The sequence below is a fragment of the Serratia sp. MYb239 genome, from assembly GCF_002966855.1.
Taxonomy (GTDB): Bacteria; Pseudomonadota; Gammaproteobacteria; order Enterobacterales; family Enterobacteriaceae; genus Serratia_B; species Serratia_B rhizosphaerae.
Map to the genome: position 1 here is coordinate 2,287,882 of NZ_CP023268.1, position 113,666 is coordinate 2,401,547.

The window sequence follows — 113,666 nt, forward strand, 5'->3', positions numbered from 1 at the left end:
TCTGGCCGGAGGCCAGCATATGCGGGTAGTAATAGGCGTGGTCCGGCAGCATGCCGACCTGGCGCAGCGTCTGGTTAATGCGCCGCTCGCGCTCCTCAGGCTCCAGATCGGTGTTCAGGCGCAGCGGGGCGTCCAGAATCTGCCCGATGCGCTGACGCGGATTGAGCGAGGTGCTGGGGTCCTGAAAAATCATGCGGATACGCTGGCTACGGTAGCGGTAGTCGCCGTAGTTCAGCGGATGGTCGTCGATCAACAGTTCGCCGGCGCTGGGTTCGACCATGCCGGAAAGCATCTTCGCCAGCGTTGACTTGCCTGAACCGTTCTCGCCGATAATCGCCAGCGTCTGGCGTTCGCGCAGGGTAAAACTCACCGACTTGACCGCTTCGACGTGCTGACGACGGAACAGACCGCTGCGGTAGCGGTAGGTTTTGCTCAGGTTGCGCACTTCCAATAGCGTTTCCATCTCACTGTTCCTCCATATTGAGCGGGAAGTGGCAGGCGAACAGGTGATTCTTCACCGCACGCAGGCGCGGGGTTTCGATGCATTTCTTCTGCGCGTAAGGGCAGCGCGGCCCCAGCCGGCAGCCGATAGGCAAATGTTCCAGTGACGGGATCGCCCCCGGCAGGGTATTGAGCCGGCTTTTATGCGGCAGCGAACGGCCGAAGTCCGGCATGGCGCGGATCAGCGCCTGGGTGTACGGATGATGCGGTGCCGCCAGCAACTCCTCGCAGCGGGCGCTTTCCACCGTCTGGCCGCAGTAAAGTACGTTCACCCGGTCAGCCCATTTGCTCATCATCTGCAAGTCATGGCTGATCAGCAAAATGGTGGTGTTGTTGTTTTGATTCAGCCGCGCCAGCAGGCGGAAAATCTGCGCCTGGGTGGTGGGCTCCATCGCATTGGTCGGCTCATCGGCGATCAGCAGACGCGGCTGGTTGGCCAGCGCGATGGCGATCATCACTTTTTGACATTCCCCTTCGGTGAGCTCATAGGGGAAACTGCCCATAATATCGTTGTGATCTTTAATACCGACGCGGTGCAGCAGCTCAATCGCCCGGCGACGCCGCCAGTTGAAGCGCTGCCACCAGTGGCCTTTATAGGTCCAGCCAGGGATAGCCTGCGCCAGCTGCCGGCCGATGCTTTCGGACGGATCGAGACAGGATTGCGGCTCCTGGAAAATCATGGAGACGTTGTGGCCCACCAGCTTGCGGCGCTCGCGCGGCGTCAGCTGCAGCAGGTCGATGTCGTCAAAGCGCAGACGGTCGGCGGTGACGCGCCAGTTATCTTTGGTGACGCCGCAGATCGCCTTGGCGATCAGGCTTTTGCCGGAGCCGGATTCACCCACCAGCCCGCGTACTTCGCCTTCGCTCAGCGTCATGCTGACGCGGTCTACCGCCTTGACCGGTCCGTCGGCGGTCATAAATTCAATCGTCAGATTGCGGATATCGAGCAACGGCATTATTCCACTCCCGCATTAATGGCGCGGCGCATGCCGTCACCCAACAGGTTGATCAGCAACACGCTGATCAGAATGGCGGCGCCGGGCAGCATCACCGCCCAGGGCGCGACATATACCAGCTCCAGCGAATCGCCGAGCATGGCGCCCCATTCCGGCGACGGCAGCTGCGCGCCGAGGTCGAGAAAGCCGAGCGCGGCGATATCGAGGATCGCCATCGACAGCGCGCGGGTGAACTCGGTCACCAGCACTGCGGCGATATTGGGCAGCACCGCATACCACAGGATCTGCAGGGTTGAGGCGCCGTCCAGCCGCGCCGCCACCACATACTCTTTTTCCAGCTCGTCATGCACCGCGCTGTAAATGGTGCGCACTATGCGCGGCAACAGCGCCAGCCACACCGCCAGCATGGCGTGCTCCAGTTTCGGGCCGATAAACGCCACCACCACGATCGCCAGCAGCAGCGACGGGATAGACAGCAGGGTATCGAGAATATGGTTCAGCACCGCCGAGCGCAGGCCGTGGGTCACGCCGGCCAGCACGCCGAGGATCACGCCGAAGAAGGCGGCGCCCAGCGTCACCACCAGCGCCGAGCCGAAGGTGGCGGCGGTGCCGGTCAGCAGCCGGCTCAGCAGATCGCGCCCCAGATCGTCGGTGCCGAGGAAGAACGACACGTTGCCGTAGCGCGACCAGGAAGGCGGCAGCAGCTGGTAGCCGAGGAACTGCTGGTCGAGAGCATAGGGCGCCAGCAGACTGCCGAACAGCGACAGCAGCACCAGCGCAATCACGCCGTAAAAACCGATCATCGCCAGCGCGTCGCCGTAAAATATCCGCCAGGTATAGCGCAGCGGGCTCGGCATTTTCTTTTCGCGGTATACGTTATCGAAGAGCATACCATTCCTTATGTTTCAATGGGTTGGTTGCCGCACCCAGGATATCGGCCAGCACGTTGATGGTGATGACCAGCGAACCGACCAGCATCACGCCGGCGGAAATGGCGGCGTAGTCCTGCTGGCGAATGGCGTTAATCAGCCAGCGTCCCAGACCCGGCCAGCTGAAGACCACTTCGGTGATCATCGCCAGCGTCAGCATGGTGGAGAACTGCAGCCCCAGCTTCGGGATGATCGGCGGCAGCGCGTTGTGCAGCACGTGACGGCGGATAATGGTAAAGCGCGACAGGCCGCGGGTGGCCGCCGCCTTGATATAGTTCTGGCTGAACACCTCGTCGGTGCTGATGCGCATCAGCCGCACCACTTCGGTGGTCGGCGCCACCGCCAGCGCGGCGATCGGCAAAATCATATGGCGCAGCGCGCTGGCGATCATTTCGCTGCGGTACGGCGAATCGGACAGCCAGGCGTCGACCAGTGCAAAGCCGGTGACCGGCTGCACCTGATACAGCAGATCGAAACGGCCGGAAACCGGCAGCCAGCCCAGATGCAGCGAGAAGAACAGCATCAGCAGCAGCGCCAGCCAGAATACCGGAATGGAGAAGCCCAGCAGCGCAAAGGTGCTGATGGCGGTGTCCTGCCATTTGCCGCGCATCACGCCGGCGATAATGCCAAGCGGGATACCGATAAACAGCGCCAGGGCAAAGGCCAGAATGCACAGCTCCATGGTGGCCGGGAACACCTCACGCAGCTGTTCGTCAATCGGCTGGCCGTTAATGCTGGACACGCCGAAATCCCAGTGCAGCAGACTGGTGAAATAAAATTGGTAGGCATCCCACAGCCCGGCGCCGCTGAGCGGCGCGTGCGGCGTGAAGTAGCTCAGGCTGAAGCCTACCAGCGTCAGGAAAAACAGGGTGATAATCAGCAGCAGGCAGCGGCGCAGAGTAAAGATAATCACGGTTTTTCTCCCTCCGCCGTTTCACGATACACGCCGGCGAATGATGCGTTGCCGAAGGGGCTGAGCACCAGTCCCTTGATGTCATAACGGTAGGCCTGCAGACGCAGCGATGACGCCAGCGGCAGCACCGGCAGCTGCTGCTCCAGAATTTTTTGCGCCTGACGGTAGCTGTCAATGCGCTGCGCCAGCTGCTGCGACAGCAGGGCGTTTTGCAGCGTTTCATCAAAACCGGGGTCGCACCAGTGAGCATAGTTGGTTTGCGAGCGAATTGCCGCGCAGCTCAGCAGCGGCCGGAAGAAGCTGTCCGGGTCGTTACTGTCGGTGGCCCAGCCGGTCAGGGTGAGGTCGTGATTCATCTCCATCAGCCGCGCCTCCTGGAAGCGGCCCTCCACCGGCACGATGGTGACGTGCACGCCGATCTGGCCCAGATCGGCCTGGATCAGTTCGGCGGTTTTCAGCGGGCTGGGGTTATAGGACTGCGAGGCAGTCGGCACCCACAGCTTCAGCTGCAGATTGTCGATGCCGGCCTCTTTCAGCATGCGGCGCGCCTGCTGCGGGTCGTAGGCGGTGACGTGCGCGTCATTGTCATACGCCCAGGAGGCGCGCGGCAGAATCGACGCGGCGGTCTCGGCGGTGCCGTAGTAAATCGACTGCATCAGACGCTGGTTGTTGATCGCCAGCGAGATGGCCTGACGCACCTTCAGGTTATTGAACGGCGGTTTGCGGGTGTTGAAGGCCAGATAGGCGATGTTCATCCCCGGCCGCAGCGTCAGACGCAGGCGCGGATCGTCGCGCAGAATGGAAAGCTGGCTGGCGGCCGGATAGGCCAGTACGTCGCATTCGCCGGTCAGCAGTTTCGACAGGCGACCGGTGCCGCCGGCGCCCAGGTCAATCACCACCTGCGCCATACGCGGTTCGCCTTTCCAGTAGGCCTGGTTGCGCGCCAGGCGGATATATTGCCCGGAGCGGTATTCATTGAGCAGGAAAGGCCCGGTGCCTACCGGCTCGCGGTCTATCATCTGCTGGTCGCCGGCCTTGCTCAGGTTGTCGGCATACTCTGCCGACAGCACCGGTGCATAGTGGGTAGCCAGATGCCACAGGAACGAGGCGTCCGGCGCCTGCAGGCGGATCTCGACGGTGTAGTTGTCGAGCTTTTTCACGCTTTGCACCGAATCAGAAAACTGCAGGCTGTCGAAGTAAGGATACTCGCCACCGTTGACGTCGTGATACGGATGCTTGTGGTTAAACACCCGCTCAAAGCTGAATACCACATCGTCGGCGTTCATTTTACGCGTTGGCGTAAACCAGGCGGTGTGCTGGAACGGCACGTCTTTACGCAGGTGGAAACGATAGGTAGCGCCGTTGTCCAGCACCTCCCAGCGCTGCGCCAGCTCTGGAATCAGCCGGTAGGTATAGGGGTCAACATCCAGCAGGCGATCGTACAGCTGCGCCGCCAGCGTATCGACCGTCAGGCCGCTGCTGGCCATCTGTGGATTAAAGGTGTTCAGGATGCCGTTGACGCAATAGACAAAACCGCTCTGATGTACGTCCGGCAGGGGCGCCGGAGCATCAGCCGCGGGCGCAGCCGCAGCGGCGGCCATCAGCGAATTGCCCAGGCATAACGACAGGATCCAAATGGGTAAACCACGCATAGAGGCTTCATGGGTTAATAAGCGATAGCGTTAGTGTACCGTACTCTGGCGAACTGCCCAATTCTTCAGATAAAAACGTCGATTTTTCTGCGGCTTGATTGACCAACCGGGCGTCACGGCGCCGTGCAGGCGGAAAAAAAGACAAAATGTTATGTTATAACATATCCATTTCGTGTTACCGTTTTTGCCTGGTCACTAACAACTGCAGGGGAAACATGGGAAATACGGCTATGGCTCACCGTCAGCCGCTGCCGGATGTGCAGAGCGGACACGGGGAGATGAGCGATATCGCCCTTGACTGGGTGGGAATGCAGGGCATCGCGCTGCCGCTGGAGGTGGCGGGGCGTCCGCTAAATGCCGAAGTAAGCGTCGGCGTTAACGTCTGCGCCAACCGTGACGGCGCGCGCGGCATTCATATGTCGCGCCTGTATCTGACGCTGGATGCGCTGACGCAGGGGGAACTGACGCCGCGACGCATTATCAACACGCTGGCTGAATGTCTGCAGTCGCAGAGTACGGACAGCTATCGGGTGCAGTTGGAGATCGGCGGGGAACTGCTGCTGTCGCGTCCGGCGCTGATCAGCCCGCAGCGCGGCTGGAAAAGTTACCCGTTGCGCATTACCGCAGCGCTGGAGCTGCTGCCAACGCTGACGCTGCAGGTCGGCGTGCCTTATTCATCCACCTGCCCGGCGTCGGCGGCTCTCAGCCGTCAGGCGGCGCAGCAGCAGTTTCTGGTCGATATCGAGGCGGATGATGAAACGGTCGGCACGCAGCAGGTGGCTGACTGGCTGGGGACGCACGGCATGCCGGCGACGCCGCACAGCCAGCGCAGCTGGGCGTGGGTGACGGTCACCTTGTCCGGCGATGAAAAAGTACTGCCTGTGATTTCGCTGATCGACCGCATCGAGCATGCGCTGGGGACGCCGGTGCAGACGCTGGTCAAGCGTCAGGACGAGCAGGCGTTTGCATTGGCTAACGGCCGCAACCTGATGTTTTGTGAAGATGCCGCGCGCCGGTTGTATGACGCCCTGCGCCGCTCGTGCTGCTACAGCGCCTTCAGCGTGCGGGTGGAGCATCAGGAAAGCCTGCATGCGCATAACGCGGTGGCCCGGCTGAGCTGGCGGGAGGACGCTGATGCTGCGTAAAAATCCCAGCGGCCATCTGCCGCAGGTCTCCGCCCAAGCCTATATCGATCCCACTGCGATTATCTGCGGGCGGGTGATTATCGGCGATTACGTGTACGTCGGGCCTTACGCGGTGATTCGCGCCGATGAAGTTAACGCCGACGGCGATATGGCACCGATTGTGATCGGCGCCCACTCCAATATTCAGGACGGCGTGGTGATCCATTCCAAAAGCGGCGCGGCGGTAACCATCGGCAGCTACAGCTCCATCGCCCACCGTGCCATTGTGCATGGGCCGTGCCGCATCGATGACCGGGTGTTCGTCGGTTTTAACAGCGTGCTGTTCAACTGCCATCTGCGCAGCGGCTGCGTGGTGCGTTATAACGCGGTGGTGGACGGCGTGACGCTGCCGGAGCAGTGCTATATCCCGTCCACCGAACGGGTCGGTGCAGACAGCGATCTGTCGCGCTATGGCCAGGTGGACCGCGACGCGCTGCAATTTTCAGAGGAGGTGGCCGCCACCAATGTCGATCTGGTACGCGGCTATCAGGCATTACGCAACGAATTTTAGTGAGGCTGCCATGCAACCACTTCCGGTTACGGTGCTTTCCGGCTTTCTTGGCGCCGGCAAGACCACGGTGCTTAACCATATACTGAACAACCGTCAGGGCATGCGCGTGGCGGTGATCGTCAATGATATGAGCGAGGTGAATATCGACGCCGCGCTGCTGGCCAACGAAGTCACCCTCGATCGCCAGCAGGAAAAGCTGGTGGAAATGAGCAACGGCTGTATCTGCTGTACTCTGCGGGAAGATCTGCTGGTGTCGGTACGTGAGCTGGCGCAGGCCGACCGCTTTGACTACCTGCTGATTGAATCCAGCGGTATTTCGGAGCCGCTGCCGGTGGCGGAGACTTTTACCTTTGAGGATCAGGCGGGAGAGAGCCTGTCGCAGTTTGCCCGGCTGGACACGCTGGTCACGGTGGTGGACGGCGTTAATTTCCTTGAGCAGTACCAGCAGGCGGCAAGCCTGCAGGAAGTCGGGCAAAGCCTGGGGGAGGATGACCTGCGCAGCGTGGCGGATCTGTTGATTGAACAGATCGAGTTTTGCGACGTGATACTGATCGGTAAAACCGACCTGCTGACGCCGCAGCAGCTGGCGGAGGTCACGGCGCTGCTGGCCAGTCTCAATACCGAGGCGAAGATTATCCCGATCGCGCCGGGCACGCTGCCGCTGGACGAAGTGCTTAACACTCATCGCTTCAGCTTTGAAAAGGCGCAGCGTGCGCCGGGCTGGCTGAAGGAGTTGCGCGGCGAGCATCTGCCGGAAACGGAAAATTACGGCATCAGCAGCTTTGTCTACCGCGCCCGTCGGCCGTTTGCGCCGGACAAATTCTATCGCCTGATTAACGGCGACTGGGCCGGCGGCAACTTGCTGCGTTCGAAAGGTTTTTTCTGGCTGGCGACGCGGCCGCAGCACGCCGGGCAGTGGAGCCAGGCCGGCGGCATTGCCCGCTACGGCGTCGCGGGGTTGTTCTGGCGCGCCATTCCGCAGGATAGCTGGCCGCAGGATGAGGAAACGCGGGCGCAGATTCTGGAACGTTGGGTTGAACCGTTTGGCGATATGCGCCAGGAGCTGGTGTTTATCGGTCAGCATCTGCCGCAGGCGGAGATGGTGCGCCGGCTGGATGCGTGTCTGCTGAGCGATGCGGAGATGGCGGCCGGTCTGGCGTATTGGTTGGAGATGGCTGACCCGTTTCCTGCCTGGTAATTGCACAATGTTGTTGTGGAGATGAGAAAAATTCTCAACAAAAAGCTTTACAGCTGATATTGAGAACCATTATCATCACCTCGCAGTTCACGGAAGGCCGCTCCCGCGGCGCTGACGTGAAAGGCACGACATTGCTCACATTGCTTCCAGTATTATTTTCAAGCCAGCTCGGGTGCTGGCTTTTTTTTGCCTGTCGATCCCCATTTATTCGCGATGTACGCCTAATCCGCCTTGTCCCGGGGCGAGATCCGCGCGCAGCGTCAGCGTCGGGATGTCAAGTCGCCGCCGTTCTGCCGCCGGAACGGCTGGCGCGCGGCAATGCCGCTCTGCAGGTGCGGGAGCCGCTGGTGGCCGTGCCGGGGTTCGAGATGGTGATGCTGTGGCACGAGCGCAGCCACCGCGATCCGGCACACCGGTGGCTGCGGGCGCATATTATGGCGTTGCTGACCTGGGCCTCAGGCGGACGGCTCTTCACCGGGCTGCAGCGCATGTTTCTTCAGCATGCCGCGCAGCTGATGGTAGGTCAGCCCCAGCAGTTCCGCCGCTTTGCGTTGGTTAAAACGCGCCTGGCGCAACGCCTGCTCCAACAGCCGTTTCTCCTGCTCGCTCTGCCAGCTTTTCAGATCCAGCGGCAGCGCGGGGATGCCGGCGGCCTGCGCTTCCGCGGCCGGTGTATCCGCCGGCGTGCTGCGGGCAAACGGGTTGATCACGATTTGGTCCAGCGCCTGTTCGCTGCTGCCGTGGCGGTATACCGAACGCTCGACCACGTTTTTCAGTTCGCGCACGTTACCGGGCCAGCCGTAGCCGAGCAGCGTCTCACGGGCGCGGGCGGTAAAGCCGGGAAACAGCGGCAGCGCCAGTTCGCGGCACATCTGGATGGCGAAGTGCTCCGCCAGCAGCATGATGTCCTGCTGCCGCTGGCGCAGCGGCGGCAGCTGCACCACGTCAAACGCCAGTCGGTCGAGCAGATCGGCGCGGAATTTGCCGGCCGCCGCCAGCGCCGGCAGATCGTCGTTGGTGGCGCACACCAGGCGCACGTCCACCTGCAGCGGCTGGCTGCCGCCCACGCGCTCAAGGTGGCCGTATTCAATCACCCGCAGCAGCTTCTCCTGCACCAGCATCGGCGCTGTCGCCAGCTCGTCAAGAAACAGCGTACCGCCGTCGGCGCGTTCAAAACGCCCCAGATGGCGCTTCTGCGCACCGGTAAACGCGCCGGCCTCATGGCCGAACAGTTCGGAATCCAGCAGATTTTCATTCAGCGCCGCGCAGTTGAGGGAGATAAACGGCCCCTGCCAGCGGTTGGACAGGTAGTGCAGCCGGTGGGCGATCAGCTCCTTGCCGGTACCGCGTTCGCCAATCACCAGCACCGGTTTGTTCAGGGTTGCCAGCTGCGAGACTTGTTCTAATACTTCTACAAAGGCGTTTGCTTCGCCCATCAGGGGGTCGATCTGCTCGCTCATGATGAAATTCGCCAATAGTTGGTGAAAATAATCACTTTACAGCATGGCACGGCAGAGTCAAAAATAAATAGTCCTTTAATATCAGCCAAATAAAAGTTGGCACGCATCTTGATTATATCTTGGCGTCCGCAGTATGACTTAAGACGGCGCTGAAGACGCCACTGACACCAAGAGGAAGTGAATTATGGGTATTTTTTCTCGTTTTGCCGACATTGTGAACGCCAACATCAATACGCTGCTGGATAAGGCGGAAGATCCGCAGAAGCTGGTGCGTCTGATGATTCAGGAGATGGAAGACACGTTGGTTGAAGTGCGTTCCACCTCGGCGCGCGCGCTGGCGGAGAAAAAGCAGCTGCTGCGTCGTATCGAACAGGGTGAGAAGCAGCTCGATGACTGGCAGGAAAAAGCGGAGCTGGCGCTGCGCAAAGATAAAGAAGATCTGGCGCGGGCGGCGCTGATTGAGAAGCAGAAAGTGTCCGATCTGATCGCCACGCTGACCCATGAAGTGGAGACGGTGGAAGAAACCCTGAGCCGGATGAAGAGCGAAATCGGCGAACTGGAAAGCAAGCTGACCGAAACCCGCGCGCGTCAGCAGGCGCTGATGCTGCGTCATCAGGCGGCGTCGTCTTCCCGCGAAGTGCGCCGTCAGTTGGACAGCGGCAAGCTGGATGAAGCGATGGCGCGTTTCGAGCAGTTTGAGCGCCGTATCGACCATATGGAAGCGGAAGCTGAAAGCATCAGCCTGGGTAAAAAGAAAACCCTGGATCAGGAATTCGCCGAACTGAAGGCGGATGACGCCATCAGCGAGCAGCTGGCTGCGCTGAAAGCCAAGATGAACCGCTCAGAGTAACCGTTTTTTGCGGCCGTCCGGCGGCCGCCGTCCGATAACAGAAACCCGGCTTGCCGACGCCGCAGCGCGGCGTCCGGCAGGCGGGAATAACAAGGAGTTGAAATGAGTGCGTTATTGTTAGCCATTCCATTGACGATTTTTGTGCTGTTCGTCGCCCCGATTTGGCTTTGGCTGCATTACAGCAATCGGCAACAGAACGGGGTCCAGCTGACGCATCAGGAAATGCAGCGGCTGGCGCAGCTGACTGAAGACGCCAAACGCATGCGCGAACGTATTCAGGCGCTGGAAGAGATTCTGGATGCCGAACATCCGAACTGGAGGCAGTCTTGATGGGTAATTTGCTGGGCAGTAAAAAACTGTATCGCGTGCCTGAAGAGGGTATGGTGAAGGGCGTTTGCGCCGGCCTGGCGCACTACTTTGACGTACCGGTGCGCCTGATCCGCGTGATGGTGGTGCTGTCGATGATCTTCGGCCTGTTTTTCTTTACCGTCGTCGCCTATTTCGCCATGGGCTACCTGCTGGAAGCGGCGCCGGCGAGCCGTTTCGACGGCGAACATCAGCGTACGCCGCGCCAGCTGTTGGATCAGCTGGAGTATGAACTGGGCAGCGGCGAGCGCCAGCTGCGCCAGGTTGAACGCTACGTGACCTCGGATACCTTCGGCGTACAGAGCCGTTTCCGTCAGCTGTAATTGACGGTTGCCGTGCCGGACGCCGCCGTCACCTTTGCCGGAGGGCAGTTATGACCAGAGCAAACCACGCCGCCAACGGCGGCCAATCCGCCACTTTCCAACGAGGAGCTGGTGCAATGTTGAAGAGATTGTCTAAAGTCATCATCATAGCGTTACTCAGTTACGGCCCGGCGGGGGCCACCTCATGGCTGCTGAGAACCGTCAGCCGTAAACCGCTGCGCCTGCTGCTGGCGATGGTGCTGGAGCCGATGTTCCGCAAGGGGCTGAATAAGGCATTCGGGCGTTATACCCGCTAAGTCGCTGCTGCCTTGGGCGGTGGCCGACGCAGCCCCGCCGCAGCGCTGAGTGATTTTGGGTATTTATGCCAAGGAGAAGAATGAAACGATTAAAAAATGAATTAACCTCGCTGGTCAACCGCGGTATGGACCGCCATCTGCGTCTGGCGGTGACCGGCCTGAGCCGCAGCGGGAAAACCGCCTTTATCACTGCTCTGGTCAATCAACTGCTGCATGTCCACAGCGGCGCGCGGCTGCCGCTGTTTTCGCCGGTGCGCGAAGAGCGCCTGCTGGGGGTAAAACGCATCCCGCAGCGCGATCTCGGCATTCAGCGTTTTACCTATGATGAGGGGCTGGCGCAGCTGTACGGCACGCCGCCGACCTGGCCGACCCCCACCCGCGGCGTCAGCGAAATTCGCCTGGCGCTGCGCTACCGCTCCAATGACTCCCTGCTGCGCCACTTTAAAGAAACCTCGACGCTGTATCTGGAGATCGTCGATTATCCGGGCGAATGGCTGCTCGACCTGCCGATGCTGGAACAGGACTACCTGACCTGGTCGCGTCAGATGACCGGGCTGCTGCAGGGCGATCGTGCCGAATGGGCCAAACCGTGGCTGGCGCTGTGCAACGCGCTGGATCCGCTGGCGGCGGCCGATGAAAATAAACTGGCGGCGATCGCGCAGGCCTACACCGATTATCTGCTGCGCTGTAAGGCCGAAGGGCTGCACTTTATCCAGCCGGGACGCTTTGTGCTGCCGGGCGATATGGCCGGCGCGCCGGCGCTGCAGTTTTTCCCCTGGCCGAACGTCGACGCCGGCAGCGAATCAAAACTGGCGCAGGCCGACAAGCACACCAATATCGGCATGCTGCGCGCCCGCTTCGGTTATTACTGCCAGTCGATCGTAAAAAACTTCTACAAAGAACACTTTGTGCGTTTCGACCGCCAGATTGTGCTGGTGGATTGCCTGCAGCCGCTTAACAGCGGGCCGCAGGCGTTTAACGACATGCGCCTGGCGCTGACCCAACTGATGCAGAGCTTCCACTACGGCAAGCGTACGCTGTACCGCCGCCTGTTTTCGCCCACCATCGACAAACTGATGTTTGCCGCCACCAAAGCCGACCATATTACCGCCGATCAGCACGCCAATCTGGTGTCGCTGCTGCAGCAACTGGTGCAGGAAGCCTGGCAGAATGCGGCATTTGAGGGCATCAGCATGGACTGCGTCGGGCTGGCTTCGGTGCAGGCGACCGAGAGCGGCATGGTGGACCATCAGGGGCAGCGTATTCCGGCGCTGAAAGGCAACCGTCTGTCGGACGGCGCACCGCTGACGGTATTCCCCGGCGAAGTGCCGGCACGCCTGCCGGGGCCGGCGTTCTGGCAGCAGCAGGGGTTCCACTTTGATGAATTTCGTCCGCGCGCCATGAGCGTGGACAGTCCGTTGCCGCATATTCGTCTGGACGCGGTGATGGAGTTTTTGCTGGGAGATAAAGTGCGATGAGCGAGCCGATAAAACCGCGTATCGATTTTGAAGAGCCGCTGCAGCCGCCGCAGGAGCCGACGCTGCGCGCCGGTATGGCCTTTGACGAACAGCAGGCGGATAACTTCTTTCCCGCCGCGCCGGAGCTGGAAAAGGAGGAGGAAGAAGGGCGCGTTGAAGGCATCGTCAATGCGGCGCTGAAGCCGAAGCGCAGCCTGTGGCGTAAAATGGTCACCGCCGGGCTGACGCTGTTCGGCGTCAGCGTGGTGGCGCAGGGCGTGCAGTGGGTGCATCAGGCCTGGCTGCAGCAGGATTGGATCGCGCTCGGCGGCGGCGTTGCCGGTGGCCTGATCGTCGGTGCCGGCGTCGGCTCGGTGGTGGCGGAATGGCGTCGCCTGTATCGCCTGCGCCAGCGCGCCGAAGAGCGTGACGAAGCGCGGGAACTGCTGCACAGCCACGGGCTGGGCAAAGGGCGCGAGTTCTGCGAAAAACTGGCGCGTCAGGCCGGGCTGGATCAGGGGCATCCGGCGCTGCAGCGTTGGCAGGCGTCGCTGCATGAGACCCAGAACGACCGTGAAGTGGTGGCGCTGTACGCGCGCCTGGTGCAGCCGGTGCTGGATAATCAGGCGCGGCGCGAGATCAGCCGTTCTGCGGCCGAGTCGACGCTGATGATCGCCGTCAGCCCGCTGGCGCTGGTGGATATGGCGTTTATCGCCTGGCGCAATATTCGGCTGATCAACCGCATCGCCGCGCTGTACGGCATCGAGCTGGGCTATTTCAGCCGTATTCGCCTGTTCCGGCTGGTGCTGCTGAACATCGCCTTTGCCGGCGCCTCTGAACTGGTGCGCGAGGTCGGGATGGACTGGGTGTCGCAGGATCTGGCGGCGCGTTTGTCCGCCCGCGCCGCGCAGGGTATCGGCGCCGGCTTGTTGACCGCGCGTCTGGGCATTAAGGCGATGGAGCTGTGTCGGCCGCTGCCGTGGCTGGAGGATGATAAGCCCAAGCTGAGCGATTTCCGCGGCCAGTTAGTCGGCCAACTGAAGGACGTGATGAAAAAAGGCGACAAGAAAGCCTGATAATCCCGCCGCCGCACCGTCCGGTGCGGCGCTGTTCCGTGTGGCGTAAGCCAGCGTTGACGAAAGAACATCCTGCTGTAATTTCGTGATAATTATCCAAAAATAATCTCCGAGTCATGATAAATATCTGGCAATAAGCTAAAATGACGCGGATGGTGTTATTCATTTGCGATTAGAATCAATAACCACAATGATAAATCAGCGTTCTGTCAACTTTTGCTGACGGAACGTTTCTTCTGTCCGGGGTGAGAGAGTATGATGAGCGCCACTCATCCCGTGTACGCAAAACCTGCAGATAAGGCCAATACTGATGCGTTTGGAAGTATTTTGCGAAGACCGGATCGGTCTTACCCGAGAATTGCTGGATCTCTTGGTATTACGCAGCATTGATTTACGCGGTATCGAAATCGATCCTATCGGCCGGATTTACCTTAATTTTTCCCAGCTTGATTTTGATACCTTCCGCGCCCTGATGGCGGAAATCCGCCGCATCGCCGGCGTCACCGACGTGCGCACCGTCAGTTTCATGCCTTCCGAGCGCGAACACCGGGCGCTGCGCGCGCTGCTGGAATCCATGCCGGAGCCGGTATTCTCCATTGATATGAAAGGTAAGGTCGAGCTGGCCAACCCGGCGGCGCTGGCGCTGTTTGGCCTGAACGAAGATAAAATCCGCAACCAGACGGCGGGGCAGCTGATTGGCGGCTACAGCTTCAGCCGCTGGCTGGAGAATGAACACGCCGCACCGCACGCTGAGCGGGTGGTGATACGCAGTCAGGATTTCCTGATGGATATCACGCCGATCCACCTGGAAGATGAAAACCAGCAGCCGGACGTGGTCGGCGCCGTGGTGATGCTGAAATCCACCGCGCGTATGGGGCGGCAGCTGCAGAATCTGTCGGTGAACGATGACACCGAGTTCGATCATATCGTGGCGGTCAGCCCGAAAATGCGCCAGGTGCTGGAACAGGCGCGCAAGCTGGCGATGCTGGATGCACCGCTGCTGATTGTCGGCGATACCGGCACCGGCAAAGATATCCTGGCCCGCGCCTGCCATCTGCGCAGCCCGCGCGGCAAACAGCCTTTCCTGGCGCTCAACTGTGCGGCGCTGCCGGATGACGTGGCGGAAAGCGAGCTGTTCGGCCATGCGGCGGGCGCCTATCCGGGCGCCGGTGCGGCGAAAAAGGGCTTCTTCGAACAGGCCAGCGGCGGTTCGGTGCTGCTGGACGAGATTGGCGAAATGTCGCCGCGGATGCAGACCAAACTGCTGCGTTTCCTGAACGACGGCACCTTCCGCCGCGTTGGCGAAGATCATGAAGTGCACGTGGACGTGCGGGTGATCTGCGCCACGCAGAAAAACCTGATTGAGCTGGTGCAGCGCGGCGAGTTCCGTGAGGATCTTTACTACCGCCTGAACGTGCTGACCATCACGGTGCCGCCGCTGCGCGAGCGCCCGCAGGACATCATGCCGCTGACCGAGCTGTTTGTCGCGCGCTTTGCCGATGAGCAGGGCGTCGCCCGGCCGAAGCTGTCGAGCGATCTGAACAGTTTCCTGAGCAAGTACGGCTGGCCGGGGAACGTACGTCAGCTGAAAAATGCGATTTATCGCGCACTGACCCAGACCGAAGGCTTTGAACTGCGCCCGCAGGATATCGTGCTGCCGGAGTTTGAGGTCGAGATGTCGCTGGGGGATGAGGCGATTGACGGGACGCTGGATGAGATCAGCAAGCGTTTTGAGCGCTCGGTGCTGACCCGGCTGTACCGTACCTATCCCAGCACGCGCAAACTGGCGAAGCGCCTGGGGGTCTCACATACCGCAATTGCCAATAAACTGCGTGACTACGGCCTCAGCAGCCGCAAACCGGCGGAAGACGCTGAGGAATAATGACGAGAAAAAGCCCGGACTGACCGGGCTTTTTTATGCGCGAATTACTTCAGCGCCGCCAGGGCTGCGTCGTAGTTCGGTTCAGAAGTGATTTCGTCCACCAGTTCGCTGTACAGCACGTTGTCTTGCTCATCCAGCACCACCACGGCACGGGCGGTCAGGCCCGCCAGCGGACCGTCGGCAATTTCTACGCCGTAAGTCTGTTTGAACTCGGCGCCGCGCAGGGTGGACAGGGTTACTACATTGCTCAGGCCTTCCGCACCGCAGAAACGGGACTGGGCGAACGGCAGGTCGGCGGAGATGCACAGCACCACGGTGTTATCCAGGCCGCTGGCCAACTGGTTGAATTTACGCACCGAAGTGGCGCAGACGCCGGTGTCGATGCTTGGGAAAATATTCAGCACCTTACGTTTGCCGGCAAAGCTGCCCAGCGCAACGTCTGACAGATCTTTCGCCACCAGGGAGAACGGTTTGCCCTGTTCGCCGGCTTTCGGCAGTTGGCCGGCAACGGCTACGGGGTTACTCTGGAACTTTACGGTCTGAGTCATGACTTGATTCCTTTGACAGGTGTTTATACAAAAGATGTGCACCTAATCGGCGAGCGGCTCACGCCCATTTTAACATTAGGTTCACACCTTGCCGTCAGTCTATGTCAATGCATGCCGCTTGGGTATACAAAATTGGCTAAACAGTTGTATATATTGGCATACCCTTGCGTACAGCGCTGATATTACGCGTACTATTCAACCAGGAGCGGTGATGAGAAGCATGCGTTTTTACCCACAGGCCTGGCCGCTGCGCGCCGCGTTTGTGATTTCACGCGGCAGCCGCAGCGTGGCCAACGTGGTAGTGGTGGAAATCGAACAGCAGGGCGTCTGTGGCGTGGGGGAATGCACGCCGTACCCGCGCTATGGCGAAAGCGAAGACTCGGTGCTGGCTCAGTTGGAGGCGGTCAGGCCGGCCATTGAACGCGGCCTGTCGCGCGACGCGCTGCAGCAGCTGATGCCGGCCGGCGCGGCGCGCAATGCGCTGGACTGCGCCTTATGGGATCTGGCGTGTCGCCAACAGGCGCAAACGCTGTGGCAGCGCGCGGGGGTGAACCCGCCGCCGCAGGTCACGACGGCGCAAACCGTCGGCATCGATACGCCGGAGGCGATGGCCCGGGCCGCGTTGGAGCTTAACCGCCGTGGGGCGACGCTGCTGAAAATCAAGCTGGACGACCGGCTCATCAGCGAGCGGCTGGTGGCGATCCGCGGCGCGGTGCCGGAGGCGACGCTGATCGTCGACGCCAACGAATCCTGGCAGGCTGAAGGTTTGGCGGCGCGCTGCCAGCTGCTGGCGGATTTACAGGTGGCGATGCTGGAGCAGCCGCTGCCGGCCGATAACGATGAGGCATTGGCGAACTTTATCCATCCGCTGCCGATCTGCGCCGATGAAAGCTGCCATACCCGCGCCGATTTGGCCCGGCTTGCCGGCCGTTATCAGATGGTCAATATTAAACTGGATAAAACCGGCGGCCTGACCGAAGCGCTGGCGCTGGCCGAGCAGGCCGTCAGCCAAGGCTTTACGCTGATGCTCGGCTGCATGCTGTGCACCTCGCGGGCGGTGACGGCGGCGCTGCCGCTGGCGCCGGCGGCCCGTTTTATCGATCTGGACGGGCCGACCTGGCTGGCGCAGGATGTTGAGCCGGGGCTGGATTTTGCCTGCGGCGTCATCCGGCTGGGCGACGTATAAGCGCGGGATTACTGCGGGTAGGTCAGCAGCTCAATCATCGCATCCAGATACTGTTCGCTGGCGGCATCGGCGGAGATGGCCGGCAGTTCGGCGGTGATGCACGGCAGCGACAGATCGGCGCACCAGCTGCCGAACGAACCCGGCGTTTCATAGCCGACGCTGCTGACCAGCGGCAGGGCGAATTTGTGCGACAGCCAGACGCCAAGGTGCGAGCTGGCCGGATCTTCAATACACGCCAGCGGTTCATGAAAAGAGACCACCCAGGCCGGCTTCAGCCGGTGGATCAGATGGCAGAGCGCCTGCGTTTCCGGTTCGGAACCCGGCCGGCCGCCGGTTGACAGCTTGACCTCCCGCGTTGGCGCGGCGCTGTTCCAGCGGTAGACCGTATCGCCGGAACGCCAGTTGGCCGAGGGGAAGTTGCGGTTCAAATCCACACCGTTGGCGTTGGCGCGCAATCCTAACTGGCAGCCGTCCGGGTTGACCGCCAGCACCACATGGTGGCGCCGCGCGGCGGGAGACAGGCTGCGCAATGCGCAGGACAGGGTGACGACGGCGGCATTTTCATCACCGTGCGTGCCGGCGATGATCAGCCCGGCGTCCGGGCCACGTGCTACGGCGGGGAAATAAAGCAGCGGTGCGCCTAATAACGATTTTCCGTAACTTTCTCCAGCCACGGCCAGCTGGCCGCGTTCGCTACGCGGTCGTTGTTGAGTCATGGTGTCGCCCTGTATCGCCAGTGGGTGAAAATGCATTGTTATTTTATTCAGTGTATTACGCTTTTGTGTGACTTTCCCACAACATTGTTGCTCTGCGTCTTATCTGAGCGATCAGCGGCGGCGTGGCGTAATGTTCGCTGCCGATACGGCTGCCGCTTGTTATACTAAGCAGACAGCCAAGCCGATAATCAGCAAGGAGATTTAACATGCCAGTCGCCAGAATAGTCGCCAGTTATACGGAACACGAGCAGGACACGCTCACGCTGTTGTGCGGCGTGGATGATGAGAATCAAATCCGCCAGGGGGAGTGGTTCGGCGTGGTGAAAAATGATGATGGGCGCGGAGATGAATCCAACTACCCGTTTACCCTGCATGTGGACTACCAGAAAAACAGTTTCTACCTCGATTACGGTTATGACGACGTTAACGACCGCCAGCTGCAAACCACCGATATTCAGCTAAAACCGCTGGAAGAGAACGCTCAGTTCACCATCTTTGATGAAGAAGAGGGTGAAGAGTTTACCTACCGCATCCGCACCGTTCATCTCTACGATTAAGCCTTCAGGCCGTGCCGCCGGCCAGCGTCCGGCGGTGCAAAGCGCGGCCGTTATCGCATTTTCACACCGCCGGCGTTGTTTTTCCCGCAGGGCCGCCGCCGCCATGATGCGCCGCGGCGCTTTTGGGTATATGATAAAAAATTCAGATGGTTAACGCGGGATAATAACGATGGCGAGAAAAAAAATTCAACGGGGTTTCCGTTTGGCAGGCTGTGCAGCGGCCGTCTGCCTGAGCTTTGGTGTCAGTGCGGCGCAGGTGCCGGCCGGTACGGCCCTGGCCGATAAGCAGGAAATCGTGCGCCATATTAAAGATGAGCCCGCGTCGCTCGATCCGATTAAAGCGGTTGGCCTGCCGGAGGCGCAGGTAGCGCGCGATCTGTTTGAAGGGTTGGTGAATCAGGATGCGCAGGGCAATATTATCCCCGGCGTCGCCAGCCGTTGGCAGACGTCGGATAACCAGACCTTCCTCTTTACCCTGCGCAAAGACGCACGCTGGTCAAACGGTGACCCTGTCACGGCGAACGATTTCGTCTACAGCTGGCAGCGGCTGGTGGACCCGAAAAGCCTGTCGCCTTTTGCCTGGTTTGCCCAGCTGGCGGGGATCCAGAACGCCGAGGCGATCATCGCCGGTAAGCTGCCTGCCGAAAAGCTGGGGGTGACGGCGGTGGACGCCCATACCCTGAAGGTACAGCTGAATAAGCCGGTGCCGTACTTTGTCAGCCTGACCGCCAACTTCAGCCTGTTCCCGGCGCCGAAAGCGGTGGTGGAGAAATACGGCAGCGACTGGACCAAGGTCGGCAACCTGGTCGGCAACGGCGCCTTTAAACTGCAGCAGCGGGTGGTGAATGAGAAGCTGGTGCTGGTGCCGAATGAACACTATTGGGATCATAAACACACCGTGCTGACCAAGGTGACGTTTGTGCCGATCAATCAGGAATCCAACGCCACCAAACGCTATCTGGCGGGGGATATCGATATCACCGAATCCTTCCCGAAAAATATGTACCGCAAACTGCTGAAGGATATTCCGGATCAGGTCTATACCCCCGATCAGCTGGGCACCTATTACTATGCGTTTAACACCCAGCGCGCACCAACCAACGATGTGCGGGTGCGTAAGGCGCTGTCTTACGCCATCGACCGCAAGATTATCGCTGAAAAAGTGCTGGGCACCGGTGAAAAGCCGGCATACCACTTTACGCCAGACGTGACCGCCGGCTTCAAAGCCAAAGATAGCCTGCTGCAGCAGCAGTCGCAGGCGGAGCTGGATGCGCAGGCCAAGGCGCTGATCCAGTCTGCCGGCTATGGCCCGGATAACCCGCTGAAATTGACGCTGCTGTATAACACCTCGGAAAGCCATCAGAAGATCGCCATTGCCGTGGCCTCGATGTGGAAGAAAAAGCTGGGGGTGAATGTTAAGCTGCAGAATCAGGAGTGGAAAACCTATATCGACAGCCGTAATACCGGCAACTTCGACGTGATCCGCGCCTCCTGGGTGGGGGATTACAATGAGGCGTCCACCTTCCTGTCGCTGCTGGGTTCTTCGCATGCCGGCAATATCGCCAAGTTCCGCAACGCAGACTATGACCGCGTGCTGGCGGAAGCCAGCCGGCGCACCAGCCCGGCGGCGCTGAACGCCGACTACAACAAGGCGGAGCAGATCCTGGCCGATCAGGCGCCGATCGCGCCGATTTATCAGTACACCAATGGCCGCCTGATCAAACCCTGGGTAAAAGGTTATCCGATTACCAACCCGGAAGACGTGGCCTATAGCCAGACGATGTATATCGTCAAGCATTGACGGGTGTTGTTTCCTCAACAAAGCGGCCGGTGCGAGGTTACGCGCCGGCCGTTTCTTGTCGGAGGCTAAATAGATGCCATAAGCCAGGAGGCAATATCCTGGGTCTGAATCGCATTTTGCGCATTGTAGGTGTCGCGCATTGGCCACCACATGCCGTCACCCCGGGCAAACGCGGCGCGATAGCGTAGCATCTGGTCATTCGGGCGTAAACGCAGGGCCTCCAGCAGCGCCGGCAGGGTGAGCACGTTTTTGGTAAAGCTCCGTTGCGTAACGTGTTCAATCGTTGAGGCCAGTTGCCGGTATGATGTTGTTTCCCCCGCGACAAAGATGACGTCGTTGACGATCCGCGGCTGATGTAAATAGATGGCGCTGGTCAGTCGGCCGATATCGGCCGGCGAGGTGACGGTGACCTGAGTGTCCCATCCTCCCAGCGCGTTGATGGTGTTGGCCGATAAATTGACGACGTCGAATGCCGGTTCGAAGAGGAAGCTGGTGAATATGCCGGTTGAAATAATCACCCACTCCGTGGTGCTCTGCGCCCGTAATAGCGTCCGGACATCATACTGTTCATCCCAGACGGGCTGGCCGCTTCCTTTACCGACCACATCGTAATTAACGCCGAATTGCCAGGGGAAGTATCGCCGCACCCCGGCATGTAACACCGCGCGCGTGATCTTGAGCTGCGTACCGGCCCCGGCAACGAACCCCATACAGTTAATAACGGTATCAAACGGCTTAAATATCCTGCTTAACTGTTCAGCCGAACAGGCGGCCAGGTCTACGCCGATAAAGGTTGCGCCGGCATCAGCATGTTTTTGATGCGTTGCCGACTGCAGTTTACCGTGTTTATCGCGGGATGCGGGCGAAACAATGACGGAAACAGCCCCGTTGCGCTGTGTGACCGCCGGCAGCAGCGCATCCAGTACCGCATCTCCCAGTTGTCCCGCTCCCAGCACCAATACTCGTTTATCTGCGTTCACGTCATGTTGTTGCATTTTGCACCTCACTGCTGGTGTTGATGGAATGTGGGGCAAGTTTACGGTGGAGAGCTACATTCGATAAGTCAGCGGGTGTAGGTTAGACTGTTCGTTAATATGGGATAATCAGGGTGCGCAGCTAGGGGGAGAAGGTGGATAGACTGGAATCAATGCGGGTATATGCGCATGTCGTTGAGACACAGAGTTTTGCCAAGGCGGCGGAAGTGCTGGGGATGCCGCGCTCAACGGTATCCCGGGTGATTAAGGAACTGGAAGCTTACCTTGGGCTGCAGTTGTTACAGCGAACCACACGCAAGCTCAGCGTGACGTCCGACGGAGAGGGATACTACACGGAATGTAAAAGGCTGCTTGCTGATATTGCCGCCATGGAGTCCTCATTCCCCGGTAAATCTGGCCAACCCAAAGGGCGCTTTAAAGTCGGTATGCCGCAATCCCTGGCCCGGCACTGCATCATCCCCAAAATTCAGACGTTCTTGCAGCATTATCCCGATCTGGAGCTAATGCTTTGCTCAAGCGATCATGTGGAGGACCTCATACGGGAGGGCTACGACTGTGCGATCCGGGCGGGCAGAATTGAGGACTCCACCACGCTGGTGGCCCGTCCGCTGGCGAATTTTAAATGGGTGGTGCTGGCAGCACCACAATACCTTGATACCTATGGCGAGCCGAAGTGTCTGGACGATCTGAACGGCCATCGCGCGGTGGGATACCTTAACCACCGGACCGGGCGCACGACAGAGTGGTTTTTTGCGCATGATACCGCCGTGCGGGCGATCCGTATGCCGGAAACGCTGGTGGTAGACGATACGGATGCCTACATACAGGCCGGCGTACAGGGGCTGGGGTTAATTCGCGTGGCCAGCTATCTGGCGACTCCCTATTTGCGTAGCGGAGCGCTTATTGCGTGCCTGCACGACGACGCTTTTGATTTACCCTTATCCCTGGTGTATCCGCAGAACAGATACCTTCCTCCCGCAGTGCGCGCTTTTTACGCATGGAGTCAGGGAGTGCTGAGTTCAGCGAACGATTGTTGCATGGCGGAAACAGAAAACCCGCTGAAATAGCGGGTTTTTTTGTTCTCACACGGTCCTCAGCTGACGGCGTTAAAGAACTTCTCTCAGGGTATCAACGACAACGCGGCCAGCCATGTCGGTCTGAGTCACACGGTAGGAGGTTGGGTAGGAACGGCGGGTACTCAGGTGGTCATACACGGAAACCTTGCCGATGGGGTTTCCGCCGGCGTCCTTAACGATAAATTCGCTAATCTCTTCCTGACCTTGGTGACGCAGCTGGATGTGATTAACCTTCTCCAGCGTATGGCTTTCATCTATTTTCAAATGGTCTCTTAACATAACTACACTACCTCCTCGTAGGTAGACGCAAGTATATGCCGATGAAAATTGAGGTAAACCTACTTTTGTTTATTTTTTATTGTTGTTTGGAATTAAAAAAGATGTGGAAATGTTAATGAATCATAAAGGGCAATAATTACCCGCTGAGGTGCGGCTTTTTTGCCCGCTTTTGACACCGCTGCTTACCGGCTTCTTCTTTGATTTAAAAAGCATAAAGACTAAACTTTGCGCTAATGAATAAAAATAAGAGGGTGGCAAATGGACGTCATTGACGGCAGCCAGCTACAAATTGCCGATGCGGTGTATGCGTTTCGGCTGGATGGCAAGGGCGGCGTAACGCCGATTGGCCCGCAGGATAGCATCACCAGTCAGCAGCCTTGCTGGCTGCATCTGGATTATGCTCATCCGGCAAGTTTGCAATGGCTGAGCGAAACGCCGCTGCTGCCGGATTCTGTACGCGATGCGCTGGCCGGCGACAGCTCCCGGCCGCGGGTGACGCGGCAGGGGGACGGCACGATGATTACGCTGCGCGGCATCAACTTTAATGTTAATTCCCGTCCTGACCAGCTGGTGACTTTTCGCGTGTTTATCACCGATAAGATGATTGTCTCCACGCGTCACCGTAAAGTGTATTCCATTGATGAGGTGGTCAACGAACTGCAAAACGGCGTGGGGCCGACCGACTGTGGCAACTGGCTGGTGGAAATCAGCGATGCGCTGACCGACCATGCCAGCGAGTTTATCGAGGAGTTGCACGATAAAATTATCGATCTGGAAGATGCGCTGCTGGATCAGCAGGTCCCCGAACGCGGCCAGTTGGCGCTGATTCGCAAGCAGCTGATTGTGTTGCGCCGCTATATGGCGCCGCAGCGGGATGTCTTTTCTCGCCTGGCCAGCGACCGCCTGAGCTGGATGAGCGATGACGACCGCCGGCGTATGCAGGATATTGCCGACCGACTGGGGCGCGGTCTGGACGATCTGGACGGCAGCATCGCGCGTACGGCGATACTCGCCGATGAAATCACCACCGTGATGGCGGATGCCATGAACCGGCGTACCTACACGATGTCGCTGCTGGCGATGGTGTTTCTGCCAGCCACCTTCCTGACGGGGCTGTTCGGCGTCAACCTGGGCGGTATTCCCGGCGGTGACAAACCCTTCGGCTTTGCGCTGTTTTGCCTGCTTTTGGTGGCGTTGGGAGCGGGCGTAGCCTGGTGGCTGAAACGTCGCCGCTGGCTGTAGTCATCGGAGAAGAAAATACGGCAAAACCTGATTAAAGTTGCGCGAAATCAACATTTGCCGTCGGAGAATGCGGCATTATTCTTCCCGCAGGTGAATGCAACGTCAAGCGATGGGCGTTGCGCTCCATAATTGTCTTACTTTCTTATTTTTAGAATTACTGCATAGCAAATTTGATTCACACGATGCCGGTGTTATCACCGGCATTTTTTTCGTCTTTTTTCCGCGCGGTCAGGCTGCTGTTGACCACGATACCGAACTAGGCCGCCGCTTCATCCCAGAAGCTGGCTTCAATTTTATGCCCGTCCAGATCGCGGACAAAACAGCCGTAATATTGCTCGCCGTAGTGAGGCCTGGAGCCTGGAGCGCCCTCATCCGTTGCGCCGGCCTGCAGTGCCTGACGATAGAATTCATCAACCTGCTGTTTGCTGGTGGCGAAAAAACCGATATGGACGCCGTTGCCGATGCTGGCGAGTTTGCCGTCGAGCGGGGTTTGCAGCCAGAATTCGGGGTAGTCGCGGCCATAACCGATGGCGCCATGGTGCTCCAGCACGCGGCGACAGCCCAAGGCGGACAGTACCCGATCGTAAAAATCCGCCGCCTGGTCGAAATGGTTGGTTCCGATGGAGACGTGGGACAGACAAGGGGTGATATTCATCGGTAAGTAAACTCCATATTACTGTATGAAAAAACAGTATAGAGCAAAGCCGATGACGACAGGCGGTTTTTTAGCGTCAAATGTGAGCGGGATCGTAAAGCTCGGCGGGGGAAAACGCCATCCGCCGCAGGGTGGATGGCGTGTAGACTTACTTGATTTCCAATACGTTCAGCCGTTCAGGTGCGGCGACGATCTCGTCAGCCTCTGCGGCTTGCCAGCCGGCCGGCTGCAGCGGCAGCTCTTCGCGATCGAACGCCAGATCGCCGCCGTTTACCACTTCGTCGCCGTGCTGAATGCCTTTGAAGTCAAACAGTTCGGTATCACACAGGTGCGAAGGCACCACGTTTTGCATTGCGCTGAACATGGTTTCAATACGGCCGGGGTAGCGTTTATCCCAGTCGCGCAGCATATCGCCGATCACCTGGCGCTGCAGGTTCGGCTGTGAACCGCACAGGTTGCAGGGAATGATCGGGAAGGCTTTCGCCTGGGCAAAGCGCTCGATATCTTTCTCACGGCAGTAGGCCAGCGGACGGATCACCACGTGTTTGCCGTCGTCGCTCATCAGCTTGGGCGGCATGCCTTTCATCTTGCCGCCGTAGAACATATTGAGGAACAGCGTCTGCAGAATATCGTCGCGGTGGTGGCCCAGCGCGATTTTGGTGGCACCCAGTTCGCTGGCGGTGCGGTAGAGAATGCCGCGGCGCAGGCGCGAGCACAGTGAGCAGGTGGTTTTGCCTTCTGGAATTTTCTCTTTAACGATGCCGTAGGTATTTTCTTCTACGATCTGATAGTCCACTCCCAGTCCGTCCAGATAGGCTGGCAGGATGTGTTCCGGGAAGCCCGGCTGCTTTTGGTCCAGGTTGACCGCTATCAGCGAGAAGTTAACCGGCGCGCTCTGCTGCAGGTTGCGCAGAATTTCCAACATGGTGTAGCTGTCTTTGCCGCCGGACAGACACACCATGATGCGGTCGCCTTCCTCAATCATATTGAAATCGGCGATGGCCTCGCCTACGTTGCGGCGCAGGCGCTTTTGCAGCTTATTGAGGTTGTACTGTTCTTTCTGGCTCACTGTTTGTTTTTCTGACATTTAAATCGTGCTCGTTCTCATTGGGGTGCACTATGGACATGGCGCCGTTAGCGGCCAGTTTACCATTCAACGGGCGGATAGGAAAAATCCATCCGCGCCCACGGTGCTACATGCAGTGGCATCCTGACCGCAGCGCGATCAACACGGCTCACGGCATAGGTGCAGTTTGGCGAGTATGGTACGGATTACGGCGACGAATGCCAGCACGTTTTACTGCGGCATCCCATCGCGCCCCGATCGAGAATAGCGCATAGTGAGGTGCCTGCTTTCCTTTTGCCATTCGTGGCATGAATACAAACCGCAGACGCTGTTTTTCGCTACGTCCATATTCGCGATGGTGAAAAATAATCACCACTTTACGGTGCAGGCCGGTGCCTCTATTGCTGGCGCGAGTAGGGTAACGATCCGCTGGCGTCCTCTGCCTGGAAGGTGTACTGATAAAAAAAGGCCGGAACTACCGGCCTTTATCCATCCGATTAAATGCTATTATAATTATCTTGTATGCAATAATGGATAGCATTAAATTTATCGGGAAGCATATTAACGTGTAAGTGTAATAAAGCGGTTCCGGGTATCCGCCAAAAAAATCAGATATTCGAGCGGCCGTGCCTTCCGTCATATTTATAATTAGCCATTCATAAATGTATTCGTAAGGTAGCACCAAGCCCAAAGTTATCAGTAGCGCGATGAATAACGCTGTCTTTGCTAATATCTTAAACCACGTCACCATGACTAACCCCACATTCGCCATTGCTTATCACGTCTATAACCCCGTATGATTTAATGTTTCCTTTTTAATTTTGCTCCTCTCGTTCTTAGTAGCGCATTGCGTATTACGGCAAAACCGGAATGGTGTTTTAGTGTAATACAGCCGAGGGAAAGTGCACCGGGGTGCAATCTGAAATTCCCGCGCCTTACTCCATTTATCCATGTATAGTCGTCTATCGCTCCATCGTCTCGATATAGCCCAAACCAGTCCCTGCTGGGCGTTGGTATATTCCGTGCAAATCTGTTCCATGCATCATAGGCGAATGTTTTAACGTGCCACATGCTACCACCTGACGGCCTGTCAACTATCCAGTATTTGCCAGCGGGGATCGGGCCTGCATTGGGAACCATGCCGCATCCTGGAACATTCCTGTACGCGCCTTTTCCAGAGGATGCCATAAATCGTTAACGGAGAATAGTCCGCATCGTTAATTATAAATTTTCCATATAGTGCCATATTTTCTATCCTTGGTTCATATCAATAAACGCTATTTTTACACCGAAGCAAACATAAACGAATGGATTTTTTTTAAAACATCCCCGCATGTTTTTATGAAAAACAGGACTTTTTCTTATTTTTTTATTGGATGTGTTAAGGGAATAAAGGAACGTGTCGAACTAAAAGGGGAAAAAGGCAGTAAAATAGCCTGGGACGTCTATGTTGTTTTACGCAAGCGTTGAGAATTGATGTTACTACCCCAAATGACGGGCGCGCATTCAGCGCGCCCGGTAGGATTTACTCGTTGGCCGATTTCTCCGCCTTGCCGGCCAGCAGACTGAGGAGGTCGTATTTCTGCTGCAGCTCCTGCGCGGCCTCCTGATACAACGCGCTGGCGACCTCAGGCTGCAGGCTGTTCAGGCGGCGGAAACGCTGCTCCTTCAGCAAGGTGGCGGCAAGGTCGCTGTTCGGCGGCCGTGAATCCAGCGCCAGCGCCGCTTTGCCTTCCTGCGTGCGGCGCGGATCGAAGCGGTACAGCGGCCAGAAACCGCTGGCGGTCAGCTGTTTCATCTGGTCGTGACTCAGCGCCAGATCGTAGCCGTGCTCTTCACACGGGCTGTAGGCGATAATCAGCGACGGGCCGGGGTAGGCTTCCGCCTCCTGAATCGCTTTTACCGTCTGATTCAGCTGCGCACCTAACGAAATCTGTGCCACATACACGTGGCCGTACATCATCATGCTGACGCCGAGGTCCTTACGCGCCTTGCGTTTACCGTGTTCGCCGAATTTGGTCACCGCGCCAAGCGGCGTGGCCTTTGACTGCTGGCCGCCGGTGTTGGAGTAACACTGGGTATCCAGCACCAGCACGTTGACGTTCTCCGTCAGGCTCAGCACGTGGTCCAGCCCGCCAAAACCGATATCATAGGCCCAGCCGTCGCCGCCGATCAGCCAGATGGATTTATCCAGCAGATGATCGGCATCGTCGGCCAGCTGGCGGGCGTTACCGTCATCGAACTGCGCCAGCTGGGTGCGCAGCTCGGCGATTTGCTTCAGCCGCAGGGCGGGTGCGATGTCATCCATCCGCAGCCCGTTGACCAGCTCCGCCGGCAGACGATCGGCCTGCGACGCCAGCAGACGCAAGGCGCGCTGCCGATGCTGATCGACCGTCAGGCGGAAGCCCAGTCCAAATTCGGCGTTGTCCTCGAACAGTGAATTGGCCCAGGCAGGGCCGCGGCCGGCGGCATTGGTGGTGTACGGCGTGGTGGGCAGGTTGCCGCCGTAGATGGACGAACAGCCGGTGGCGTTGGCGATCAGCAAGCGATCGCCGTATAGCTGGGTCAGCAGCTTGATATAAGGCGTTTCGCCGCAGCCGGAACAGGCGCCGGAGTATTCGAACAGCGGCGTAATCAGCTGTGAGGTGCGGATATCGATGCGTTCAAGCTGCGCCGGATCGATTTCCGGCAGCTGCAGGAAGAAGTCGTAATGGGCTTTCTCTTCCGCCAGATGTTCCAGGCGCGAGGCCATATTGATCGCCTTGATCTCCGGCTGCTGGCGATCTTTGGCCGGGCAGACTTCCACGCACAGGTTACAGCCGGTGCAGTCTTCCGGCGCCACCTGCAGCACGTATTTCTGCCCGCGCATATCGCGCGCTTTGACATCCAGCGACTGCAGGCTGGCCGGCGCGTGCTCCATGGCCGCCGGCGGCACGACTTTGGCGCGAATGGCCGAGTGCGGGCAGGCGGCGACGCAGTGGTTGCACTGGGTACAGAGATCCGGCCGCCAGATCGGCACCTCTTCGGCGATATTGCGTTTTTCCCACTGCGTGGTGCCCACCGGCCAGGTGCCGTCCGGCGGGAAGGCGGATACCGGCAGTGCATCTCCCAGCCCGGCCAGCATCGCCGCCGTGACGGTTTTGACGAAGTCCGGCGCGGCGTCGGCCACCACCGGCGGGCGTTGCGGGCTGGCGGGGTTGACGGAGCGCAGCGGAATGGCGGTCAGCGCCTGGCGCGTTGCCCCCAGCGCCTGCCAGTTGCGCTCGACGATCTCCTGACCTTTGCTGCTGTAGCTGCGGGCAATGGCGTCCTGCAGCTGTTGCAGAGCGACGTCATCCGGCAGAACCTGCGTCAGATGGAAAAATGCCATCTGCATCACGGTGTTGATGCGCGCGCCAAGCTGGCATTCGCGCGCCAGTTTGGCCGCGTTGATAATATAGAAGCGCGCCTGGCGTTGCTGAAGCAGCGCCTGCACTTCCTGCGGCAGCCGGTCCCACACTTCGTCAGCGCCGTAAGGGGTATTGAGCAGAAAAATCCCGCCGTCTTTCAGACGTTCGACCATCTGGTATTTATCGATAAACTGCGCCTGGTGGCAGCCGATAAAATCGGCGCGGCTGACCAGATAGGCGGAATTGATCGGCCGTTCGCTGACGCGCAGGTGCGACACCGTCAGGCCGCCGGCCTTTTTCGAATCGTAGACAAAGTAGCCCTGGGCAAACAGCGGCGTTCCGTTGCCGATGATTTTGATATTGTTCTTGGTCGCTGAGACGGAGCCGTCACTGCCGAGGCCGTAAAACAGCGCCTCCAGCGTGGCGTGAGAGGGGAGCGGATTATCATGCAGCGGCAGCGACAGCCCGCTGACGTCATCAAAGATGCCGACGGTGAAACGCGGGCGTGGCCGTTCCTGTTCCAGTTCGGCAAACACCGCCAGCGCACAGTCAGGGCCGAACTCTTTGGATGACAGGCCGTAGCGGCCGCCGATCGTCAGCGGCAGGGTATCGCGCTCACCGCGGCTGAAGGCTTCGGCCAGCGAGCTCATCACGTCCAGATACAGCGGTTCGGCCGGCGCACCCGGTTCTTTGGTGCGGTCCAGCACGGCGATTTTCCGCACGCTGGCCGGCAGCGTCTCCAGCAGGTGGGCCGCCGAGAACGGGCGGAACAGACGCACCTTCACCATACCGACCTTTTCACCGCGCGCCAGCAGCGCATCAATCACTTCTTCACAGGTGCCGATTGCCGACCCCATCAGTATCACCACCCGCTGCGCATCGGGGTGGCCGTAGTATTCAAACGGCTGATACTGCCGACCGGTCAGCGCGGCGAACTGCGTCATCGCCTCGCTGACGTGGCGATAGGTTTGCGCGTACCACGGGTTGGCGGCCTCGCGGGACTGGAAGTAAGTATCCGGATTGGCGGAGGTGCCGCGTACCACCGGGCGTTCCGGCGACAGCGCCCGGGCGCGGTGGGCGGCGATCGCCGCCTGCGGCATCATCTGCCGCAGGGTATCGTCGCTGAGCGGCACGATTTTGTTGATCTCGTGCGAGGTGCGGAAGCCGTCGAAGAAATGAATAAACGGAATACGGCTGTTGAGGGTTGCCGTCTGCGAGATTAAGGCAAAATCCTGCGCCTCCTGCACATTGCTGGCGCACAGCATGGCGCAGCCGGTCTGGCGTACCGCCATCACGTCCGAATGGTCGCCGAAGATCGACAGGGCATGGGTGGCCACCGTACGCGCGGCGACGTGCAGCACAAACGGCGTCAGTTCGCCGGCCAGTTTATACAGCGTCGGGATCATCAATAATAATCCCTGCGAGGAGGTAAACGATGTCGACAGCGCGCCGGTCTGCAGGGCGCCGTGCACGGTGGCGATCGCGCCGCCTTCCGACTGCATTTCTACCACCCGTGGTGTATCCCCCCAAATATTCTGGCGGCCGTCACCGGACCAGGCGTCCGCGTGCTCGGCCATGGTGGAGCTGGGCGTAATAGGATAAATTGCGATGACTTCGCTGGTGCGGTAAGCCACCGACGCAACGGCATGGTTGCCATCTGTCGTAATCATGGAAAGTACCTTATTTCAGCCATGGCGTTGCGCCATGCGGAAAAAAATGCCCTGGAGCCGGGTGAAAAAAACAGCGTTAAATAAAGTCTAGCAGAGGGAAAATCGCGTTCTTTATCACGTTTGTGTGCAGAGCGCGGTTTCAGCGTCGGAACGTTGTAACCTGATATGTCGCAAGGAAATCGCATTATCCGCTGGCGGTGGCGGTGCGGTTTAACCATAATTTAGCGCTTTATTGCCATCATGGCGGCGTTGGCTATTAACAGAGAGCGGGACAAATGACGGGATTAATGTATTTAACCATGGCGATTATCGCCGAGGTGGTTGCCACCACCATGCTGAAGGCGTCGGAAGGGTTCACCCGCCTGTGGCCCTCGCTGGTGGTGGTGCTGGGCTATGGCGTGGCCTTTTGGGGCCTGTCGATGGTGGTGAAAAGCATGCCGCTGGGCATTGTGTATGCGATCTGGTCCGGCATGGGCGTCGTTTTGGTGTCTATCGCTGCGGTATTTATTTATAACCAGAAACTCGACTGGCCGGCAATTATCGGCATGGGATTAATCGTCGCCGGAGTATTGGTGATTAACCTATTGTCAAAAACCAGCGCTCACTAATATTACGATGAATAAAAAAGCCCGCATGACGTTAATCATGCGGGGTGAAGAGCTCAGTTAATTAACTGAAAAATAGTGGAATGCTAATCTCTTAGCGCCTATAGCATACGCGCTGAGCCGCACTTTCAACGTGGCAGAAAATGCGGCGTGCCGTGCTGCTGCCCAGCACGCGCCGACGGCCGTTTGCGCCGTAATTCTGCGTGCGACCGATGGTGATAAGGAGTGTCTGACAGTGATAAAGTTTCGGCTGGCGCAAAAAAGCGCAAAATAATGGCGGCGATGTATTCTCATTATTAAACGAACAGGCTAAATTAAATACACCCGTCATACTCCAAGTTACAGGTGTGTTGGCCGCGTTCAGTCACCCGAATCACTTACCGAGTAAGTTTATCAGGGTTACTTCTCTTGCTGCCTTCCTGCAACTTGAATTATTTCGGGTATAGGTTTGTATTAATTGCACGATCATATGCCCATCAAGAGGCGTTGTTATTTTTTATATAATCAGGTTCAGGAGAAAAACAATGGCAATGCAAATACACAAATGGTCGCTGGCCGGCGCCGTTTTGCTGCTGGCCGCGTGCAGCAGCAATAATGATGAACCGCAGCAGCAGGGCACCAGCGCCAGAATTGACCACTTACCGACCAGCGCACACTGCGCCAACGTCGGCGGCACCACCACCATTGCCCATACGCTGAATGGCGAGGCGGTCAGAATGTGTCAGATGCCGGACGGCAAGCAGTGCGAGGAGTGGGCATTAGGTCAGGGGGCCTGCGCCAGCGCCGGCTAAACGCCGCCCCCGGAGGATAATGCGGGCTTATTGCACCCAGTCTTTCAGGGTATAGACCAGCGTGTGTTTACCGTCGCTCAGTGTCAGCTGCTGGGCATCCAGCGTGACGCGCGCGCCGTTATTCAGCACGCTGCCGATGACCTGATCCCACTGGTTACGCAGCGGGTCGGCACACATCATTCGCGTCGAGGCCAGGTTTTTAACCGTTAGCACGCCGTTGTCCAACTGGCCGTTGCCGAAGAAGCGGTTGCACATTGAACCGGAGATATGCATCTTCTCGCCGAATTCAATGCTTGGCCCGCGCCCCTGTTGTGCATTGGCGGCGACGCCGTCCACGCTCTGCAGCACAAAGTTGTGATGCAGCAGATCGCTTTCCTGTACCGGCTTGCCGGCAGGCGTACCGCCGGCGCAGCCGGCCAGCAGCGTACTGGCCAGCGCCAGCGGGATCCATGATTTCATTGTTGCTCTCCTGAGGTTGTTGTTCCCTGTGTTTCAGCCATGCAGCTGGTTGGCGCAGGGTTCGCCGCGCGTCAGCTGATCGATATTCTGCAGTGTGGTTTCAGAAATGCTGGTCAACGCCTCTTCCGTCAGGAAGGCCTGGTGGCCGGTAAACAGCACGTTATGGCAGGCCGACAGCCGGCGGAAGATATCATCCTGAATCACGTCGTTGGATTTGTCCTCAAAGAACAGATCGCGTTCGTTTTCATACACGTCCATGCCGAGCGCACCGATTTTCTGCTGTTTGAGCGCGTCGATGGCGGCGGCGGAATCAACCAGGCCACCGCGGCTGGTATTGATGATCATCACGCCGTCTTTCATCATGGCAAAGGCCTGCGCGTCCAGCAGGTGATGATTTTCCGGCGTCAGCGGGCAGTGCAAAGTGATAACGTCCGATTGGGCGTACAGCGTCGGCAGATCGACGTATTCCGCGCCCAGTTCCAGCGCCTGTGCGCTGGGGTAAGGGTCGTAGGCCAGCAGCTTCATGCCGAAGCCTTTCAGAATACGCATGGTAGCCACGCCGATTTTACCGGTGCCGATCACCCCGGCGGTACGGTTATGCATATTAAAGCCGATCAGTCCTTCCAGGGAGAAGTTGGCGTCGCGGGTGCGCTGGTAGGCGCGATGGATGCGACGGTTCAGGCTCATCATCAGACCGACGGCGTGTTCCGCCACCGCTTCCGGCGAATAGGCCGGTACGCGCACCACCTTGATGCCGAGCTGCTGTGCGGCGGCCAGGTCGACATTGTTAAAACCGGCGCAGCGCAGCGCCAGAATCTCTACGCCTAACGCCGCCAGCTCTTCCAGCACTTCGCGGCTGCCGTCATCGTTGACGAAAATACACACCGCCTTGCAGCCGATTGCGGTTTTGGCCGTTTTCTTACTGAGCAGAAAATCAAAAAACTCAAGTTCGTAACCAAACTGCTGATTTACCAACTCAAGGTATTTGCGGTCATACTGTTTTGTGCTGTATATCGCCAGTTTCATTGTGGTTTCTCCACCGAGAATATTATGGCTAGTTTAGTGTTTTTTGCCAATTTTGACAATTAGTTAGCCATTATGGACCGGGGGGGAGAGGGGACGGCGCGGGCAAAAAAATCCCCACATTCATGGTGGGGAAATGGCTTCTTCATATATACCATCACGCTAGGATACGGTGGGTATACAACTTACTTATTAGAATCATTGCCAGACTATTAATCATCAGCAGCAACGACAATAACAAAAGTCTGAAATGCGCCGTGCGCCAGGCGGCTAATATGTAAGCAAAATCGACAAATGACGGATAAAGATCGGTGAAAATGGCAGAAAGGGGCTTCCCGTGTCCTATCTAACTTCACCCTGGTCTAAAATCATGCCATCATAATTCCCCTTTCCGGCATAGACTTAATGCAACTGCGGGCATGCTTATCTAGGAATGAAGCAATCATTTAATGGCTAAACGATTGAGAATATTCATAGGGATTGTGGTGGCTATCCTGATCCTGCTGTTGGTGCTGTGGCAAACGGTGCCGCGCTGGCTGCCGCGCGTGGCGGCGTACTGGCTACCGGCAGGCAGCCAACTGACGCTGCAGGGGCCGCTGCGCTGGCAAAACGGTGGCCTATCGTTGCCGGGGGCGCAATATAAAGTGCAGCAGTGCCTGCTGGCCGATTTGGGCGCGACGCGTCTGCATTATCGCGGCGGTCGCTGGCTGCTGGACAGCGACAAACTTAGCGTTGACAGCGCCTGCCTGAGCCAGTTGCCCGCCGGCGAAGACGACGGCGCGCCGCTGACCCTGGATGCGCTGCAGCGCCAGTTGCCGGCGCTCGATCTGAGCATCAACCAACTCTCTATCCTGCCCTGGCAGCACTATGCCGGCAAACTGCAGCTGCATAATACCGCTGCGGGCCAACGGCTGTTTTATCAGGGTAAAAATCTCAAGGCGGAAGCGCTGCTGAATAACCAGCAGCAGCTGGCAATCTCTTCGCTGAATGTACTGCCGCCCAATAGCCCACATCCGCTGCGGTTCAGCGGCGATATCACCATAGCGCGCGATTTCGCCGCACTGCCGCCGCAGGGCAAACTGCGGGGCGAGGTGCAAACCGCCTACCTGCAGCAGCCGCTGCTGATGGACATTAACTGGCATCAGGGGCAAGGGGTGGTGACGCTGACGGAAAAAGGCGATAAGCAACCGCTGGCAACCTTGCCCTGGTCGGTCACGCCGCAGCAAATCCGCATCGACAAAGGAGAATGGCGCTGGCCGTATATTGACCAGCCGCTAAGCGGCGGCGTCAACATTGCGCTGCATGACTGGAGCAAAGGACTGGATGAAACGCAAATCAGCGCTCGGCTGAATGTGATCACCGCCGGGCACAACGGCAAGGGCAATGCGGTGTTGACGCTGGGGCCGGGCAGCGTTGGCCTGACGCGCAGCAATCTCGACTTCCAACTGACCGGGCAGGCCAACCTGGCCGATTTTTCCCTGACGGCGTCGATTCCCGGCGTGGTCAGCGGTTCTATTCTCAACCCGACGCTGGAGCTGCGGCCCGGTTCGCTGCTGCGCGCCTGGGGCAACGCCTCGCCGGAAATGAAGCTGGAAGAGGCGCGTCTGCCGCTGGCCGGGGTAAAAGTCACCGCCAATGGCATTACCGGCCGTCTGCAGTCGATTATTCGCGCCAGCGACAGCTATTGGGGACGTTTCAGACTGCATCTGGACGGTCTGGCGCAAGATTTCTGGCCGGACAAAGGGCGCTGGCAGTGGCGCTATTGGGGCAACGGCCGGCTGCCGCCGCTACAGGCGAAGTGGGACGTGGCGGGCAGCGGCGACTGGCAGGACAGCCTCCTGACGCTCGATCGCCTCTCCACCGGCTTTGATCGGCTGAAATATGGCATGGTCACGGTGGCCGCGCCGCGCCTGACGCTGAACAAGCCGCTGCGCTGGCAGCGCGATGACGCACTCCCGTCGCTGAACGGTGAACTGCAGCTGGTGGCGGATAAGGTCAGTTTCAACGGCGGCGGTCATCTGCCGGCGTCGACGCTGGCGCTGTGGCTGCAGGGGCGCGATCCGCAGAACTTCCAGTGGCAGGGTAAGTTGCAGGCGCAGGATATCGGGCCGATTGCGCTGCGCGGCCGCTGGGACGGTGAGCGCCTGCGCGGGGAAGGCTGGTGGCCGAAGCAGCGCCTGGCGGTGTTCCAGCCGTTGTTGGCGCCGGATCTGAATATTACGCTGCGCGACGGCGAGTTTTACGCCCAGGCGGCATTCTCCGCCGCGCGTGAACAGGGCTTCGCCGCCGGCGGCCACTGGGTGGTGAAAAACGGCGGCATGTGGATGAAGGACGGCGAAATGAGCGGTCTGGATTTCGTCATGTCTTACCGGCTGCAGAACCACCAGTGGCTGCTGGGTGCCAAGCAGCCGGTGACGCTGCGCATTAAATCGCTGAGTAACCTGTTTGAGATGCAGAACATCACCGCGAATCTGCAGGGTTACTACCCCTACAGTGAACGCCAGCCGCTGACGCTGAGCAATGTCGGCGTGGATATGCTGAACGGCCACATCGGCCTGTCGGCGCTGCGCCTGCCGCAGCATGACGCTGCGGTGCTGAAGCTGGATCGCGTCGACCTCAGCGCGCTGTTTACCGCTCTGAAGCCGAAACAGTTCGCCATGTCCGGCCGAGTGAACGGCGAGCTGCCGCTGTACCTGAATAACTCGCAATGGCTGGTGCGCAACGGCTGGATCGCCAACGCCGGCCTGCTGACGCTGCGGCTGGATAAGGATATGGCCGACGCCATCGCCAGCAACAATATGGCGACCGGCGCGGCCATCGACTGGCTGCGCTATATGGAAATTCATCGCTCACAGGCCAGGGTCGATCTCGACAACCTGGGCGTACTGACGTTAACGGCCAGAATCGACGGGGTTAACCCGCAGAAAAACGCCAAACGAGAGGTTATTTTGAACTATAGCCATCAGGAAAACGTGTTTCAGCTGTGGCGCAGCCTGCGCTTTGGCGACAACCTGCAGGAGTGGCTGGAACAGGCCCTCGCACAACCAGGGGAACAACCATGAAGATCATCACCGGGCCGGCTCTGGCGGCCGTTGTCGGCAGCGTGCTGCTCAGCGGTTGCGTGCCGCGTATTGAGGTGGCGACGCCGAAAGAGCCGATCACCATCAATATGAACGTCAAGATCGAACATGAAATCCATATCAAAGTGGATAAAGACGTTGAAAATATGCTGAAAAACCGCAGCGATCTGTTCTAGGAGTGGGGTAAATGAAAAAGCGATATTTATGGCTGATTGGCGCCGGCTGGCTGCTGAGCGGCAGCGTGATGGCGTTGACGCTGGACGAGGCGAAACAGCAGGGGCGCGTCGGCGAAACGCTGAGCGGCTATGTCGCACCGCTGAAACAGGATAACGATACGCTGGCGCTGGTGAAACGCATCAACGATGGTCGAACGGAACAGTATCAGAAGATTGCCGAGGGCAACCATATTGCGCTGGACGATGTGGCGCGCATGACCGGGCAGAAGCTGGTGGCGCGTGCGCCGTCGGGGGAATACGTGCGCGGCATTAACGGCCAGTGGCTGAAGAAATAACAGAAATAACAGGCAGGGAAATCGTTGAGGGCGCACGCGGCGCCCTCGACGGTTTATCAGGCGGTGAGCACCTGAGTCAGCACAGCTTTGGCGTCATCCTGTGCTTTGCCGGCAACGTCCGGGCCATAGGCCACGCCTTCGACAAACACGAATTCCACGTCGGTGATGCCGATGAAGCCCAGGAACAGGCGCAGGTAAGGTTCAACCAGGTCGGTTGGCGTACCTTTGTGAACGCCGCCGCGGCTGGTCAGGATAATCGCACGTTTGCCTTTCACCAGGCCTTCCGGACCGTTTTCGGTGTAGCGGAAGGTCACGCCGGCGCGGGCAATCAGGTCGAAGTAGTTTTTCAACTGGGTTGAAATATTGAAGTTGTACATCGGCGCGGCGATGACGATGGTGTCGTTGGCCTGCAGCTCGGCGATCAGCTCATCGGACAGCGCCAGCGCTTCTTGCTGACGCGGGGTCAGCGGCGCGTCGGAAGGGCGCATGGCGCCGACCAGTTCGCCATCCAGCACCGGCACCGGGTTAGCCGCCAGGTCACGTACGGTGATGGTGTCGCCGCCGTGGTTTTTGCTCCACTGCTCAACGAAGAAGTCGCTCAGTTGGTTAGACTGTGAGTAGTTTGCCAGGATGCTCGATTTCAGAACCAGTAATTTGCTCATCGTAAATTCCTTACGTAATCGTAATACCCGCCGTGTTAAGGCCGTTGGGTGAGGATGGGGAACTGCAGGACTTAGCGCCCCTCGCATGGATTACACTCTATTTGGCTTTTGCCTACAGGGATAGCGGAATATTTCGAGACCTTTGTTCGATTTTATTGAAAGACAATTGCCTGCGGAAACAGAGGGGTTATGGAGAAAAAACGCCTTGTGTTACTCTGTCGGGCTAACAGCGTTGTGATGCTGAACTTATTTAAATGGCGTTGCCGACCAGCCGTTGCGCAGCGCGGAAACAAGGAATACCAAACGTGAAATCTCCGCTCGCGGCATTATCTTCCCAACTGGGCGAGCTGATGCTCCGTGATCAACAGCGCCTGCAGCGCCGGCTGCATGGTGCGCGCAAAATCAAAAATTCCGATGCACAGCAGGCGGTCGCCGATGAAATCGCCGGCGACATGGCGGTGGCGTTGCAGAAAGTGCAGTCGCGCGCCGCGTCTTGTCCGGCCATCAGCTATCCGCAGGGGCTGCCGGTCAGTCAGAAGAAGCAGGCGATTCTGGAGGCGATTCGCGACCATCAGGTGGTGATCGTCGCCGGTGAAACCGGCTCGGGGAAAACCACTCAGCTGCCGAAAATCTGCCTGGAGCTGGGGCGCGGGGTGAAAGGGCTGATCGGCCATACCCAGCCGCGCCGTCTGGCGGCACGCACCGTCGCCAACCGCATTGCCGATGAGCTGGACACGCCGCTCGGCGGCAGCGTCGGGTATAAGGTGCGCTTTAACGATCAGGTCGGCGAACAGTCGCTGGTCAAACTGATGACCGACGGTATTCTGCTGGCGGAAATCCAGCAGGACCGCCTGCTGATGCAGTACGACACGCTGATTATCGATGAGGCGCACGAACGCAGCCTGAACATCGACTTTATTCTTGGCTATCTGCGCGAGCTGTTGCCGAAGCGTCCGGATCTGAAAGTGATCATCACCTCCGCCACTATCGACCCGCAGCGCTTCTCGCGCCACTTCAATAATGCGCCGATCATTGAGGTTTCCGGCCGCACCTATCCGGTGGAAGTGCGCTACCGTCCGGTGGTGGATGACGCCGACGACGGTGAACGCGATCAGCTGCAGGCCATCTTTGACGCAGTGGACGAACTGGGACGCGAAGGGCCGGGGGATATCCTGATCTTTATGAGCGGCGAACGTGAAATCCGTGATACCGCCGACGCGCTGAACAAGCTGAACCTGCCGCATACCGAGGTGCTGCCGCTGTATGCACGGCTGTCAAACAGTGAACAGAACCGGGTATTCCAGTCGCACCATGGGCGACGCATCGTGCTGGCGACCAACGTGGCGGAAACCTCGCTGACGGTGCCGGGAATTAAATACGTTATCGATCCCGGCACCGCGCGCATCAGCCGCTACAGCTTCCGCACCAAAGTGCAGCGCTTGCCGATTGAGCCGGTGTCCCAGGCGTCGGCCAACCAGCGTAAAGGGCGCTGCGGCCGCGTATCGGAAGGCATCTGCATCCGTCTGTATTCGGAGCAGGATTTCCTGTCGCGGCCGGAGTTTACCGACCCGGAAATTCTGCGCACCAACCTGGCGTCGGTCATTCTGCAGATGACCTCGCTGGGGCTGGGCGATATCGCCGCCTTCCCGTTTGTGGAAGCACCGGATAAGCGCAACGTGCAGGACGGCGTGCGCCTGCTGGAAGAGCTGGGGGCGATTAACAGTGCGCCGAACGGTCACTATCAGCTGACCGCGCGCGGCCGGCAGCTGGCGCAATTGCCGATCGATCCCCGTCTGGCGCGCATGGTGCTGGAAGCCAGCAACAGCGGCAGCGTGCGCGAAGTGATGATCATCACCGCGGCGCTGTCGATCCAGGATCCGCGCGAGCGGCCGCTGGATAAACAGCAGGCCTCCGATGAGAAGCACCGCCGCTTCGCCGACAAAGATTCCGACTTCCTGACCTTCGTCAACCTGTGGGATTACCTGAAAGAGCAGCAGAAGGCGCTCTCTTCCAGCCAGTTCCGCCGCCTGTGCCGCACCGATTTCCTCAACTATCTGCGGGTGCGCGAATGGCAGGATATCTACACCCAGCTGCGCCAGGTGGTGAAGGAGCTGGGGCTGCCGATCAACAGCGAGCCGTCAGATTTACGCAGCGTACATACGGCGCTGCTGACGGGGCTGCTGTCGCATATCGGCCAGAAAGACACGGATAAGCAGGAGTTTACCGGCGCGCGCAACGCGCGTTTCTCCATCTTCCCCGGTTCCGGCCTGTTTAAAAAGCCGCCGAAGTGGGTGATGGTGGCGGAACTGGTGGAAACCAGCAAGCTGTGGGGGCGCATTGCGGCACGTATCGAGCCGGAGTGGATTGAGCCGCTGGCGCAGCATCTGGTGAAGCAGCATTACAGCGAGCCGCACTGGTCGAAATCGCAGGGTGCGGTGATGGCCAGCGAGAAGGTAACGCTGTTCGGCCTGCCGATTGTGGCGGCGCGCCAGGTCAATTACAGCAATATCGATCCGCTGCTGTGCCGGGAACTGTTTATCCGCCATGCGCTGGTGGAGGGCGACTGGCAGACGCGCCATGCGTTCTTCAGCGCCAACCTGAAGCTGCGGGCAGAGGTTGAAGAGCTGGAACACAAATCGCGCCGGCGCGACATCCTGGTGGATGATGAAACGCTGTTCAGCTTCTACGATCGCCGCATTCCGGCCGACATTGTCTCGGCGCGCCACTTTGATAACTGGTGGAAACAGGCGGCGAAGCAGCAGCCGGATCTGCTCAACTTTGAGAAAGCGATGCTGATCAAAGAGGGGGCGAATAAAATCAGCGCGCTGGATTACCCGAATTACTGGCATCAGGACAACCTGAAACTGCGGCTGAGCTATCAGTTTGAGCCGGGCACCGACGCCGACGGCGTGACGGTGCATATTCCGCTGCCGTTGCTTAATCAGGTTGAAGAAGCCGGTTTCGAGTGGCAGATCCCGGGAATCCGCCGTGAACTGGTGATTGCCCTGATCAAATCGCTGCCGAAACCAGTACGGCGCAATTTTGTACCGGCGCCGAACTATGCTGAAGCCTTCCTGGGGCGGGTGACGCCGCTGGAGATGCCGCTGCTGGATGCGCTGGAGCGCGAGCTGCGCCGCATGACTGGCGTGACGGTGTCACGTGATGACTGGCAGTGGGAACAGGTGCCCGATCATCTAAAAATGACCTTCCGTGTGGTGGGCGACAAGCACAAGACCCTGCGCGAAGGGAAAGACCTGACGGCGCTTAAGCTGCAGCTGAAAGAGAAAGTGCAGGAAACGCTGTCGGCGGTGGCCGATGACGGACTGGAGCAGAGCGATCTGCATATCTGGAGCTTCGGTGAACTGCCGGCGTTCTACGAGCAAAAACGCGGCGGTTACTCGGTGAAGGCTTACCCGGCACTGGTCGATGAAAAAGACAGCGTGGCGATCCGCCTGTTCGACAGCGAGCAGGAGCAGCAGCAGGCGATGTGGCAAGGCACGCGCCGCCTGCTGCTGCTGAATATTCCGTCGCCGATCAAGTATCTGCATGAAAAACTGCCGAACAAGGCCAAGCTGGGACTGTACTTCAACCCGTACGGCAAGGTGCTGGATCTGATCGACGACTGCATCTCCTGCGGTATCGACAAGCTGATTGCCGAGTATGGCGGTCCGGTGTGGCAGGAGCAGGCGTTCGCCAAGCTGCAGGAGCGTATCCGCGCCGAGCTGAACGACACCGTGGTGGAGGTGGCGCAGCAGGTCGAACAGATCCTGACCGCGGTGTTTAATATCAACAAACGCCTGAAAGGACGGGTGGATATGTCGCTGGCGCTTGCGCTGTCGGATATCAAGGCGCAGCTGGCCGGGCTGGTGTACCGCGGTTTTGTCACCAACAACGGCTGGAAGCGTCTGCCGGATACGCTGCGTTATCTGCAGGCGATTGAACGTCGTCTGGAGAAGCTGGCGATCGACCCGCACCGTGACCGCGCCCAGATGCTGCGGGTGGAGCAGATTCAGCAGGCGTGGCAGCAGTGGCTGAACAAGCTGCCGCCAAAGCGCCGGGAAGAGCCGGAGGTGAAGGAGGTGCGCTGGATGATCGAGGAGTTGCGCGTCAGCCTGTTCGCCCAGCAGTTGGGTACGCCGTATCCGGTGTCTGATAAACGTATTCTGCAGACTATTGAGCAGCTGTCGGCTTAACGCCTGGCGCGGGTCTGTCTTCCACGCCGGCTCGCGCTATTCTTGCTGTTCAAGTGCCTGCAACTGGGCATAAATAGCGGTGACCGCCAGCGCCCGGTTGTCGGCACGGTAGCGGTCTTTGGCCGCCGGCGCGGAGCTTTGAATGGCGATCAGGCGCCAGCCGTCTGCCGTTTTCAGCAGCAGCGGTGAACCGCTGTCGCCGGGCAGGGTATCGCACTGATGCGACAGCACGCCTTGCTGCGCCCAGCCGGTCACCGTGCAGTTCTGATGGCTGTACAGACTGTCCAGATGGTCCTCGGGGTAGCCGGCCTGGGTAATCAGCCTTCTGGCCTGTTTCATCGCCTGCGTCAGGGTCGGCGTATCGCCTTGCCACAGCGGCAGCGGCCGTAGCGGCAGCGGCGTCGCATCCTTGAGCCGTATCAGCGCAAAGTCATAGGCCGCCGCGCCCGGCGGCACGATCCAGCCGTCGCCGTCCGGTTTCAGTTTCTTCCCCAGCTTCCGATCAACCAGCGTTTCAATATTATCCGTTTGGTAAGCCCAGCCTTTGGACTGGGCGATAAAACGCAGCGCTACCGCTTTATCCAGTACGCCGGGCGGTGCCAGCACGCAGTGGCCGGCGGTCAGCGCCAGATGTGGTGAAATCAGGGTGGCGGTGCATAAATTGCCGCTGACGGTCTCGATCTGGCCGATAGCCTGCCAGGGCCAGCCGCGGGTTTCACTCACTTTTATCCGGTCGTCTTTACCAAAAAACAGGCGGGTTTTCTCCGCATGGGAGGGACCGTCGGCCCGGGCCGGGCCGGCGCTAATCAGTGGAAATGAGCACAACAACAGCAAAGCGGATATGCGCATAGATCTCTTGCCTGATACGGGGTAATCCATAAACTCACTGAATGTCTACTATAGACGGAAATTGACGTGTTGAAACGTTCGTTGATTGATTTTTCAATAAATTCTGCGTGCATGGACGCCAATGCTCAGAGATAAAACGCCGCGGCGATCAGGCCGCAGAGGATCAGTACGGCCAGTACGATTTCGAACAGATAACGGCGCAGCATAGATGACAGCCTCCGATAAAAAACACCCGGCAGGCCGGGTGTTTGGATGAACGTCATACGTAGTCAGGGCGGAGTGCCCCGGCAGATCAGTGCGCCGCTTTTTTCTGTTGTTTGGCGTGCTTGTGCGTTTTTTTCGCCGCCTGGGCTTTCTGCACCGGCGCTTTTTTGTGGGCGGATTTCACCTGTTTTTTAGCGGCCTGCGCTTTCTGCGCCACGGTTTTTTTGGCCTTGGCGTGATGGTGGCTGACGTGGGTGCTGTTAGCCGGGGCTGCGGTGGCGGCATCGGCGGCAAATGCGACGCTGGACAGGCCCATTGCAGCGGCAACAACCAGAGCTAATGTTTTTTTCATTGTCGGTTCCTCAAGTGATTTTTCGTGTCTTAACCCCACTGCGGGGCCGTGGATAACAGCATAGGGAAAGCGCCGCCGGCTTTCCGTGCATGATTGGTTTCGGCGTGTAACGGCATGTACATGCTACACTGGCCTCAGCGAGGCGGAGATTAAGAGGTTGTTTATGCAGCAGATTGCGGTGCGGAGCGGGGTTGCGCCAAACGGCGACATACCGATTGCGTATGAAGACTGGGGTGACGAAAGTGCGCCGCCCTTATTGCTGATAATGGGCATTGGCGCACAGATGCTGCTGTGGCCGGATGAGTTTTGCCGGGCGCTGGTTGAACAGGGTTACCGGGTGATTCGCTTTGACAACCGCGATGCCGGCCTGTCCGGCAAAACCCACGGGCATCGCCGGCAGCCGCTGTGGCTGCTGATACTGCGCGCTCAGCTTGGCTGGCAAAGTGCGGTACCTTATACGCTGGCGGACATGGCGGCCGATGCTGTTCAGCTTCTGGATCATCTGCACATTCGGCAGGCGCATGTGTTGGGCGGCTCAATGGGCGGCATGATTGCCCAGGTGTTGGCGGCGGAGTATCCGCAGCGAGTGCGCAGCCTGATCGTGCTGTTTTCCAGCACCAATCAACCGCTGTTGCCGCCGCCGGCGCCGTCGCTGTTATTCCAGCTGCTGCGGCCGTTTCCCGTTAAGGCGTCGCGCGCACAGCAGCACCATTACTGTAAAACTCGTTTGCGTCTGCTGGCCAGTAAACGTTACCCGATGCAGGAAGCGGAGCTGGATGCGCTGGTCAGCCGGCTATTGCAGCGCGGCGGCGACAGCGAAGGGCTGCAGCGTCAGTTTTCCGCCTTACTGGGCAGCGGCGATCTGCGGCGTTACAGCCGGAACATTCAGGCGCCGACGCTGGTGATCCACGGCAGTGCCGACCGTATGGTGCGCAAGGCCGGAGGAGCTGCCGTGGCGCGGGCGGTTCCCCATGCCAGGCTGCATATTGTGCCGGATATGGGGCATGACCTGCCGCAACCTTTGCGTTTACCACTGGCGACGCTGATTGCGCAGCATATGGCGCCGCACTGACCGATGGGGAAATGCACCGGCCTTATCACATTTGCCGGTGTGTCCCTCTCATTTTAGTTACAACATACATATAGAGTGCAACAGGGCGGCACTCTGCGGCCGCCGCGTAATCGGTAAGAACGTGCGCTATGGATTAGGTCTCCCAGCGGAGAGTCAAAAAACCGGGGCGACCGTCAGCAGCAGATTGGCGAAGCGCCGCTGCTCGCCGGAGGCGATAATCAACGCCGTACGTTCGGATTTGACCTCGGCGTAAAACTGCTCCCGCTCCAGATAGCTGATGGGGCAGTCGGTAGGCAGCAAGCGTCGGTAGTCGGCGGCCGCAGTATGGGGAAAATCCGCCGGCGCCGTCATCAGGGCGGCATGTTCCACATTGATACAGGTCAGGATTTTCTCCAGCACCAGCGCGGCGGGGATCATCCCCGGCGACAGATTGAGATACACCACGGTCGCGTCTTTACGGGCGTTGCTGGTTACCGCGTAATTGGCATCGGCGATTAACAGCTGACTTTTGTGGCCGCATGCCGCCAGCGCGCCGAGCAGAGGCGGGTGGATAAGTTCTGATTTAATCATGTTGGTTCTCTGTCTGAAATGCCGGCAGCCGTTTCGGACTGCCGGCCGGTAGGTTACATGCGGTAAATGCCGCCGTTGATATCAATGGTGGCACCGGAGACGAATCCGTCATATTCCGCCGCCAGGAAGGCGATCACGCGCGCCACATCCTGCGGCGTGCCGGCTCTGCCCAGCGGGATTGCGCGGACGGTTTCTTCCGCCGAGGCTTGGGTGGTGTGGCGATCGTGAAAACGCGTGCCGAGGATCAACCCGGGAGCCACCGCGTTCACCCGGACGCCGTGTTCACCCAGTTCCGCCGCCAGCGAGCGTGTCCAGGTCAGCACCGCGCCCTTGCAGGACGAGTAGACCAGCGAGCCGGAATGTCCGCCGGCGCGGCCGGCCAGCGAGGCCAGATTGACGACGCTGGCGCCGTCTGCTGCCGCCTTCAAGAATGGCAGCGCGCTTTGCGTCACGTTCAGCATGGTGGTCATATTGACATCCAGCACCGTTTGCCAGAACTGGCGGTCGATTTCTCCCAGCCACTTACGGCCGACGATGCCGCCGACGTTATTGATCAAAATATCGATGCCGCCGAGAAACTCCGCCCCGGCGCGCACGCAGCGTTCGGCGTCTGCGGTCTCGATTAAATCCGCGTAGCCATAGGCCGCGCGCTGCCCCAGCGAATGCGCCAGCTCTACCAGCGCCTTGGGGCCTTCTTCGCCGCTGTGGTAATGCAAATAAATATCGCAGCCGGCCTGGATCAACTGTTCTGCCGTGGCCCGGCCGATGCCTTGCTCCGCGCCGGTGATAAAGACTTTCTTGCCGCTAAGATTGCCCATGGTGAATACCTCGTGTTAAGGGGGAAAAGTGAGTTACGCCCTGATGACGCCTTCGCGCTGTTTGGCGCAGTAGAAAATGCAAATCAGGCCGGTGACCAGCAGACACAGCGCCAGGAAAACCAGCCCCGGAATGCTGCTGTGGGTAAATTCGTTAAGCACGCCCACCACATAGGGGGCGACAAAGCCACCGATGTTGCCAATGCAGCTCACCACCGCCAGGCCGGCGGCGGCCGACGCGCCCGACGAAATATTGGCGGGCATGGATAAAAACGGCGGAACGGCGGTGTAGATACCGACGGCGGCGAGACATAAGAAAGAGAGCGAGACGAACAGGTTGTATTGGAAGAAGACTACCGCGCCGGCCAGACCGATGGCGGCCATCACCATGCTGATGCCAGCAAAAATGCCGATTTGCCGGGTTTTACTGGCCCACAGGCTCCACGGATAAACCAGCAGCGCCCCCAGGCCATAGGGGATCAGCGCCAGCAGGCTGACGTGGAAAATATCGTTGCCGGAAATGGCGGTAAGGATGGAGGGCAGCCACATGCCAAAACCGTAAATGCCGCAGACCATGCCGAAATTCAGCAGGGCGTAGATCAGATATTTTTTGTTTTTAATACCGTTAAAGAAATCACCCAGCGTTATTTGTGATCCGGATTTGGTACGCTGGTTATTATTCATTAACCAGGCTTTCTCCTCCACGTCAAGGTAACCGACGTCTTTTGGTGAGTTCTTTATGATAAACGGAATAATCAGGCCGATAATGATCGGCGGCACGCCTTCAATAATAAACAGCAGTTGCCAGGGTTCAAGGCCAAACCAGCCGTTGTCAATATTAAGGATAAAACCGGAAATCGGTGAGCCGATGGCGTTGGATAAAGGCTGGACGATAATAAACATGCCCAGAATTTTGGTGCGGTATTTTTCCGGGAAAATACGGTAAAATAGTAGACCACGGAGGGGAAGAAGCCAGCCTCACAGACACCCAGCATAAAACGGCAGATATACAGTTCCATCGGCGTGCGTGCAAAGCCCATCAGGGTGGCGAAGATGCCCCATGAGATCAGGATGCGGGCGAACCAGATACGCGGGCCGAACTTGATCGTGCCGGCATTGCTGGGGATTTCAAACATAAAATAGCCGATAAAGAAAATACCGGAGGCAAAACCGAATGCAGAGGCCGTGAGCCCCAGGCTGTCTTCCAACGCTATGGCGGCATAAGCCATATTGTTACGATCAAGAAAGGCCAGAAAATATAACAGAATCATTAAGGGGACGATATGCAGCGTCAGCTTTCTTATTGCGCTGCGTTCAATATCCTGCGGCGTTCTTTTGTTCATGGTTATTTATCCAAGTTTTGTTTATTGGCGTGTTCCGTCCCCGGCTTTAATGCTCGCCGGTGTTAATTAATAAACGATTGCCTGATGTGATGACGTTGCGTGTTAGCGCATTATTAGTGGGTTATTGATATTCATTATTTATTCCTATTGATTTACGTATACCGCTGCCGATAACGCAGGGGAGCCCCCAGCGTCGAAATATATCTGTCGCCGTGCCGAATTGGCGCTAATCTTTTACTGACTGACGGCCGATCAAGGTCGGCGGAAAAAGAAATTCACCGGGCGGTAGCAGAGGATCGTTGATGCGTTTAATTAAGCGTTCGACCATCAGCTGCGCCATAGCGGCCAGCGGCGGCATTACCGAGGTCAGTCCCGGTTCGGAAAATCCGGCCAGCGAAATATTGTCGATGCCAACGATGGATATCTGCTGCGGTATGCGCACCCCGGCGGCGCGCAGCCCCGTCATCAGGCCAATGCCCAGCGCATCGTTGATTGCCACAATACCGTCCGGACGGGGCGTCATGGCGAGTATACGGCTTACCAGCGCCCGGCCGAGTTCAAACATCTCCGTATCGCCATATTCACTGCTGGCGTTGCCTTCTATCACCCGTTCATACGCCGGTAGCTGATGGCTGCGCAACGCCGCCAGAAAACCGTCGATTTTATTGCTGCGGCTCAGGGTGAGGGCCGCCTCGGTGGCAAAAACAATCTGCCGGCAGCCACGCTCAATCAGGTGGTTCGCCGCCAGCCGGCCGGCTTCAACGTTGTCCATAGAGACGCTGTCGACCAGCCGGGTATCGGCGGCCATACTGCCGCTAAAACGGTTGTCGTAGCTGACAATTCTCATCCCCTGTTCGGCACAGCGGACAAAGTGCGTTTGGCGGATATCGCTCGCCGCGACGATAATGCCGCGCACGCCGTGGGCGAACATATCGGTGATAAAGGCGCGTTCTTCTTCCTCTTGACGATACGAGTTGCCGAGCAGCACGCGGTAGCGGTATGCCCGGGCGGACAGGTCGACCTGGTGCGCCAGCGCCGAAAAGCTGGGATTGACAATCGACGGCACCAGTAAACCGATAATCGTCGGCTGCCCGCTAGTGCGCGGCGGCATTCTCTGCGGCCGGTAATGCAGCTCGTCCATCGCTCGCTCAATGCGCAACCGCGTCTCTTCACTCATCTGATGGGCGCGATGATTAAGCAGGTTTGACACGCTGCTGATGGAAACGCCGGCTCGCCGGGCAACGTCGCGAATATTGGCCATCTTGTCGCTATCCTTATGGTTGCCGGCCGCTGCGGGCGGCTTTGCTCCGCCGATAGGCAGCAATCTATAAGGGAAAGGTGGCGCAGGCAAGCGGCAACCGGACAGGGTAAGGCAGCGAATATCGCTTTTGTGAAAACAGTCATGCGCAGCCCCCGGTGTTTACTAAACAGCGGCGGTGCTTTTTACTCTCATTGGCAAATCATGATATCCATGATGGTTACGCGGTTAAATCAGGGGGGGTATATTAGAGTTAGGTGTGTGGATAGTCGATTCACCTATTATCGATACTTTGTAGCTATGCCATACATAGAATATTCTGTTCAGAACGCGATAAGTAGTACGCCCTGGCATAAATGGCGGGGAGCCGTTCCATGACTAATTTATCAGTCATTTCAGTACGGATGCCGGTAAGATATAACCCCGTAATTCCTCCGGGGAAAACCTCGTAACTCCCTGTACACAGAGTATTTTTTGAATGTGGGAGAGCCGTCTGCCAGACTCTCCCGCTTTTGTCGTACAGGCTTACAAATCCTGGGCTGTTGGTCGGAAAATAATCTCGTTAACACCCACATCTTCGGGTTCGCTAATGGCAAAAGCAACCATGCGGGCATAGGTTTCCGGCGGAACGCCAACTTTTCCTACGTACTCCTGATTGACAGCCTGAACGTCTTTATCGCTGATATGCTCGAGCAACTCTGTAGATACCGCCCCTGGAGAGATAATGGTTGCACGGACGTTATAAGCGCAGGCTTCTTTTCTCAGCCCCTCGGTGAGTGCGCGTACCGCATATTTTGTGGCAGAGTAAACGGCGGATGCCGGGAAGACTAGGTGGCCGGCAACGGATGCCGTATTGATGATGTGTCCCGACTTTTGGGCTTTCATATATGGCAGGGCGGCGGCGATGCCATGCAGAACACCACGGAGGTTCACATCGATCATCTGATTCCACTCATTCACTTTAACCTGATCGAGCGGCGATAGCGGCATAACACCGGCATTATTAATCAGTACATCAATGCGACCCAGTTGGTTAACGGCAGTATCAACGAGCTTTTTAACGTCATCTTCACGGGTTACATCGGTGGCTACAGCAATTGCAGTTCCGCCTTGATCATTGATTTCCTTGGCCAACACATCTATACGATCGGAGCGGCGGGCTGCAAGTACCAATTTGGCACCTTTTTTGGCAAGGTGACGAGCTGCAGCTTCACCCATACCGCTTGAAGCACCGGTTATTACAATTACTTTATCTTTAATATTGTCTGTCATCTCAGTTTCCTTAGTACGGGGTTAATTGCTGCTTTGTTGTCACTCACTATTTTGTCCGGTTTTGCAGCCAGTACGCGTACGGAACCGGCAAAACGGGGAAGGTTAAACTCCCGCGCCACTCGGCGCCGGCATGGTGCATAGCGACGGAAGCAAGGCCGTCGGGATGCGTGAGGCGATAATCCTGTTGCGCAGGGTAATATCTTTAAGCGTGTAGGAATCAAACAAATCAGGCATCGACCTCTCATCCATCCAAGTGAAGTATGAGCGTAATCATAGTCCTTTCTTATCCGATGCCCTTGTCATATTCGCCGAAAAAATTGCCTAAAATGATTAATCATTATTGAAAGGTGCAAAGTCGGCTTTGATAATGGTAAATTTAGAAAATCATTAAAATTATCGTTCTGGTGTGCATGTATGGCCACTGAAAATCCGAATTCCGACCAAAAAAATATTGCGGATATGATTGTAGAGATTGCCCAAAACGATGGTGATTATTCTACGGCCATTTCTTCACTCACCATTCATCGCCGTAGTGTGCCCACGGCGCCCGTGCACTGTATTTATCAGATGGGACTGGGCGTTGTGGTGCAGGGAGCGAAAGAGGTCATGCTGGCGGGGAAACTAACCCGGTACAGCGCAGGTGAGTCTATGCTGACCACGATAGATCTGCCAGTGGTCTCCCATGTTACTCAGGCAAGCCAGGATGAGCCCTTTCTGGGGTTGGTGCTGACATTTGATCCCCGGACTGTGGTACAGACGGCTGCGCTTATGCCTTCTGCGAAGCCTGTAAGGGAAACATTGCTTAATCCGCTGTCTGTTGAGCCTCTGGATGAAGGGGTGACGGGCGCTTTGCAACGTCTGATAAAGCTCTTGGCCGAGCCGGATTTAATCGGCCCGATCGCGCCGCTCATCGTACAGGAAATTATTATCCGCTTATTGGCCAGTAATCATGGCCCCCAGCTCCGGCATCTGGCAACGGCAGGCTCTCCGGGGCAGAATATTGCCAGGGTGGTTGGCTGGCTTAAACAGAATTTCACGCGTTCTGTCTGCATAGATGAATTGGCCGCGAGTGCCTATATGAGTCCATCCACGTTTCGGCAACATTTTCGGGCGGTGACGGGGGTGAGCCCGCTACAGTACCAGAAGAAGCTCCGGCTACAGGAGGCCAGACAACAGATGCTGAGCAAGCATCTGGACGCCGGCAGCGCTGCTTTAATCGTTGGTTATGAAAGTGCTTCGCAGTTTAGTCGCGAATACCGCCGGGAATTTGGTGAATCTCCGCAGCGTGACATTAAACGTATGCGTTTACATGGCGAGTGATGCGGATACAGAAACGTAGTCGTTCGTTCACTCTCGCTTGATATATCCGCAACCAGTCTGAACGGGATTGCCCTTATCCCCTTAACGCGCTGTCGGCTCGGCATTTAACAAGGCAGGGGATTTTACCGGCCAGCTGAAGCGGAAACTGGCGCCGCCGAGCGGGCTGGCGTCGACGAAAACCTGCCCCTGATAGGCAACGGCAATGGAGTGCACGATGGCCAGCCCCAGGCCGCAGCCGCCGGTGGCGCGGTCGCGACTGGGGTCCAGGCGTACAAACGGTTCGAAAATACGCTGGCGCTCATCCGGCGGAATGCCCGGCCCGTCATCTTCCACCTGCAGGCAGGCGATGTCGCCGTCAAACCACAGGCCGATGCGCAGGCGCCGTTGCGCATAGCGCAGCGCGTTGTTTACCAGGTTATCCAGCACCCGCTCCATCAGGCGCAGATCCACGCCGCCGAAGTCGCCGCGATGGGGGATATCCAGTGCAATATCGCGCTCAGGATGCATCAGCCACAGATCTTCCGTTTTGTCCTGCAGCCAGCCGGGCAGGTCGATCGGTTCAATATTCAGCGCCACCTGCGGGCGGTCAAGGCGCGCATAGGTCAGCAGCTCGTCGATCAGCGATTCCAACTGGCCGATATCGCGGTTCAGTGCCTGCTGTTCGCCGTCGGACAGGTTATCGCTCATCGCCAGCCGGTACCGCAACCGCACCAGCGGAGTGCGTAATTCGTGAGCGATGCCGTCAATCAGCTGCTTCTTACTGGCGATCAGAGTGTTGATATTGTCCGCCATCTGATTGAACGCCACGCCGAGCCGGTTCAGGCTGGAAGTGGGATCAAAATGGGTGCGCTCGTCCAGATGTCCGGCGCCGAGGCGCTGCGCGGCGTTTTCCAGCTTCAGCAGATCCTGCCAGTGCGGGCGCATCCACAGAAACACCGGCAGCGCCAGCGACAGGCCAATCAGCAGCAGCACCACCAGATCCAACAGCCGCACCTGATGCAGATAGAACAGATAGGGAATGGGGCCGACCACCAGCACGTAGTGGCTGCGCGGAATGCGCTGCATAAAGGTGTACTGATCGTCCAGCGCGATGATTTCCCCCAGCCGCAGCCGCTTTTTCATCTCATCGCTCAGTTTCTGCTTGCCCAGTGGCTCAATGTGCAGTTGGAAGGAGAGGTTGAGATCCAGCGTATCAATGGTTTTATTCCAGTCTTTGAGCGGGATTTCCCGCAGTTCGCTGCGCATCAGGTACAGCGAGCTTTTCATCAGGTCGTCCATCGACTGGCGGCCGGCGCGTTCGGCGGTCACCTTGTACACCAGCCCGACCAGCATCGCCATCACTAGAAAGCAGACGAACAGCAGCAGGAAGAACTGTACGAAGAGTTTTCTCATGGCTGCGCCTGTTCCCAGGCGTTGGGGGCGAACAGGTAGCCTTTGTTGCGTACGGTTTTGATGCGGAAGGGGTCCAGCGCATTGTCGTACAGCTTGCGGCGCAGGCGGGAAATCGCGACGTCGATGCTGCGATCCAGTCCGTCATAGCTGACGCCGCGCAGGTTTTGCAGCAGCGCCTCCCGGTCCATAATCTGCCCGGCGTGGGTCGCCAGTTCCCACAGCAGGTCAAAGTCCGAGGTGGAAAGGGTGATGGTCTCGTCCGCCAGCGTCACCTGGCGGTTGACCGGGTCAATGCACAGCAGGCCGAAATGCAGCGCGTTGTGCGGCGTCAGGGCGGCGGGATCTTCATGCCCTGCGGCGCCCTGACGCAGATGCAGGCGCAGGCGCGCCAGCAGCACCGCCGGCGGCGTGGTTTTCAAAATATAGTCGTTGGCACCCATTTCCAGCGACAGAATATGGTTCATATCGCTGTCAAGCGACGTCAGCAGCACAATCGGGCCGTGAAACTGCGGCCGCAAATCGCGGCACAGCGTCATGCCGTCTTTGCCGGGCAGCATAATATCCAGCAGCACCAGATCCGGCTGCTCCTGCGCAATGCGCTCCAGGGCGGTGTCGCCACGCGGTTCGACCAAGACGTCAATATCATGCTTGCCCAGATAGGCGGCGATTAATTTACCGACGTCGGCGTCGTCTTCTACAAAAACAATTTTGTGCATTTTTTCCGGGGAGTTATCAGCAAGACGGCATTCAGCATAGCGCGCCGCTGTACGTTGCGCCATGCTCCGCTCGGCAACGATCAGCGCAGCGGACGGCCGCCGTCGACGCCGTGGGTGCGGCCGGTTACATAGCGGCTGCCGAGCAGGTAATGCACCAGTTCGACCACTTCGCTTTCGCCGGGGGCGACTTTCATCAACGATTTTTGCAGCGCCTGCTGGCGATAGGCTTCATCGTCGCCGGGGTTAAAGATAATCAGCGCCGGCGCAATGGCGTTGACCTTCACCTCCGGCGCCAGCTTGCGGGCGAACGAGCGGGTCATATTATCCAGCGCCGCCTTGCTGGCGGCGTAGGCGATATGCTTATCGCTGCCTTTCTCCACCACGTAATCCGTCAGGTGGATAATATCGGCGCCGGCCTGTCCCTGACCGCGCAGGCAGGGCTCCAGCAGCTGATTCAGCAGGTAAGGGGTGTAAACGTGGATTTGCAGCATCGACGCCATCACCTGCTCCGGCGGCGTCTGTGGCGATTCGGCCTGCCAGGCGCTGGCGTTATGCACCAGCGCCCGCAGTTTAGGCGTGGTTTCCCGCACCTGCGCGGCAAACTGGTAGATGCCGTCATGGGTGGAGAAGTCGGCTTGAATGCAGGTGGCGCCCAGCGATTTGAGTTCGGCGAGCGCCGGATAGTCACTGCGGTAGGCGACGATTACCGGCACCTGGCGCTGCAGCAGCGATTTGGCCAGCGCCAGGCCGATGCGGCGGGCGCCGCCGGTGATCACTACCGGCGCAGAGTCATAGGGTTCCATCGATTAAAGCTCCTGAACAGGCTGGCAAACAATAGGGGAATTATGCCATTATACGGCGTAAAATCGTTATAGCTTCGCATCGATTATCCATTTCAGGATGTAATATACCCTAAATATCCAGGGCGACAGGTATACGCTGGCCAAAAGAGGAACTGAGGGGATGAGTAACGGTCACCTTGCATCCGTCGCGCGCAGTGAAACAATCTGCTTTGACTACATGGAATTTCTGTCTGCATCGTGCAAGAAGCACTGGCGCTTTATTGATGCAATATACGGCGTTATGCCTATTTTTGGCATGGTGCTGAAATCACGCGTGGTATCCACGCAAACGCGTACAGAACAGTTAAAAGAGTTGGCTTTGCAGGTGGTGTCCACCCAGGTCAGCGATGAAACCAATATTGTGCGTCTGATCGATCTTGGGCAACAGCAGGGGTTGGCGGTATTTGATATTCTGCTGCCTTATGCGCTGGATAAAGCTCAACTGGCGGCGATTCAGCAGGAGTGTGCGACAAACGTGGTATTAACGCAGGTGGGTGAGCGCATCACCATCAGCACGCAGGAAAAATGACCGGGTGTTTTCACCCGGCCGTCCTCACTCATTACTGCAGCATAAACCAGCCGGCCGGCACGGTGGCCAACAGCAGCAGCAGAATGCTGCTTCTTTCCAGCTTGTTCAGCAATTTCACGTCATCATGGCCGCGACGGGCATAGATAAACACCAGCAACCCCGGCGCGTACAGCAGCACCGACATCAGCAGATGCATCAGCCCTGAGGCATACAGCAGCCAGATGCCATACAGGCAGGCGCCGCTTGCCGCCACGATCAGGCGTTTGTCATTGCGCTGCCGCGCCACTTTGAACAGGAAGGCGCCGACCAGGAAATAGGGCACCAGAATCATTTCCGAGGCGATGGTCAGCAGCGAGTTATAGTTGCTGCTGGTAAACCAGATCAGCACCAGCGCAATCTGCACCGCGCCGTTGGTCAGCCACAGCGAGGCGGACGGGGCGTGGTTTTTATTCTGCCGGCGGAACACTTTCGGAAAGGCGCCGTGCTGCGCGGCCAGCAGCGGTACTTCGGCCGCCATAATGGTCCAACTCAAGTAGGCGCCGCATACCGAGATAATCAGGCCGACGGCGATAATCACATCGCCCCACGGGCCGAGAAGATCGACCATCATCACCGCCATGGACGGGTTGCGCATCTGCGCCAGTTCGCTGCGCGGCACCACGCCGAGCGCCAGCAGCGTCACCAGCAGGTATACCGCCAGCGCGGACACCACTGCCAACATGGTGGCCAGCCCGACATCCTTCTTGTTGCGCGCCCGTGCCGATACTACCACCGCGCCTTCCACGCCGATAAATACCCAAAGAGTGATCAGCATGGTGTTTTTTACCTGCTCCCACACCGGTTTGCCGAGCGCCACGCCGGTAAAGTCGAGGGTGAATACGTCCATCTTAAAGGCGATCACCGCCAGCACGGCAAACAACCCGAGCGGCAGCAGCTTAGCCAGCGTGGCGGCCAGGTTGATGCTGGCGGCGGTCTGCACGCCGCGCAGCACCAGCGCATGCACCACCCACAGCAGAATGGATTCCCCCACCAGCGCCTGCCAGGTGTTGCCGTCGCCGAAGATCACCGCGCCGCCGCGGTCGGTGAAAATGCTCAGCGCGGCGAAGACGATCACCAGATAAGAGACATTGGCAATCACCGCGCACAGCCAATAGCCCCAGGCGGAGCAGAAGCCGACCAGCTCGCCGAAGCCTTCTTTGGCATACGTAAAGATACCGCCATCCAGATCGGGACGCAGCCGGGTCAGCAGCAGCATGGCGAAGGCCAGGAACAGAATGCCGACGCCGGTAATGCCCCAGCCGATCAGCAGGGCCGCCGGGCTGGCGACTTCCGCCATATTTTGCGGCAGGCTGAACACGCCGGCGCCGAGCATGGAACTGAGCACCAGAGCGGTTAATGCGAGTAGACCTAATTTTTTTTCCAATGAAGGATCCCGAATACAGAATAAACAGCTGGAGAGCGCCGATTGAGCAGTAAAAACAGGGTGACGATCACCGTGCGTTTAGACAATTAGCCCTGAAAAACGGCGCAGATTCTACGGACGGACGCAGCGGGATGCAATGATTGAATATGCGGAACGGTTAAAAAATTATTCAGTCGTGACGGAAAGAAAAACGGGCAGCGCCAGGGCTGCCCGTCGGAAGGGGTAAAACGCGGTTTATTTGAACAGATCGGCGCTGACGGTCAGGTTGCCGCCGCTCTTGTTCTGCCACTGGCGGGTGACGTGATAGTACTTGGCGCCTTTGGCGGCCGCACGCTTCGCCACTTCGGTGGAGACGTCGGTCATGCTGTTGAAGTGGCCGGTAAAGGTCACGGAGTCAAACGGCTGCATTTGCGCGGCGGTCACATTGTTTACTTCCTGGATTTTGGTGCCGTCGGCCAGGGTGACAGTGTAACGCTTGCCGGTTGACGACTGCGTTTCGAAGAAGCGGCCGACTTCACGGCTTGGTGAGCCGGAAGAGGCGACGCCCGGGATCTCTACCTTCGCCGCGGCGGCACCGCCGGCGGCCAGCGCGGCTTTACCGGCTTCGGAGTCGGCCGGGATCGCGTTCGGGCTCTGCACGATGCGTTTTGGCGCATCGGCTTTATAGACGTAAGCGGTGACGTATTGGTTGCCGCCCTTGTTAGCGTCAACCTGACGGACGATAAAGAAGGAATCGGCGCCTTTTTTCTTCGCCTGCTTGGAGATGGCGTCGTTGACGTCCGGCTGGCTGCGGAAGAAACCGCTGACGCTGACGGTATCATACGGCTCTAACTGGTAGGCCTTGTCTTTCGGCAGCTCTTTCACGCCGTTGAATACGCGATAGTTGCTCTTCTCTACTTCCGGCGCGTCGCTGTGGTAGATGTCCGCCGTTACGCGCCAGTTGCCGCCATTGTTACTATTATTAATATCTTGAATATAGAAAGCGTCTGCGCCCAGTTTATCGGCGCGGCGAGAGACGGCGGTGGCGGCTTCGTTGATGGCGTTGAAACGGCCGGTGATGGTGATGCGATCAAATGGCTTGATAGCCGCCGCTTTCTCAGGCGTTAACTCTTGCGCAGCATGAGCGGACAGCGCGGTAAGTGATAACAAGGCTGATGCGATGATCGTGTTCTTCAGCTTCATAAAAAATCCTTTCGCCTAGCGCATTAACGTTTATAACGTGCTGAACTGTTGAGGTGTTATTCAGCCATTGATTATTACATGTAATCTTGGCAGGTGTCTCAGCATTTTATGTCATCGCCTGAGACAAATCTGTTAATGGCGTGGCGTTCTTTTTCATCGTCTTCGGATATAAGCATCCATAATAAAGGTTTTGTTTGAATAAGCATTGTTTATTCACATTTTTATAACTTTTATGCCGCATTGCCGCAGAGTACTGTGCCTGCGCTGATGGCTCACGGTAAGAAAACTGCCTGTTTTCATTAGGACTTTGGTTATTTTTTTCAGAGAAAATTGCGCTCTGTCATGTCGCTGCATGCATTTTTATGTAAAAACTCATCCGATGGGTTAAGCAAACGTAGATCATCGATCCTATTTTCAGTAGGTTATAGGTAACGCCGCCATTTATCCGCCGGCACGCTTCGGCAACGGGTCAATGGACGGCGTTATCACTATGGGGTTGGAAGATAATAAGATCATAATCCGGAAGGGAATATTATGCGTATTGGTATACCTAAAGAACGGTTGGCCAATGAAGCGCGCGTCGCAGCTACGCCGAAAACGGTGGAGCAACTGCTGAAACTGGGTTTCAGCGTCGCTATCGAGCACGATGCGGGCAAACTGGCAAGCTTTGAAGATGTCGCTTATCAACAGGCAGGCGCGACGGTGGCCGACGCCGCAGAGGTGTGGCAGTCGGATCTGATCCTGAAGGTCAACGCGCCGCAGGAAGAGGAAATTGCCCTGATGCGCGAGGGGAGCACGCTGGTCAGCTTTATCTGGCCGGCGCAGAACCCTGAGCTGATGGAAAAACTGGCGGCGCGGCGTATTACCACGCTGGCGATGGATTCTGTGCCGCGTATTTCGCGCGCGCAGTCGATGGATGCGCTGAGCTCGATGGCCAATATCGCCGGCTACCGCGCCATCGTAGAGGCCGCGCACGAATTTGGCCGCTTCTTCACCGGGCAGATCACCGCCGCCGGTAAAGTGCCGCCGGCGAAAGTGATGATTATCGGCGCCGGCGTCGCCGGTCTGGCGGCTATCGGCGCTGCCGGCAGTCTGGGAGCGATCGTCCGCGCCTTTGACACCCGCCCGGAAGTGAAGGAGCAGGTGCAGAGCATGGGCGCGGAGTTCCTGGAGCTGGACTTCGAGGAAGAGGCGGGCAGCGGTGACGGCTATGCCAAGGTGATGTCCGAAGCCTTTATCAAGGCGGAGATGGCGCTGTTTGCCGCGCAGGCGGAAGAGGTGGATATTATCGTCACCACCGCGCTGATTCCGGGCAAGCCGGCTCCGAAGCTGATTACCAAAGAGATGGTCGCCAGCATGAAGCCGGGCAGCGTGGTTGTCGATCTGGCGGCGCAAACCGGCGGCAACTGCGAACTGACCGTCGCCGATCGCATCATCACCAGCGACAACGGGGTGAAAATCATCGGCTATACCGATCTGCCGAGCCGCCTGCCGACCCAGTCCTCTCAGCTGTACGGCACCAACCTGGTCAACCTGCTGAAGCTGCTGGCGAAGGAGAAAAACGGCGAGCTGGATATCGACTTTGAAGACAGCGTGATCCGCGGCGTGACGGTGGTGCGCGACGGCGATATCACCTGGCCGGCACCGCCGATTCAGGTTTCCGCCCAGCCGAAACCGCAGGCGCAGGCCGTGGAACCGCCGGCCAAAGAGGAGAAAAAACCGATTTCGCCGTGGCTGAAGTATGGCCTGATGGCGCTGGCCGTGGTGCTGTTCGGCTGGCTGGCGGACGCCGCGCCGAAAGAGTTCCTGTCGCACTTCACCGTGTTTGCGCTGGCCTGCGTGGTTGGTTACTACGTGGTGTGGAACGTCAGCCACGCGCTGCATACGCCGTTGATGTCGGTCACCAATGCGATTTCAGGCATTATTGTGGTTGGCGCCCTGTTGCAGATTGGCCACGGCGGCTGGGTGAGTTTCCTCTCCTTTATCGCCGTGCTGATTGCCAGCATCAATATTTTTGGCGGATTCACCGTCACTCAGCGCATGCTGAAGATGTTCCGTAAATAAGGGGTAACCAATGTCTGGTGGATTAGTTACAGCAGCATACATTGTTGCCGCTATTTTATTTATCTTGAGTCTTGCGGGGCTGTCGCGTCATGAAACCTCCAAGCTGGGCAACCGCTTCGGCATCGCCGGGATGGCGATTGCGCTGATTGCCACCATCCTCGGGCCGGACGCCGGCAACGTGGGTTGGATCATTATCGCGATGATTATCGGCGGATCGATCGGCGTTTATCTGGCGAAGAAGGTGGAAATGACCGAAATGCCGGAGCTGGTGGCGATGCTGCACAGCTTCGTCGGCCTGGCGGCGGTGCTGGTCGGTTTTAACAGCTATCTGGACCATGGCGCGCCGATGGAGCCGGTGATGGAGAATATCCATCTGAGCGAAGTGTTCCTCGGCATCTTTATCGGCGCGGTGACCTTTACCGGTTCCATCGTGGCATTCGGCAAGCTGCGCGGCAAAATTTCCTCCAAGCCGCTGATGCTGCCGAACCGCCATAAACTGAACCTGGCGGCGCTGGTGGTCTCTTTCCTGCTGATGGTGATGTTCGTTTCCAGCGACAGCGTAGGGCTGCAGGTGTTTGCACTGCTGGTAATGACGGCGATCGCGCTGGCGTTCGGCTGGCATCTGGTGGCCTCGATCGGCGGGGCGGATATGCCGGTAGTGGTGTCAATGCTCAACTCCTATTCCGGTTGGGCGGCGGCGGCGGCCGGCTTTATGCTGAGCAACGATCTGCTGATCGTGACCGGCGCGCTGGTCGGCTCCTCCGGCGCCATCCTGTCTTACATTATGTGTAAGGCGATGAACCGTTCGTTTATCAGCGTGATTGCTGGCGGTTTCGGCACCGACGGTTCGTCTACCGGCGAGGCGGAAGAGATGGGCGAATACCGGGAAACTACGGCGGAAGAGGTGGCTGAACTGCTGCGTAATTCCAGCTCGGTGATCATTACGCCGGGCTATGGGATGGCGGTGGCGCAGGCGCAGTATCCGGTGGCGGAAATCACCGAGAAACTGCGCGCCCGCGGCATTAACGTGCGCTTCGGCATTCACCCGGTCGCCGGCCGTCTGCCGGGCCATATGAACGTGCTGCTGGCGGAAGCCAAGGTGCCGTACGATGTGGTGCTGGAAATGGACGAGATCAACGACGACTTCGCCGATACCGACACCGTGTTGGTGATCGGCGCCAACGACACCGTTAACCCGGCGGCGCTGGAAGATCCGCGCAGCCCAATTGCCGGCATGCCGGTATTGGAAGTGTGGAAGGCGCAGAACGTTATCGTGTTTAAACGCTCGATGAATACCGGCTACGCCGGCGTGCAGAATCCGCTGTTCTTTAAAGAAAACAGCCAGATGCTGTTCGGCGACGCCAAAGCCAGCGTGGATGCGATTAAAAACGCGTTGTAATCGTCGGGCGTCGGCATGATGAAAACTGCAATGCCGGTCACGTTACGTGGCCGGCATTTTTTTGCGGTCAACCGCCTGGCCGCCTATGCTGAGTAGTTCAGCAACAGTGCATGAAGGGGAGCGCGTATTACGCGCGCCGTTGAGTGACAATGTCACCGACAAGCTGCCTGAGGTGAATGATGAAAGCGAGAATTTCCGTGCTGACGCTGGCCGTTGCCGATCTGGAAAAATCCCTGGCCTTTTATCGTGACGGTCTGGGCCTGCCGACCGACGGTATTATCGGCCGTGAGTTTGAACACGGCGCGGTGGCGTTCTTCGAACTATCCGGCGGGGTCAAACTTGCCATCTGGGCGCAGGACGACCTGGCGCACGACACCGGACTGGCGAAAACGCCCATTAGTTCGACCGCCTTTTCCATCGGGCACAACGTCGCCAGCCGGGCGGAGGTTGATGCCATCATGACGGCGGCGCAGCGCGCCGGGGCCGGGATCGTCAAATCTGCGCAGGGGACGTTTTATGGCGGCTATGCCGGCTACTTTCGCGACCCGGACGGGCATCTATGGGAAGTGGTGTGGAACCCGCACTGGGCCTTGCCGGACGACTGAAGCCCGCCAGGCGGCATGTCGCCGGCGTTCATCAGGACAATCCCGGCGTGCGGACGGGTAAAAAATGCGGAATTTGACGTCAGATGGGCCATAATTTGTGCAATCCAACACATCAGATCACAATTAAGGGGCGTAATGCGGTATCTTATGTCCCGATTTCATCCATTTAACGGATCCTAGACCCAATATGATTATCAAACCTAAGGTTCGCGGCTTTATCTGCACCACCACTCATCCGGTGGGTTGTGAAGCCAATGTTCGTCGTCAGATTGCCTATACCAAACAGCAGGGCGCTATCGCTGATGGCCCGAAACGCGTATTGGTTATCGGCGCCTCCACCGGTTATGGTCTGGCCTCCCGTATCGCTGCGGCTTTCGGTAGCGGCGCGGCCACTATCGGCGTGTTCTTCGAAAAAGCCGGCACCGAAACCAAGCCCGCAACTGCCGGCTGGTATAACTCCGCCGCGTTCGACAAGGCTGCCAAAGAAGAAGGCCTGTACGCGAAAAGCATCAATGGCGATGCGTTTTCCAACGAATGCCGCGAAAAAGTGATCGAACTGATCAAACAGGACCTCGGCCAGATCGATCTGGTGGTTTACTCGCTGGCTTCTCCGGTGCGTAAAATGCCGGAAACCGGCGAAGTGGTGCGTTCTGCGCTGAAGCCAATCGGCGAGGTGTACACCACCACGGCGATTGACACCAACAAGGATCAGATCGTCTCCGCCACCGTTGAACCGGCGACGGAAGAAGAAATTGAAAACACCATCACCGTGATGGGCGGTCAGGACTGGGAACTGTGGATGTCCGCGCTGGAAGGCGCCGGCGTTCTGGCGGAAGGCGCGAAATCCGTGGCTTACTCCTATATCGGCACCGACTTGACCTGGCCAATCTACTGGCACGGTACGCTCGGCCGGGCAAAAGAAGATCTGGACCGCGCAGCGACCGCTATCCGCGGCGATCTGTCCGCTAAAGGCGGCACTGCACACGTAGCGGTGCTGAAGTCCGTGGTGACCCAGGCTTCCTCCGCCATTCCGGTGATGCCGCTGTATATCTCCATGGCTTTCAAAATCATGAAAGAGAAAGGCATCCACGAAGGCTGCATGGAGCAGGTCTACCGCCTGATGCGCACCCGTCTGTACGGCGACGACAAGGCGCTGGACGACCATCAGCGCATCCGTATGGACGATTGGGAACTGCGTGACGACGTGCAGCAGGCCTGTCGCGACCTGTGGCCGTCCATCACTTCGGAAAACCTGAGCGAGCTGACCGACTACACCGGTTACAAGCAGGAGTTCCTGCGCCTGTTCGGCTTCGGTCTGGAAGGCGTGGACTACGATGCGGACGTCAACCCGGACGTGCGCTTCGACGTTATCGAGCTGTAATTCTCAGCCAGACGTCAACAGGGCCCCGCGGGGCCCTGTTTTGTTTATGACTGGCGTGTTGCTCTAGTCCTCATCGTCATGCTCATCATCTTCATCGGCCTCAATCGGGCAGTTGAAGTCTTCCGGCTTGATCACCAACAGGTCGCATTTCAGATGGTCGATCACATGTTCAGCGGTGTTGCCGATAAAGGCGGCGGAGATACCGGTGCGCCCCAGGGTGCCCAGCACCACCACGCCGGCCTGCAGGTGCTCGGCCAGATCCGGAATCACTTCTTCCGGCAGACCTTTCTCGACGTGGGTAAACTCTTCATTGATGCCAAATTTCTGGCGTAGCGCCTTCATCGCGATCAGATGCTGGCCGCGAATGGCGTCGTTGTAAACGCTGGGGTCAAAATCGGGAAGCTCGATGGCGATATTGATCGGCGTAACCGGGTAGGCGCCGACCAGATGGACTTCCGTTTGGTTAACGTTTTCCGCCAGTTCGACGGTTTCCTGCACCAGACGGATATTGAGCGGGTCGTGGTACGGCTCTTCGCTGGACAGGTTGACCGCCACCAGCGCCTTGCCGCCTTCCGGCCAGGGTTGGTCTTTCACCATCCACACCGGACACGGACACTTACGCAGCAGATGCCAGTCGGTCGGGGTAAAGATTACCGATTCCAGCCGGTCATGCTGATGCGCCATTTTCAGTAGTAAATCATGCTGTCCGTTCAGCACCTCTTGAATAATGGCCTCAAACGGACGGTTGTGCCAGACCACTTTGATTTCGATGGGCACGCCATCTTCCAGATAAAAGCGACACTGTTCCTTGATCCATGCGGCACGCTGACTGATAACGCCCTGGCGCATTGCCGTACGTTCATCCGGCGACAGCAGGGTGGTCATTTCGTAAGAGAAGTCATAGATAGGAAGGAAGGCCTTGATGCGCCCGCCATTCCGCTTGACCAGGTATACCGCCCGGCGCAGCGCCGGCTGGTCATCCTGGTTGGGGTCAATAGCCACCAGAAGATTCTGATACATCGCCATTAGGGCCTCCTTACAGCTGAAATCAACAGTCTGTTAATTTACAGAGTAACCCAACATTGAAAAACAGAACAGCGGAGAGAGGATGAGCCGGATCAATAATTAGAAATTATTGATCCGGCGATGGTATCAGACGGCAGCGACGCTGATGCGCGGGGTGCCGGCCAGTTGCGACAGGGCATCCGCATTCTCGATGGTAATGTATTTGCCTTTGACGCTGAGAATTTCGTTTTTCTGGAAGCGGCCCAGCAGGCGGCTGATGGTTTCTACCGTCAGACCGAGGTAGTTGCCGATATCGCCGCGCGTCATGGTCAGGCGGAACTCGCGCTGCGAGAAACCGCGTTCGGCAAAGCGGCGCGACAGATTATAGACAAACGCCGCCAGACGCTCTTCCGCGTTCTTTTTCGACAGCAACAGGATCATGTCCTGATCGCCTTTGATCTCGCCGCTCATCAGGCGCATGATCTGCTGGCGCAGATTCGGCATTTTACCGGCCAGATCGTCCAGCGTTTCGAACGGGATTTCGCAGACCATCGAAGTTTCCAGCGCCTGGGCAAAGCTCGGATGCTTCAGCGAGCCGATGGCGTCAAAGCCGACCAGATCGCCGGCCAGATGGAAGCCGGTAATCTGCTCGTCGCCTTGTTCGGTAATGGTGTAGCTCTTGATGGTTCCTGAACGGATGGCATACAGGGACTTCAGTTCATCACCAGCTTTGAACAGCGTTTGACCCTTTTGGATCGGCTTTTTCCTTTCAATGATGTTGTCGAGCTGGTCAAGCTCATGGGCATTGAGGGTGAAAGGGATGCACAGCTGGCTGATGCTGCAGTCCTGACAGTGGATCGCACAACCACCGGACTGGATACGACGGATCACGCGTTTTTCAGGGATCATAGATTACGCTCACGCAATAATTGATATGCGTCAATTTTAACATCTTTTGCGGCAGGTTATAAGGGTATCAATAGGAAGAATAGGGGCATAGTGTGCGATATTTAATCATTTCGCTGTGCTTTTATGCTGTTCGCGAGCAAACTATATGATTTGAAATGAAAAGCCGCACACGGGCCGGTGCGCGGCTTTAAAAACGCTACAGCAAATCTTTTGGTAAAAAGCCTTCGTGTTTCAGCAGCCACTGTTTGCGCGCCACGCCGCCGGCATAGCCGGTCAGCGCGCTCTGGGAGCCAATCACCCGATGGCAGGGCACCACGATGCTGACGGGATTGGAGCCGTTCGCCATGCCGACGGCGCGTGAGGCGGTCGGTCGTCCGATACGTTTTGCCAGCTCGCCGTAGGTGATGGTTTCCCCGCAGGGGATGCGGCGAAGCTGCCGCCAGACGGTACGCTGGAATTCACTGCCGGCGGTCATGACCGGGATATTGTTGATGACCTCCAGCTCGCCGGCAAAGTAGCGCTGCATCAGGCTGCTCAGACCGCCGGGGTCACGCTGTTCCTGTAGTTGGAAACCGCCGCGGCGGTAATGGGTATTCAGCAGCTTGATCAGCTTGTCGTAATAGTCGCTCCAGTCGACGGCGCGCAGCTGACCTTGCTCATCGGCAATCAGCACCAGTTCACCTATCGGCGTAGGCATCCGGTCAATTAAAAATGTCTGCATACGTTCACTCCTCTTCACTGATGGGCCGATTATTACATGAAACCACGCGCGGCGATGGCGGCTTTCGGACATTAACCTGCACATTACCCACAAGGTATTAGCAGGGTTGCGCGCGTATTTTTGAATCAGGCTCAAAGCCGGACTATGCTCAATAAAGCCTGATGCCTTTTTCACCGCCCGGGACGTGCGGCGGGGCGGGAGGTTTAATTTTTTCGTCATCTTTCTGACATGTCGCAGTCATACCGCTGGCTTAACTTTGCTGCGACTAGGCCAAGGAGATAACACGATGTTTAGCTTGGACACTTTGCTGCAAGACGCTTTTCCGCATCGCAATCCCCCCGCCTGGCAGCGTAGCCTGCTGAGAAATCTGCTCTTCGAAAAAGAATTCAAACAGTTTGCCGCCGACTATCCGCATCTGCGCGGGCTTGACCTGGTTGAGCAGGTGGTGGACTACTTCAACCTCAGCTGTGAACTGGTGGACGGCGATCTGGAGAATATCCCGAGCCAGGGGCCGGTGGTGCTGGTGGCTAATCATCCGATAGGCTCGCTGGACGGCCTGGCGCTGCTGCGCGCCGTGGCGGCGGTGCGTCAGGATGTGAAAGTGGTCGCCAGCCAGGTGCTGAGCTATATCGAGCCGCTGAGCAGCCTGTTTGTCCCGGTCGACAATGTGGCGTACAAGACCAGCCGTCAGCAGATCCAGGCCATGCAGCAGCAGTTGGAACGGCAGGGCGTGCTGATTATGTTCCCGGCCGGAGAGGTATCGCGCATCAGCCCGCAGGGGATCCGCGACGGCCACTGGCATACCGGCTTTCTGCGGCTGGCGGCCAAAGCACGGGCGCCAATCGTGCCGATTCATATCAGCGCCCGCAACAGCAGTCTGTTTTATCTCGCCTCGCTGGCGTATCGCCCTTTGTCGACGCTGCTGCTGGTGCGCGAAATGTTCCAGCAGCGCGGCGGCCGCATCAAAATGCGTATCGGCGGGCGGATTCCGTTTAACAGCTGGCACGACGGCCACACCAGCGCCCGCGATCTGGCCGAACGTTTTCGCCGCCATGTGTACCGCCTGGGTCAGGGGAAAAGCGGCCTGTTTGCCAGCGAGTCGCCCATTGCCTTGCCGGAAGACCGCCAGGAACTGAAAAAAGCGCTGAAAGCCTGTGAACAACTGGGAAAAACTCCCGATGGCAAAGCGATTTTCCTCTATCGGCGGCAGGATGATGCGCGCTCGCCAATCCTGCGGGAATTGGGGCGCCTGCGGGAGATTGCATTCCGCGCGGTGGGGGAAGGCTCCGGCCGCCGCCGCGATCTGGACAGCTACGACGACGACTATTATCACCTGGTGCTGTGGGATGAAGAGGCGCTGGATATCGTCGGCGCCTACCGCTTTATTCCCACCGGCGAACAGCTGGAACGCAAAGGGCTGGCGGGCATCTACAGCAACAGCCTGTTTGATTATGACCGCGATATGATGCCGATACTGGCGCAGGGCATTGAGTTGGGCCGCAGCTTTATTCAGCCGACCTATTGGGGCAAACGCGGGCTGGACTATCTGTGGCTGGGCATTGGTGCTTATCTGGCCAAATACCCGCAATATCGCTATCTGTTCGGGCCGGTGTCGATCTCCGGTGGCATGCCTGTTGCGGCGCGGGATCTGCTGATTGCCTTTTACCGGCTCTATTTTGCCTCTGACAATCCGCTGGCCCAGTCGCGTCAGCCTTATCCTGCTTCGCTGCCGCAGGTGCTGGCGCAGTTTGCCGGCGATGACTATCAGGGCGATCTGGTTCGGCTGAAAAGCCTGCTGAATAACCTGGGTTGTTCGATTCCGACGCTTTACAAACAGTACAGCGAGCTGTGCGAGCCGGGCGGCGTACAGTTTATCGATTTTGGCACCGATCCGGCCTTTAATAACTGTATCGACGGGCTGGTGCTGGTCGATCTGTCCAGACTCAAACCGGCCCGCTATCAGCGCTATATCGCCATCCATCAGCCGACGCAGGGTGCAGACGAGCACCGCCAGCGCATCACGCCTTAACCCGTTATCCTGCCGTTTACGCTGCTCCTGACAAAAGAATAGTCAGGGGCACGCGTTGCTTCGCCTGCCGCTGCCTCACCCGTAAATACGTAACTAGCAGATATTTCTTTGTTTAGATGTAAAAATATGTAAATTTGACTTTAAGATTATTCGCAGTAATGATAAGCGTAAGGAATTTGTAAGTATGAGTGAAAAAGTCAGGAGAGACGAGTGGAGCAGCTCAATAACGGACTGTTTATCAAGCAAGAGCGTTTTGAAGTTCTGGCCATTTTGCGAGATATCTACAAGCAGCGCACGCCGATGCGCATCGCTAATCAACAGCAACAATTCTTTTACAGCCAGCTATTAAGCGTGGGCGCCGGCAATATCGTCTTTGACTGCAGCGATTGTCAGCAGTGCACCGGCGGTCAGCTGCAGGTGGTGATTGAAGGCTATGACGCCAAAATCGAGTTTTTGGTCGATAGCGCCGAGCGGATACGTCATCAGGAAAACGAGGCATTTTCTGCCCAACTGCCGAAAGAACTGAGGTACATTCAACGTCGCCGTCAGCCGCGGATTACTACGCCTTACTGGCGCGATTTCTATTGTCACGGCGATTGCCCCGACGGTTCGCCTCTGCAATTGCGCATCCATGATATTTCCGTGGGCGGCGTCGGCCTGCGCCTGGACGGCGAGGTTCCGTCGTTTCTGCACCCCGGCTTTATGTTCCACAAAGTCCAGCTGAACCTGGACAGTTACGGCACCTTCAAAGTGAATATGGAACTGCTGGCGATCTCCGACGATCACGACGTCAGCCCGGAAGATGAAGAGGATAACCGGCATTTTTCCCGCCTTTCCTGCCGTTTTACCGATGTCAGTCCTGCCACAATGCGCAAATTACAAAGCGCGGTGTATGCATTCGATCTGGACTTCAACAAAAAGAAAAAACGTTGAGCGGCGCGGCGTGCCGCGCCGGCCTGCTTTATTCTGACGCCGACAGACGGCCAATTTCTCCCCAACCGTAACGAGCCGCCTCCGTCAGAGCGGCACATACCTCTTCAATCGCGTGATAAACGGCGTTCTCCGCTGGTTCGCCGGCCAGCAGCCGGCTGACCAGCAGCGCGGTAAACATATCGCCGGTGCCTTTGACGTTGGCGTCAATTTTGCGATGGCTGATGGATCTGGCTTCCTCGGCGGTAACCCACAGCAGACCGATCTCCTGTGGATCGGCCCGCTGGTCGGGGACGCTGGTTACCAGCACCCAGCGGGTGACATCATTCAGCAGCGCCCGCGCGGCGCGTATGGTCTGTTCCGGGCTGGTCAGCGTTTCACCGCAGATCTGCTCCAGCTCAAAGCCGTTGGGCGTCAGCCCGTCGGCCAGTTGCAGGAATGGTGACCGGTAGCTGTCGACCAGCCGCTGGTTGACGTAAACCCCTTCGCCGTAATCGCCCATCACCGGGTCAATCACGATCAACACCTGCGGATTGAGTTCTCTGACGCGCCGCAGCCAGTTCGCCAGCAGTTGACATTGGCTGTCATTACCCAGATAGCCGACAATGACCGCACGCGCCCGCTGGGCCACACCGCGCGCCAGCAGATCGTCGAGAAAGCCGCCGAACCAGTCGTCGGGGATCACGCCGCCGTGCGGCGGGCCATAATAGGGCGGACAGCCGAATAACACCGTCGGCACCTGCAGCGCCTGTAACCCCTTGGCCAGCAGAGTGCGGTAGGCAATGCCGTTGCCGACGCTGCCGTAAATGACCTGTGACTGAATGCTGATCACATCGATCGGCGCAGGCGACAAAGAGGAAAACTGTGGCATGGGCGCTTCCTTAACCGAAAAAGAGTTTACGGTTGATTATCGCGCCGTGCGCGGCAATAAGCGATAGCAAGATAGCGGGGAGTGGGGCGACAGCAGAAAACATCGGCAACGGCCGCGCGTGACGCGGCCGTTCGGGGTCAGGATTCTAGCCAGTTCTTCAGGCGGATGGCGTCACTGTAGTGGCCATAGCGCTGCTGTGAACCCAGCAAAATCATCACGATCGGCTGGCCCTTAATGACCGTGCGCACCACCAGACAGTGGCCGGCCTCGTTGGTGTAGCCGGTTTTTTGCAGCCGGATATCCCAGGCATGATTGTTAATCAGACCGTTGGAACTGCGGTACACCAGTTGGCCGCGGCCGGGGTGCACAATCTGCTGCTTATCGGTGCTGAAGGCGCGAATGGTCTGATAGCGGTAGGCGTGCTTCACCATTTTCAGCAGATCGCGCGCGGTGGAGACATTGCGCGGCGTCAGCCCGGTCGGATCGCGGAAACGGGTGTTTTTCATACCGATCTGGCGCGCCTTGCGGTTCATCCGGGCGACGAATGCCGGACGCCCGCCGGGATAGTAACGGCTCAGCGCCGCCGCCGCGCGGTTTTCCGACGACATCAGCGCAATATGCAGCATATCGCGTCGGCTGAGGACGGAGCCGACGGTCAGACGCGAGTGGGTTTTCTTCAGTAAATCACGGTCGGCGCGGGTCACCTTTATTTTATTGCCCAGCGGGCGTTTATTATCCAGCACCACCATGGCGGTCATCAGTTTACTCAGTGAGGCAATCGGCATACGTCGGTTGGCCTGTTTCTGATACAGCGTCTTGCCGGTCTTGGCATTGACCACCAGAGCGGCGCGGGAGTGCAGAGCGAGCGGGGCGGAAGCCTGTGCAATAGAGACTGTGGACAGCATGACGCAGGCGGCTGCGACGGCTATCAGCCGGCGGGAAAGAGAATTAAACAATGACATGACACCGTGACTTTTGACTAAAACGATTAACAGATACCGTCATGAGTCTGCCGAGCAAATGTGGAGAAAATAGGGGGAACGGGGCGAGGTTTTGAGCAAACGCCCCACGATTAATAATAAGCAGGCTACTTTTCTGCGGCCACCGCTTCGCTGACCAGTTCGCGAAAACGGCTGACGATGGGTGAGTGTCGGTTGCCGCGCAGCGCCAGATACAGCGGCGCGGCCAGGTCATCCGCATCGCGGATGGCGCGATAAACGATGCCGTCGCCGCCAAGGCGGCGCATCGACGCCGGCACGATTGACAGCCCCAGGCCGGCACCGACCAGGCTGAGCGTCGCCGGCAGGCGCGGGGCCTCCTGCACGATGCGCGGGCTGAAGCCGGCGCGGTAACAGGCGGCAAGGATGGCGTCGTACAGCCCCTGTCCCGCCGGGCGGCGGTAAAGAATAAATGCTTCATGGGCCAGCGCCGTCAGCGGCAGCGGCGTCTGGGCATTGTCAGCCAGCCGGTGGCCGACCGGCAGGGCGATCAGCATACTTTCGCGCAGCACCGGTTCAATACTTAAACCGGGAATTTCACTGACCGGCGAACGCACAAAGGCCGCGTCAAGCCGCTCGTCAACCAACGCATCCATCAACTCCCCGCTGCCGGCCTCTTCCAACTGTGTGGCGACGTCCGGCAGGATTTCGCGGTAGCGGCGCAGCAGGTTGGGCACGAACGGGTGCAGCGCCGCCGAGCTGGTAAAGCCGATGGCGATATGCCCCTGTTCACCGCGGGCGGCGCGGCGTACCGCATCCCCCAGCGTTGCGGCGCGTGCCAGCAGCGCCCGCGCCTCACGGAGCAACACATCGCCGGCGTCGGTGGCGCGCACGCCGCGCGGCAGGCGCTGCAGCAGTTGCACGCCCAGTTCCTCCTCCAATCCCTGCAGCAGGCGGCTGAGCGGCGGTTGCTGAATGCACAGCCGTTCGGCGGCGCGGGTAATATTGCCTTCCTCAACCACGGTGACAAAGGCTTTCAGCCGGCGCAGTTCAATCATATCAATACCCTCAAGGTATGGTTTGTATCCAGGAAATGCATTAGACATCATGGCATGCGTGCGCGCATCATACCAGCCATCAAACGGCAAGTGAGAGGCGTCATGGCTGAGACGAACATGGTGAAGGTATCAACAGAAACGGTGGTTCCCGGCAACTGGGCGCTGTTTCAGGGGTTTTTAATGCTGGGGTTGATCGGCTTCGGCGGCGTGCTGCCGCTGGCGCGGCGGATGCTGGTTGAAGAGCGGCGCTGGTTGAGCGGCGAGCAGTTTACCGATCTGCTCGGCCTGTGCCAGTTTTTGCCCGGCGGCAATGTGATTAACCTGTCGGTGGCGGTTGGTATGGAGTTTCGCGGCCTGCGCGGCGCCTGCAGCGCGCTGCTGGGGCTGATTTGCGCGCCGACGGCAATTGTGGTTGTCTTGGGCGCGGTCTATGCGCGTTTTCAGAACGACGCTCATATTCAGCATCTGTTCGCCGGGCTGGCCGCCGCCGCCGCCGGGCTGCTGTTGGCGACCGCGTTAAAAATGTTGCAGCCGCTGCGTGGCCGCTGGCTGGCGCTGGCGGTCGCCGCGCTGTGTCTGCTTGCGATCGCCTGGCTGCGTCTGCCGCTGTTGCCGACCATGTTGACGCTGGCGCCGCTCAGCATTTTGCTGGCCTGGAGAAAATGGTTATGATTCCAGTGCTTATCGCGTTAGCGGTCATCTTTAGCGAGCTTTCTCTGATGGCGTTCGGCGGCGGCATCACCATTCTGCCGGAGATGCAGCGACAGGTGGTTGAGGTGCATCAGTGGATGAGTGCGCAGGAGTTCAGTGCGTTGTTCGCTATGGCACAGGCGGCGCCGGGGCCGAATATGATGGTGGTGCCGCTGATCGGCTGGCACGTCGCCGGCTGGGCAGGGTTGCTGGTGTCCTCGCTGGCCAAGTTTGTGCCGTCGTCGCTGGTCACCTTACTGGTGATGCAGGTGTGGAAGCGTTTCAAGGATCGGCCGTGGCGGCGCTACGTGCAGGCCGGGCTGGTGCCGGTAACGGTGGGGCTGGTCGCCGCCAGCGGCGCGTTGATCGCCGAGGCATCGGCCAGCAACTGGCGTCTGGCGTTGCTGATTGGCGTCGCCACGCTGCTGAGTATGCACAAACGGCTGCATCCGCTGTGGGTACTGGCCGGCGGCGCGCTGCTGGGGCTGTTGATTGCCTGAGATGAGGTGCCCTGCGCCCTTTAAGCGCAGGCATGCCGACTCATTGCTGCAGAAACTAAAGCTTCTGCCATAACCAATTTTACCAGGGGTGTTCCGGCTCGCGGGCATGTTCCAGTGCGAAGGTGCCCAGCTCGATTTCCCCGCCGCGCTGATAGTGCGCAATTACCACGCCGCTGGGGGTACTGAGCGCTTTTTCCAGCGTAAAGGCCATCGCCGTCAGCCCCTCGGCGAACAACCGTTTACCGTCTCCCAGCAGTACCGGATAAATCAGCAGCCGCAGTTCATCCACCAAATCGTAGGACAACAGCTGCTGTACCAGTTCGCCGCTGCCCTGCACGATTAAATCCGGCCCGTCTTCGGCCTTCAGCGCATTCAGCGCCGCCGGCACATTCTGGCCCAGAGAGTGGCTGTTCTGCCAGCAGAGCGTGTCGCTGTGATGGGTAGCAACGTATTTGGTCGCCTGATTGAACAAGCGCGCCGCATCGTAACTGATTTGATCGAAACTGCCGGCCGCAGGGTCGCTTTCCACATAGGGCCAGTGCGCGGCGAAAATGTCATAGGTTCTGCGCCCCAGCAGCAGGTCGAACGGGCGGGAGAACAGATCGCCCATGGCGGCGGCGATCTGGTCGTCCCAGTAGGGCACCGTCCAGCCGCCGTAGCGAAACCCGCCGGCGCGATCTTCTTCCGGCGCGCCCGGCGCCTGCATCCCCCCGTCCAGGCTGAGAAAGGCGCCAACGATAATCCGTCGCATAATGCTACCCTCGGTTGATTATTACCTTTTAAGGGTAGAGCGCTGACGCCGACTCTGCCAATTCACCCCCGTGAGCGCAGCGCCTTCAGCAGCGCCTGGTGGAATTTCTCCGGCTGTTCCATTTGCGGCGCATGGCCCAGACCCGGGAACTCGACCAGCGTCGCCTGTGGGATCAGCTTCGCCACCTGCTTGCCCAATTGGTGATAGTCGCCAATCTGCGCCTTGACCGCCGGCGGGGCAATGTCGCTGCCGATCGCCGTGGTATCGTCGGTGCCGATCAGCAGGGTGGTCGGCATCTGCAGGTTTTTAAATTCGTAATAGACCGGCTGGGTATAGATCATGTCGTAGATCAGCGCCGAGTTCCACGCCACCAGCCGTTTGCCGGGGCCGTTGTTCAGCCCGGCCAGCATATCGACCCAGCGGTCATACTGCGGCTGCCAGCGGCCGCCGTAGTAGGTTTTCTGTTCATACTGTTTAATGCCGGCGGCGCTGGTTTTCAGCTCGCGCTCAAACCATTGATCGACGCTGCGCCAGGGCACGCCTTTCGCCTTCCAGTCCTCAAGGCCGATCGGGTTGACCATCACCAGTTGCCGCGTTTGCTGCGGATACATCAGCGCATAGCGCGTGGCCAGCATACCGCCGGTCGAGTGGCCGACCAGCGTCGCTGAGGTGATCTTGAGTTTTTTCAGCAGATCGTGGGTGTTTTGCGCCAACTGCTGGAAGCTGTATTGGTAATGCGGCGGCTTGCTGGAGCTGCAGAAACCGATTTGATCCGGGGCGATCACCCGGTAACCGGCCTTGCTCAGCGCCTTGATGGTATCTTCCCAGGTGGCGCCGCAGAAGTTTTTACCGTGCATCAGCACCACGGTCTGCCCGTTGGCGTCGCCGTCGGGCGCGACGTCCATATAACCCATGTTTAAGGTCTGACCCTGTGAGCGGAAACTGAATTTTTGCAGCGGATAAGGGTAGTGAAAACCTTGCAGTTCGACGCCATATTGCGGGTTTTCAGCGGCGCCGACGGCGCAGGGCAACAGCGCGCCCGCCAGCAGGGCGCAACGGGAAAGTTTTAACATCCTGAAGTCCTTATAAAAAGCGAAAGAGTCCTGAGTATAGTGGCTAATGCGTACGCGCAGGGTAAAGAACGGTCAACGCTGGGCGATAGCCCCGCAGCAGCGGGGCGACGGACGGCTACAGCTGCTTCTGGCTGCGGAACTGCTTCAGGGTGTGGGCGACAAAGGTCATTTCCTGCGGCGTTCCCAGCGAGATGCGGCACCAGTCATCGGCCGGCGGGAAAGCACGTCCCACCAGAATGCCTGCCTGTTTCATTTGCTGCTGGAAGGCGGTGAGTGGCGTGGTGAGCTTAAAGAACACGAAATTGGCTTCCGACGGTAAATAGTCGAGGCCTAATTCGTCCAGCGTCTTCAGCAATATCTGCCGCGAAGTATCATTGCTTTTCTTGCTGTAGGTGACGAAGGCCTCATCGTGCAGCGAAGCCAGAGCGGCGTCCACGCCGCAAAAATTGATCTTTTCGCCGGCCACGTGATTGGCCAGGCGGGCGATCAGCGCCGGTTGCGCCACGGCGTATCCCACGCGCATGCCGGCCATGGCGTAGATTTTGGAGAAGGTTTTCAGCAGGATCACGTTGTCGGCGCCCTGTTTCAGCAGCGGGCCGACCGAGCGGAAGCGCGGGTCGTTGACGAATTCGGCATAGGCTTCATCAACAATAAACACCGTATTGGCCGGTTTGCTGGCGATCCAGGGTTCGATCAGGTCGGCCGGCGTGATGGTGGCGGTGGGATTGTTCGGGTTGACCAGATACACCAGCGACGGGCCGGCGTGGTTGGCAACCGCCTGTTTCAGCCCGTTGATATCGAACTGCCAGCCGTCCAGCATTGGCACTTTGGTGATTTTCATCCCGGCGATGGCGGCGAAGTGCTCGCCGTCGCCGTAGGTCAGCGCCGGGATCACCAGCTGTGTATCCAATGTGGCGTAAGCCTCGATAGCGGCGCGAATGCCCTCCGAAGAGCCGGCGGTCAGCAGAATGGACTCGTCTGGCAGTTGATAACGGCCGGCCAGCTGGCTGCGCAGCGCGATAATTTCCTCTTTGGCGTAGCGGTTGGCCTTGACCACGGCGTCGCGCGCCGCCGCCTGCGCCCGCGGCGACATGCCGAGCGCATTTTCATTGAAATTGATGCGGATAGGATGTTCGGCCGTCGGTGTGGTAAAGCCGGCCGAGGACGACGGCTGCGCATCGGCCAGGGCGCTGCGGCTCAGTCCCGCCAGCGCGACGCCGCCGGCCAGAGCGCCCGAAAGTTTTAATAACTGTCTGCGTTTTACATTTAATGTATGGCTGTCTTGCATCTGCACTTCTCCTTGCTGAAAAATCGTGGCAAGGAGCAGGGGCAGGAATCGTGCCAACTTGTAACTCATTGATTTATTGTGGTTCCCGGCCAGCGTTGCACTGTAACGCATCACGGCGGCCGGGCAACTGCACCATGAGGCATGCAGGTTATGCTATGCGGCGTTGCACTAACCGTCTGAACCAGCGGGGATTGCTGAACATAACCAGGTTGCCGAGCAGGATCAGGCACAGGCCGATCACCGCGTTGCCATGCCAGATATACCCCTCATACAGCGTCGAAATGGTCAGCGCCACCAGAGGAAACAGCAGGGTGCTGTAAGCGGCGGCGCTGGCGCCGATGCGTCCCAGCAGGCTGAAATAGGCGGCAAACGCGATCACCGAACCGAAAATTGCCAGATATAACAGCGACCCCAGATAGCGGCTGTTCCACTCAATCTGAAACGACGCCCCCTGCGCCCAGGCCAGCAGCCCCATCAACAACGCGCCGTAGCTCATGGCGTAAGTATTGGTCGACAGAATATCCAGCCCGTGGCGCTGGTGGCGGCTGCCGATCATATTGCCGAGCGAAAAACCCAGCGTGCCGAGCAGGCACAGCCCCACGCCGTGCAGCAGCTCCGGTGCCGGCTGTGCGGCCCGCAGCTCGTGCCAGAACAGCGCGACAATGCCGCTGACGCCGAGCAACGCGGCGGGCAGCAGGTTCGGGCCGGGGCGCTGACCGAAGAATATCAGGCCATTAAGCGCGTTAAACAGCACCGCCATGGAGAAAATAACCGACTCCAGGCCGCTGCTGACGGCCGCCGCGGCCAGATAGAAACAGTAAAAGTTGAAGCCGAACACACAGCAGCCCTGCAGGAGGCAGAACAGATGGTCGCGCAGGTTGATGCGGCGCAGCCTGCGGGTCAGCAGCAGCGCCAGCCACATCACCAGCGCGGCGATAGCGAAACGGTAGCTGATGGAGACCGGAATGGCGACCGGTCCCTGTTGCTGCAGATTAATCGCAATCCAGGTGGTGCCCCAGATCAGCACCACCGCCAGGTATAACAACGCATTCATCAGGTAATCACTCCAGCGGGAAAGAGGGGCGATTATGCGTTGCCGGACCGTGGAGCGCTTGCAGACGCCTGCGGCGAGTTGCATATTCTTGCGCTTTTTTTACCGGCGCAGTGGTGCCGCGGCTCGCGACTCCTTACACTGGAAGCCTGTTTATCATCCTCGGAGCCAGGCATGTCAGCGTACAAGGCGTTTACCACACTGCAGGAGCATAAGGCCCGGCTGCATCATCACCTGCATCTCGCGTCCGGCGTGGAGCTGGCGGCCTGGTCCAACTGTGACGATCGCATTACTCAGGAAAGCGCCGACCACCATACCCTCAGCCTGTACGTCGCCGACGGCTACGAGTGCTACCAAAAGGTGCCGGACGGCTGGCGCAACGGCGGCGGGCCGGACCATTTTTGCATTATGCCGCGTCAGTATGAGTCAACCTGGGACGTGCGCAGCAATCTGTCGTTCGCTCATCTGTATTGCACCGATCGTCATCTGCGGCAGCTGGTCGAGCAGACCTGGGACCGCAGCCCGGCGTCTATCAACGTTGAGGCGCGCTCTTTCGGCGAAGATACGCAGATTACGCGGCTCTACCGTCAGTTTTTGCTGAACGTCGACTGGCAGGACAGCGCCAATCAACTGACCATCAGCAGCGCGGCCGGCATGCTGATGGCGCATTTGCTGCAGCATTATACGCAGCTGCAGTGGCGGCTGCCGTCGGTACGCGGCGGGCTGGCGCCGGCGGTGCTGCGCCGGGTGTGCGATTTTATCAATGAACATCTGGAGCAGCCGCTGCTGCTGGGTGAACTGGCGGCGCAGGCCGGACTCAGCGAATTTCACTTTGCCCGCATGTTTAAACACGATACCGGTCTGGCGCCGCACCAATACGTGATGCGGGCGCGGCTGCAGCGGGCGGCGCACCTGCTGCGTCACGGCGTATTGCCGGTGACCCAGATTGCGCTGGCCTGCGGTTTCAGCTCCGCCAGCCACTTCAGCAACCGCTTCAAGGCGTATTACGGCATGACGCCGCAGCAAATGCGCCAGGGTACAACATCGGCCTGAGCGGCCTACTGATTATCTTCTTCCACCGCCTGATAAAGCTGCTGCAGAATATCGGGGAAGGCCGACTGCACGCGATTCCAACTGGGTACAAACGGTTTGCTCTCCGCCGGCGCGTCCATAAACTGCTGGCCGGCCTGCGTAATTACCTGGGCGAACAGCTCCACCGCTGACTCCTCGCTGTGGCGGTCAAACGTCAGGCCGTTGATTCTGGCATCGTGGTCGAAGGCGTCAATCATATCCAGCGCGGTGCGGTAGTAGGTGGCGCGCAGCACGCGAAAAGAGTCGCTGGTGATGCTGACGCCCTGGATCGCCAGTTTGCGATACAGCGCCTTGGTAATATCAATGGCCATGCGCTGCAGGCCGCCGGCGGGGTCATGTTCCGACATCGGCTGATGTTTATGATCGTAATTATCGGCAATATCCACCTGACAGATGCGGTTGGTGGCGGTGGTGCGCTGCACTTCCGATAGTACGCCGATTTCCAGCCCCCAATCGCTGGGAATGCGCAGATTGTTGAGAATATGGGTGCGCATGGCGAATTCACCGGACAGCGGATAGCGGTAGCTGCGCAGATACTCCAGAAAGTCTGAGTTGCCATACACTTTTTGCAGCGATTTCAGCAGCGGGAAAACCAGCAGCCGGCCGACCCGGCCATTTAGTTTTCCGTCCGCCACGCGGGCGTAATAGCCTTTGCAAAAATCATAATGAAAGTGCGGATTGGCCAGCGGATAGAGCAGGCGGGCCAGAAGATGACGATCGTAAGTGACAATGTCACAATCGTGCAGTGCTACGCAGCTGCTGCGGCGTGACGCCAGCGTATAGCCGCTGCAAAACCAGACGTTGCGGCCTTTGCCGGGTTCACTCGGCGCCAGCCCTTTGTCACTGAGCCGGCTGGCGATGGCGCTGAGGCGCGGGCCGTCGTTCCACAAGATACGATGCCGCTGCGGCAGGCGGGAGAAGAAGCGTTTGGCATGCTCAAACTGCTGCCGGTCGGCGCGATCCAGGCCAATGACGATCTCCTGCAGATAGGGCACCTGCGCCAGCGTTTCGACGATATGGTCCAGCGCCGGCCCTTCAAGCTCCGTATAGAGCGAAGGTAAAATCAGCCCCAGCGGCGTGCGGCCGGCGAACACCTGTAGCTCATACTCCAGCTCGGCAATTGGCCGACGGGTCAGATTATGGAAGTTGGTGATGATGCCATCCTGATAAAACTCACTCATGGGCAATCCTCCGCGCTTTACCGGGTAACAGAAAGTGGTCCAGTCCCTCACTCCAGCCGGCCGGGCCGGTTTGTCGGCTGCGGTACAGCCGGCCGCGCCGTGTCGCTGGCAATGGAAGGGGGTCAGAGCGCAGGGAGCGGATCAGCACGGCATAGTCCGCGCTCTGCAGCAGCGGCAGGTCGTTCGGCCCGTCGCCCAGCGCCAGCGTGGTGAAAGGGCGTTGATGGCGTCGCTGATAGTACCGGATCAACCAGCGGGCGGCGCGCCCCTTGCTGACGCCGCGTCCCATCACATGGTAAAAGCGGCCGCCACGGGTCAGCGTCAGCCGCTGTTGCGCCAGCGCATGGCGAAAGTGCGCCAGCTGCTGCTGATCGTCCAGCCAGCACAGTGGTTCGGAGCCTGCGCGCTGTCGCGCCAGCCGGGCCTCCTGCGGGGTAAATCCGCACCACTGCGCCACCGTCGCATCGTCGGCGTCGGCAAAGCCGCGAAAAGCGAAACTGGCGTGCAGGCGGTGCAATGCGTTGACAATGGCGGCATAGTCCGCGCCAAAGATACGCGCAGGGTGACGCCAGCCGGGCGGGAAAACGATCTGCGCGCCGTTTTCGGCGATAAAAGGAAAGGCGCTCAGGCCAAGGCGCTGCTGCAGTATGGCAATTTCCGCCGCCGTTTTACTGCTGGCGATAATCAGAGGTATCCGCGCGGCGCTGAGGCGGCCCAGCCAGGGCTGCGCCGCCTGCCAGCTGTAACTGTCATGATCCAGCAAAGAGCCGTCCAGATCGGTAAAAATCAGCAAATTGTCTTTCAGCGTCAGCATCTTATCCCCATCGGTCATTACGTGGCGCCGCAGATGCGGAGCGCGCGCCTCAGCGTGGATTTTGTGACGTACGTCACAATTAACCCTAATGGGTTATCTCGGTTCGTGCAAGTTTCACCGCCACAGGCTGGATTTGATGATAGGAAGTTAGGGAAATCATCAGCGGCATGGTGGTGGCCGGAACGGAGCAACAACAGCCGCCCCGGGCTGTGTGTTAAATAGATATTTTGAGCGCGTGCAATTACCGTTTTTTGTGAATATTTCGTTTACAGGTGAAGTCGTGAATTCATTTTTATGATGAGTCATTCGTCTTTATTTTTCATAGCCAATGAGATTCCGATGTTATTGTTTTATAAGGTGTAAATTTGCGTTCCGGGGCGTTGATTTTATCCGGCTCAGGCATAGAATCAGCGCAGCCGATATCAACCGTCGTGGTTGAGACGGTTTAATTTCATCGATAACAAACAGGGAGTTTGCTAATGAGTCATACCAGGAAATTATTGGAAGCTCAGACCAATGGCGTGCAGAAGTTTGGCAAAAGTTTTAGCCGGCTGGGCTGGGTTTGCTTAATTATCTCCGCAATCATTCTTTTGGTTCCGTTGCTCTTCGGGCTGGGCTTCCTGGGGATATATGTGGCCGGCCCGTTCCTGCTGATGGCCGGCATGTTTATTTATATCGGCAAGAAAACGAGCAAGCATATGGATTTGTATAAGGGGGCAGCGGCCGAAACGGCGGATATTATGGAGAAACAGCTGAAGGATTGAGCACCGTGCGCCGGCTCCGTACTGCGGCGTCGGCCAACGCCGCTGGTTATTCCTGTACGCAGTGAAACAATCCAATGGATGGAAATGTTATGGCTAACGAGGAAGGTTTAAACATTGTGCGGGAGGATAAAACTGATTATGCATGAATCAATGACGGGAGTTAAACCAGGCGGGCATACTATTGCTCGGCATGTAGGGTTGACCAAAGAACAATTAGCAGAACGTTTGAAAAATCCGCGCATCCGCAAGGCATCTTCGTTTAACTCTTTACGTTCCGGCTGAGATAGCAATAAGTTCAGCATTAAAAGCGAATAAGGAGTGGATCAGACTTTGGGTAATAAATCCGGGAGGACGGCTTAACCTCGAGCTTACCCACATGATGGGGAGTGAGATTGGCTACGGCCTTGGCAAAGATTCTCCGCGGATAGTGAAAACTGCAAGGTTGAAGGTGATTTTGCACCACCAGGAATTTAACGGTAAGCCCTATTTCATACTCACTGCATTTCCCGATTTTTGAGGTAACTATGCGATTTCATGGAGATTTCAGCGAATTAAACCATTTGATTAACCTCTACTTTGGCCAGGACTACGACCTGTTTACCGATGCTGAAACGGTAGAGGGGGTGATTGATGGCTTTCTAGAACAAAACGGCTATCAGGTGATCGGTGATATCCTTGAGGAGGTGAGAGAGTTCCAAGCCACCTATGCCGGGCGTCTGAGCGAGGAGATGGCTATACAATTTTCTGCCGATTTTGTCCCGGAGAGTTGGGGAACCACGGCGCAGGAATTCTTCACGCTGGTACAGCAAAAAGCTGAGAAAAAGTTAGCGGCCCTTAAGTGCTCAGAGCGATCGCAATGAGTTCGCCTTTACTTGGCGAATGAAAAGCAGGTAATAAAACGCACTGCGATAGATGTTGTACTCATGGATGTACCCGAAAGAAACCCCCATCATAAAAAACAACTCACCGTTTGATTAAGGGGATTACACTGACAGCACACTAGGCAGATTCGTAACGAAAGAACAAAACTGGCCGGGAGGCATTATGAAAGTAGCTCTGTTGGGCGCCGCGCTGCTGATGGCGACATCGCAAACGGTCTGGGCGGCACAGGCGTGCGGCGATAAAAACAGCCAGACCGAAATGAACATCTGCGCCGCAGACGAGTACAAACAGGCGGATGCGCAGCTTAATACGCTGTATAAACAGCTACAGAACCGGTTAAAAGGCGATGCGGCGGCCGCTAAGCGGCTGGTTGCCGCGCAGCGCGCCTGGATTGGCTTTCGCGATGCGGACTGCCAGTTCAGCGCCGGCGCCAGCGAAGGCGGTTCGCTGCACGGATTTGTCCTGAGTAACTGCCTGACGGATAAAACGCAGGCGCGCGCCGCAGAGTTCAAACAGTTGCTGGCGTGTCCGGAAGGTGATACCAGCTGCCCGCTGCCGCCGGCGTCATAAGCGTGACGCGCCGGTCTTCAGGCCGGCGCGTATGCTGCTCAGGGGATCGGCCAGTCGGTCGGCATATTGCTCATCACATCAATAAACACATCTTTGCTCACCGCCCAGAAGTGCGACACGCCTTCCTGGGTCAGGGTGATGCCCATTAACCCCATGACGAACCAGATGGTGGTAAACAGCCCGAGGCTGCTGAAGATAAACGCCATGCCGTTACGGCTGGCTTTGCGGCAAACAACGTTTAACTGACTGGCGATAAACATCATGACGGCGCTCAGCAATTCCCAGCGCATCATGATAAAGCCCGTGGCTATGGTACTCATCGAAACTGATCCTTGACTACAAAATTGGCGTTCGTCCGTCTCAATTCGGCGTGCCGATAACGCAGAGCGGTGGAAGCGACGTGAAGAAAAAGCAGGATCAATAGTGTGATCCTGATCACATTGTAGCATCACCCTGATTTACGGCTCAATGCCTTCGCCGGAGGAAATTACCGTTTCGCGACACATTCAAACATGCTGAAACATTTCTGCCACATCATTAGCAACCTTTTCATGGGGCAGCGTGATGAATAACGCTATGCTTGGCCGTTTTTCAACCCGTTGTTTTTACAGCGGGAATAAGCTGTCAAACAGGTAACCCGCCCCGCATGGCCCTATTAAAAGAGAAAATTCGCGACCATTCCGCCGAGGAAATGCTGTTTGTCCGCCGCGCCGGCGTGGCGTTATTGGTCGTTGTGGCCTGCTTCGGCGCGCTGATTTACAACCTGTACCGCCTGCAGGTGAAACAACACGATTTCTATCAGACGCGTTCCAACCAGAACGATATCAAAATGGTGCCGATTGCCCCCAGCCGCGGGCTGATCTATGACCGTAACGGCGTGCCGCTGGTACGCAATCTCACCCTGTACCAACTGCAGGTCATTCCCAGCAAAATCGCCAATATGTCGGCGCTGCTGCAGGCGTTGACGCCGATCGTCGATTTAACGCCGGACGATATCAGCAGTTTCCGCGATCAGATGGCGCACACCAGCCGCTATAAGCCGGTAACGTTAAAAAGCGAACTGAGCGAAACGGAGGTGGCGCGCTTTGCCGTCAACCAATACCGCTTCAACGGCGTCACGGTCGACAGCTATCAGCAGCGGCAGTATCCCTACGGCGCGCAGCTGGCGCACGTGGTGGGCTATGTGTCGAAAATCAACGATCGCGACATCAAACGGCTGACTGAAAACGGGGAGATGGAGAACTATGCGGCCGACCACAATATCGGTAAGCAGGGCATCGAAGGTTATTACGAAAAGGCGCTGCACGGCGTCACCGGCTATCGGGAAGTTGAAGTGGATAACCATGGCCGCATCGTGCGGCTGCTGAAAGAACAGCCGCCGCAGGCCGGTAAAAACATCTACCTGACGCTGGATGTGCGCCTGCAACAGTACATCGAATCGGTGCTGAAAAACCAGCGTGCGGCGGTGGTGGTGGAAGACCCGCGCGACGGCGGCATTCTGGCGATGGTCTCCAGCCCGAGCTACGATCCCAACCCGTTTGTGAAGGGCATCAGCTACAAATCATATAAATCGCTGCTGTCCAACCCCGATCTGCCGTTGATTAACCGCGCCACCCAGGGGTTGTATCCGCCGGCGTCAACGGTGAAGCCCTATATGGCGCTGTCCGCCTTATTCTCCGGCGTGATCACGCCGAGCACCACCTATTTCGGCGCGCCGACCTGGACGCTGCCCGGCACCAAACGCCGCTACCGCGACTGGTTGAAAAGCGGCCACGGCATGCTGAACGTCACCAAGGCGATTGAGGAATCCGCTGATACCTTCTTCTATCAGGTAGCCTTCGATCTGGGGATCGACCGCATTCACAGCTGGCTGAGCCAGTTCGGCTACGGCAAACCGACCGGCATCGACCTGAACGAAGAGTACAACGGCGTGCTGCCGAGCCGCGAATGGAAACAGCGGGTGCATAAAAAGACCTGGTATCAGGGCGACACCATTTCGGTGGGCATCGGCCAGGGCTACTGGATCGCCACGCCGATTCAGATGGTCAAAGCGCTGACCATTTTGCTCAATAACGGCAAGGTGAAAAATCCGCATCTGCTGTATTCGATGAAGCGCGGCGCGCAGATAAACCGTTATCAGCAGCCGGCGCCCAGCGCGCAGGTCGGCGATCCCAACTCGCCGTACTGGGGCATCGTGCGTAACGGCATGTACGGCATGGCCAACTTGCCCAACGGCACCGGCTATAAACTGTTCCACAGCGCGCCTTACCACATCGCCGCCAAATCAGGCACCTCGCAGGTGTTCGGGCTGAAGGAGAACCAGACCTATAACGCCAAAATGATCCCGGTGCGGCTGCGCGACCATATTTTCTACACCCTGTTTGCGCCGTACCAACATCCGAAAGTGGCGATGGCGCTGATTTTGGAAAACGGCGGGGGAGACGGCGTGGTGGCCGGGCCGACCGCGAGGGCGATCCTCGACCATATTTTCGACCCGGCCAACGCGCCGCCGGCCGGCGAGCCGGAAAAAGTGAAAGCGCCGATGAGCGACAGTGCTGATGTGCAACAGTAACTGAAGCTTATTGTTACTTTCTTACAAACTGCAATCTTCCTACTGGATTTTTCTGAGTAGACTGCAGGGATAAATAATCCGAATAAAAACGCAGGGTTAACAGTGGCACCATCTTCAAAAAAAAACGTTAAAAATTACTCTTCGCTGCGCTTTGGCTGGATCTGCGCCGGGATACTGCTCTGCTTTATCCTGCTGATGCTGCGCGTCGGCTATCTGCAGTTGCTGGAGCATCAACAACTGACCAGTCAGGCGGATCAGCGCTCAGTGCGTACCCAGGTGGTGCCGACCAACCGCGGCATGATCAGCGATCGCCACAACGAAGCGCTGGCGGTCAGCGTATCTTCGCGCGATATCGTGCTCGACCCGAAACATATTATCGACAGCCAGACCAACACCGGCGACGAACGCTGGCAAAGTATGGCGAATATCCTGAAAATGCCGCTGAGCGATATTCAGGCGCTGATCCAGCGTAACGCCCGCAAACGCTTCGTCTACCTGGCGCGTAAAGTGGAGGATGACAATGCGGAATATATCAAGAAGCTGCACCTGACCGGGGTCAGCAGCGAGCAGGACTTCAGCCGCTTTTATCCGATGGGGCAAGACGCCGCCGGGCTGATTGGCATCGTCGGTCAGAATAACCAGGGGCTGGAGGGCATCGAACGCGGCTTTAACCACCTGCTGCAGGGCAAAAACGGCCTGCGGGTGTACCAGAAAGACGGCAACGGTGCGGTGATTAACGTGCTGAAAAACGTCGACCCGGTGCCGCCGCCGAACATCACGCTGAGCATTGATAAATTTATTCAGTATGTGCTGTTTGCCCAGATCCGCGACGGGGTGATCGCCAACCAGGCGGACTCCGGCTGCGCGGTGCTGGTGAAGGTCAACACCGGCGAAGTGCTCGGCATGGCGAGCTACCCGACCTTTAACCCGAATAACTACGCCAACGCGCCGTCGCAGAATATTCGCAACGTGTGCAGCAGCGACAGCTTTGAACCTGGTTCGACCGTGAAACCGCTGGTGGTGATGGTCGGCCTGAACCGCCACCTGATCCAGCCCGATACCGTGCTGGACACCACGCCGTACCGGGTCAACGGCCATCTGATCCGCGACGTGGGCCATTGGTCGAAGCTGAGCATCACCGGCGTGCTGCAAAAATCCAGCGATATTGCGGTGTCGCATATTGCGCTGGCGATGCCTGCCACCATTCTGCCGGCGGTGTATCAGAACTTCGGTCTGGGGAAACCGACCGAACTGGGCATCGGCAATGAGAGCAGCGGCTACCTGCCGCTGCACCGCACGCGCTGGGCGGATATCGAACGCGCCACCTTCTCATTTGGCTACGGCCTGCGGGTCACGCCGTTGCAGATGGCGCGTGAGTACGCGGCGATCGGTGCGTTCGGCGTTTATCGGCCGCTGTCGATCACCAAGGTGACGCCGCCGGTGGTGGGCCAGCGCGTTATGCCGGCCTCGGTGGTGAAGTCGGTGGTGCATATGATGGAAAGTGACGCCTTGCCGGGCGGCAGCGGCGTCAGCGCTGCGGTGCCGGGCTACCGTCTGGCGATAAAAACCGGTACTGCGGAGAAAATGGGTACCAACGGCAAATACGACGGCGGCTATATCAACTACACCGCCGGCGTTGCGCCGGCCAGCGATCCGCAGGTGGCGCTGGTGGTGATGGTCAATAACCCGAAAGCCGGCAAGCACTTCGGTGGTTCGGTGGCCGGCCCGGTGTTCGGCAAAATAATGGGCCAGGTGCTGGAACATATGAATATCCTGCCGGACGCCCAGCCGCTGAACGTGGTGTCACACATTAAAGGCTAAACCCCACGGCCTGCCGGATGTCGTTCCGGCAGGCTGCTTGTTCCCGTTACTACTTCACGCCCGTCCGCATCATCCCGTGCTCCAGCTGTTTCCACAGGTAGCTGACCGCCGGCGTCATACGTCGTCCGACGCGGCAGATCAACTGGCTGGGAAAGGCGCGGGCGATCGGATGATCGATCGGGATCGCCGTGACGCGCCGCTCGTCGACCGGATGGCGGGTGGCGTCGCTGGACATAAAGGCCACGCCCAGCCCGGCGGCGGCAATCGCCTGTGCGGCGGTAAACATATTGCAGCGGTAGGACGGGGCGAAGTGGATCTGCTCGGCCTGCGCCAGCGCGTGTAAATAGCGCTGCACGCCAAAGTGATCGGGCATAAAAATCAGCCGCTGGCTCTGCAGTTCACGCACCGTTACGCTGCGCTGTTTGGCCAAAGGATGGCTGACGCTGACCACGGCGGAAAAGGGCGCACCGCGGAATGAACGCACTTTCAGCAGCGGGTCAAAGTCATCGACACCGGTGCACAGCCCCATATCTACCTGGCCTTCGCGCACCATGGCGATAATCTCGGCGGTAGAGCCGCAGCGCACATCGACCACGATATCCGGGTAGTGCTCGCTGAAATCGCGCAGCGCGCGACCGAGCAGCCGGTCGATAAACCCTTCGCCGACGCCGATCGCGATATGGCCGCGTTTTAACTGGCGAAACTCCTGCAGCTGCATGGTCAGTTCCTGCTGGCGCTGCAGCCGCTCGCGGTAGAAATCCACCAGATGCAGGCCGATTTCCGTCAGCGTGACGCCGCGCCCCTGGCGCTCCAGCAACACCATATCGAGTTTGTGTTCCAACTGGGCCAACTGGCGGCTGACGGCGGAGGCGTTAACGCCCAGTTTATCGGCGGCGGCCCGCACGCCGCCGTAGTTGGCCACTTCATACAGATAACGCAGCTGGCGTTCATCCACCTCGCTGACAAAGCTGTCCCCACGCATTATTGCCGCCTCAACTGTTGACTTAAAAGCAACACAATAGCACGCGGTATGTTATGTGAGCAGTAAAAAACCGATGCTAGACTCGATGGTTCCCTTTGCTGAATTATTGGTATAACCAAATGAAAAATAACGGTAATTATACGGCGCTGGCGGATGTCGCGCCGCTGGAGGAAGAGCTGACCGCGCTGCGGCGCCATCTGCACCAGCACCCTGAACTGTCCAATTTTGAGCAGCACACCGCCGCGCTGGTGGCAGACAAACTGCGGCAGTGGGGCTATCAGGTCGCCACCGGCATCGGCGGCTATGGCGTGGTGGGTACGCTGCAGATCGGCGACGGCGGCAAGCGCCTGGCGCTGCGCGCCGATATGGACGCGCTGCCGATCGAAGAAAGTGGTGACCACGACTACCGCAGCCGGCAGGCGGGCGTGATGCATGCCTGCGGCCATGACGGCCATACCGCCATGCTGCTGGGGGCCGCGCGCTACCTGGCGCAGAGCCGCAGCTTCTCCGGCACCCTGCACCTGGTGTTTCAACCGGCGGAAGAGATCGGCAGCAACAGCGGGGCGCAGCGTATGATCGCCGACGGCCTGTTCGAGCGTTTCCCGTGCGACGCCATTTTTGGCATGCATAACCATCCCGGCTATCCCGCCGGCACCATGATGTTCCGCAGCGGTCCCTTTATGGCGGCCTGCGACACCATCACCATCACGCTGCACGGCAAGGGCGGCCATGCGGCGCGGCCGCATCTGGCGGTCGATCCACTGGTCGCCGCCAGCAGCCTGGTGATGGCGCTGCAGACGGTGGTGGCGCGCAATATCGACCCGACCGAGGCGGCGGTGGTCACCATCGGCTCGCTGCATGCCGGCCACGCCGCCAACGTTATCCCGCAAAGCGCCACGATGGAACTGAGCGTGCGCTCGTTTAATCCACAGGTGCGTGAACAGTTAAAACAGCGCATCAGCCAGCTGGCGCAGCAGCATGCCGCCGGTTACGGCGCGCGCGCCGAGGTCGATATCCTGCCGGGCTACCCGGTGCTGATCAATCACGAACAGGAAACTGAGTTCGCCCGTCAGGTAGCCACAGAGCTGCTGGGTGAACAACAGGTGGTCGCGCCGTTTCCCGCGATCGCCGGCAGTGAGGATTTCGCCTATTACCTGCAGCAGCGCCCGGGCTGCTTTATGCGTCTCGGCAATGGCGACAGCGCCATGCTGCACAACGCCGCCTACGACTTTAACGATGCCAACCTGACGGTCGGCGCCGCTTATTGGGCACGGCTGACGGAACGTTTCCTCACGGCATAACCATAACAACAACACGCCGCCTGGCGCGGCTTTAATGACAGACAGGGTTAACAGACAGGAGCAGTGTCTATGCACACGGTTGAAACCTCGCAGCGAAAGATTATTGTCGCTGCCGTGTTCGGTAATCTTCTCGAATTTTATGATTTTACCGTCTACAGCTATTTCGCCTTGGCGATCAGTAAGCAGTTTTTCCCCAGTCACGATCCGGTGATCTCCACCATGCTGGCGTTTTCCGCCTTTGCCATCGGCTTCGTCGCCCGGCCGCTCGGCGGCGTGGTGCTGGGCTATTATGCCGATAAGAAAGGACGCCGTGCGGCGCTGACGCTGACCATTATGCTGATGGCGCTGGGGGCGGCGATGATTGGCCTGGCGCCCAACTACGCCGCTATCGGCGTGGCCGCGCCGGCGTTGATCGTACTGGCGCGGCTGATTCAGGGCTTCGCCCAGGGCGGTGAGTTCGGCGCCGCCACCGCCACGCTGCTGGAAACCGGTTCCGACGAGCGCCGCGGTTTTCGCGCCAGCTGGCAGCTCGCCAGCCAGGGAGCCGCGGCGCTGCTGGGAGCGGCCGTCGCGGCGATTCTCACCTTCACGCTGTCGGCGGAGGCGTTGGCGGAGTGGGGCTGGCGTATTCCGTTCCTGCTCGGCACGCTGATTGTGCCGGTGGGCATTTATCTGCGCCGGCATATCGTTGACGAGCCGCCGGCGGCCAAACCGGCAGAGCGGCGGGTGTTCGAGGCGCGCCACGTGCGCAACTGGCTGCTGACGGTGTTTTCGATCATGGGCATGTCGGTTTCCAGCTACATCATGATTTACTATCTGCCGACCTACAGCATCCAGCAACTAGGGCTGCCGGAGCGGCTGTCGATTATGGTGGCGCTGGCGACCAGCGTGATTTCATTTGTTATGTGCCCGCTCTACGGGGCCTGGTCGGATAAACTGCGCAAACGCAAGCCGCTGGCGATGTTCGGCCGCCTGATGCTGCTATTGTTGCTGTACCCGGCATTCTGGGCCATGACGCACTTTCCCACCTTGCCGGCGGTGATGTCGGTGATGATCGTGCTGATGCTGTTCTACACCATGGGGTCCGCGCCGGCCTATGCGCTGATGCCGGAAAGCTTCCCGCGTCATATCCGCGCCAGCTATATGGCCAGCGCCTACGCGGTGGCGGTGTCGCTGTTCGGCGGTACGGCGCAGTTGGTGGCCGCCTGGCTGCTGGACGTTACCGGCAATAAAATGGCGCCGGCCTGGTATATGATGATTTGCGTATTAATTTCGCTGCTGGCGGTGGCCCGTTTTGAGGAAACCGGAGATAAAGCGCTGGAATAAGTGGCTGCGCTATAAAAATAACCAGAAAATAGACGGTGGCGGTGCAGCGACATTTTTCATTGCCCGCGGAAGAAAGGAAATGGACTAATTAATAAGGAAGAAAATTAATTATCCGACGTGCCGCCAGGGAGCGGCACGTCGGATTACAGGGGCGATTAACGGCTGGTCTGGTGGCCGATGATGCCGCCCAACGCAGCGCCGCCCAGGGTTCCCAGGGTGCTGCCGTCGGTCAGTACGGCACCGCCCAGCGCGCCGACGCCGGCGCCGACAGCGGTATTACGATCGCGATTGGACATGTGGCCACACGCAGTGACAGACAGCGTTGACAGAATCAAAACAGCTACGCCAGCGGCACGTTTAATGTTCATATTGTTTCCTGGTAAAAGTGAGGAATTAATAAACGACAACGTAAAGATTAATGCCTCGGTAAAAGTTGCAGTGAATGTATTCCGCCGTTCAAAAATAAAATAGGGAAATATTCTTAATTTTTTGTAGAGGGAATCTTATTTGCCTGTGCGGGAAATCGCCGTTTGGGGCGAAATAGCCAACCATGCCGCACGGTGGGGCACGCCCGGCGTGAAGAGCCGCTACGCGCAATTGTGTTATCAATGACACAAAAAGCTAACGGCGTACGCCGCGTTCATTGACTTTTGGCGGTCTGCTATTCAGTATGGGACTCTCGTGTCACTAATATGACATTCTTATCCGGTCATAAGAAATTCAGCAGGTGCCAGCGTGTCTACCTCAACCCGTTTTGCCGTTGCTATTCACATACTTACCAATATTACGCTGTTTCGCGGCCAGGCGGTGCGTTCAGAGGATATTGCCCGCAGTGTGAATACCAATCCTACGGTGGTGCGCCGCATTCTCGGCGCGCTGGCGGAGGCCGGGTTGACGCACTCGCAGATGGGGCAAGGAGGCGGCGCCTTGTTGGCCAGGCCTGCCGACGACATTACGCTGCGCGATATTTACCATGCGGTGGAAGAGCAGCCCTATTTCCCGCTGCACCGCTCCAAGCCCAATGATGCCTGCTACATCGGACACGCCATTGTGCCCGTACTGGAAGGGGAGTTTGAACGTATCAGCCGCCAGATGGACCATGCGTTGGAGAAAACCACGCTGGCTGATATCGTCGGCCGGGTAGAAGCCTGTGCCGGCTATCCTTTCACCCCCTGTGAACCCGCATCGACAACAAACCTGCCTAATTAATCAATCCCGTGAATCATTGGCTCTTTAAAGAGCATTTTTTTGCATTGATTTAATGTAACTGTGTACGTTACATTGATCCACGTCAAAAGTGTGACCACTTTTGTCACATATAAGACACGCTTATTCGATGAGGAAAATCCCTGAGAAATCACTCTCTTCGGGAAGGGATGTTTCGCTCATTTTTCGACTGATGGCCAAATGCGTCGTCAGAGATTATTTTGACCAGGAGACGACGATGATTGAGATGTTAGAAAGCCTGGCTACGGTGGTTATTCTGGTGCCGGTCATGGTTGCGGTTCTGCTGGGGGTGATTTATGGCCTGGGCGAACTGTTTAACCTGATTTCCAACGCCGGCAAGAAGCAAGAAAAACCCGCGCCAGCCGCCGCTGCACAGGCGAAACCGGCTACGGAAGCGCGCGTCAAACCCGCGGCCGCCAACGCCGAAGCGTAATCACGTTACGCCAATAAACAGGGCTGAATCGCTATCCGGTTCGGCCCTTTTTTATTGCACTTTTCCCTCAGCCGCCGTTTTTGGCTGCACCTCTGCACCTCTGCACCTCTGCACACTGTGTGCCGATATTCGCCGTTGTTAACCACTTTTTCACTCTGCGTCGTTAACCTTTACCCAATCCTGACGGTTGCCAGACGGCGATCTCCTTATCATTGAGAATAAACGTTCATTCTCTATGTGTCGGTGATTTTCTATGCAAGTAAGAAGTGTTGTGCTGCTCAGCCTGTCGCTGCTGTTAAGCGCCTGCGATCGACCGTCGGACACGCCGGCGGCGAGGCCGCTGGACGTGGGCGTGCGGACGCTACAGGCCCGGCCGGTGACGCTGAGCAGCGAGCTTTCCGGGCGGGTGACCGCCGCGATGAGTTCTGAGGTGCGTCCGCAGGTTGACGGTATTATCAAACAGCGGCTGTTTACCGAAGGGGCGGAGGTGAAAGCCGGTCAGTTGCTGTATCAGATCGATCCGGCCAGCTATCAGGCCAGCTACGATCAGGCGCTGGCGCAGCTGCAAAATGCCCGGGCGACGGTGAAATCCAGCCGCCTCAAGGCCCGGCGCTATGCGGCGCTGGTAAAAGAAAACGGCGTATCTCAGCAGGACGCCGATGGTGCGCAAGCGACCTATCAACAGGCGCTGGCGTCGGTTGCGCAGTACCGCGCGGCGGTCGCCAGCGCCAAAATCAACCTGGACTATACCCAAGTGCGGGCGCCTATTGCCGGCCGCATCGGCATTTCCGCCGTAACGCCCGGCGCGCTGGTCACCGCCGGTCAGAGCGACGCGCTGGCCACCATCCGTGCGCTTAACCCGATTTATATCGACCTGACGCAGTCCAGCAGCCAGCTGCTGACGCTGCGCAAACGTCTGACGGCCGCCCAAACGGCGCAGACGGTGCCGGTAAAGGTTCAGCTGGAAGACGGCAGCGCCTATGCCCAGCCGGGAAAACTGGCGTTAACCGAAGTGGCGGTGGACGAGTCAACCGGCTCGGTTACCCTGCGTGCGGTGGTGCCCAATCCGCAGCACCAGCTGCTGCCGGGCATGTATGTACGGGCGACGGTGGAAAACGGCGTCGATCCGCAGGCCATTCTGGCGCCGCAGCAGGGGATCGGCCGCGATGCCGACGGCAACGCCACGGCCTGGGTGGTGAACCCGAAGAATCAGGTTGAACAGCGCAGCGTGGTTACCGACCGGGTGGTCGGCAGCAACTGGCTGGTGACCTCCGGCCTGCGGGCGGGCGACCGGCTGATTATCGAAGGTACCGATAAGGTGAAGGCGGGGAGCCGGGTCAACGCTGTCGAAGTGACGGCCGCCAAGGATAAGGTGCAGTAATATGTTTGCGAAATTCTTTATCCGCCGCCCGGTCTTTGCCTGGGTGATCGCCATTATCATTATGCTGTGCGGCCTGATGTCGATCCGCTCGCTGCCGATTTCACAATACCCGGACGTAGCGCCGCCGTCGGTGGCCATTTCCGCCACCTATCCGGGCGCCTCGGCGGAAACGCTGGAAAACAGCGTGACGCAGGTGATTGAGCAGCAGCTGACCGGCCTCGACGGTCTGCTCTATTTTTCTTCTTCCAGCAGTTCCGACGGCTCGGTCTCCATCAATGTCACCTTCGATCAGGGCACCGACCCGGATATCGCCCAGGTGCAGGTGCAAAACAAGGTGCAGCAGGCGGAGAGCCGCCTGCCGAGCGAAGTGACGGCGCAGGGCATTACGGTGACCAAAAAGCAGAGCGACTTTCTGCTGATAATGTCACTGTACGATGACACCGACCGCCGCAGCGCCAACGATATCTCCGACTATCTGGTCAGCAATATGCAGGACACGCTGGCGCGGGTGCAGGGCGTGGGCGACGTGCGGGTGTTCGGCGCGCAGCATGCCATGCGCATCTGGCTCAATCCGACCAAACTGGCGTCCTACTCGCTGATGCCGTCAGACGTGACCAGCGCTATCGAAGCGCAGAATACCCAGGTGTCGTCGGGCAAACTCGGCGCGCTGCCGTCGGGCGGCGATCAGCAACTGACCGCCACGGTAATGTCGCGTTCGCGGCTGCAGACTGCGGAGCAGTTCCGCCAGATTATCGTCAAAAGTGCCGGCAGCGGCGCGCTGGTGCGCCTGGGCGATGTGGCGCGGGTGGAGATGGGGGCGGAAGATTACAGCGCTCATTCACAGGTCAACGGCCACCCGGGGGCGGGGATTGCGGTGATGCTGGCGCCGGGTGCCAATGCGCTGTCAACGGCTCAGGCGGTGAAAGCCGCCATCGCCGACTTCCAGCGCGGCATGCCGCAGGGCTATAAGGTGGCCTATCCGCTGGACAGCACCGACTTTATTCATATCTCGATCGAAGAGGTGGTGAAAACCCTGCTGGAAGCGATGGTGCTGGTCGTGGCGGTGATGTTTGTATTCCTGCAGAACCTGCGCACCACGCTGATCCCGGCGATCGCCGTGCCGGTGGTGCTGCTTGGCACCTTCGGCGTGCTGGCGGCATGCGGCTACTCGATCAATACGCTGACGCTGTTCGGCATGGTGCTGTCTATCGGCCTGTTGGTGGACGACGCCATCGTGGTGGTGGAAAACGTGGAGCGCGTGATGCGCGAACAGCGGCTGCCGCCGCTCCAGGCGACGGAAAAGTCGATGGGGGAGATTACCGGCGCGTTGGTCGGTATTGCGCTGGTGCTGTCGGCGGTATTCCTGCCGATGGCGTTCTTCGGCGGTTCCACCGGAGTGATCTACCGCCAGTTCTCGATCACCATCGTCTCTTCCATGGTGCTGTCGGTGGTGGTGGCGCTGACGCTGACCCCGGCGCTGTGCGCCACGTTGCTGAAGCCATTAGATGAACAACACGGCACCCGCGGGCTGTTTGGCCGCTTCAACCGCGGTTACCAGCGGCTGCAGACGCGTTATCAGCGGCGTATCGGCCGGGTGATTCACGGTCCGGCGCGCTATTTGCTGTTGTATACGCTGGTGCTGGCGGGCTGCGCGCTGGTGTTTTTCCGCCTGCCGACCGGTTTTTTACCGACGGAAGATCAGGGGTATGTGATGGTGCAGTTCACCCTGCCGGCCGGCGCGACGGACGCGCGAACGGCGGTCATCAGCAATAAAATCAAGGACTACTTCCTGACCAAAGAGAAAGACAACGTCAACGTAGTGTTCACCGTATCCGGCTTCAGCCTGAGCGGCAGCGGGCAGAATGCCGGCATGGGCTTCGTCTCGCTGAAGAACTGGAGCGAGCGGCCGGGCAGCGAGAACAGCGCCGATGCGATTGCCAAACGGGCGATGGCTTATTTCTCCCGCGAGCGCGACGCGCAGATCTTCTCGCTGACGCCGCCGTCGGTGCCTGGTTTGGGCCAGTCGAACGGCTTTACCTTTGAGCTGCAGGCGCGCGCCGGCACTACGCGGGCGCAACTGCTGGCGATGCGTAACCAACTGTTGCAGCAGGCCGGTGAGAATACGGCGCTGTCGGCGGTGCGCGCCAACACGCTGCCGGATATGCCGCAGCTGCAGGTGGACGTCGACGATGCCAAAGCCGGCGCGCTGGGGCTGAGCACCAGCGATATCAACAGCACGCTCAGCAGCGCGCTGGGCGGCAGTTACGTCAATGATTTTATCGACGGCGGCCGGGTGAAAAAGGTCTATCTGCAGGGCGATGCGCCATTCCGCAGCAAGCCGGAGGATATTGATAAATGGTTTGTGCGCGGCAGCGACGACAGCATGACGCCGTTTTCAGCCTTTGCCCGCAGCCGCTGGATCAACGGGCCGGAGAACCTGTCGCGTTACAACGGCCTGGCGGCGTATGAGATTCAGGGTCAGGGCGCATCCGGCGTCAGTTCCGGCACGGCGATGGCGGAAATGGCCAAACTGGCGCAGCAACTGCCTGCCGGCACCACCTATGCCTGGAGCGGCCTGTCCTATCAGGAGCAACTGACCAGCGGGCAGGCCTCGGCGCTGTATGCCATTTCGATTCTGGTGGTGTTCCTGTGTCTGGCTGCGCTGTATGAAAGCTGGTCGGTACCGTTTTCGGTGATGATGGTGCTGCCGCTGGGCGTTATTGGCTCGCTGCTGGCGATCGGCCTGCGCGGTCTGGAGAACGATGTTTACTTCCAGGTAGCGTTGTTGACGGTGATCGGTCTGTCGGCGAAGAACGCCATTCTGATCGTCGAGTTCGCCGAAGACGCTTACCGGCGCGGGGCCACGCTGACGGCGGCGGCGGTGGAGGCCGCGGCGCTGCGGCTGCGGCCGATCCTGATGACCTCACTGGCCTTTGGCGCCGGCATCCTGCCGCTGGCGTTGTCCAGCGGCGCCGGCGCCAACAGCCGGATCGCCATCGGCACCGGTATCCTCGGCGGTACGCTGACCGCGACCGTACTGGCCATTTTCTTTGTTCCTCTGTTCTTCGTTCTGGTGCGCCGCGTGTTTTCCGGCAAACCGCAGGGACTGACCGATAAGGGCGCTTCACATGATGCAGAATAAACGGTGGCAACGCCTGGCCGTGTTTTCCCTGCCTTGGCTACTGGCCGGCTGCCTTTCCCTTGATCCTGACTATCAGCGGCCGGCGCTGCCGGTCACGCTCGGCGACAGCACCGCGGCTGACCACACGGACGGCTATCCACAGCTGGCGTGGCGTGACTATATCACCGACGCCCGGCTGCGGCAGGTGGTGGCGCTGAGCCTGGATGCCAACCGCGATCTGCGCGAAGCGATCGCCAATATCGCCGCCGCCCGCGCGCTGTATGCCGAAAGCCGCGCCTCGCTGCTGCCGACCCTCGACGCCGGCCTTGACGGCAGCCGCTCGCGGGCGCTGACCGGCAGCGGCAATGCCACCACCATCAGTCAGAGCTATCAGGCGGAGGCCAGCACCAGCGCCTTTGAACTGGATCTGTTCGGCAAGAACCGCAGCCAGACGCGCGCCCAGTATGAGAATTACCTGAGCAGCGCCGAAGCGGCGCGCAGCACGCGCTTAACGGTGATTGCCACCGTGGTGGAGGCCTGGATCGCGCTGGCGGCCGACCGCAGTAATCTGGCGGCGGCGCAGGATACCGCGGCCAGCGCGCAGCGCTCGTTGACGGTAACGCGCAACAACCAGCGGCACGGTATTGTCTCTCTGGTAGACGTCGCCTCGGCGGAAACGGTTTATCAGGCGGCGCGCGCCGACGTGGCCGAATACGCCACCCTGGTGGAGCAGGATAACAATGCGCTGGTGCTGGCGGTCGGCCAGCCGGTGGCGGCCAACCTGTTGCCGGACGGCATCGACGCGCTGGCCGACAGCATGAAGGAACTGTCGGCGGGCGTCTCTTCGCAGGTATTGCTGAACCGGCCGGACGTGCTGGCGGCGGAACATACGCTGAAGGCGGCCAATGCGGATATCGGCGCGGCGCGGGCGGCGTTTTTCCCCACCATTTCGCTGACCGCCAGCGGCGGCGTCGGCAGCGCGTCGCTGTCATCGCTGTTCAGCCGGGGGGCCGGCATCTGGTCGTTCGCGCCGAGCATCAGCCTGCCGATTTTCAGCGGCGGCTACAACTCGGCGGCGCTGGACTACGCCAACGCCCAGCAGCGGGCCGATGTCGCCAGCTATGAAAAAACGGTGCAGACCGCCTTTCAGGAGGTGTCGGACGCGCTGGCGCGCCGCGCGACGCTCCATCAGCAACTGAGCGCGCAGCGCGGCAACGTCGCGGCGGCACAGCAGTATGCGCATCTGGCGGAGCTGCGTTACCGCCACGGCGTTGACAGCTATCTGAACCTGTTGACGGCGCAGCGTACGCTGTACAGCGCGCGTCAGTCGCTGATCTCCGTGCAGCAGACCCATTACCAAAATCTGATCACGCTGTATAAGGTGATGGGCGGCGGTAGCGCACGGCCGGCGACGGATAAAACTGATTAACCTGCGTGACTATCTTGTTCAGCGACTAAAATGGTAGGGGGCGCCGGCTTTTCGTCGGCGCCATCGACAACCTGACTGTCTGATAAGACAGAGGAGCCTGAGCATGACATATGTAGACGGTTTTGTGGTGGCGGTGCCCGCCGCCAATCAGGAGGCGTATCGTGCGCTCGCGGCGAAAGCCGCGCCGCTGTTTAAGGAGTTTGGCGCCACGCGCGTGGTGGAGTGCTGGGGGGACGACGTGCCCGACGGCAAACTCACCGATTTTCGCGGCGCGGTAAAGGCCACGGCTGATGAGGTGGTGGTGTTCAGCTGGATTGAGTACCCGTCCAAACAGGTGCGCGACGAGGCAAACGGCAGGATGCGCAGCGATCCGCGGATGCAGGAGTTTGGTAATGAGATGCCTTTTGACGGCGCGCGGATGATTTTTGGCGGTTTCTCCACGCTGCTCGACGAGTAAAGGGGGGCGCTATGGCCATCATCAGGCAGCAACTGTGGTTTGCGCAAGAGATGGAAGAAGCGCTGACCTGTTATATCGCGCTGTTTCCCGGCTCGAGGCTGGAATGGCATACAACGCTGCCCGCAGAGTCGCCGTCCGGCCCGGCGGGCAGCGTCAAAATGGCCGGTTTTATCCTTGGCGATCAGCGTTATCTGGCCTTTGAGGCGCAGCCGATCGATCCCTTTACCCACCGCTTTGCGATTGCCGCCGAATGTGACGATCAGGCGGAAATTGATCGGCTGTGGACGGCGCTCAGCGAAGGCGGCAAGACCGAACCCTGCGGCTGGCTGCAGGACCGCTGGGGCATCAGCTGGCAGGTGGTGCCGAAACGGCTGGGCGAGCTGATCCGGGGTGACGATCGCGCCAGGGCGCAGCGCGTAGCCGAAGCGATGCTGAAAATGGGTAAAATTGATATCGCCGCGCTGGAGGCGGCGGCCAATAAAGCGTAAGCGACGTTTTCCCTCTCCGCAACGGGGAGGGAAAATGCAGGAAAAAGATACCGTTATCACAGATATTGCGTCATGCTGCTGTTATTCCCCCGCAAGGAGCCGCCGTTATGCATCAACAACAACTGAATGCCCTGATAAACGATTATCCGCTGGTCGCCAGACTGCAGGCCCTTGAGCCGCTCACCTGGTTTAATCCGCGCGCCACCACGCTGGAACAGGGGCTGCCGTTCGTCGGTCTGGGGCGGGAGGAGGTGGCGCAGGCGGAGCAGCGACTGACGCGTTTTGCATCTTATCTGAGCGCCGCCTTTCCGGAAACCCGCGCGGCGGGCGGCATCATCGAATCGGAACTGGTGGCGATCGACGCGATGCGCCAGGCGCTGAACGGCCGCTATGAGCGTGCGCTGACGGGACGGCTATGGCTGAAAAAAGACAGTCATTTACCCATCTCCGGCTCGATCAAAGCGCGCGGCGGCATTTATGAAGTGCTGACCCATGCGGAGAAACTGGCGACGGACGCCGGGCTGCTGCAGCCGGAGGATGATTATACGTGCCTGTTCTCCGACGATTTTCGCGCGTTCTTCAGCCGGTACCGCATCGCCGTGGGGTCGACCGGCAATCTGGGACTGTCGATCGGTATTATCAGCGCCAAACTGGGTTTTAACGTCAGCGTGCATATGTCCGCCGACGCCCGCGACTGGAAAAAGCAGAAACTGCGGGAAAACGGGGTGAACGTCATCGAATATGCGGAAGATTATGGCGTAGCGGTGGCGCAGGGGCGTCAGCAGGCGGCGGCGGATCCGCACTGTTTCTTTATTGACGATGAAAACTCAAAAACGCTGTTTCTCGGCTACGCGGTGGCCGGTGGCCGGCTGAAACAGCAGTGTGAACGGCAGGGAATTGTCGTGGATGAACAGCACCCGCTGTTTGTCTATCTGCCGTGCGGCGTGGGCGGTGGCCCCGGCGGCGTTGCGTTCGGCCTGAAGCTGGCCTTTGGCGACCACGTCCACTGCCTGTTTGCCGAGCCGACCCATTCCCCCTGCATGTTATTGGGCGTGCATACCGGCCTGCACGACGCGATTGCGGTGCAGGATATCGGCATCGATAACCTGACGGCGGCGGACGGCCTGGCGGTGGGACGGCCATCCGGCTTTGTCGGCCGGGCGATGGAGCGCCTGCTGGACGGCTTTTATACCCTGAGCGATGAAGAGATGTATCAGCTGCTGACGTTGTTGGATCGCCATGAGCAAATCCGGCTGGAGCCTTCGGCGCTGGCCGGCATGCCGGGGCCGTGGAGAGTGGTTGCTAACCCGCAGTGGCTGATGCAGCAAGGCCTGAGCGAACGGCAGATGGCAAATGCCAGCCACGTGGTGTGGGCCACCGGCGGCGGCATGGTACCGGAGGACGAAATGGCCGCCTACCTGCGGCAGGGAATATGACAAAACGTGCGCGTCTGCGTGCGCAGGCTGGACATCCGGCTAAATATTCTGAGAATAATGGCGACGCTAAATGTTAATTCTATGAGGTAACGGATGAATACGCTTGACGCGATTACACAACGACGGGCTACCAAACAGTTCGACAGCCAGCATGTCATGACGCTGGATGAGAAAAAAGCGCTGCTGGATATCGCGCTGCAGAATGCGCCGAGCGCATTTAACCTGCAACACTGGCGTCCGCTGCTGATAGAGGATGCCGCCCAGCGTGCGGCGATCCGCGAAGCGGCCTGGGATCAGGCGCAGGTGACCGATGCTTCCATGCTGGTGCTGCTGTGCGGCGACCTGTCCAGCTGGGAATCACAGGTGAAAAACATCTGGCACGAGGCGGCAGAACCGGTACAGCAGTTTATCTATCCGGCGATTGACCAGTATTACCGCGATAAACCGCAGGTGCAGCGCGATGAAATCATGCGCAGCAGCGGTATTTTCGCCCAGACGCTGATGCTGGCCGCCAAAGCGCAGGGCTATGACTCCTGTCCGATGGATGGCTTCGACTTTGACGCGGTCGGCAAGATCGTCAACAAACCGGACCATTACCAGATCGCCCTGATAGTGGCGATCGGCAAAGGCGTCAGCCAGCCTTATCCGCGCATCGGCAAACTGCCTCTCGAGCAGATTGTCAGCGTCGATCGTTACTGATCGTCTCCGGTATGGGGCTACGGCCCCATACCAATGCAAAGACCAATGATTGGTCTTTTTACTTTTAAAATATAAGGGACTAGGAGTAAATGGATTACTCTGATATAGCAGAACGGATAGCTAAGGTGGTAGTGTCACCGGAAACCATTACCGGGTTAACGCGTGGCGCTATGTCGGTGCCCATCGATCTAGGGGTATTTGGCGCTGAGTGTTTTCGATACCGGTAATCGTTGGCGTATGCAGACAGAACGAATCCGTCTCATCACAGCCATACGTTCAGGCATGCTTAACCATCACCAAATAATGCGAGCAATCGGTATCATTATTGATGTTTTTGTGAGTTATATTCCTAAAGATATGCAAGATCGCGTTTACCGAGGGATGGCTTCACCGGTTGCAGGAAGAGTGCTTACAACGGGTATCATTGCCGCTACTATCGCCAATCGAGTGATCGCAGCAGGTAGTGCTGCGTTTTTATCTAAAACCGTAGCGGGTTCAGTGGGCTTCATATTGACGACCGGCGGGCTTATTGAGCACTGCATATATAAATCTTTCGAGTTAGAACGCAAGAATGTGCAGGTGTACTACAAATTAAGGCAGGCCGGTAACCTGGACTTCCTTACTTCTTACTGAAACCGTATCTGGAACCTTTCATTAATGCACTGAGTGTTCGTAGCCGATACGGCGAAGGGGAGTTTATGAAGATACTTCAGATTCTGGAACATAAAGCGCAATGAAAAACGCTGGAATTTTCAAACGAGGCATTGGTTTTTTCCGGGATGTGCTGTTTCAACTGATGCTTTTCTTCATGTTGGCGCTATGCGTCTATTTTTTCTTTCACTTTGAAACGGTGACTGCGCGTCTGACATCCATCACCGCGACGGTGGTGGCGTTTTACCTTATCCATAAGGGGATAGATTTTATCTCCAGAAAGATGAAAGGATGTTGACCTGATAACGGTGACTCCGGGCCGCTATTCACGCGGTACAGCCAAGGCCCGTACGTCACAGTCTGTAAATTATTCCCCCGCCAATTTGCCATCATCCAGCGCCGCCACGATCTGCGCCAAACGCCGCTGCTGCCGTGCCGACAGGCCGGCCGCTGCGCGATGGCCGACGTTGTCTGCCGCCAGCGTATTTAATCCCACCAGCCAGTCATAAATATAGAAGGCGGCGTTATTGACCGGTGCGGCCGCCAGCCGGGTCAGACGCGGCGGCGTCAGATCGCCGGACGGCGCGTGCGGAGAGGTAAAGATCGGCTGCCCCTGCTGGATGCGGCTGGTTGGCCGTCGTTGCGGCAAGCAGTGCTGGAAGCCCAGCCAGGCGACAAAATCGCCGAGTACGCCGAGCGCCAGTGAGGTTTGACGCTGGGCATTGCCGCTGTCGGTCATCAGCGCGTCGCGCAGCTGACGGTCAATGCCCAGCCGCCAGGCGGCGTTAATCAGCGTATCGGCCAGCAGGCTAAGACAGCGGCTGTCGATATCCAGTTGCTGCTTCAGCGCGCGGTTATCCGCCAGACGGCGCAGATGTTCCAGCCACAGGCGGAATGCAGCGTCGGCAAAACGCGATGTCGGCGGGGAAATATCGCTGCCGTCCGCAACCGGCGCCAGCAGATCCAGCTCGATGCCGATACCCAACGGCTCACCGCCGGTAAGCGGCGCCGGCTGTTGATAGAGATGCAGCAGCGCTTCCTGCGGCGGTAGCAGCTGTTGCAGCAACTCGCCGTGCACCCCGGTGCGGGCCTGCAGCGTCTGCAGCAGACGCCGGGCGACCTGCTGCTGTTGCGGCCGTTCATCACCATCCGCCGCCGGCAGCCAGTCGCCCAGCACCGCTTCCGTCAGAACGGTGTGCAGCGTCAGCAGCCGTTTGGTCAGCCGCCGCTGACGGATGCGGTTATCGACCGCCGTCGTCAGATAGGCCAGCAGGCGCCGGTGATCGTGTTCATCCTGCGCCAGCAACGTCCCCCAGTGTACGCCCGGTTCGCCGATATGGCGCTGCACGGCGGCTTCATAATCCTGCGCCGCAGCGCTGCGCGGGGTCAGCAACCAGATCAGGTCCGGTTTGCCTGCCTCATCCGGGGCCGGCAGTCCGCCTTGTTGCCAATGGCTGAGCGCTTTGGCGGCCGGCAATACTGTCTGTCGATCGGTCGCCGCGCCGCTGACCAGCAGCAGCGTGGGTTGGCTGCGCTCGCTGCAGTAGTGCAACAGCCAGCGGCGTTTGGCAGACAGCAGAGAGGATGTTAGCGCCTGCTCACATCCTGTCGAAACGCCGGGGATATCCTGCAGAACGACGGGATGACCAAAGATGCCGTCGCCTGACGGCGTGGTGAGCGTCAGTTCGGCCGTCAGCAGCGCCAGTTCCGCCTGTGAACAGCGCTGCGGCGTCTGCGCCTCAGTCAGCGGCAGCAGCACGGTATGGCGGTCGCCTTCGCCGTTGAGCCAGGCCGCTGCTGAACCGTCGATCACCGCGCTCAGCGTGTCGATATCTTCCGTCAGCGTGAACTGGCGGCTGCCGAGCTCCCGCAGCCGGTGCGCCAGCTGACGATACAGGGCGGTGAACGCTGGCCGCTCTCCCCACAGCGGAGCAAACAGCGTTGCGCGCTGATCGATATTCAGGCCGGGCGCCAGCGCTAGCGCCGCCGGCCAGAACGGATCGTCGGCGAGCTGCGGATGGTAGTGGCTCAGCGTCTCCCACAGCGTCAGCAGCCGATCTTCGTCAACGCCCTCTGCCGGTATCGCGTGGGGCTGACGGCGCAGGGCGGATAAACCTGTCGCCAGCTGCCGGCGATCCGGCGGCTGCGCGCCGGCGGCGAAAAACAGCAGCCCAACGAGGTCGCTTTCCTCCAGCAGCGTCAGGCGTGGTGTGGCCGGCTGAGGCGTCTGGTGATAGCGCACCGTCAGCGCCGGCTGCCCGACGGGGTGCGGGGTAACGCCCAACTGGCGTAGCAGTGCGGCCTTTGCCTGCCGCGCATTGCCGTAAATACCCAGGCTGAAACTCTCGTCAGCGGCAATGGTCAGCCGCCGTGCGTCGCGCCGACAGCGGCGCAGGCGCAGCGCCAGACTCTCCGCTTCCGCCGCCAGCCGCGCTGAATCATGGCGAGCGTCCTGCAGCCAGTCGAGCGCCCGTTGCGCAACGTCGTGCAGGCGTTGCGCCGGTAAAGAAATATCACTCATGATGGAAACACGCTCCCGCTGTCGATCCAGTAATGGCTTGCCGCGCCGTCGCCGGCCGCCAGGGTATTTAATTTCAGCTGCAGGTGCGTCAGCGGCACCGCTTCGCCATCGTCCAGCGTGGCGTCGGCCAGTTCGAAGCGTTCACCGTCGGCAACCCGCAGCCGTATCTGCAGCACCGCGCTGCCGGCCAGCCGGCGCGCCAGTTGCGTATCGACAATATGCAGGCTGTACAGCGGCGAGGCGGGCCAGCGCGCATTGTCCAACTGACGGAAACCCAGGCGCAGCGGGCCGCGCAGGGTAAAGGCGCGGTTATCCAGCATGAAGTCGCGGCGATCCAGATCGATATCGCGATAGTAGACGTTATCGTCGCTCAGGCTCTGCCGGGCATCCAGCATGCCGAGATAGCGGATGGTGGAGTAAGGCCGGAAATCGCCGGCCTTGAAATAAAAACTGCCAAGGCGCAGGTCCAGCGCCAGTAAGCACAGCATAGCGCCGACCGCCGCGGTGGATTTCGGCGTGTCGATACGTCCGTGGCGGGCGAACGGATACCACTGACTGGCGTGATAGCCGTCCAGCGACAGCATGCGGCCCGCCGGCAGGGGCTGCAAATGGCGCAGCAGCGCCTGCACGCCCGGCAGGCGGCAGGGGCGGCCGGTCAGCAGCAGCACATCGCAGGCGTAATGGGCCACCACTTCGCTGAGTGCCTGCAGGCACGCTTTGATGCGGATCTGTCCGGATAGAAACGCCGCGTGCAGATCGCGCAGCGGCAGCAGCAGCGGGGTGTGCAGAATGTCGAAGGCCGGCGCATCGGCGCCAAGCTGGCGCTGCACCTCTGCGTTGATAAAGTGCAGTACGCCGTCGGTCGGCCGCTGCGGCAGCAATTCGCCGAAGGTGGCCGCCAGTTCGGCGCCGGCGTCCAGCGGATCGTACGTTTCGTAGGCCTGTAAAATCGCCTGGCCGAGCGGAATAAATAGCTGCAGCGCCGTTTGCTGCCGCCGCGTTGACAGGCCGTCGAGCCGTCCCTGATTGCCGAACAGCGTGTCCATCAGCGCGGCGGGGTGCGCCACGCCGGCCCGCTCCAGCGTCTGCCGCAGCGCAGGCAGCAGATAGCGTTGGATCACATCGAGCAGGATATCGTCTCCCGCCAGTTTAAAACCTTCGCGGAACAGCAGCTGCGGGATGATTTTTACGTTATGCCCCAGACCGTCGTCCAGCGAGAACTGGGTGACCGACAGATCGCTGGTGCCGCCGCCGATATCGATCGAGGCGATGCGCAGCGCCGTACCGCGCTGTGCGGCAGGGCGATCCGGGCGCGCCATGGCGGCAAAAAACGCCTTACTGTCGCCGGCAAAATTGACCTGCGTTTCGTTATACAGGTACACCATCTGGCCGCAGGTGGCTTCATCCCACTCCATCTGGATCTCAGGCTGCGGCGGCGCGTCGTGCGTCTGCCAGCCGAGCGCCGTCCAGACCAGACCGATGGCTTCGGCCATGCGGCGGCGAAACAGCTCGCGCTCCGGCTTTGGCATCGCGGCGGGCAGGGTAAGGATAATCTGCCGCAGCCGTCGCGGCGTGTTGCCGTGCGGCTGGGTCAGACGCTGGGCCACGCTGTTGATCTGCATCAGCGTCTGCGCCAGCAGCTCGCTCAGCATCAGCGTCATCAGCGCGCTGCGGCTGTACTGGGCGCTGAATACCGGCAGCTGCTGTGACGGTGCGAGGCCAGATAACGGCTGGCCTTCGTCGTTCAGTAATAACGACAGCGGTGCGGCGGCGGCCATTGGCTCCTGCGCCTGATTAAAGCGCCAGCCGTGGTCATAGGGGGCGTCGTCCCACAAATAGCGGCGCGGGCTGGAGAGGCCGGTGGCGCCCTCGGCGCCCTGACGCTGCGCCGCCAGCCGGCTGGCCTCATCGCCGACCCGCACCAGCGACGGCCAGCAGAATGCCCGCTCGCGACCGCTCTGAAAAGAGTAGTTCTCCGGCCCAAACTGTGTCTGAACAAACTCCACCCGGCTGGAGAACGGCGCCTGATGCAGTTGGTGCGGCTGGCTGAAATCCCGCAGCTGCAGCGCATAGGTCTGCTTCAGACCGTCACGCTCTTGCGCATGCTGCTCGACTAAAATGCCGCAGGTATGGGAGTTGCCGACGTCGAGGATCAAATCGACCGGAATCGGCGCCGTTTGTCCGCCGGCGGCGATCAGACGGATCGCCGGCAGCTGCAGCCGCTCTGCCAGCAGCGTCAGCAGGTTCAGATAATGCGCCTGATATTCGAACGCTTTCAGCGCGCCACGCAGCGCGTTTTCGCTGCGCTGCTCGCGCTCGGCGGCCTGCTGACGGAACACGTCCCGCAGCCAGCCGTCGACCCAGGTCTGATCGAGAAACTCGTCGAGATCGCGGCTGTGATGCGCCAGCGCAAACGCCAGACCGGCGTTGACGTCATTCGCATCCGGCGCCAGCGACGGGGTATCCGCCTCCCGCAACTGGGTATCAAACGTCAGGGTAATGCGCCACAGGCAGCCATCCTCGTCGGGCTGCGTCAACGGCGTAAAGCGCATCCGCGCCCAGTTTGCCGGGCCGTTGAGAAAACCGCCCGCCGGGCTGAAACGGAAGAAAGGCAACGGCAGCCACTGTTCTGCCAGCAGTGCCAGCGAACGTTCAAACGGCAGACGCAGCTCCGGTCGGACCGTTTCCGGCGGTGTGCTGTCGTCGTGGTTCAGCAAGTGCTTGCCTGACGTCGTATCGAAGCGCAGCCGCAGCAGCGGGCCGTTGGCGGTTTTACGCACATAGGCGCCGGGCAGCGTTGGTGCAGCATTCTCCGGCGGCAGACCAAAGTCCAGAAACTGTACGCCGCTGTTTTGCACCAGCGTGATCTGTGCGGGGTAATGGGGAAGGGTCGCCAGCATCATTTTTTCTCGCGCGTGATGGTCATGGGGTAAAGCGTGTCGGCGCCGTAGCGGCCGCTGCACGCGGCGGGGCGGTCCTCCTGCGGCTGGCAGACGATTTCCGGTATCTGATAGCGGGAGCCGTCGCTGCAGTGCGCCTTGGTGCGGCTGTTAATCACCAGGTTGCCGGACGGCATCAGTCCGGTTTCGACGTCAACCCGGCAGCGCACGTTATCCGCCTGGCGGATGCTGAGGCTGCCTTTACCGTTATGCAACCGGTACCGCAGGCTGGGCAGCCGACCGGTCAGCGGCGTTTTGACATCCGGCACGGCGCGCCATTCGCCGTTAAGAAAACGGGTGGAACCGGCTTTCACCGCTGCGGCGGGCATGATCAGGGCGTGGTTATCGCTCGGCGGCGCGGCAGGCTCCGGCGTAGGGGGCGCCGGCTGCAACGTCGCCTTTGCCAGTGGCAACGGCGGCATGGGCGTGATCGCAGGCGGTGCGGCCGGCGGCATCGGAAGAACCGGCGCGGTCCCGGCAACCGGCGCGGTCCCGGCAACCGGCGGCGCAGCGTCGTGAGACTGCCGCCATTGCCAGCCCAGCGCGGCCAGCGTCATGACCATGACGATAGCCGGCAGCAGCCAGCCTGGACGGCCGGCGCGCGGCGGCCGGACGTCATATTGCGGCGCGGAGGGCGCGCCGATCGCCGTTTCGGCAGCGATAACCGGCGCGGCGACCGGCGAGGTTTCCTCCGGCCGCAGGCAGGCAAACGGGTCACTGCCGCCGCCTTGTTCGGCATGGTCAAACCCCCAGAACGTCAGCACCGGTTTGCCGTCGACCAGATAAACCTGCTGCGCATCAGGGAAGCGCAGCAGATAACGCAACAGAGTACCGAAGCGCTGCTGCGCCGCCTGCGGCGCGGCAACGGCCTGGCGGCTGAGCGCCTCAACCTCGGTAAGGCAGGCGTCCAGCTGGGCCAGCGCCGCACGTCGTTCATTATCGTCGGCCTCCGTCCACGGGCGGATCTCACCGCTGAACGGCGCATACCAATCGATGCGATCTTGTCGGAGGTTTAATTGCGGGATAGCCAGACAGTCTGCGATTGCCGGTTGATTCTTGAGGCGCAGCGCCTCGCGGATTGACTGCGCCTGGGCGTAAATGGGTTGGCCATTTTCCCCCAGAGCGACCAGCTTATCCAGACTGCCGCTGCGTAAAAAAGGTTTCGTCACGCTCAGAAAGACCTTGTGTAAGACTTGCTACAACACCAACGGTCACTCTAATCCGCACGCAAAGAAAGCAAAGGGAGAAAAACAGGGCAAAATCGCCGTCTGTTTACGCCATCAGACGGCGCATTCTGTCTCTGCCAGCTGTGAGATCACCGCTTGACGCAGCCACTGCAGCGCCGGCTCGCGATCGCGACGGCGGTGCCACAGCATCGCTACCTCAAACGGGGCGATATCCAGCGGCGGCGGGCTGACGCACAGCCCGTAATGCTGCCGCCAGCCCGCCGCCAGCCCTGCAGGCACGGTGGCGAAGGCCGCGCTGCGCTGCAGCAGCAGAGGCAGCGAGGCAAAATGGGGCGTGGTGTAAACCACCCGGCGACGCTTTCCCAGCTCGGCCAACTGGCGATCGATCAGGCTGCTGTCAGCACCGAGGTAGGAAACCAGCAGGTGGTCGGCGCGGGTATAGGCATCCAGCGTCAGCGGCGTCGGCGGCTGCTGTTGCTGCGGGTGCCAGAAAGTTTGGTAGTCCATGGTGGTCAGCACCTGGCGCACCACCGCGTGCGGGGCGTCATTGGCGACGGAAATCGCCAGATCGATCTCGTCCCGCACCAGCAGCGCGGCGTCCTGAAACGGGTCGGTTGCCGTCACCTGCAGGCGGACGCCGGGGGCGTTGTGGCGCAAAAACTGATACAGCGGCGGGATCAGCCAGCTTTCCACCCAGTCGGTCACGCCCAGACGAAAGGTTTGCCGGGCGCGGGCAGGGGAAAACTCCGGCTGTTGAAACAGCACCTGCTGCATATTTTCCATCAGCGGCGTCAGTTCCGTCACCAACGATACGGCGCGGGGCGTCGGCTCCATGCCTTTGGCCGAACGGATAAACAGCGGATCGTTAAACATCTCGCGCAGGCGAGCCAGCGCGCCGCTGACCGCCGGCTGGCCAAGAAACAGTTTCTGCGCCGCGCGCGTCACGCTGCGTTCACGGTACAGCACCAGCAATACCGTCAGTAAATTCAGATCGATACGATTAAAATCATTTTCTCTGATGTTCACAATCAACCTAATCAATTTGAATGATGTTATTGGACAATACAATAATCTCTGCCAGCGTTAAAGACGACGTTAAATCTCATATGGGGAGTTTATGAAACGACATTTAGTGCTGGCCGCCGGCCTGCTGATGACCACCGCCGCGGTTCAGGCCGCCGATACGCAGCGGCAGGCGCCGGGATATTACCGGATGGCGCTGGGCAAACTGACCGTCACCGCGGTGTCTGATGGCACGGTGACCATCCCGCTCGATCAGCTGTTGGTGCCGATTGACAAGGAAACGCTGCAGCGCCGGATGGCGGAGGACGCGATGACGCCGCAGGCGGAAACCTCGCTCAATACCTTTGTGATTGACGACGGCAAACAGCGGGTACTGGTGGATACCGGCGCTGGCCAGCTGTTCGGCAACAATGGCGGCCATCTGCTGGAAAACCTGCGTGCGGCGGGCTACCCGGCCGACAGCATCAACGCGGTACTGCTGACGCACGTGCATGGCGACCACTCCGGCGGTGTGTCGCAGCAGGGCAAACCGACGTTCCCCAATGCGGATGTCTATGTTGATAAACGCGATCCGGATTTCTGGCTGAACGATGCCAACCAAAGCAAGGTGGAAGAGGGACAGCGCCACACCTTTAAAGAATCCGCCGATGCGCTCAATCCGCTGATCGCCGCGGGCAAACTGAAAACCTTCAGCGCGCCGGCGCGGCTGCCGCTGGGCATTCAGGCGCAGGCGGCCTACGGGCATACGCCGGGCAGCGTTACCTACCGCATAGAAAGCGAGGGGCAGACGCTGGTGCTGTGGGGCGATATTATCCACGCCAAAGCGGTGCAGATGCCGGAACCACAGGTGGCGATTCACTTTGACGTCGACCGGCGGCAGGCGATCGCCACGCGCGAACGCATCCTGGCGCAGGCGGCGAAAGAGGGCTTCTGGGTGGCCGCTGCGCATATCTCCTTCCCGGGGCTGGGACATGTGCAGCGTCAGGGCAACGGTTATCGCTGGGTGCCGGCCAACTATTCCACTCAACTGGCGAAATAATCGGTATCGCCGTCTAAAACAAGCAGGCCGCTCCATCCGGACATTAAGGCATGGAGCGAGCTTTACTGCATTTATCCGTTAAAATTAAACACAAGTCAGCTTTATTATTTGATATATTTTTATATCAATAATCAATCTTCAAGTGATTTCTTGGTTATTTTCAAAAAATACTCCTGCCTGGTTGGGATGATTTTAACGCGCAAGGATTATTCTTGCAGCGCAAGATATCGATTCACTATGTTACCGTGGTTTTTAAATTGGATTATTTTTATTTTTTCATATATTGATTTTGTTTTTTCTTTGTTTTTTAGGCTAAAACTCCAATTTGATATGCGCGGCTGTTTTTATTTAGCGCTTTGTTGATTGTTTGAAATAACATGCGCTAACATTCTTCATCAAACGCGGATGGGATTCCGCCGTACTTAATCAATAAAATTCGCACTCAGCCTCCGGGAATGGATGTCTCCATTCCAACCGTTAAATATTGCCCGCGTTCGCCGTGCAATATTTTTTTTGGATTGCATGACTAAGGATAAAGTCAGAGTGAATCTTGGTGTCGATATTATAGAAATAGATCGCGTCGCAATGGCAATAAAACGCAGCGGAGATAAATTATTGCTCCGCCTTTTAACCGATGATGAGCGGCGAGAACTGGGCGACATTACGCATAACTGCGAGCGCGTCGCCGGCTTTTGGGCGGCCAAGGAGGCTGCAGTGAAAGCGTTGGGAACCGGCTTTCGCCTCGGTATCGCCTTTCACGACATTGAAGTGCGCCATGATAAATTAGGCCGGCCTTTTTATTTTTTCTCGGGTGAATTTGCACGCCTGATGAAAGAACGTGGTCTGGCGCAATCTACGCTGAGTATTTCACATTGCCGGACGCATGCTATTGCGGCGGCGGCATTCAGTTGACTTGTTAATATAAAGGATTATTTATGTCGATATATCCTGATTTAAATGGGAAAAATGTGCTGATTACCGGCGCAAGCGGAGATATTGGTCTGGCTATATGCAAGAAATATCTTGACCAAGGCGCGACGGTTTATGCTGTTTATCACAATGATGCCAGCGGGCTGGAAAAATTAAAAAATAAACATCCGCAGGGGCAGGCGCTAAATATTCATCAGTGCAATGTTTCGGACGTTCAGTCCGTCGATGAACTGGTGAATACGCTCGATGCTGAGGCCGGCTCTATTCATGTACTAATTAACAATGCTGGGATTTATAAAGATAATTTATTCAGCGCGCTGAGCTTTGAGGAGTTCGACCAGGTGATCAAGGTCAACCTGTACGGCACCTTCAATATGACCAAGCAGTTTATGCGCTTATTGCGCCTCGCGCGTCAGGCGGCGATCGTCAATATTTCGTCGGTATCCGGCGTTACGTCCAGCTTCGGTCAGACCAACTACAGCGCGGCCAAGGCCGGCATCGTCGGCTTTACCCGCACGCTGGCCGCCGAGATGGCCGCCAAAGGGGTGCGCGTGAATGCGGTGGCGCCAGGGATGATCGAATCACGCATGGTAAAAAAAGTCCCGCGCCAGATTGTGCGCAACGTGATGTCCGCCATTCCACTCAAGCGTCTTGGTCATGTCGACGAGATCGCCAACGTGGTGGCTTTTTTGAGTTCGGACGCATCCAGCTACATCGTCGGTCAGACCCTGATCGTCGATGGCGGCCTGATTATGCGTTAACAGACAGGAAAGTCGCATGCCTAACTATAACAAAAGTCTGGTTACCCCTTCGGTGCTGCTACGGATGGGCGCCTGGCGAGCACCTATTTTTATGGTCGACCGCATCGTGGATTTTACCCCCGGCGAGAAAGGCTCGATCACCGTGATCAAGCACGTCACCTTCAATGAACCGTATATTCCGGGGCATTTCCCGGATAACCCGGTGATGCCGGGCGTGCTGATCGCCGAGATTTTCGGCCAGGCCAGCGAGTATTTCAGCCTGCTGTGCGATTACTGCCAGCGCCATGAGCGGGAAACCGCAACGCCGCTGAAAAAGTTCGATGACGTGGCGCGTTCGCTGGCGAATGCCGAAGGGGTCGAGCGGGTGATGGCCGAGCGCCACCGCATTATCGGTTTTCTGGCGTCGCAGGACGTCAAGTACCGCCACGTGGTGAATCCGGGCGACACCATTGAGGTGCACAGCAAGCTGGCGTTCGCCGATCCCAACGGCTTCCACCATTACGAAGTGGAGGCCCGCGTCGGGCGTCATATCGCCTGCGCCGGCCGTATCGTCAATTTCCGCATCGACCGCAGCATTGCGGAAGCCAAGGGCATACAGATTAACTAACCGCGGGGAACCAACACCATGAGTAACACCGGGCTAAACGCCGTGATTGAACAACGACAACAGGTACTGGAAAAAATCAAGGCGGGTCTGATCGAGCGTCTCAACCTGTACCAGAACGTACAGCAGATTGATGACGATACGCCGCTGTTCGGCAGCGGGCTGAAGCTGGATTCGGTAGACGCCACCGAGGTGATCGTACTGCTCGATGAAACCTTCAATATCCGGGTGAAGGAGGGCGATGACCCTTCCTATATGCGCAGTGTGAACACCCTGGCGTCGTTTGTGATCGGCAAGCAGGGAGAAATGGCGGCAGCCAAGGCAGCAGAAGAGGCGGAAAAGGCATGAAACTGAGCGATATTCATCAGCAAAATGGCGCCATCATGGGCGAACGCAACGGCGTCGCCGTCCCACTGCGCTACTTCGACGCCGCCGCCGAGCACCAGGCGCTGCGTAAGAACATTCTACTGGTCGACTACTCGCATTTCGGCATTGCCAGCGTCAGCGGCGACAGCGCCTGGGCGCTGCTGAACCAGGTGGTGTCCGGCGATGTCTCCTCCATCCGTGACGAACAGGCGATGTACAGCCTGATCCTCGATCGCGACGGCATGATCGTCAGCGATCTGTATATCGCCTGCGATGATGAACGCTTCCTGCTGATTTCCGAATGGATGACCGGCGAGGCTCTGTGCCAGCTGCTGCGCGATCGGCTGGCGGGCAATGAGGAAGAGTTTGACGAGATTGAAACCATCGAGTCGCTGACGCCGGACTGGGGCACGCTGCACCTTGAAGGGCCGTACGCCTGGGAACTGCTGGCGGAGCTGTACGGTATGGACGTGATCGGCCTGCCGTTCCAAGAGCATATGCACGTTGACGAACTGATCCTGCTGCGCAGCGGCAAGCACGGCGAATTCTCCTACAAGCTGATGGGGCCGCGTGACGAACTGGCCGACGTATGGCGGCAGCTGCAGGAAGCCGGCGAGAAGTTCGATCTGCGCACCGGCGGTCTGGATTATCAGCGTCTGGCCCGCCTGGAGAACCCTTGCTGGGAGCCGGGGCTGTTCAATGACTACAGCCGCTGCCCGATCGAACTGCAGATGCAGTGGACGGTGCGTTATGACAAAGACCAGTTCACCGGTCAGGAGGCCATCGGCGAGCGCGTAGAGCAGGGCGTCGCCCAGCGCGCCGTCGGCATGACCATCGCCGGCCGCAGTGAACCGATGCCGCAGCGCGGCGATAAAGTGCTGCTGAACGGCGAGTGCATCGGCGAAGTGATCGTCTGCGACTACTCCACGGATCTGGAGGCCAGCCTTGGCCGTCTGATGCTGCGCAACGCCTGGGCCTGGGCGGATATCGACTGCTATCAGGTGCAGTGCGGCGACGCGCTGGTGACGGTGAACACCGCTGCGGTGCCGTTCGCCCGCAACTACAGCTTCCTGATTAACCCGTCGGAGCACAGCTACGTCGACAGCACGCGTCCGCGCGATCTGCTGCAGCAGTTTGAATGGCAGCGCATCAAGGAAGAACAGGAAGCGGCGGAAAAAGCCGCGCAGGAGCAGGCAGAGCAGGCATCGG

General features: G+C 58.8%; 106 protein-coding genes and 4 pseudogenes (2 of these 110 only partly in view). 60 read left to right on the forward strand and 50 right to left on the reverse strand.

Annotation, left to right across the window (positions count from 1 at the left end):
- The 5 genes in view from sapF to sapA are tightly spaced (at most 1 nt apart) and all read right to left on the reverse strand, a layout consistent with a single transcriptional unit that may run on beyond the window.
- Positions 1-463, reverse strand: partial view of a putrescine export ABC transporter ATP-binding protein SapF gene (sapF, locus tag CLM71_RS11020; protein ID WP_105231036.1) — the 5' portion only. It extends 353 nt beyond the left edge of the window; only the first 463 of its 816 coding nucleotides appear in the window; the start codon lies at positions 461-463; its stop codon lies beyond the left edge, outside the window.
- Position 464: 1 nt separating this feature from the next.
- Positions 465-1,457, reverse strand: coding sequence for a putrescine export ABC transporter ATP-binding protein SapD (gene sapD / locus CLM71_RS11025; RefSeq protein WP_105231037.1), 993 nt, complete (start codon positions 1,455-1,457; stop codon positions 465-467).
- A complete protein-coding gene (sapC, locus tag CLM71_RS11030; protein WP_105231038.1) occupies positions 1,457-2,347 on the reverse strand; it encodes a putrescine export ABC transporter permease SapC in 891 nt (296 codons plus the stop codon). The genes sapD and sapC overlap by 1 nt, the downstream gene beginning before the upstream one ends.
- Positions 2,334-3,299, reverse strand: a complete 966-nt coding sequence (sapB, locus tag CLM71_RS11035; RefSeq protein WP_105231039.1) for a putrescine export ABC transporter permease SapB — start codon at positions 3,297-3,299, stop codon at positions 2,334-2,336. The genes sapC and sapB overlap by 14 nt, the downstream gene beginning before the upstream one ends.
- The gene (sapA, locus tag CLM71_RS11040; RefSeq protein ID WP_105231040.1) at positions 3,296-4,951 is read right to left on the reverse strand and encodes an ABC transporter substrate-binding protein SapA; all 1,656 of its coding nucleotides are present in this window, start codon (positions 4,949-4,951) and stop codon (positions 3,296-3,298) included. The genes sapB and sapA overlap by 4 nt, the downstream gene beginning before the upstream one ends.
- A gap of 215 nt (positions 4,952-5,166) precedes the next feature.
- On the opposite strand from sapA, the gene folE2 reads away from it, so the two are divergent.
- The 4 genes and pseudogenes from folE2 to CLM71_RS24260 form a co-directional block, all read left to right on the forward strand.
- Complete coding sequence (gene folE2 / locus CLM71_RS11045; RefSeq protein ID WP_105231041.1) at positions 5,167-6,096, forward strand: GTP cyclohydrolase FolE2; 930 nt, start codon at positions 5,167-5,169, stop codon at positions 6,094-6,096.
- Positions 6,086-6,646, forward strand: a complete 561-nt coding sequence (locus tag CLM71_RS11050) for a carbonate dehydratase (protein WP_105231042.1) — start codon at positions 6,086-6,088, stop codon at positions 6,644-6,646. The genes folE2 and CLM71_RS11050 overlap by 11 nt, the downstream gene beginning before the upstream one ends.
- Before the next feature lie 10 nt (positions 6,647-6,656).
- A complete protein-coding gene (gene zigA, locus CLM71_RS11055; protein ID WP_105231043.1) occupies positions 6,657-7,844 on the forward strand; it encodes a zinc metallochaperone GTPase ZigA in 1,188 nt (395 codons plus the stop codon).
- 296 nt (positions 7,845-8,140) lie between these two features.
- Positions 8,141-8,290: pseudogene (locus CLM71_RS24260) on the forward strand (LysR family transcriptional regulator); the annotation flags it as partial.
- Between the two features lie 9 nt (positions 8,291-8,299).
- Here CLM71_RS24260 and pspF read toward each other — a convergent pair.
- A complete protein-coding gene (gene pspF, locus CLM71_RS11070; protein WP_105231044.1) occupies positions 8,300-9,304 on the reverse strand; it encodes a phage shock protein operon transcriptional activator in 1,005 nt (334 codons plus the stop codon).
- 184 nt (positions 9,305-9,488) lie between these two features.
- On the opposite strand from pspF, the gene pspA reads away from it, so the two are divergent.
- The 7 genes from pspA to tyrR all read left to right on the forward strand — a co-directional run bounded on the left by pspA (position 9,489) and on the right by tyrR (position 15,554).
- A complete protein-coding gene (gene pspA, locus CLM71_RS11075) occupies positions 9,489-10,154 on the forward strand; it encodes a phage shock protein PspA (protein ID WP_105231045.1) in 666 nt (221 codons plus the stop codon).
- Between the two features lie 102 nt (positions 10,155-10,256).
- Complete coding sequence (pspB, locus tag CLM71_RS11080; protein ID WP_105231046.1) at positions 10,257-10,484, forward strand: envelope stress response membrane protein PspB; 228 nt, start codon at positions 10,257-10,259, stop codon at positions 10,482-10,484.
- Entirely contained in the window at positions 10,484-10,843 is a 360-nt protein-coding gene (gene pspC, locus CLM71_RS11085) for an envelope stress response membrane protein PspC (RefSeq protein WP_105231047.1), read from the forward strand. Before pspB ends, pspC begins: the two co-directional genes overlap by 1 nt.
- A gap of 50 nt (positions 10,844-10,893) precedes the next feature.
- Positions 10,894-11,139: a phage shock protein PspD gene (gene pspD, locus CLM71_RS11090; protein WP_105231048.1), complete on the forward strand. Its 246-nt coding sequence runs from the start codon at positions 10,894-10,896 to the stop codon at positions 11,137-11,139.
- Between the two features lie 80 nt (positions 11,140-11,219).
- A complete protein-coding gene (locus CLM71_RS11095; protein ID WP_105231049.1) occupies positions 11,220-12,617 on the forward strand; it encodes a YcjX family protein in 1,398 nt (465 codons plus the stop codon).
- Entirely contained in the window at positions 12,614-13,672 is a 1,059-nt protein-coding gene (locus CLM71_RS11100) for a YcjF family protein (protein ID WP_105231050.1), read from the forward strand. The genes CLM71_RS11095 and CLM71_RS11100 overlap by 4 nt, the downstream gene beginning before the upstream one ends.
- A gap of 310 nt (positions 13,673-13,982) precedes the next feature.
- A complete protein-coding gene (gene tyrR, locus CLM71_RS11105) occupies positions 13,983-15,554 on the forward strand; it encodes a transcriptional regulator TyrR (RefSeq protein ID WP_105231051.1) in 1,572 nt (523 codons plus the stop codon).
- A gap of 44 nt (positions 15,555-15,598) precedes the next feature.
- Here the strand turns inward: tyrR and tpx are convergent, their stop codons facing one another.
- Complete coding sequence (tpx, locus tag CLM71_RS11110) at positions 15,599-16,102, reverse strand: thiol peroxidase (protein WP_105231052.1); 504 nt, start codon at positions 16,100-16,102, stop codon at positions 15,599-15,601.
- Between the two features lie 211 nt (positions 16,103-16,313).
- Here tpx and ycjG point away from each other — a divergent pair, with 211 nt between their 5' ends.
- Positions 16,314-17,288 (forward strand): L-Ala-D/L-Glu epimerase, encoded by a 975-nt coding sequence (ycjG, locus tag CLM71_RS11115; RefSeq protein ID WP_105231053.1) that lies wholly within the window; start codon positions 16,314-16,316, stop codon positions 17,286-17,288.
- A gap of 8 nt (positions 17,289-17,296) precedes the next feature.
- Here ycjG and mpaA read toward each other — a convergent pair whose 3' ends face one another.
- Positions 17,297-18,004 carry a murein tripeptide amidase MpaA gene (gene mpaA / locus CLM71_RS11120; RefSeq protein WP_105233322.1) on the reverse strand — a complete coding sequence of 236 codons (708 nt, stop codon included), beginning with the start codon at positions 18,002-18,004 and terminating at the stop codon, positions 17,297-17,299.
- 206 nt (positions 18,005-18,210) lie between these two features.
- Between mpaA and CLM71_RS11125 the strand changes: the two genes are divergently transcribed.
- The gene (locus CLM71_RS11125) at positions 18,211-18,561 is read left to right on the forward strand and encodes a hypothetical protein (protein ID WP_105231054.1); all 351 of its coding nucleotides are present in this window, start codon (positions 18,211-18,213) and stop codon (positions 18,559-18,561) included.
- 169 nt (positions 18,562-18,730) lie between these two features.
- Positions 18,731-20,362: an ABC transporter substrate-binding protein gene (locus CLM71_RS11130; RefSeq protein WP_197952144.1), complete on the forward strand. Its 1,632-nt coding sequence runs from the start codon at positions 18,731-18,733 to the stop codon at positions 20,360-20,362.
- A 65-nt stretch (positions 20,363-20,427) separates the two neighbouring features.
- Here CLM71_RS11130 and CLM71_RS11135 read toward each other — a convergent pair whose 3' ends face one another.
- The gene (locus CLM71_RS11135) at positions 20,428-21,357 is read right to left on the reverse strand and encodes an aromatic alcohol reductase (RefSeq protein WP_105231055.1); all 930 of its coding nucleotides are present in this window, start codon (positions 21,355-21,357) and stop codon (positions 20,428-20,430) included.
- Between the two features lie 134 nt (positions 21,358-21,491).
- Between CLM71_RS11135 and CLM71_RS11140 the strand changes: the two genes are divergently transcribed.
- The gene (locus CLM71_RS11140) at positions 21,492-22,424 is read left to right on the forward strand and encodes a LysR family transcriptional regulator (RefSeq protein WP_105231056.1); all 933 of its coding nucleotides are present in this window, start codon (positions 21,492-21,494) and stop codon (positions 22,422-22,424) included.
- Between the two features lie 39 nt (positions 22,425-22,463).
- Here the strand turns inward: CLM71_RS11140 and CLM71_RS11145 are convergent, their stop codons facing one another.
- Complete coding sequence (locus CLM71_RS11145) at positions 22,464-22,712, reverse strand: hypothetical protein (protein WP_105231057.1); 249 nt, start codon at positions 22,710-22,712, stop codon at positions 22,464-22,466.
- Positions 22,713-22,970: 258 nt separating this feature from the next.
- Between CLM71_RS11145 and zntB the strand changes: the two genes are divergently transcribed.
- Positions 22,971-23,954 (forward strand): zinc transporter ZntB, encoded by a 984-nt coding sequence (zntB, locus tag CLM71_RS11150; protein ID WP_105231058.1) that lies wholly within the window; start codon positions 22,971-22,973, stop codon positions 23,952-23,954.
- 256 nt (positions 23,955-24,210) lie between these two features.
- On the opposite strand, the gene CLM71_RS11155 is transcribed toward zntB, so the two are convergent.
- From CLM71_RS11155 to nifJ, 5 genes and pseudogenes are all read right to left on the reverse strand, one after another.
- Complete coding sequence (locus CLM71_RS11155; protein ID WP_105231059.1) at positions 24,211-24,609, reverse strand: VOC family protein; 399 nt, start codon at positions 24,607-24,609, stop codon at positions 24,211-24,213.
- A gap of 148 nt (positions 24,610-24,757) precedes the next feature.
- Positions 24,758-25,696: a tRNA 2-thiocytidine(32) synthetase TtcA gene (ttcA, locus tag CLM71_RS11160; RefSeq protein WP_105231060.1), complete on the reverse strand. Its 939-nt coding sequence runs from the start codon at positions 25,694-25,696 to the stop codon at positions 24,758-24,760.
- Between the two features lie 163 nt (positions 25,697-25,859).
- Positions 25,860-26,069 (reverse strand): annotated as a pseudogene (locus tag CLM71_RS24265) (site-specific integrase); the annotation flags it as partial.
- A 407-nt stretch (positions 26,070-26,476) separates the two neighbouring features.
- The gene (locus tag CLM71_RS11175; RefSeq protein ID WP_370446991.1) at positions 26,477-26,863 is read right to left on the reverse strand and encodes a DUF2778 domain-containing protein; all 387 of its coding nucleotides are present in this window, start codon (positions 26,861-26,863) and stop codon (positions 26,477-26,479) included.
- Positions 26,864-27,200: 337 nt separating this feature from the next.
- Positions 27,201-30,734, reverse strand: coding sequence for a pyruvate:ferredoxin (flavodoxin) oxidoreductase (nifJ, locus tag CLM71_RS11180; RefSeq protein ID WP_105231062.1), 3,534 nt, complete (start codon positions 30,732-30,734; stop codon positions 27,201-27,203).
- Positions 30,735-31,009: 275 nt separating this feature from the next.
- Between nifJ and CLM71_RS11185 the strand changes: the two genes are divergently transcribed.
- On the forward strand, positions 31,010-31,342 hold the full coding sequence (locus tag CLM71_RS11185; protein ID WP_105231063.1) for a multidrug efflux SMR transporter: 333 nt from the start codon (positions 31,010-31,012) through the stop codon (positions 31,340-31,342).
- Positions 31,343-31,869: 527 nt separating this feature from the next.
- Positions 31,870-32,130, forward strand: coding sequence for a DUF333 domain-containing protein (locus tag CLM71_RS11190; protein ID WP_105233326.1), 261 nt, complete (start codon positions 31,870-31,872; stop codon positions 32,128-32,130).
- 27 nt (positions 32,131-32,157) lie between these two features.
- Here the strand turns inward: CLM71_RS11190 and hslJ are convergent, their stop codons facing one another.
- On the reverse strand, positions 32,158-32,589 hold the full coding sequence (gene hslJ / locus CLM71_RS11195) for a heat shock protein HslJ (protein ID WP_105231064.1): 432 nt from the start codon (positions 32,587-32,589) through the stop codon (positions 32,158-32,160).
- Positions 32,590-32,622: 33 nt separating this feature from the next.
- Positions 32,623-33,615 (reverse strand): 2-hydroxyacid dehydrogenase, encoded by a 993-nt coding sequence (locus tag CLM71_RS11200; RefSeq protein ID WP_105231065.1) that lies wholly within the window; start codon positions 33,613-33,615, stop codon positions 32,623-32,625.
- A 446-nt stretch (positions 33,616-34,061) separates the two neighbouring features.
- Here CLM71_RS11200 and CLM71_RS11205 point away from each other — a divergent pair, with 446 nt between their 5' ends.
- Genes CLM71_RS11205 through CLM71_RS11215 form a run of 3 tightly spaced genes read left to right on the forward strand, consistent with a single transcriptional unit; the run spans position 34,062 to position 37,203 of the window.
- Complete coding sequence (locus CLM71_RS11205; protein ID WP_105231066.1) at positions 34,062-36,674, forward strand: YdbH family protein; 2,613 nt, start codon at positions 34,062-34,064, stop codon at positions 36,672-36,674.
- A complete protein-coding gene (locus CLM71_RS11210) occupies positions 36,671-36,868 on the forward strand; it encodes a YnbE family lipoprotein (protein ID WP_105231067.1) in 198 nt (65 codons plus the stop codon). The genes CLM71_RS11205 and CLM71_RS11210 overlap by 4 nt, the downstream gene beginning before the upstream one ends.
- A gap of 11 nt (positions 36,869-36,879) precedes the next feature.
- A complete protein-coding gene (locus tag CLM71_RS11215; RefSeq protein WP_105231068.1) occupies positions 36,880-37,203 on the forward strand; it encodes a YdbL family protein in 324 nt (107 codons plus the stop codon).
- Between the two features lie 56 nt (positions 37,204-37,259).
- Here the strand turns inward: CLM71_RS11215 and CLM71_RS11220 are convergent, their stop codons facing one another.
- On the reverse strand, positions 37,260-37,865 hold the full coding sequence (locus tag CLM71_RS11220) for an FMN-dependent NADH-azoreductase (protein WP_105231069.1): 606 nt from the start codon (positions 37,863-37,865) through the stop codon (positions 37,260-37,262).
- A gap of 305 nt (positions 37,866-38,170) precedes the next feature.
- Between CLM71_RS11220 and hrpA the strand changes: the two genes are divergently transcribed.
- Positions 38,171-42,058, forward strand: a complete 3,888-nt coding sequence (gene hrpA, locus CLM71_RS11225) for an ATP-dependent RNA helicase HrpA (protein WP_105231070.1) — start codon at positions 38,171-38,173, stop codon at positions 42,056-42,058.
- A gap of 36 nt (positions 42,059-42,094) precedes the next feature.
- Here the strand turns inward: hrpA and CLM71_RS11230 are convergent, their stop codons facing one another.
- The 3 genes from CLM71_RS11230 to asr all read right to left on the reverse strand — a co-directional run bounded on the left by CLM71_RS11230 (position 42,095) and on the right by asr (position 43,463).
- Positions 42,095-42,907 (reverse strand): serine protease, encoded by an 813-nt coding sequence (locus CLM71_RS11230; RefSeq protein ID WP_105231071.1) that lies wholly within the window; start codon positions 42,905-42,907, stop codon positions 42,095-42,097.
- 125 nt (positions 42,908-43,032) lie between these two features.
- Positions 43,033-43,170, reverse strand: coding sequence for a hypothetical protein (locus CLM71_RS24135; RefSeq protein ID WP_187043132.1), 138 nt, complete (start codon positions 43,168-43,170; stop codon positions 43,033-43,035).
- A 29-nt stretch (positions 43,171-43,199) separates the two neighbouring features.
- Positions 43,200-43,463, reverse strand: coding sequence for an acid resistance repetitive basic protein Asr (gene asr / locus CLM71_RS11235; RefSeq protein WP_105231072.1), 264 nt, complete (start codon positions 43,461-43,463; stop codon positions 43,200-43,202).
- Positions 43,464-43,626: 163 nt separating this feature from the next.
- On the opposite strand from asr, the gene CLM71_RS11240 reads away from it, so the two are divergent.
- Positions 43,627-44,535, forward strand: coding sequence for an alpha/beta fold hydrolase (locus tag CLM71_RS11240; RefSeq protein ID WP_105233328.1), 909 nt, complete (start codon positions 43,627-43,629; stop codon positions 44,533-44,535).
- Positions 44,536-44,688: 153 nt separating this feature from the next.
- On the opposite strand, the gene CLM71_RS11245 is transcribed toward CLM71_RS11240, so the two are convergent.
- The 5 genes and pseudogenes from CLM71_RS11245 to CLM71_RS11265 all read right to left on the reverse strand — a co-directional run bounded on the left by CLM71_RS11245 (position 44,689) and on the right by CLM71_RS11265 (position 49,793).
- Positions 44,689-45,105, reverse strand: coding sequence for an RbsD/FucU domain-containing protein (locus CLM71_RS11245; RefSeq protein ID WP_105231073.1), 417 nt, complete (start codon positions 45,103-45,105; stop codon positions 44,689-44,691).
- Between the two features lie 53 nt (positions 45,106-45,158).
- Entirely contained in the window at positions 45,159-45,923 is a 765-nt protein-coding gene (locus tag CLM71_RS11250) for an SDR family NAD(P)-dependent oxidoreductase (protein ID WP_105231074.1), read from the reverse strand.
- 33 nt (positions 45,924-45,956) lie between these two features.
- A pseudogene (locus CLM71_RS11255) lies at positions 45,957-47,263 on the reverse strand (MFS transporter).
- Positions 47,264-47,489: 226 nt separating this feature from the next.
- Entirely contained in the window at positions 47,490-48,524 is a 1,035-nt protein-coding gene (locus CLM71_RS11260; protein WP_105231075.1) for a LacI family DNA-binding transcriptional regulator, read from the reverse strand.
- Between the two features lie 522 nt (positions 48,525-49,046).
- A complete protein-coding gene (locus CLM71_RS11265) occupies positions 49,047-49,793 on the reverse strand; it encodes an SDR family oxidoreductase (protein ID WP_105231076.1) in 747 nt (248 codons plus the stop codon).
- A 414-nt stretch (positions 49,794-50,207) separates the two neighbouring features.
- Here CLM71_RS11265 and CLM71_RS11270 point away from each other — a divergent pair, with 414 nt between their 5' ends.
- The gene (locus CLM71_RS11270; RefSeq protein ID WP_105231077.1) at positions 50,208-51,113 is read left to right on the forward strand and encodes an AraC family transcriptional regulator; all 906 of its coding nucleotides are present in this window, start codon (positions 50,208-50,210) and stop codon (positions 51,111-51,113) included.
- An 81-nt stretch (positions 51,114-51,194) separates the two neighbouring features.
- On the opposite strand, the gene rstB is transcribed toward CLM71_RS11270, so the two are convergent.
- The 3 genes from rstB to folM all read right to left on the reverse strand — a co-directional run bounded on the left by rstB (position 51,195) and on the right by folM (position 54,024).
- Positions 51,195-52,505 carry a two-component system sensor histidine kinase RstB gene (rstB, locus tag CLM71_RS11275; protein WP_105231078.1) on the reverse strand — a complete coding sequence of 437 codons (1,311 nt, stop codon included), beginning with the start codon at positions 52,503-52,505 and terminating at the stop codon, positions 51,195-51,197.
- Entirely contained in the window at positions 52,502-53,221 is a 720-nt protein-coding gene (gene rstA / locus CLM71_RS11280; protein WP_105233330.1) for a two-component system response regulator RstA, read from the reverse strand. The genes rstB and rstA overlap by 4 nt, the downstream gene beginning before the upstream one ends.
- Positions 53,222-53,301: 80 nt before the next feature.
- Entirely contained in the window at positions 53,302-54,024 is a 723-nt protein-coding gene (gene folM, locus CLM71_RS11285; protein ID WP_105231079.1) for a dihydromonapterin reductase, read from the reverse strand.
- Between the two features lie 160 nt (positions 54,025-54,184).
- Between folM and CLM71_RS11290 the strand changes: the two genes are divergently transcribed.
- Positions 54,185-54,592 (forward strand): hypothetical protein, encoded by a 408-nt coding sequence (locus tag CLM71_RS11290; RefSeq protein ID WP_105231080.1) that lies wholly within the window; start codon positions 54,185-54,187, stop codon positions 54,590-54,592.
- A 31-nt stretch (positions 54,593-54,623) separates the two neighbouring features.
- Here CLM71_RS11290 and CLM71_RS11295 read toward each other — a convergent pair whose 3' ends face one another.
- Positions 54,624-56,015, reverse strand: coding sequence for an amino acid permease (locus CLM71_RS11295; RefSeq protein ID WP_105231081.1), 1,392 nt, complete (start codon positions 56,013-56,015; stop codon positions 54,624-54,626).
- 234 nt (positions 56,016-56,249) lie between these two features.
- Positions 56,250-57,197 (reverse strand): DUF1471 family protein YdgH, encoded by a 948-nt coding sequence (gene ydgH, locus CLM71_RS11300; RefSeq protein WP_105231082.1) that lies wholly within the window; start codon positions 57,195-57,197, stop codon positions 56,250-56,252.
- 534 nt (positions 57,198-57,731) lie between these two features.
- On the opposite strand from ydgH, the gene pntA reads away from it, so the two are divergent.
- The 4 genes from pntA (at position 57,732) to fabV (ending at position 62,646) form a co-directional block, all read left to right on the forward strand.
- Positions 57,732-59,261 (forward strand): Re/Si-specific NAD(P)(+) transhydrogenase subunit alpha, encoded by a 1,530-nt coding sequence (gene pntA, locus CLM71_RS11305; protein ID WP_105231083.1) that lies wholly within the window; start codon positions 57,732-57,734, stop codon positions 59,259-59,261.
- Positions 59,262-59,271: 10 nt separating this feature from the next.
- A complete protein-coding gene (gene pntB / locus CLM71_RS11310) occupies positions 59,272-60,660 on the forward strand; it encodes a Re/Si-specific NAD(P)(+) transhydrogenase subunit beta (protein WP_054305037.1) in 1,389 nt (462 codons plus the stop codon).
- A 176-nt stretch (positions 60,661-60,836) separates the two neighbouring features.
- Positions 60,837-61,265, forward strand: coding sequence for a VOC family protein (locus CLM71_RS11315; protein ID WP_197710659.1), 429 nt, complete (start codon positions 60,837-60,839; stop codon positions 61,263-61,265).
- Between the two features lie 187 nt (positions 61,266-61,452).
- Positions 61,453-62,646, forward strand: coding sequence for an enoyl-ACP reductase FabV (fabV, locus tag CLM71_RS11320; RefSeq protein ID WP_105231085.1), 1,194 nt, complete (start codon positions 61,453-61,455; stop codon positions 62,644-62,646).
- A gap of 63 nt (positions 62,647-62,709) precedes the next feature.
- Here fabV and uspE read toward each other — a convergent pair whose 3' ends face one another.
- From uspE to ogt, 3 genes are all read right to left on the reverse strand, one after another.
- Positions 62,710-63,672, reverse strand: a complete 963-nt coding sequence (gene uspE, locus CLM71_RS11325; RefSeq protein WP_105231086.1) for a universal stress protein UspE — start codon at positions 63,670-63,672, stop codon at positions 62,710-62,712.
- A gap of 126 nt (positions 63,673-63,798) precedes the next feature.
- Positions 63,799-64,560 carry an FNR family transcription factor gene (locus CLM71_RS11330; protein ID WP_105231087.1) on the reverse strand — a complete coding sequence of 254 codons (762 nt, stop codon included), beginning with the start codon at positions 64,558-64,560 and terminating at the stop codon, positions 63,799-63,801.
- Between the two features lie 196 nt (positions 64,561-64,756).
- Positions 64,757-65,281, reverse strand: a complete 525-nt coding sequence (ogt, locus tag CLM71_RS11335) for a methylated-DNA--[protein]-cysteine S-methyltransferase (protein WP_105231088.1) — start codon at positions 65,279-65,281, stop codon at positions 64,757-64,759.
- 286 nt (positions 65,282-65,567) lie between these two features.
- Here ogt and CLM71_RS11340 point away from each other — a divergent pair, with 286 nt between their 5' ends.
- Positions 65,568-67,310, forward strand: coding sequence for a lysophospholipid acyltransferase family protein (locus CLM71_RS11340; RefSeq protein ID WP_105231089.1), 1,743 nt, complete (start codon positions 65,568-65,570; stop codon positions 67,308-67,310).
- A 210-nt stretch (positions 67,311-67,520) separates the two neighbouring features.
- Entirely contained in the window at positions 67,521-68,243 is a 723-nt protein-coding gene (locus tag CLM71_RS11345) for a flagellar brake protein (protein WP_105231090.1), read from the forward strand.
- Between the two features lie 28 nt (positions 68,244-68,271).
- On the opposite strand, the gene pdxY is transcribed toward CLM71_RS11345, so the two are convergent.
- The 3 genes from pdxY to CLM71_RS11360 all read right to left on the reverse strand — a co-directional run bounded on the left by pdxY (position 68,272) and on the right by CLM71_RS11360 (position 71,113).
- Positions 68,272-69,111, reverse strand: coding sequence for a pyridoxal kinase (gene pdxY / locus CLM71_RS11350; protein ID WP_105231091.1), 840 nt, complete (start codon positions 69,109-69,111; stop codon positions 68,272-68,274).
- A gap of 137 nt (positions 69,112-69,248) precedes the next feature.
- Entirely contained in the window at positions 69,249-70,016 is a 768-nt protein-coding gene (gene pbpG / locus CLM71_RS11355; protein WP_232251680.1) for a D-alanyl-D-alanine endopeptidase, read from the reverse strand.
- Between the two features lie 182 nt (positions 70,017-70,198).
- Entirely contained in the window at positions 70,199-71,113 is a 915-nt protein-coding gene (locus CLM71_RS11360) for a LysR family transcriptional regulator (protein ID WP_105233332.1), read from the reverse strand.
- Between the two features lie 96 nt (positions 71,114-71,209).
- Between CLM71_RS11360 and CLM71_RS11365 the strand changes: the two genes are divergently transcribed.
- Together CLM71_RS11365 and CLM71_RS11370 are read left to right on the forward strand one after the other, a co-directional pair.
- Positions 71,210-71,779: a chromate transporter gene (locus tag CLM71_RS11365; protein WP_105231093.1), complete on the forward strand. Its 570-nt coding sequence runs from the start codon at positions 71,210-71,212 to the stop codon at positions 71,777-71,779.
- Entirely contained in the window at positions 71,776-72,297 is a 522-nt protein-coding gene (locus CLM71_RS11370; protein ID WP_105231094.1) for a chromate transporter, read from the forward strand. The genes CLM71_RS11365 and CLM71_RS11370 overlap by 4 nt, the downstream gene beginning before the upstream one ends.
- Positions 72,298-72,376: 79 nt before the next feature.
- Here CLM71_RS11370 and CLM71_RS11375 read toward each other — a convergent pair whose 3' ends face one another.
- From CLM71_RS11375 to CLM71_RS11390, 4 genes are all read right to left on the reverse strand, one after another.
- Positions 72,377-73,048 (reverse strand): dihydrofolate reductase family protein, encoded by a 672-nt coding sequence (locus tag CLM71_RS11375; RefSeq protein ID WP_105231095.1) that lies wholly within the window; start codon positions 73,046-73,048, stop codon positions 72,377-72,379.
- 62 nt (positions 73,049-73,110) lie between these two features.
- Positions 73,111-74,121, reverse strand: a complete 1,011-nt coding sequence (locus CLM71_RS11380) for an alpha/beta fold hydrolase (protein WP_105231096.1) — start codon at positions 74,119-74,121, stop codon at positions 73,111-73,113.
- 115 nt (positions 74,122-74,236) lie between these two features.
- Entirely contained in the window at positions 74,237-75,409 is a 1,173-nt protein-coding gene (locus CLM71_RS11385; protein WP_105231097.1) for a histidinol-phosphate transaminase, read from the reverse strand.
- A gap of 148 nt (positions 75,410-75,557) precedes the next feature.
- Positions 75,558-76,463 carry a DMT family transporter gene (locus CLM71_RS11390; protein WP_105231098.1) on the reverse strand — a complete coding sequence of 302 codons (906 nt, stop codon included), beginning with the start codon at positions 76,461-76,463 and terminating at the stop codon, positions 75,558-75,560.
- A gap of 171 nt (positions 76,464-76,634) precedes the next feature.
- Between CLM71_RS11390 and CLM71_RS11395 the strand changes: the two genes are divergently transcribed.
- Positions 76,635-77,513 (forward strand): AraC family transcriptional regulator, encoded by an 879-nt coding sequence (locus tag CLM71_RS11395; protein ID WP_105231099.1) that lies wholly within the window; start codon positions 76,635-76,637, stop codon positions 77,511-77,513.
- A 5-nt stretch (positions 77,514-77,518) separates the two neighbouring features.
- Here the strand turns inward: CLM71_RS11395 and CLM71_RS11400 are convergent, their stop codons facing one another.
- Together CLM71_RS11400 and CLM71_RS11405 are read right to left on the reverse strand one after the other, a co-directional pair.
- Positions 77,519-78,733, reverse strand: coding sequence for a glycosyl transferase (locus tag CLM71_RS11400; RefSeq protein WP_105231100.1), 1,215 nt, complete (start codon positions 78,731-78,733; stop codon positions 77,519-77,521).
- Positions 78,726-79,547 carry a mannosyl-3-phosphoglycerate phosphatase-related protein gene (locus tag CLM71_RS11405; protein ID WP_105233334.1) on the reverse strand — a complete coding sequence of 274 codons (822 nt, stop codon included), beginning with the start codon at positions 79,545-79,547 and terminating at the stop codon, positions 78,726-78,728. Before CLM71_RS11405 ends, CLM71_RS11400 begins: the two co-directional genes overlap by 8 nt.
- A gap of 479 nt (positions 79,548-80,026) precedes the next feature.
- Between CLM71_RS11405 and CLM71_RS11410 the strand changes: the two genes are divergently transcribed.
- The 5 genes from CLM71_RS11410 (at position 80,027) to CLM71_RS11420 (ending at position 81,763) form a co-directional block, all read left to right on the forward strand.
- Positions 80,027-80,311 (forward strand): hypothetical protein, encoded by a 285-nt coding sequence (locus CLM71_RS11410; RefSeq protein ID WP_158684806.1) that lies wholly within the window; start codon positions 80,027-80,029, stop codon positions 80,309-80,311.
- Positions 80,312-80,461: 150 nt separating this feature from the next.
- On the forward strand, positions 80,462-80,593 hold the full coding sequence (locus CLM71_RS24445; protein WP_370447005.1) for an RNase A-like domain-containing protein: 132 nt from the start codon (positions 80,462-80,464) through the stop codon (positions 80,591-80,593).
- 55 nt (positions 80,594-80,648) lie between these two features.
- Complete coding sequence (locus CLM71_RS24450; RefSeq protein WP_370447006.1) at positions 80,649-80,828, forward strand: RNase A-like domain-containing protein; 180 nt, start codon at positions 80,649-80,651, stop codon at positions 80,826-80,828.
- 7 nt (positions 80,829-80,835) lie between these two features.
- Complete coding sequence (locus CLM71_RS11415) at positions 80,836-81,171, forward strand: contact-dependent growth inhibition system immunity protein (protein WP_158684808.1); 336 nt, start codon at positions 80,836-80,838, stop codon at positions 81,169-81,171.
- Between the two features lie 184 nt (positions 81,172-81,355).
- The gene (locus CLM71_RS11420; RefSeq protein WP_105231103.1) at positions 81,356-81,763 is read left to right on the forward strand and encodes a lysozyme inhibitor LprI family protein; all 408 of its coding nucleotides are present in this window, start codon (positions 81,356-81,358) and stop codon (positions 81,761-81,763) included.
- Positions 81,764-81,801: 38 nt separating this feature from the next.
- On the opposite strand, the gene CLM71_RS11425 is transcribed toward CLM71_RS11420, so the two are convergent.
- Positions 81,802-82,083, reverse strand: a complete 282-nt coding sequence (locus CLM71_RS11425; protein WP_105231104.1) for a YjcB family protein — start codon at positions 82,081-82,083, stop codon at positions 81,802-81,804.
- A 326-nt stretch (positions 82,084-82,409) separates the two neighbouring features.
- Between CLM71_RS11425 and mrdA the strand changes: the two genes are divergently transcribed.
- Entirely contained in the window at positions 82,410-84,335 is a 1,926-nt protein-coding gene (gene mrdA / locus CLM71_RS11430) for a penicillin-binding protein 2 (protein WP_172606279.1), read from the forward strand.
- A gap of 102 nt (positions 84,336-84,437) precedes the next feature.
- Complete coding sequence (locus CLM71_RS11435) at positions 84,438-86,156, forward strand: penicillin-binding transpeptidase domain-containing protein (protein ID WP_105231105.1); 1,719 nt, start codon at positions 84,438-84,440, stop codon at positions 86,154-86,156.
- A gap of 49 nt (positions 86,157-86,205) precedes the next feature.
- On the opposite strand, the gene CLM71_RS11440 is transcribed toward CLM71_RS11435, so the two are convergent.
- Entirely contained in the window at positions 86,206-87,138 is a 933-nt protein-coding gene (locus CLM71_RS11440) for a LysR family transcriptional regulator (RefSeq protein ID WP_105231106.1), read from the reverse strand.
- 119 nt (positions 87,139-87,257) lie between these two features.
- Here CLM71_RS11440 and CLM71_RS11445 point away from each other — a divergent pair, with 119 nt between their 5' ends.
- Together CLM71_RS11445 and CLM71_RS11450 are read left to right on the forward strand one after the other, a co-directional pair.
- On the forward strand, positions 87,258-88,439 hold the full coding sequence (locus CLM71_RS11445) for a M20 aminoacylase family protein (RefSeq protein WP_105233338.1): 1,182 nt from the start codon (positions 87,258-87,260) through the stop codon (positions 88,437-88,439).
- A 69-nt stretch (positions 88,440-88,508) separates the two neighbouring features.
- Positions 88,509-89,765 (forward strand): MFS transporter, encoded by a 1,257-nt coding sequence (locus CLM71_RS11450; protein ID WP_105231107.1) that lies wholly within the window; start codon positions 88,509-88,511, stop codon positions 89,763-89,765.
- Between the two features lie 155 nt (positions 89,766-89,920).
- Here CLM71_RS11450 and CLM71_RS11455 read toward each other — a convergent pair whose 3' ends face one another.
- Positions 89,921-90,133, reverse strand: coding sequence for a glycine zipper 2TM domain-containing protein (locus CLM71_RS11455; protein ID WP_105231108.1), 213 nt, complete (start codon positions 90,131-90,133; stop codon positions 89,921-89,923).
- Positions 90,134-90,500: 367 nt separating this feature from the next.
- Between CLM71_RS11455 and CLM71_RS11460 the strand changes: the two genes are divergently transcribed.
- From CLM71_RS11460 to CLM71_RS11510, 11 genes and pseudogenes are all read left to right on the forward strand, one after another.
- Positions 90,501-90,974 (forward strand): Rrf2 family transcriptional regulator, encoded by a 474-nt coding sequence (locus tag CLM71_RS11460; RefSeq protein ID WP_105231109.1) that lies wholly within the window; start codon positions 90,501-90,503, stop codon positions 90,972-90,974.
- A 235-nt stretch (positions 90,975-91,209) separates the two neighbouring features.
- A pseudogene (locus tag CLM71_RS24270) lies at positions 91,210-91,341 on the forward strand (AcrZ family multidrug efflux pump-associated protein); the annotation flags it as partial.
- 337 nt (positions 91,342-91,678) lie between these two features.
- Complete coding sequence (locus CLM71_RS11470; protein ID WP_105231111.1) at positions 91,679-92,806, forward strand: efflux RND transporter periplasmic adaptor subunit; 1,128 nt, start codon at positions 91,679-91,681, stop codon at positions 92,804-92,806.
- A gap of 1 nt (position 92,807) precedes the next feature.
- On the forward strand, positions 92,808-95,948 hold the full coding sequence (locus tag CLM71_RS11475; protein WP_105231112.1) for an efflux RND transporter permease subunit: 3,141 nt from the start codon (positions 92,808-92,810) through the stop codon (positions 95,946-95,948).
- Entirely contained in the window at positions 95,935-97,356 is a 1,422-nt protein-coding gene (locus CLM71_RS11480; protein WP_105231113.1) for an efflux transporter outer membrane subunit, read from the forward strand. The genes CLM71_RS11475 and CLM71_RS11480 overlap by 14 nt, the downstream gene beginning before the upstream one ends.
- A 103-nt stretch (positions 97,357-97,459) precedes the next feature.
- Positions 97,460-97,813 carry a DUF1428 domain-containing protein gene (locus tag CLM71_RS11485; RefSeq protein WP_105231114.1) on the forward strand — a complete coding sequence of 118 codons (354 nt, stop codon included), beginning with the start codon at positions 97,460-97,462 and terminating at the stop codon, positions 97,811-97,813.
- Positions 97,814-97,824: 11 nt separating this feature from the next.
- Positions 97,825-98,301, forward strand: coding sequence for a VOC family protein (locus CLM71_RS11490; RefSeq protein ID WP_105231115.1), 477 nt, complete (start codon positions 97,825-97,827; stop codon positions 98,299-98,301).
- Between the two features lie 107 nt (positions 98,302-98,408).
- Positions 98,409-99,737, forward strand: coding sequence for a D-serine ammonia-lyase (locus CLM71_RS11495; RefSeq protein WP_105231116.1), 1,329 nt, complete (start codon positions 98,409-98,411; stop codon positions 99,735-99,737).
- A 93-nt stretch (positions 99,738-99,830) separates the two neighbouring features.
- Positions 99,831-100,436, forward strand: a complete 606-nt coding sequence (locus tag CLM71_RS11500; protein ID WP_105231117.1) for a nitroreductase family protein — start codon at positions 99,831-99,833, stop codon at positions 100,434-100,436.
- Between the two features lie 237 nt (positions 100,437-100,673).
- A complete protein-coding gene (locus CLM71_RS11505) occupies positions 100,674-101,069 on the forward strand; it encodes a hypothetical protein (protein ID WP_158684809.1) in 396 nt (131 codons plus the stop codon).
- A 100-nt stretch (positions 101,070-101,169) separates the two neighbouring features.
- On the forward strand, positions 101,170-101,385 hold the full coding sequence (locus CLM71_RS11510) for a hypothetical protein (protein WP_105231119.1): 216 nt from the start codon (positions 101,170-101,172) through the stop codon (positions 101,383-101,385).
- Between the two features lie 69 nt (positions 101,386-101,454).
- On the opposite strand, the gene CLM71_RS11515 is transcribed toward CLM71_RS11510, so the two are convergent.
- The 4 genes from CLM71_RS11515 to CLM71_RS11530 all read right to left on the reverse strand — a co-directional run bounded on the left by CLM71_RS11515 (position 101,455) and on the right by CLM71_RS11530 (position 108,766).
- Positions 101,455-103,608 carry a virulence factor SrfC family protein gene (locus CLM71_RS11515; RefSeq protein WP_105231120.1) on the reverse strand — a complete coding sequence of 718 codons (2,154 nt, stop codon included), beginning with the start codon at positions 103,606-103,608 and terminating at the stop codon, positions 101,455-101,457.
- Positions 103,605-106,508 (reverse strand): virulence factor SrfB, encoded by a 2,904-nt coding sequence (locus CLM71_RS11520; protein ID WP_105233340.1) that lies wholly within the window; start codon positions 106,506-106,508, stop codon positions 103,605-103,607. The genes CLM71_RS11515 and CLM71_RS11520 overlap by 4 nt, the downstream gene beginning before the upstream one ends.
- A complete protein-coding gene (locus CLM71_RS11525; protein ID WP_105231121.1) occupies positions 106,508-107,716 on the reverse strand; it encodes an SrfA family protein in 1,209 nt (402 codons plus the stop codon). The genes CLM71_RS11520 and CLM71_RS11525 overlap by 1 nt, the downstream gene beginning before the upstream one ends.
- Positions 107,717-107,827: 111 nt before the next feature.
- Entirely contained in the window at positions 107,828-108,766 is a 939-nt protein-coding gene (locus CLM71_RS11530) for a LysR substrate-binding domain-containing protein (RefSeq protein WP_370446993.1), read from the reverse strand.
- Positions 108,767-108,851: 85 nt separating this feature from the next.
- Between CLM71_RS11530 and CLM71_RS11535 the strand changes: the two genes are divergently transcribed.
- The 6 genes from CLM71_RS11535 to CLM71_RS11560 all read left to right on the forward strand — a co-directional run.
- A complete protein-coding gene (locus CLM71_RS11535) occupies positions 108,852-109,796 on the forward strand; it encodes an MBL fold metallo-hydrolase (protein WP_105231123.1) in 945 nt (314 codons plus the stop codon).
- Positions 109,797-110,255: 459 nt separating this feature from the next.
- The gene (gene acpS, locus CLM71_RS11540) at positions 110,256-110,708 is read left to right on the forward strand and encodes a holo-ACP synthase (protein ID WP_232251545.1); all 453 of its coding nucleotides are present in this window, start codon (positions 110,256-110,258) and stop codon (positions 110,706-110,708) included.
- Positions 110,709-110,731: 23 nt separating this feature from the next.
- Complete coding sequence (locus tag CLM71_RS11545) at positions 110,732-111,487, forward strand: SDR family NAD(P)-dependent oxidoreductase (protein WP_105231124.1); 756 nt, start codon at positions 110,732-110,734, stop codon at positions 111,485-111,487.
- 16 nt (positions 111,488-111,503) lie between these two features.
- Entirely contained in the window at positions 111,504-112,094 is a 591-nt protein-coding gene (locus tag CLM71_RS11550) for a 3-hydroxyacyl-ACP dehydratase FabZ family protein (protein ID WP_105231125.1), read from the forward strand.
- Between the two features lie 18 nt (positions 112,095-112,112).
- Positions 112,113-112,439 carry an acyl carrier protein gene (locus CLM71_RS11555; protein WP_105231126.1) on the forward strand — a complete coding sequence of 109 codons (327 nt, stop codon included), beginning with the start codon at positions 112,113-112,115 and terminating at the stop codon, positions 112,437-112,439.
- A protein-coding gene (locus CLM71_RS11560) for an aminomethyltransferase family protein (protein WP_105231127.1) crosses the window boundary here: on the forward strand, positions 112,436-113,666 show its 5' portion. It continues 23 nt past the right edge of the window; only the first 1,231 of its 1,254 coding nucleotides appear in the window; it begins with the start codon at positions 112,436-112,438; its stop codon lies off the right edge, out of view. The genes CLM71_RS11555 and CLM71_RS11560 overlap by 4 nt, the downstream gene beginning before the upstream one ends.

Excerpts from the sequence above, each read along its gene's own strand:
- CLM71_RS11475 (WP_105231112.1), top strand. The coding sequence starts at position 92,808 with ATGTTTGCGAAATTCTTTATCCGCCGCCCGGTCTTTGCCTGGGTGATC.
- uspE (WP_105231086.1), bottom strand. The coding sequence starts at position 63,672 with ATGGCGATGTATCAGAATCTTCTGGTGGCTATTGACCCCAACCAGGAT.
- pspD (WP_105231048.1), top strand. The coding sequence starts at position 10,894 with ATGACCAGAGCAAACCACGCCGCCAACGGCGGCCAATCCGCCACTTTC.
- CLM71_RS11265 (WP_105231076.1), bottom strand. The coding sequence starts at position 49,793 with ATGACAGACAATATTAAAGATAAAGTAATTGTAATAACCGGTGCTTCA.
- CLM71_RS11480 (WP_105231113.1), top strand. The coding sequence starts at position 95,935 with ATGATGCAGAATAAACGGTGGCAACGCCTGGCCGTGTTTTCCCTGCCT.
- CLM71_RS11270 (WP_105231077.1), top strand. The coding sequence starts at position 50,208 with ATGGCCACTGAAAATCCGAATTCCGACCAAAAAAATATTGCGGATATG.
- CLM71_RS11405 (WP_105233334.1), bottom strand. The coding sequence starts at position 79,547 with ATGCTGACGCTGAAAGACAATTTGCTGATTTTTACCGATCTGGACGGC.
- zigA (WP_105231043.1), top strand. The coding sequence starts at position 6,657 with ATGCAACCACTTCCGGTTACGGTGCTTTCCGGCTTTCTTGGCGCCGGC.
- CLM71_RS11220 (WP_105231069.1), bottom strand. The coding sequence starts at position 37,865 with ATGAGCAAATTACTGGTTCTGAAATCGAGCATCCTGGCAAACTACTCA.
- nifJ (WP_105231062.1), bottom strand. The coding sequence starts at position 30,734 with ATGATTACGACAGATGGCAACCATGCCGTTGCGTCGGTGGCTTACCGC.
- CLM71_RS11330 (WP_105231087.1), bottom strand. The coding sequence starts at position 64,560 with ATGATCCCTGAAAAACGCGTGATCCGTCGTATCCAGTCCGGTGGTTGT.
- pspB (WP_105231046.1), top strand. The coding sequence starts at position 10,257 with ATGAGTGCGTTATTGTTAGCCATTCCATTGACGATTTTTGTGCTGTTC.
- fabV (WP_105231085.1), top strand. The coding sequence starts at position 61,453 with ATGATTATCAAACCTAAGGTTCGCGGCTTTATCTGCACCACCACTCAT.
- CLM71_RS11440 (WP_105231106.1), bottom strand. The coding sequence starts at position 87,138 with ATGCGTGGGGACAGCTTTGTCAGCGAGGTGGATGAACGCCAGCTGCGT.
- pdxY (WP_105231091.1), bottom strand. The coding sequence starts at position 69,111 with ATGCCACAGTTTTCCTCTTTGTCGCCTGCGCCGATCGATGTGATCAGC.
- CLM71_RS24445 (WP_370447005.1), top strand. The coding sequence starts at position 80,462 with ATGACGGGAGTTAAACCAGGCGGGCATACTATTGCTCGGCATGTAGGG.
- CLM71_RS11395 (WP_105231099.1), top strand. The coding sequence starts at position 76,635 with ATGTCAGCGTACAAGGCGTTTACCACACTGCAGGAGCATAAGGCCCGG.
- CLM71_RS11315 (WP_197710659.1), top strand. The coding sequence starts at position 60,837 with ATGATGAAAGCGAGAATTTCCGTGCTGACGCTGGCCGTTGCCGATCTG.
- pspC (WP_105231047.1), top strand. The coding sequence starts at position 10,484 with ATGGGTAATTTGCTGGGCAGTAAAAAACTGTATCGCGTGCCTGAAGAG.
- CLM71_RS11370 (WP_105231094.1), top strand. The coding sequence starts at position 71,776 with ATGATTCCAGTGCTTATCGCGTTAGCGGTCATCTTTAGCGAGCTTTCT.
- zntB (WP_105231058.1), top strand. The coding sequence starts at position 22,971 with ATGGACGTCATTGACGGCAGCCAGCTACAAATTGCCGATGCGGTGTAT.
- ydgH (WP_105231082.1), bottom strand. The coding sequence starts at position 57,197 with ATGAAGCTGAAGAACACGATCATCGCATCAGCCTTGTTATCACTTACC.
- CLM71_RS11050 (WP_105231042.1), top strand. The coding sequence starts at position 6,086 with ATGCTGCGTAAAAATCCCAGCGGCCATCTGCCGCAGGTCTCCGCCCAA.
- CLM71_RS11495 (WP_105231116.1), top strand. The coding sequence starts at position 98,409 with ATGCATCAACAACAACTGAATGCCCTGATAAACGATTATCCGCTGGTC.
- mpaA (WP_105233322.1), bottom strand. The coding sequence starts at position 18,004 with ATGACTCAACAACGACCGCGTAGCGAACGCGGCCAGCTGGCCGTGGCT.
- CLM71_RS11510 (WP_105231119.1), top strand. The coding sequence starts at position 101,170 with ATGAAAAACGCTGGAATTTTCAAACGAGGCATTGGTTTTTTCCGGGAT.
- CLM71_RS11390 (WP_105231098.1), bottom strand. The coding sequence starts at position 76,463 with ATGAATGCGTTGTTATACCTGGCGGTGGTGCTGATCTGGGGCACCACC.
- tyrR (WP_105231051.1), top strand. The coding sequence starts at position 13,983 with ATGCGTTTGGAAGTATTTTGCGAAGACCGGATCGGTCTTACCCGAGAA.
- CLM71_RS11185 (WP_105231063.1), top strand. The coding sequence starts at position 31,010 with ATGACGGGATTAATGTATTTAACCATGGCGATTATCGCCGAGGTGGTT.
- CLM71_RS11375 (WP_105231095.1), bottom strand. The coding sequence starts at position 73,048 with ATGCGACGGATTATCGTTGGCGCCTTTCTCAGCCTGGACGGGGGGATG.
- pbpG (WP_232251680.1), bottom strand. The coding sequence starts at position 70,016 with ATGCTGTCCACAGTCTCTATTGCACAGGCTTCCGCCCCGCTCGCTCTG.
- rstA (WP_105233330.1), bottom strand. The coding sequence starts at position 53,221 with ATGCACAAAATTGTTTTTGTAGAAGACGACGCCGACGTCGGTAAATTA.
- CLM71_RS11125 (WP_105231054.1), top strand. The coding sequence starts at position 18,211 with ATGCCAGTCGCCAGAATAGTCGCCAGTTATACGGAACACGAGCAGGAC.
- CLM71_RS11410 (WP_158684806.1), top strand. The coding sequence starts at position 80,027 with ATGAGTCATACCAGGAAATTATTGGAAGCTCAGACCAATGGCGTGCAG.
- asr (WP_105231072.1), bottom strand. The coding sequence starts at position 43,463 with ATGAAAAAAACATTAGCTCTGGTTGTTGCCGCTGCAATGGGCCTGTCC.
- sapC (WP_105231038.1), bottom strand. The coding sequence starts at position 2,347 with ATGCTCTTCGATAACGTATACCGCGAAAAGAAAATGCCGAGCCCGCTG.
- CLM71_RS11190 (WP_105233326.1), top strand. The coding sequence starts at position 31,870 with ATGCAAATACACAAATGGTCGCTGGCCGGCGCCGTTTTGCTGCTGGCC.
- CLM71_RS11215 (WP_105231068.1), top strand. The coding sequence starts at position 36,880 with ATGAAAAAGCGATATTTATGGCTGATTGGCGCCGGCTGGCTGCTGAGC.
- CLM71_RS11515 (WP_105231120.1), bottom strand. The coding sequence starts at position 103,608 with ATGAGTGATATTTCTTTACCGGCGCAACGCCTGCACGACGTTGCGCAA.
- pntA (WP_105231083.1), top strand. The coding sequence starts at position 57,732 with ATGCGTATTGGTATACCTAAAGAACGGTTGGCCAATGAAGCGCGCGTC.
- CLM71_RS11175 (WP_370446991.1), bottom strand. The coding sequence starts at position 26,863 with ATGGCATCCTCTGGAAAAGGCGCGTACAGGAATGTTCCAGGATGCGGC.
- ycjG (WP_105231053.1), top strand. The coding sequence starts at position 16,314 with ATGAGAAGCATGCGTTTTTACCCACAGGCCTGGCCGCTGCGCGCCGCG.
- pspA (WP_105231045.1), top strand. The coding sequence starts at position 9,489 with ATGGGTATTTTTTCTCGTTTTGCCGACATTGTGAACGCCAACATCAAT.
- sapD (WP_105231037.1), bottom strand. The coding sequence starts at position 1,457 with ATGCCGTTGCTCGATATCCGCAATCTGACGATTGAATTTATGACCGCC.
- tpx (WP_105231052.1), bottom strand. The coding sequence starts at position 16,102 with ATGACTCAGACCGTAAAGTTCCAGAGTAACCCCGTAGCCGTTGCCGGC.
- CLM71_RS11400 (WP_105231100.1), bottom strand. The coding sequence starts at position 78,733 with ATGAGTGAGTTTTATCAGGATGGCATCATCACCAACTTCCATAATCTG.
- CLM71_RS11505 (WP_158684809.1), top strand. The coding sequence starts at position 100,674 with ATGCAGACAGAACGAATCCGTCTCATCACAGCCATACGTTCAGGCATG.
- CLM71_RS11200 (WP_105231065.1), bottom strand. The coding sequence starts at position 33,615 with ATGAAACTGGCGATATACAGCACAAAACAGTATGACCGCAAATACCTT.
- CLM71_RS11385 (WP_105231097.1), bottom strand. The coding sequence starts at position 75,409 with ATGCAAGACAGCCATACATTAAATGTAAAACGCAGACAGTTATTAAAA.
- CLM71_RS11425 (WP_105231104.1), bottom strand. The coding sequence starts at position 82,083 with ATGAGTACCATAGCCACGGGCTTTATCATGATGCGCTGGGAATTGCTG.
- CLM71_RS11290 (WP_105231080.1), top strand. The coding sequence starts at position 54,185 with ATGAGTAACGGTCACCTTGCATCCGTCGCGCGCAGTGAAACAATCTGC.
- CLM71_RS11550 (WP_105231125.1), top strand. The coding sequence starts at position 111,504 with ATGCCTAACTATAACAAAAGTCTGGTTACCCCTTCGGTGCTGCTACGG.
- folE2 (WP_105231041.1), top strand. The coding sequence starts at position 5,167 with ATGGGAAATACGGCTATGGCTCACCGTCAGCCGCTGCCGGATGTGCAG.
- CLM71_RS11415 (WP_158684808.1), top strand. The coding sequence starts at position 80,836 with ATGCGATTTCATGGAGATTTCAGCGAATTAAACCATTTGATTAACCTC.
- CLM71_RS11205 (WP_105231066.1), top strand. The coding sequence starts at position 34,062 with ATGGCTAAACGATTGAGAATATTCATAGGGATTGTGGTGGCTATCCTG.
- acpS (WP_232251545.1), top strand. The coding sequence starts at position 110,256 with ATGTCTCCATTCCAACCGTTAAATATTGCCCGCGTTCGCCGTGCAATA.
- CLM71_RS11545 (WP_105231124.1), top strand. The coding sequence starts at position 110,732 with ATGTCGATATATCCTGATTTAAATGGGAAAAATGTGCTGATTACCGGC.
- CLM71_RS11245 (WP_105231073.1), bottom strand. The coding sequence starts at position 45,105 with ATGATTAAATCAGAACTTATCCACCCGCCTCTGCTCGGCGCGCTGGCG.
- CLM71_RS11490 (WP_105231115.1), top strand. The coding sequence starts at position 97,825 with ATGGCCATCATCAGGCAGCAACTGTGGTTTGCGCAAGAGATGGAAGAA.
- CLM71_RS11210 (WP_105231067.1), top strand. The coding sequence starts at position 36,671 with ATGAAGATCATCACCGGGCCGGCTCTGGCGGCCGTTGTCGGCAGCGTG.
- CLM71_RS11130 (WP_197952144.1), top strand. The coding sequence starts at position 18,731 with ATGGCGAGAAAAAAAATTCAACGGGGTTTCCGTTTGGCAGGCTGTGCA.
- CLM71_RS11250 (WP_105231074.1), bottom strand. The coding sequence starts at position 45,923 with ATGGGCAATCTTAGCGGCAAGAAAGTCTTTATCACCGGCGCGGAGCAA.
- CLM71_RS11095 (WP_105231049.1), top strand. The coding sequence starts at position 11,220 with ATGAAACGATTAAAAAATGAATTAACCTCGCTGGTCAACCGCGGTATG.
- rstB (WP_105231078.1), bottom strand. The coding sequence starts at position 52,505 with ATGAGAAAACTCTTCGTACAGTTCTTCCTGCTGCTGTTCGTCTGCTTT.
- CLM71_RS11240 (WP_105233328.1), top strand. The coding sequence starts at position 43,627 with ATGCAGCAGATTGCGGTGCGGAGCGGGGTTGCGCCAAACGGCGACATA.
- CLM71_RS11365 (WP_105231093.1), top strand. The coding sequence starts at position 71,210 with ATGGCTGAGACGAACATGGTGAAGGTATCAACAGAAACGGTGGTTCCC.
- hslJ (WP_105231064.1), bottom strand. The coding sequence starts at position 32,589 with ATGAAATCATGGATCCCGCTGGCGCTGGCCAGTACGCTGCTGGCCGGC.
- pspF (WP_105231044.1), bottom strand. The coding sequence starts at position 9,304 with ATGAGCGAGCAGATCGACCCCCTGATGGGCGAAGCAAACGCCTTTGTA.
- CLM71_RS11260 (WP_105231075.1), bottom strand. The coding sequence starts at position 48,524 with ATGGCCAATATTCGCGACGTTGCCCGGCGAGCCGGCGTTTCCATCAGC.
- CLM71_RS11100 (WP_105231050.1), top strand. The coding sequence starts at position 12,614 with ATGAGCGAGCCGATAAAACCGCGTATCGATTTTGAAGAGCCGCTGCAG.
- CLM71_RS11135 (WP_105231055.1), bottom strand. The coding sequence starts at position 21,357 with ATGCAACAACATGACGTGAACGCAGATAAACGAGTATTGGTGCTGGGA.
- CLM71_RS11145 (WP_105231057.1), bottom strand. The coding sequence starts at position 22,712 with ATGTTAAGAGACCATTTGAAAATAGATGAAAGCCATACGCTGGAGAAG.
- CLM71_RS11455 (WP_105231108.1), bottom strand. The coding sequence starts at position 90,133 with ATGAACATTAAACGTGCCGCTGGCGTAGCTGTTTTGATTCTGTCAACG.
- folM (WP_105231079.1), bottom strand. The coding sequence starts at position 54,024 with ATGGAACCCTATGACTCTGCGCCGGTAGTGATCACCGGCGGCGCCCGC.
- CLM71_RS11445 (WP_105233338.1), top strand. The coding sequence starts at position 87,258 with ATGAAAAATAACGGTAATTATACGGCGCTGGCGGATGTCGCGCCGCTG.
- ogt (WP_105231088.1), bottom strand. The coding sequence starts at position 65,281 with ATGCAGACATTTTTAATTGACCGGATGCCTACGCCGATAGGTGAACTG.
- CLM71_RS11155 (WP_105231059.1), bottom strand. The coding sequence starts at position 24,609 with ATGAATATCACCCCTTGTCTGTCCCACGTCTCCATCGGAACCAACCAT.
- CLM71_RS11420 (WP_105231103.1), top strand. The coding sequence starts at position 81,356 with ATGAAAGTAGCTCTGTTGGGCGCCGCGCTGCTGATGGCGACATCGCAA.
- sapA (WP_105231040.1), bottom strand. The coding sequence starts at position 4,951 with ATGCGTGGTTTACCCATTTGGATCCTGTCGTTATGCCTGGGCAATTCG.
- CLM71_RS11380 (WP_105231096.1), bottom strand. The coding sequence starts at position 74,121 with ATGTTAAAACTTTCCCGTTGCGCCCTGCTGGCGGGCGCGCTGTTGCCC.
- pntB (WP_054305037.1), top strand. The coding sequence starts at position 59,272 with ATGTCTGGTGGATTAGTTACAGCAGCATACATTGTTGCCGCTATTTTA.
- CLM71_RS24135 (WP_187043132.1), bottom strand. The coding sequence starts at position 43,170 with ATGACGTTCATCCAAACACCCGGCCTGCCGGGTGTTTTTTATCGGAGG.
- CLM71_RS11500 (WP_105231117.1), top strand. The coding sequence starts at position 99,831 with ATGAATACGCTTGACGCGATTACACAACGACGGGCTACCAAACAGTTC.
- CLM71_RS11450 (WP_105231107.1), top strand. The coding sequence starts at position 88,509 with ATGCACACGGTTGAAACCTCGCAGCGAAAGATTATTGTCGCTGCCGTG.
- CLM71_RS11555 (WP_105231126.1), top strand. The coding sequence starts at position 112,113 with ATGAGTAACACCGGGCTAAACGCCGTGATTGAACAACGACAACAGGTA.
- CLM71_RS11520 (WP_105233340.1), bottom strand. The coding sequence starts at position 106,508 with ATGCTGGCGACCCTTCCCCATTACCCCGCACAGATCACGCTGGTGCAA.
- CLM71_RS11230 (WP_105231071.1), bottom strand. The coding sequence starts at position 42,907 with ATGCGCATATCCGCTTTGCTGTTGTTGTGCTCATTTCCACTGATTAGC.
- CLM71_RS11535 (WP_105231123.1), top strand. The coding sequence starts at position 108,852 with ATGAAACGACATTTAGTGCTGGCCGCCGGCCTGCTGATGACCACCGCC.
- CLM71_RS11470 (WP_105231111.1), top strand. The coding sequence starts at position 91,679 with ATGCAAGTAAGAAGTGTTGTGCTGCTCAGCCTGTCGCTGCTGTTAAGC.
- CLM71_RS11485 (WP_105231114.1), top strand. The coding sequence starts at position 97,460 with ATGACATATGTAGACGGTTTTGTGGTGGCGGTGCCCGCCGCCAATCAG.
- ttcA (WP_105231060.1), bottom strand. The coding sequence starts at position 25,696 with ATGTCAGAAAAACAAACAGTGAGCCAGAAAGAACAGTACAACCTCAAT.
- mrdA (WP_172606279.1), top strand. The coding sequence starts at position 82,410 with ATGGCCCTATTAAAAGAGAAAATTCGCGACCATTCCGCCGAGGAAATG.
- CLM71_RS11340 (WP_105231089.1), top strand. The coding sequence starts at position 65,568 with ATGTTTAGCTTGGACACTTTGCTGCAAGACGCTTTTCCGCATCGCAAT.